This window comes from Sphingobium agri, from assembly GCF_023051225.1.
Lineage (GTDB): Bacteria > Pseudomonadota > Alphaproteobacteria > Sphingomonadales > Sphingomonadaceae > Sphingobium > Sphingobium agri.
This window is the reverse complement of the sequence record NZ_JALKHS010000006.1, coordinates 955428-1070770: the sequence shown is the minus strand read 5'-3', so window position 1 is coordinate 1070770 and position 115343 is coordinate 955428. Positions and strand designations below refer to the sequence as shown.

Sequence of the window (115343 nt, the reverse complement as noted above, 5' to 3'; positions counted from 1 at the left end):
CAACGCGATCACCAAGCAGGCGGTGACCGAAGCGATGGCGCAGCCGCGTGCTTTGGACGAGGATCTGATCGACGCCTATCGGGCGCGGCGGGCGCTGGATTATCTGGTGGGCTTTACCCTGTCGCCTGTGCTGTGGCGCAAGTTGCCGGGCGCGAAGTCGGCGGGGCGCGTTCAGTCCGTCGCCTTGCGCCTCGTTGTTGATCGCGAGCGCGAGATCGAAAGCTTCACGGCCCAGGAATATTGGTCAGTCGCGGCCGAGATGGAGCAGGGCGGGCAGGGCTTCACCGCCCGGCTGGTGCGCTGGAAGGGCGAGAAGATCGACCGGCTGACGATCGGCAAGGAAGGCGACGCCATGGCCGCAAAGGCGGATGTGGAGGCCGGGCGCTTTACCGTCGAAAAGGTTGAGACCAAGCCGGTTTCGCGCAACCCTCCGCCGCCGTTCACCACCTCGACGTTGCAGCAGGAGGCGGCGCGCAAGCTGGGCTTCTCCGCCAGCCATACGATGCGGGTCGCGCAGCAGCTCTATGAGGACGGCGCGATCACTTACATGCGTACCGATGGCGTGCAGATGGACGGCAGCGCCATTTCCGCCGCGAGGCGGGCGATCGCGGAGCGCTATGATGGCGGATATCTGCCGGAAAAGCCGCGCCAATATCAGACCAAGGCGAAGAATGCGCAGGAAGCGCATGAGGCCATTCGTCCGACCGAATTTTCGCGGGACAAGGTCGGTTCGGGCGATCATGCGCGGCTCTACGACCTGATCTTCAAGCGGGCGCTTGCGAGCCAGATGGCTTCGGCGCGGCTGGAGCGGACAGTGATCGATCTGGTCGATGGCACCGGGCAGCATGCGTTGCGGGCGACGGGTCAGGTAGTGATCTTTCCCGGTTTCCTGGCGCTGTATGAAGAAGGGCGCGATGACGCGGAGGATGACGACAGCAAGCTGCTGCCGCGTCTTGTCGCCGGTGATGCCCCTGCCAAAAGACAAGTGACGGCGGAGCAGCATTTCACCCAGCCGCCGCCGCGTTATTCGGAAGCATCGCTGGTCAAGAAGCTGGAGGAACTGGGCATTGGGCGCCCTTCCACCTATGCCTCGACGCTTCAGGTGCTGAAGGACCGCGACTATGTGCGGGTGGAGAAGAACCGCTTCTTCGCCGAGGAGAGCGGGCGTTTGGTGACGGCGTTCCTGGAGCGCTTCTTCGAACGCTATGTGAGCTATGACTTCACGGCGGGTCTGGAAGACGAGCTGGACGAGATTTCCGGCGGGCGTGCCCAATGGCAGGCGGTGCTGGAAGCCTTCTGGCGTGACTTCAAGCCCAAGACGGCGGAAGTCATGGAGCAGAAGCCGTCGGACATCACCGCCGAACTGGACAAATTCCTGGAGCCGATGCTGTTCCCGCCCAAGGCGGACGGCAGCAATCCGCGTGCCTGCCCGATGTGCGGTGACGGGCAACTGGCGCTGCGTGGTGGACGCTTCGGCGCGTTCATCGCCTGCTCCAACTATCCCGAGTGCAAATATACGCGCAAGTTCGGACAGCCGGGCGGCAGCGAGAATGGTGAGGACAAGGGGCCGGAGGTGCTGGGGCAGCACCCTGAGACCGGGCAGGACATCGTCCGGAAATCCGGGCGCTTTGGTCCCTATATCGAGATGGGCGAGGGCAAGGAGGCCAAGCGCGGGTCCATTCCCAAGGATCTTCCGGACGGCGAACTGACGCTCGACTGGGCGGTGAAGCTGCTGAGCCTGCCGCGCGAGGTTGGCCTGCATCCCGAAACGGGGAAGCCGATCGTGGCGAATATCGGGCGCTTTGGGCCTTATCTGCTGCATGACGGCAAATATGGACGCTTGTCCTCCACCGCCGAGATATTCGAGGTGGGGATGAACAGCGCAGTTGCGAAGCTCGCTGACGCGGCGAACAAGGGACCGCGCGGTGGAGCGTCTCGCGAGCCGCTCAAGCTGCTCGGCAAGCATCCGCGCACGGAGGCCGAGATCAAGCTGATGGCGGGGCGTTACGGGCCTTATGTCACCGATGGCACGACCAATGCGACTTTGCCCAAGACGATCGAGCAGGATGCATTGACGCTGCAAGAGGCGGCACAGTTGATCGACGCGCGGGCGGCTGCGGCTCCTGCGAAGAAGGGGAAGAAGAAGGCGGCGCCCAAGAAGGCAGCGGCAAAGAAGGATGGTGCGGCCAAGAAGCCAGCGGCCAAGAAAGCGCCTGCCAAGAAGAAGGCGGTAGCCTCGGAGTGAAGTCCGTTGCCGTTCGTCCTGAGCCCTTCGGCAGGCCAGGGCGAACGGAGGCGAGGACTAGGAAAGCATCAACCCGGCCGTCACCGCTGCTGCGGACATCAGGATCGCTGCCGCGAGCCACTTTGCGGCGGTGATCAGCGCTCCGTCCGTCAGTCCATTGGCGGCGGCGCCTTCCGCTTCCAGCTTCCGCGTCAGCGCGCGGAGCATGCGGGGGGCGTCGTCAGCGATCCGCGACAGTTCGAGCAGCAGCGGGACCAGCTTTTCGGGCGACTGGCTAGCTGTCAGGCGATGAGCAATAAGGCGGGCGCGGGAGCGTTGCAGCGCCTGCGACAAGTCGAAGCCCGGCTCAATCGTGCCCAGCACCCCATCCATGGTGATCAGCGCCTTGAAGATGAGCGCGAGGTCGGGTGGCAGGACCAGCCCTTCCTTGCGGATCAGTGGAAAGAAGTCGGCGACCATGCGGCCCAGCACCAGCGGGCCGGAGCCATGGCGGGCGATCAACTGCTCCGACGCCATGAGAACGCGCTCGCGTGAGGGTCGGTCGCCCTGATGCCAGCCGATGAGCGTGTCCGCCATCCTTTCCGCGTCGTTGGAACGCAGGGAAAGGATGAAGGCCAGAAATTCCTGCTGCCGCCGCGCGCTGACATGGCCGATAAGGCCAAGGTCCAGCAGGGCAAGGCGATCGCCCGGCAGGCAGAGAAGATTGCCGGGATGAGGGTCGCCGTGAAAGCGGCCATTCACCAGCACCATTTCAAGAACGAGGTCGGCGCCGAGATCGGCTATGGCGGCTGGATTGATCCCGGCGGCGCGAAGCGCCTCTGCATTGCGGGGCGCTATGCCTTCGACATAATCCATGACCAGCACAGTCTCGCTGCTGAGCGGCCAATGGATTTCGGGGATGACGACGCGCGGCTGCTCTGCAAGGTCTGCGCGCAGACGGTCGGCATTGCGGCCTTCGCTGGTGAAATCCAGTTCTTCCAAGACCGTGTCCAGCAATTGCTGGACCAGCGCGCGGGGTTGGAACCGGCGCGCTTCCCTGTTGCTCGCCTCAACGATCCCCGCGAGATGGGAGATGAGGCGGAGATCGGCTTCCATCGACTTGCGTATGCCCGGACGGCGGATTTTGACGACGACCTCGCGGCCATTGTGCAGGGCAGCGCGATGCACCTGCGCCATGGAGGCGGCGGCGAGGGGGGCCTCATCGAACCGGGCGAAGGCCGTCTCCACCGGCTCGCCCAATGCCTCTTCCAACAGGGGACGCAGCGTGGAGAAATCGAGGGTAGGCGCTGCGCTATGCAGCTTTTCAAATTCGGATATCCAATCCTCCGGCAGGAGGTCGGCGCGGGTGGCGAGAATCTGGCCGAGTTTCACATAGGTGGGACCAAGCGCTTCCAGCGCCTGCCGCGTGCGGCCGGGCAGGTCTGGCGGTGATGTGCCGTCCCTTTCCTTGGCAAGACCCATTCTGGCGAGGAGCAGGTCAAGGCCGAAACGGGTGGCTACGGCAGTGATTTCGGCCAGCCGCTCACGGTCGCGGGCGGCAACGACGATGGTCTTGAGCATGGCGCGTCAACGAAGCGCCACGCCGATTGTTTCGGGCGTGCACCTTTTCAGGGCGTGATCATTCGACCCAGTCGAGGCCGATGTCGCGATAGATGAAGCGGTCGTCTTCCCAATCTTCCTTCACCTTGACGTGGAGGTAGAGATGGACCTTGACTCCAAGCAGCTGTGCAAGTTCCGCGCGCGCCTTCGACCCGATTTCCTTCAGCCGCTGCCCTCCCTTGCCGAGCACGATGGCGCGTTGGGTGGGGCGGGCGACCAGGATTTGCTGATGGATTTCAACAGAGCCGTCCTCGCGCTCGCTATATTTCTCGGTATCGACGGCGGCGGCGTAGGGCAGTTCGGCATGGAGCTGGTGGTAGAGCTGCTCGCGTGTGATTTCAGCAGCCAGCATGCGGTCCGTCGCGTCGGAAACCTGGTCCTCCGGAAAGTGCCACGGGCCTTCGGGCATGGCATTGGCGAAGGCGGTCTTGAGTTCAGCGAGGCCATCGCCGGTCGCGGCGCTGATGAAGAATGTCTCTTCGAAGCCAATCCGCTCATAAAGCTTCTGGGTGTGTACCAGCAGCTTTTCCTTGATGGCGATATCGACCTTGTTGAGGATCAGCCATTTGCGTTCGGTCCGGTGGGTCAGCGCTTCGATGATCGGCTCCATCTTGGGGCCGAGACCCGCCTTGCCATCGACAATGAGCGCGATCAGGTCAGCGCCCTGCGCGCCGCCCCATGCGGCCTGAACCATGGCGCGATCGAGGCGGCGCTTGGGCGCGAAGATGCCTGGGGTGTCGACAAGGACGATCTGCGTATCACCTTCGATCGCGACGCCCATCACGCGGGTACGGGTGGTCTGCGCCTTTGGGCTGGTGATCGCGACCTTCTGGCCGACCAGCGCGTTGACCAGCGTGGATTTGCCGGCGTTGGGGGCGCCCACGATGGCGATGACGCCGCAGCGTTGATTTTCTACGTCGTGCAACATTTACTCCGTTCGCGCTGAGCCTGTCGAAGCGCCTTACTTCTCTTCTTTCGAGCGCGCTAAGGTGGAGATGAGGCTCCAGTCTTCACGAATTAGCGCTAGTTTCTTTGCCCGGCCCCAGCCTTTGATCTGACGCTCAGCTTCAAGCGCCTCCATACGGGTTCCGAACTCTTGCGACCAGACCAGTTTTATCGGGCGACGGCTTTTAGTGTAACCGGGAAAGGTGCCTGCCTCATGTTGGGCGATGCGCATTTAAAGATCATCGGTGTGGCCGATGTAAAAACTGCGGTCGGCGCAATGGAGCATGTAGGTGTAGAAAGCCATCTTCGCTCAGAAAGGTAATAAAGCGCTTCGACAAGCTCAGCGCGAACGGATGTTGAGGAACGCGGGAGAAACGGGGTTCAACTGCTCAGCTTGTCCAACAACGCCTTCGCTGCAGCCGTCTCGGCCTCCTGCTTGCTTCCTCCCGTTGCGCTTGCTTCTCCCGCGCCCTTGATGCTCACCGTTACCGTGAACTTCAACGCATGATGAGGCCCGGAGCGATCGGTCATTGCATATTCGGGCGGCTTGCGGCGGTTGGCGGCTGCCCATTCCTGAAGAGCGGACTTGGGATGCTTGGGTGCGCTTTCCTGCGTATCGACCCGGTTGGCCCAAAGGCGGCGGACCAGCGCGCGGGCGTCGTCCAGGCCCGCTTCAAGGTAGAGCGCGCCGATCAGCGCCTCCATGACGTCGCCCAGCACATTGTCGCTGTCGGCCGCGCCATCGTCGCGGGCCTGCTTGCCAAGGACGAGATGCGTCGGCACGCCAGCCGCGCGCGCAACGTCGGCGCAGGTCTCACCCGACACCAATGCGTTGAAGCGGCGTGAGAGCTTGCCTTCGGGTTCACTGGCGAACCGCTCATAGACCCATTCGCTGACGATCAGGCCCAGAACGCGATCGCCCAGAAACTCAAGCCGCTCATAATTGACGGCGTTGGCGCTGCCATGGGTGAGCGCCTGACGAAAGGGCGCTTCATCCTTAGGTGCTCGTCCGATCAGCCCGGCGAGCCAGCCAGACGTGTCGGCCTTTGTCAAAAGCCTTCCCCGATACGGTTCCAGCGTGCGGCGGTGAACCATGTCCAGGGGAGCAGCCAATTGGCGCTGCCGTCGGTCGAGAAGACGGAGATCATCGCCTTTCCAACGAGATTTTCCTCCGGCACCAGTCCGATGCCGCCGCCTTCGACCGCCGGGAAACGGCTGTCCGCGCTGCGATCGCGGTTGTCGCCCATCATGAAGAGATGGCCTTCGGGCACCAACACCGTGTCGCGATCGTCGGCTGCGCCATCGGGAACGAGGTCGAGGACGTTGTAGCTTTTGCCGCCCGGCAGTGTTTCGCGATATTGCGGATAGCGGCACTGACGGCCGCCGCTCGGCGCATCTTCCTCGAACTTCGGACGGTAGCAGGGGGAAGGGCTGCCCTCCTTCGCGGCGGCGTCCAGCATGTTGGGCGAGACGGGAATGACGAGGTCGGCGACCTTCTGCTTCCGAATGGCCTGACCGTTCAGATAGACCGTGCCGCCGCGCACCGAGATCATGTCGCCGGGCAAGCCGATGACCCGCTTGATATAATCATTCTTCTGGTTCGGCGGCGCCTTGAACACTACCACGTCCCCGCGCTTCGGCGTCGAGGCGAGAATGCGCCCCGGGATCAGCGGCAGGTTGAACGGCAACGAGTAGCGCGAATAGCCATAAGGCCATTTGGCGACGAGCAGATAGTCGCCGATCAGCAGTCGCGGCTGCATCGATTCAGACGGAATATTGAACGGAGAAACGATGAAGCTGCGCAGGACAAAGACGAACACCGCCAGCTTAGCGAGAAACCATAGGAAATCCCGCGTTTCGGATTTTGCGCTCATGCTATGTTGTCTAATCCTTCGATCCGCCTTGAAAACAGGCCGTTGCGGCTTTTGCTGCGTTGTAAACCCGCCGTCAAGCATAGCGGGCGGTGCATTGGCCGTTACGCTTGGGTAAGAAGGACGAGAATCGACAGGTGCAGTGTCGTCATCAGCAACGAATAAGAGGATTTACGCTTCCATGCCCAGCCCTGCACTGGAGGCCATTGCGGCACTCCCGCGGCCTGAACTGAAGACCGTTTTCGCTTCGGACCCTGACCGGTTGAGCAAGTTCACGCTTACGCAGGGGCCTTTGCGGTTCGATTGGTCGAAGACGCACCTGACCAGCGAATTGCTGGAAGGATTTCTGAAGCTGGCGGAGGAAAAGGACTTCGCCAAATGGCGCGACGCCCTTTTCGCGGGCGAGCCCATCAACAATAGTGAAGGCCGCGCGGCAGAGCATCCCGCAGAACGGGGCGAGGGCAATGCGGAAAGCGTTTCGCGCGCCAAGATGCTGCATGCCCGCATGCGCGCTCTGATCGATGCGATCGAAGGTGAGGCGCTGGGCCCCATACGTCATATACTGCACATCGGGATCGGCGGATCGGCGCTGGGGCCGAACCTGATCGTGGATGCGCTGGGTGGGGACGGCGCGCGTTACGACGTGGCGATCGTCTCCAATGTCGATGGCACGGCCCTGGAGCGGGCGATTGCGCGCTTCGATCCCGAAGCGACCCTGATCGCGGTCGCGTCAAAGACCTTCACCACCACCGAAACCATGCTGAACGCGGCGAGCGCGATCAATTGGCTGGTAGAGGCGGGCGTGGAGGACCCCTATGGCAAGGTGATCGCGTTGACCGCCAGTCCGGACAAGGCGATCGAGTGGGGCGTGGACGAAACGCGTATCCTGCCATTTTCCGAGACAGTGGGCGGGCGCTATTCGCTCTGGTCTTCGATCGGCTTTCCGGCCGCGCTGGCGCTTGGCTGGGATGCGTTCGAAAGCCTGTTGGAGGGCGCGGCGGCCATGGACCGGCATTTCCGGCTGTCCGATCCGGCGCAGAACGCTCCGCTGATCGCTGCTTTCGTGGACCAATATTATGGCCGCATCATGGGATGCCAGACACGCGCTTTGTTCGCCTATGACGAACGGTTGCGGTTGCTGCCTTCCTACCTCCAGCAACTGGAGATGGAGAGCAATGGCAAGAGCGTCACGCGCGATGGCAAGCCGGTCGATGGGCCGACTGCGCCGATCACATGGGGCGGCGTCGGCACGGATGCGCAACATGCGGTGTTCCAGCTGCTGCATCAGGGGACCATCGTGGCCCCGGTCGAATTTGTCGCTTCGATCGATCCCGGCCACGCTCTGGACCCGGCGCATCACCGCGCATTGCTGGTGAACTGCTTTGCCCAAGGGGCGGCGCTGATGCGGGGCAAGGAGAATGATGCCGATCCCGCGCGGGCTTATCCCGGCAACCGTCCGTCCACCACGATCCTGCTGGAAGATGTGACGCCGGACGCGCTTGGCGCATTGATCGCCTTTTATGAGCATCGGACCTTTGCCAATGCGGTGCTGATGGGGATCAATCCATTCGATCAGTTCGGCGTCGAATTGGGCAAGGAGATCGCCAAGTCCATCGAGGCGGAAGGGACGAAGGGCTTTGATCCATCGACCATGGCGCTGATCGATCTGGCGCTGGGCGGAGCCTGAAGCCATCAAAAGCCGTTTGTAACTCCGCTGGATAGCCGCCATATCCGGCCACGATCCAGCGGAGACCAGCATGAGCGACTATGATTTCGACCTTTTTGTCATCGGCGCGGGTTCCGGCGGTGTCCGGGCGTCGCGCGTGGCGGCTGCGCATGGAGCCAAGGTCGCGGTCGCAGAGGAATATCGGGTCGGCGGCACCTGCGTCATTCGCGGCTGTGTGCCCAAGAAGCTGCTGATCTATGGCGCGCATTTTGCCGAGGATTTGAAGGACGCGCGGCGCTTTGGCTGGAGCGTCCCGGATTGCGACTTCGAATGGAAAGTGCTGCGTGACAATGTGCTGGCCGATGTGAATCGGCTGGAGGGCCTCTATCGCAATACGCTCGACAGTCACAAGGTCGAGCTGATTTCCGAGCGGGCGACTATTACGGGGCCGCATTCGGTCAAGCTGGCAAGCGGCCGCGAAGTGACCGCGGAATATATATTGGTCGCGACAGGCGCCTGGCCTTCAGTGCCCGAACTGGAAGGCGCCGAACATGGCATCACGTCCAATGAAGCTTTCCACCTGGAGGATGCCCCCAAGCGGATGGTGATCGTTGGCGGGGGTTATATCGCCAATGAATTTGCGGGCATTTTCCATCAGCTTGGCAGCCATGTGACCATCGTCAACCGGTCCTCCACGCTGCTGCGGGGCTATGACGAGCAGATCCGCGACCGGCTACTCCAGATTTCCACGATGAAGGGCATCCAGTTCCGCTTCAATGCGGAAATGGAGCGGATCGAAAAGAATGACGACGGCACCCTGTGCATGCATTTCAGCAACGGCGATCCCATCCCCTGCGACACGGTGATGTTCGCCACGGGTCGCCAGCCGCATGTCGAGGGGCTGGGCCTCGAGAATGCGGGCGTCGAGTTGGACGACAAGGGCGCGATCAAGGTCGACGACTATAGCCGTACCAGTTGCGAGAGCATCTATGCCGTGGGCGACGTCACCAACCGCTTGCAGCTTACGCCGGTTGCCATTCGTGAGGGACATGCCTTTGCCGATACGGTGTTTGGCGATAATCCCCGGACCGTTGACTATAATTGTGTGCCCTCGGCGGTGTTCAGCCATCCGCCGCTGGCTGGCGTGGGCCTGACCGAAGCGCAGGCGAAGAACAAGCTGGGCACCGTCAAAGTCTATACGTCCGACTTCCGGCCGATGAAGAATGTGCTGGCGGGGCGGGACGAGCGGGCGCTTTACAAGATGGTGGTGGACGCGACGACGAACCGGGTTGTCGGTCTGCACATGATCGGCCCGGATGCGCCGGAGATTTTGCAGGCCGCGGCCGTTGCAGTGAAGGCTGGCCTTACCAAGGAACAGTTTGATGACACGGTGGCGCTGCATCCCAGCATGGCAGAGGAACTTGTTCTGCTGAAGTGATCGATAGATTGCGAATAAGCGCCGCGAGTCAGTCGTCTGCAAAAGTTACGACAAGCGCGTCGCGCCACGCGGGCGAGCTTGGTTCGACCGCGTGAATCTCTGTCACGCCATGCAGGATTCGGTGATCGTCGATCAGCACGCTGTCACCGGGTAAGGCCAGCGTGAACTCGCCAAGCGGCGTGCCATCAGGCGCACCTATCCGGGTGACGCCTTCGCTGACGTTGCGGCGCTCTATGAGCATGACGAATACCCAATCGACGCCGTCCCGATGCAGTCCTTCAGGCGTGGGCCTACCGACGTCATCTTCGCATGTCTCGATACGGAACTGGTGCATTTCCACATGCCAGCGATTTGAACCCGACTGATCGAAGGCCGCTGCGCAAAAGGCCAGGATGGCCTGCATGACCGGACTGTCGATCGTGTCCTGGTGAACCGGATCGAACCAGCGCTGCACGTCTCCGTTCAAGGGGTTGTAGTCGCGGCTTTGGAAATGCGGCTGGTGCGGCTTGCGCGTGAAATGGCCCTGCCTCGCTTCGAAGGCGGCGTGACGGCGGCGCCGATAGCGGCCGCCGTCCGCCATGTAGAGATCAGGGCCCAGATCGTCCCAGCTTCGCGCGAACGCGCTCCATGCCACATCCCCGACGTTCAGTCTTGCGAGCATCTCCGGCCCGGCCACACGCGCAAAGCCACAGCTGGTGAGCTCTTCCTGAAGATCGCGCGTGTCGGAGGTCAGTTGATGCATGTGTCGCCTCTTAGGCGGCCGGGAAAGGGATCGACAGAGCCAGTTCGCACAAGCTGGGATGAACCGCTGTCGCCTCAGCCAATCCAATAGGGAACGATCTGCCGATTGTCCGGATCGACGCGAATAGGCCTGTCAGCGGGCGGAAAGGCGCGCTGGTCGCAGCTTTGGCGCGGGCAGAGGCGGCAGGTGATGCCGATCGGCGTGGCGGCACCTTCCATTTCAAGCTGAAGGCCGTCTGCATAGACGAAATTGGCTGCATGCGCGACTTCGCACCCCAGCACGACGGCGAAGCGGCGGGGGGTGCGCGAATAGCTGCCGGACGGCTTCACCAATCCCTTCGCCATTGAGACATAGCGCACTCCGTCCGGTGTCTCGCCGAGCTGGACGTTGATGCGGTCCGGGATGGCGACGGCTTCATGCACGTTCCAGAGCGGGCAGGCCCCGCCGAAACGCGCGAACTGGAGACGGGTGGCGCTGTGCCGCTTCGTGATATTGCCCGCCATGTCGACCCGGCAGAAGAAGAAGGGAATGCCGCGAAGGCCGGGCCGTTGGAGGGTCGAGAGGCGATGGCACGCCTGTTCGAAGCTGACCCCGAAGCGCCGCGCAAGCCGGTCGATATCATGGCGCACTTCCCGCGCAGCCGCCCGGAACTGGGCATAAGGCATCAGCAGCGCGCCGGCCGCATAATTGCCAAGCCCTATGGCAAGCAGCCGGTCGGCGCCTTCCACGGGCAGGGCCGCGCGATTGACCACATCCGCAATCACCGTCTGACCCTCCAGCATCATCAGCTGATGCGACAGCATGAACTTTCGGCTTTCCACTGGCAGGGCGGCGTTTATGAACAGGCGGCGATCATTGGATGAATAGGCACGCAGCGCGGAATCCGGTGTGTCGGCAATCAGCGTCTCGATGCCATGCCGCCGGGCGAGCGCTTCGACCAGCATTCCTTCGTCAAGAACCTGCCCGGCGGTGACGCTGGAGGCCATGTCCTCCGCCAGGCAATCGAGGACGTGGACATAATTGCCAGCCTCATGGAACCAGTCGCGCGCGGCCTCCCAGGGTAGGCGGGCCTGCACCTCATGATCGTTGGCGATCGCCTCCTCGATCATGTTGATACGTTCATTCGCACGCATATGAGCGTTGTAGAGGTCGAGATAGCGGGCGGCGAATTCGGGAAATTGCAGGTGCAGCTTCTCGATCCGCTCCGGGTCCATCAGTGGGCCGGGCAGCTCCGGGTGGGCCAGCGCATAAGTGAAAGCGCCGAGTAGTTGTTCCTCTTCCCGGCTGTCGAAGCTCGCCCAATCGGTCGGAAAGGCGCTGGCCACGGCTGCCTTGACCTTGGCCGTCAGGGGGCGGTCGTCATTTTCCAATTGGCTGAGATAAGAGACCGAAATACCCAAGGCCAAGGCCATCGTCGCCTGGTCCATGCGATGGTCCAGCCGCAGCTGCCGCAGCCGCGGACCTGCGAAAATGCGATTGCCTCTTGCCATGCCGCGCTCATAATTTGCGAAATCGTGATTTGCAAATTGGCAAATTTGCATTTGCGAAAAGCGTGAAAGATGGGAAAGGGGCAGCTGTAGTCATCCGTGCCGTCACCGGAGAGATATTCTATATGTCGAAGCTCGCTATCATCGAACAGCTGGAAGCCAAGCGCGAGGCCGCGCGCCTGGGCGGTGGCCAGCGCCGGATCGACGCGCAGCATGCCAAGGGCAAGCTGACCGCGCGGGAGCGTCTGGAAGTGCTGCTCGACGAGGACAGCTTTGAAGAGCTGGACATGTATGTCGAACATAATTGCGTCGACTTCGGCATGAACGAGCAGCATATCCCGGGCGATGGCGTCGTTACGGGATCGGGTACGATCAACGGCCGTCTCGTGTTCGTCTTCAGCCAGGATTTCACCGTCTACGGCGGCGCGGTGTCTGAACGGCACGCGATGAAGATCTGCAAGATCATGGACATGGCGCTGAAGGTCGGCGCGCCCGTGATCGGCCTGAACGACTCCGGCGGCGCGCGTATTCAGGAAGGCGTGGCTTCGCTCGCCGGTTATGCCGAAATTTTCCAGCGCAACGTGCTTGCCTCGGGCGTTGTGCCGCAGATCAGCGTGATCATGGGTCCCTGTGCGGGCGGCGCGGTCTATTCGCCTGCCATGACCGACTTCATCTTCATGGTGAAGGATTCAAGCTTCATGTTCGTGACCGGCCCGGACGTGGTGAAGACCGTGACGAATGAGGTCGTGACCCAGGAGGAATTGGGCGGCGCGGTGACGCACACGACCAAGTCGGGCGTTGCGGATGTCGCGTTCGAAAATGACATCGAGGCGCTGCTCGCGGTGCGCGATTTCGTGGACTTCCTGCCTGCTTCGAACAAGGAGCCGGTGCCTGAGCGGCCGAGTGCCGATCCGTGGGATCGTATCGAGGAAAGCCTGGATACGCTGATCCCGGCGAACGCGAACCAGCCCTATGACATGCATGAACTGATCCGCAAGGTCGTAGATGAAGGCGACTTTTTTGAAGTGCAGCCCGCGCATGCAGGCAACATCCTGTGCGGTTTCGGCCGGATCGAGGGCAAGACGGTCGGCATCATCGCCAACCAGCCGATGGTATTGGCCGGGGTTCTGGACATCAACTCGTCCAAGAAGGCCGGTCGCTTCGTTCGTTTCTGCGACGCGTTTGAAATTCCGATCGTCACTTTCGTGGACGTGCCGGGCTTCCTTCCGGGCACGGCTCAGGAACATTCCGGCATCATCAAGCATGGCGCGAAGCTGCTGTTCGCCTATGCTGAAGCGACCGTGCCGAAGATCACCGTCATCACGCGCAAGGCCTATGGCGGTGCTTACGACGTGATGAGCTCAAAGCATCTGCGCGGCGATTTGAACTATGCCTGGCCGACCGCCGAAATCGCGGTCATGGGGGCGAAGGGCGCGGTGGAAATCATCTTCCGGGGCAAGACGCCCGAAGAGATCGCCGAGAAGACGAAGGAATATGAAGACCGCTTTGCCAATCCGTTCGTGGCGGCGGGCAAGGGCTTCATCGACGAGGTGATCCAGCCGCACTCGACCCGCAAGCGGATCGCGCTTGGCTTGCGCAAGCTGCGCAACAAGGCGCTGGAGAATCCCTGGAAGAAGCACGACAACATTCCGCTTTGATGCCCCAGCGGCCGTCATCCTAGCGAAAGCTGGGATCTCAGGCGGTTATGTGGAACGTAAAGGCACGAGACCCCAGCTTTCGCTGGGGTGACCAGACAGGTGAAGTGATATGAAGCTCGGCCGCTTGAACCATATCGGCGTTGCAACGCCTTCGCTCGAAGCGTCGCTTGCCTATTATCGCGACGTCATGGGCGCGACACTGGCGCATGAGCCCTTCGACCTACCGGCACAAGGCGTGAAGGTGTGCTTCGTGGATACGCCGGGCGAGAATGGCACTGAGGGCACCCAGATCGAACTGATCGAACCTTTGGGGGAGAACAGCCCGATCCATGGTTTCATCGCCAAGAACCCGGCGGGCGGCCAGCATCATATGTGCTATGAGGTGCCGGACATTCACGAAGCTAAGGCCTGGTTCGAAGGCCTGGGCAAGAAGGTGCTGGGCGAACCGCGCATCGGGGCGCATGGGACTTTGATCTTCTTCGTGCACCCCAAGGACATGAACGGGGTGCTGACCGAGATCATGGAGACGCCGAAAGAGGCGCACTGATATCTATCCTCTCCCGCGCGCGGGAGAGGATACGAAGCCTTGTCAGCTTGCTGGCTAGGCGAAGTTGGAGAGGGCTTAGGCCCTCACCGCTGCGACTAAGGTCTGCTACGCAGCCCCAAGTCTCGCTGCCTCTCCCGCCTGCGGGAGAGGATTTGGATGGGTAAGGACAGATGACCGACAAGCCGACGCTGGATCAGTGGGCCGCCGCCTCCGCCAAGGAGGTAAAGGGCAAGGACCTGAACTGGGAGACCCCGGAAGGGATCACCGTCAAGCCGCTCTATACGGCGGAGGACGTGACCGTCGATCCCGGCTTGCCGGGTTTTGCGCCGTTCACGCGCGGCGTGCGCGCTTCCATGTATGCGGGGCGCCCTTGGACCATCCGCCAATATGCGGGCTTTTCGACTGCCGAGGAGTCCAACGCCTTCTATCGCCGCAACCTGGCGGCGGGGCAGAAGGGGCTCAGCGTCGCCTTCGACCTTGCCACCCATCGCGGCTATGACAGCGATCATCCCCGCGTCGTCGGCGATGTCGGCAAGGCGGGCGTGGCGATCGACAGCGTCGAGGACATGAAGATCCTGTTCGATGGCATCCCGCTCGACCAGATGTCCGTGTCCATGACGATGAACGGCGCGGTGATCCCGATCCTGTCCTTCTTCATCGTTGCCGGCGAAGAGCAGGGCGTCGACCGCAAGCTGCTGGACGGAACCATTCAGAACGACATTCTGAAGGAGTTCATGGTCCGCAACACCTATATCTACCCGCCCGAACCGAGCATGCGGATCATCTCCGACATTTTCGGCTATACCAGCCGCGAGATGCCGAAGTTCAACAGCATCTCCATTTCCGGCTACCATATGCAGGAAGCTGGCGCGACGCAGGTGCAGGAACTGGCCTTCACCATCGCGGACGGTATCGAATATGTGAAATATGGCGTCGCGTCGGGGCTCGACATCGACAAGTTCGCGGGGCGTTTGAGCTTCTTCTTCGCGATCGGCATGAACTTCTTCATGGAAGTGGCGAAGCTGCGTGCCGCCCGCGTTCTGTGGCATCGCGCCATGACGAAGCTGGGCGCGCAGGACGAACGTAGCAAGATGCTGCGCACACACTGCCAGACTTCGGGCGTGTCGCTGACCGAGCAAGACCCCTATAACAACGTTATCCGCACCACCATCGAAGCGATGGCGGCGATGCTTGGCGGCACGCAGTCGCTGCACACCAACGCGCTGGATGAGGCGATTGCCCTCCCCACCGATTTTTCCGCACGTATCGCGCGCAACACGCAGATCGTGATCCAGGAAGAGACGGGGATGACGAAGGTCGTCGATCCTTTGGGCGGCAGCTATTATATCGAGGCGCTAACCCAGCAGCTGGTCAATGCCGCGCAGGAGATTATCGACCGCGTCGAGGGTGAGGGCGGTATGGCGAAGGCTGTGGCGGCAGGCTGGCCCAAGGCGATGATCGAGGAAGCGGCGGCTGCTCGCCAGGCGCGGGTCGATCGCGGTGAGGATGTCATCGTCGGCGTCAACAAATATCGCCTGGCGAACGAAGACCTGCTGGAAACGCTGGAGGTCGACAATAGCAAGGTGCGCGAGGCACAGATCGCCCGCATCAACAAGGTCAAGGCCGGGCGTGACGAGGCAAAGTGCCAGGCGGCGCTCCAGGCGCTGCGCGATGGTGCCGCGAAGCCGTCGAGCATCGATAACAACCTGCTCGCTCTGGCCGTGGAATGTGCCCGTGCGCGGGCCACGCTGGGGGAAATCTCCTCCGCGATGGAAGACAGCTTCGATCGCTATGGCACGGTCCCGACCCCGGTTAAGGGCGTCTATTCCAAACCTTATGCGCAGGACAGCCGCTGGAAACAGGTTCTTGACGGTGTGCAGGCCGTCGAGCGGCGCCTCGGCCGCAAGCCGAAACTACTCATCGCCAAGATGGGGCAGGACGGCCACGACCGGGGCGCCAACGTGATCGCGTCGGCTTTCGGGGACATGGGCTTTGACGTGGTATCGGGTCCGCTGTTCCAGACGCCTGAGGAGACCGTGGTGCTGGCGCTGGATAGCGGTGCCGATGTGGTCGGCGCCTCGTCGCTGGCCGCCGGGCACAAGACGCTCATCCCCGAGCTCATCAGGCAGCTTCGGGAAAAAGGCCGCAACGACATCAAGGTCATCGCGGGTGGCGTCATCCCGCCGCAGGACTATGACTATCTCCGTGACGCGGGCGTGCAGGGGATTTATGGACCCGGTTCCAATGTCGTGGAATGCGCCGCAGACGTGCTGCGCCTCCTCGGCCACAACATGCCCCCGGCGGGGCTGGAGGAAGCCGCTTGACCGAGATCACTCCTCGCACTGACTGGACTCGCGACGAAATCGGCGCGCTGTTCGACCTGCCCTTCAACGATTTGATGTTCGAGGCGCAGTCGATCCATCGCGCGAACTTTCCGCGCAATGAGGTCCAGCTATCGACCCTGCTGTCGATCAAGACCGGCGGTTGCCCGGAAGATTGCGGCTATTGCAGCCAGTCGACGGAAGCGGAAAGCGGCCTCAAAGCCACCAAGCTGATGGACGTCCAGGCTGTGCTGCAGGCGGCGGCGCAGGCCAAGGACCATGGTTCAGGCCGTTTCTGCATGGGCGCAGCGTGGCGCAATCCCAAGGAACGGGACATGCCCAAGCTCATCGAGATGGTGAAGGGCGTGCGCCAGATGGGCATGGAAACCTGCATGACGCTGGGCATGCTGTCATCCGATCAGGCAAAGCAACTCGCCGATGCGGGGCTCGATTATTATAATCACAACATCGATACCTCGCCGGAGAATTACGCGAACGTCATCACGACCCGGACATTCGAGGATCGCATCGAAACGCTGGAAAATGTGCGTTCGGCAGGGATCAATGTATGCTGCGGCGGAATCGTCGGCATGGGCGAGACGCGGAGTGACCGGATCGGTTTCCTTCACGCGCTGGCGACCATGCCGCATCCCGAAAGCGTGCCGATCAATGCGCTGGTGCCGGTGGCCGGAACCGTGCTGGGCGATATGCTGAAGGACACGCCGCTCGCGAAGATCGACGAGGTGGAGTTCGTGCGGACCGTCGCGGTGGCGCGGATCGTCATGCCGCAATCGATGGTGCGGCTTTCCGCCGGTCGCGAGAGCATGAGCGAGGCCTGTCAGGCGCTCTGCTTCATGGCGGGTGCGAACAGCATCTTTACCGGCGACAAACTGCTGACCGCGGCCAATGCCGGTGATGACAAGGATAGCGCGCTGCTTTCAAAGCTCGGGATGACGCCGATGATGGCGCAACCGCACGGGCATCTGGAGGCGGCGGAATAGTTTCCCCTCATACGTCATGCTGAACTTGTTTCAGCATCCATCGGGCCTCCGCAGTCTTCGGCGTGAGAGGCGAAATGGACCCTGAACCGTAGCTCGGCGTAAGCCAAACAAGTTCAGGGTGACGCCGAGGGACAGAGAAGGGTTAGCCCGAATGGGCAACACAATAGGACTGGGCAAGGACAGATAATGGCAATCACCAAGATCCTGATCGCGAACCGTGGCGAAATCGCGTGCCGCGTCATCCGCACCGCGCGGAAGATGGGCATCAAGACCGTTGCGGTCTATTCGGATGCGGACGCCCGTTCGCCCCACGTCCTGATGGCGGACGAGGCGGTTCACCTTGGCCCGCCGCCTGCCGCGCAGTCCTACCTGCTCGCGGACAAGATCATCGAAGCGTGCAAGCAGACCGGCGCTGACGCCGTGCACCCCGGCTACGGCTTTCTTTCGGAGCGCGAGAGCTTCCGCAAGGCGCTGGACGCCGAAGGCATCATCTTCGTTGGCCCACCCGCCAACGCGATTGCGGCCATGGGCGACAAGATCGAATCCAAGAAGCTGGCAAAGGAAGCAGGCGTCAACGTCGTTCCGGGCTATGTCGGCGTGATCGAAGACACTGAACATGCCGTCCGCATCTCCAACGAGATCGGCTATCCGGTGATGATGAAGGCGTCGGCTGGCGGTGGCGGCAAGGGCATGCGCCTTGCTTATTCGGAGCAGGACGTTCGCGAGGGCTTCGAAGCGACAAAGCGCGAAGGCCTGAACAGCTTTGGCGACGACCGCGTGTTTATCGAAAAGTTCATCGAAAGCCCGCGCCACATCGAAATCCAGATCCTGGGCGATCAGCACGGCAATATCCTTTATCTGAACGAACGCGAATGCTCGATCCAGCGCCGTCACCAGAAGGTGGTCGAAGAAGCGCCTTCGCCGTTCGTATCCCCTGAAATGCGCAAGAAGATGGGTGAGCAGTGCGTCGCTTTGGCCCGCGCGGTCGGCTATTTCAGCGCGGGTACGGTTGAACTGATCGTGTCGGGCGCGGACAAGACCGGCGACGGCTTCTACTTCCTGGAAATGAACACCCGCCTGCAGGTGGAGCATCCGGTAACGGAAGAAATCACCGGTCTCGACCTGGTCGAGCAGATGATCCGCGTCGCCAATGGCGAGGAACTGAGCTTCCGTCAGGAGGATGTGAAGATCAATGGCTGGGCGATCGAAAACCGCGTCTATGCAGAAGATCCCTATCGCGGCTTCCTGCCCTCCACTGGCCGCTTGATCCGCTACAATCCGCCGGAAGCCGTGGACGGCGTGCGCGTTGATGACGGCGTGGTCGAGGGCGGCGAAGTGTCGATGTTCTACGACCCGATGATCGCCAAGCTGATCACCTGGGCGCCGACCCGTCTGGAGGCGATCGACAAGCAAATCGCCGCGCTCGACCAGTTCGAGATCGAAGGGCCGGGCCACAATATCGATTTCGTGTCGGCGCTGATGCAGCATGAGCGTTTCCGTTCGGGCAACATCACCACCGGCTTCATCGCGGAGGAATATCCCGAAGGCTTCACTGGCGCTCCAGCTTCCGAAGCGCTCGTCAGGAAGCTGTCTGCGATCGGTGCGTTCGCTGCAATGGCACAGGCCGACCGCGCCCGTCGCATCGATGGCCAGCTTGGCAAGAAGCTGCGCGCTCCGACGGGCTGGCAGGTGAAGATCGGTGACGCGATCCATGATGTCGTGATCAGCGGCGACGATGTCACCGTCGATGGTGAAGCGATCGACATGGCACTGGAATATACGCCCGGTGATCGCCTGATCGAGGCCGAGTTTGGCGAGGAGTTGCTGGCGGTAAAGATCGCGCCGGTTCGCTCCGGCTTTGTCCTGACCGCTCATGGCGCCAGTCACAAACTGCGTATCCTGCCGGCCCATGCGGCGGTGCATGCCAAGCATATGATCGAAAAGATTCCGCCGGATCTGTCGCGCTTCCTGATCTGCCCGATGCCGGGCCTGCTCGTCTCCCTGAACGTCAAGGAAGGCGACAAGGTTGAGGCCGGTCAGCCCTTGGCCGTGATCGAAGCGATGAAGATGGAGAACATCTTGCGCGCGCAGAAAGCGGGTACGGTGAAGAGCGTGTCGGCGGCTCAGGGTGAGAGCCTGCCTGTGGACGCGATCATCCTGGAACTCGAATAGGGTTGGTGGTCATGGCGCGGCAGGGATGATTTCCTGTCGCGCCGTGTTGCCTTTTCCGCAAGCATTCAAAAGCCCGACAAAGCGGCGCGCGACATTATTGCGGATTAGGCGGTGAACGTCTGGCCGTCGACCGCCGAAGGCACGTCGGTCCGCTCGATGGCGGGTAGTTGAAACCTCGACGCTCGCAGATGATCCCGCTATCGCATCACCAATGACCACTTTTGCTGCTCCGCTTCGCCTCCGCCTCGACGGGGGTGCGCTCGTAAATAATTGGCGCTGGCTGCAACGGCGTAGCGGGACCGCAGCATGCGGGGCAGCGATCAAAGCGGATGGCTACGGTACAGGTGCTGTGCAGGTCATGCGCCGCCTCCTCGATGCGGGATGCCGCGACTTCTTCGTATCCAGTTGGACGGAAGCGGCTTCCCTTGAACATCTGTTGCAGGACGGGGTCAATCTGTCCGTCTTCCATGGCGTGCGTGTCGAGGACATGGGGAGGGCGCTTTCCTCAAAGGCCCGGCCGGTGCTCTGCACTGCGGATCAGATCGCGCGCTGGAAGTCCGCCAGCGGCGGCCTTTGTGATGTGATGGTCGATACGGGCATGAACCGGCTCGGGCTCGACCGGCGTAGCGATGTCGCTGCACAAATGAGCGGGCTGTCGGTCAGCACATTGCTCAGCCACTTGGCATCGGGCGACGAGGATACGGATCTTAGCACGCAGCAACTTGAGCGATTCAGCGACTTGCGCGCTCATGTTCCGGCGGGTCGCTATAGTCTCGCCAACAGCGCAGGCATTTGCCTGGGACAACCCTATGCATTTGATCTGACGCGTCCCGGGCTCGCGCTGTATGGCGGGATACCCCGGCCGGAGGCGTCAGAGGGAATCGCTCAAGTCGTCTTTCCGCAGGCGCAGGTGCTGCAACGGCGTTTCGTCCCTTCCGGAGACAGCATCGGCTATAACGCCACCCATCTTGCCAGGACGGACACGGAAATAGCCGTGCTGAACCTTGGCTATGCCGATGGTTATCTGCGCTGCTTCTCGGGACGTGGCGTGGTCAGCGCTGGAGAAACGCACTTGCCTGTCGTGGGCCGCGTGTCGATGGACCTGATCGCTGTGGACGTCTCCGCGATGCCGTCGGTCAAGGAGGGGGATTGGCTGGATATCGATTATGACTTGCCCGCCGCTTCCGCTCTATCGGGCCTGTCGCAATATGAGTTGCTGACGAGCCTTGGTCCCCGTTTCGATCGGGTCTGGTTCTAGGTGGCGACGCGCCGCCGGGGGTGAACCGGCGGCCTTATTTCAGTTCAACGTTCGATGCACATGGCGACGCCCATGCCGCCCCCGACGCACAGGGTTGCAAGTCCCTTCTTCGCATCGCGCTTCTGCATCTCATACAGCAGCGTGGTCAGCACCCGGGCGCCGGACGCACCCACCGGATGGCCGATGGCGATTGCGCCGCCATTCACATTGACCTTGCCGACGTCCCATCCCAGTTCCTGACCGACCGCCAGAGCCTGCGCAGCGAAGGCTTCATTGGCTTCGATCAGGTCGAGGTCGCCAAGTGACCAGCCCGCCTTGGCCAGAGCATAGCGGGTTGCCGGAGCGGGGCCGATGCCCATGATTGCGGGATCGACGCCGCAGGTCGCAAAGCTGGCGATGCGGCCCAGAATAGTGGCGCCGCGCTGAGCGGCATCGGCTGCGGTCATAAGGACCAGCGCGGCAGCACCGTCATTGATGCCACTGGCATTACCCGCAGTGACCGTGCCATCCTTCTTGAACGCGGGTCGCAAACTCTGCATCGCTTCGAGCGTCGCGCCAGCGCGGATATATTCGTCCGCATCGACGACAGTATCGCCCTTTCGTCCCTTCACAGTAACAGGAACGATTTCATCCTTGAACCGGCCGGACGCGCGCGCGGCTTCGGCCTTGTTCTGGCTGGCGACGGCAAACTCGTCCTGCGTCTCGCGGCTGATCTGATATTTCTCCGCCAGATTTTCCGCCGTGACGCCCATGTGATAATTGTTGAACGCGTCCGTCAGGCCATCATGCGTCATCGTGTCGATCAGCGAGATCGGGCCCATCTTCGCGCCAGCCCGCAGATATTGGGCGTGCGGGGCGAGCGACATGCTTTCCTGTCCGCCTGCCACCATGATCCGAGCGTCGCCCGCCTTGATCGCTTGTGCAGCCAGCGCCACGGCACGCAAACCCGATCCACACAGCTGGTTAAGGCCGATCGCCGTCCGCTCCACCGGAATGCCTGCGTTCACCGCAGCTTGACGCGCAGGGTTCTGACCCTGAGCGGCCGTCAGGATTTGGCCGAGGATCACCTCATCCACCTCTTCGGGCGCCACACCAGCCTGGCTCAGCGCCGCAACGATGGCGGTGCGTCCCAATTCATGTGCTGGCGTTGAGCCGAAGGCGCCCATGAAGCTGCCCACGGCAGTACGCTTGGCGGCGGTGATGACGATGTCTGACACAATCCTGATCCTTGATGAAAAGGGCGGTTCCGCGCCGCAATATCATCAACCCCCGTGCGTTGAAAGCCAAAGGGACAAGGGCTCCCAAAGCAGCTGGCGGGCGCTGCTGCCGACGATCATGCCGACATGGCCAAGTTGGAGGGTGAAGCCGTCCGCAAGGTCGGGTGCTGCGGTGGCGGGGACGATCCGGTCAGTGGCCGACCGGACGGAAAATGTGGGGCGTCCAAGGCGCGCCAGATCGATTTTCCTCCCATCGATCTGCCATTCGCCACGTCCTGTAACATTGCTTCCATAGAAGCTTTCGAACAATTCCTCTCCCGCCGCGAATGTCAGTGGCGGGCCGCCATTTGCCCAATCTTCGACCGCCAGAAATGCCCGCTCGGCCTCGGAGCCGGGCTCCATTCCAGCAAAAGCAGCATATTTGCGGATGGTGCGTGCTGGATCCATCGCCCAAAAACCCGATTGCAGAACCTCCATCGGCACATAGCCGAGACGCTCGCTTGTCGCCTTGGCGCCCCGCCAAAGCGACGCGATAAGGTCGCGATCGGCGTCGGGGAAGCCGTCGAACTGCCAAGGCGCAGCGATGGTGGCGACTGCTGCGACATCGGCCAGGGCCGCAGCGCCAAGCGCCAGGCTGCCGCCAAGGCAGTATCCTACCAAGATCGGCGGGCGGGGGAGTGACTTCAGCATCGGGATCAGGCGCTCGGTAACATGCTCTGCCAGGCCCAGCTTTGCATCCTCTGTGCCGGGACTGCCCCAATCGATGAGGTAAGCGTCGTGTCCTGCTGCAGCCATGTGGCGCAGCATGGATCGTCCCTTGGACAGGTCCAGCACCTGCGGAGGGTTGATAAGCGATGGTATGAAGATCACCGGCGCCTTGCCACTATCTGCGCCGTAACGCAGCAATCTGGCACTGCCTGCCGCAGCGAAGACCGACGGCGCGGGGGGCGACGGAGGCCTTTGGGCTTCCTGATATTTGCGCAACCCCTGAAAGGCCGCACGCCGCAAATCAGCATTGCCTTCCGTTTCACGCCATAAAATGTCGAGAAACAGTGGCAATGGTCGTGGGCCATGTTGCGGTGCGGCAACCCCTTGTGCTAATGCGGAAAGTGCAGGTGTGGGAGAGGAATCCATGGCCAAAACCAAGACCGCCAATGAATCAGAGCCGGTCATCATCAAGAAATATGCGAACAGGCGTCTCTATAACACGGAAACGTCGAGTTACATCACATTGGATTTGCTGTCGCAAATGACTCGTGAGGGGCGCGAGTTCGTGGTCGTGGACGCAAAAACGGGTGAGGACATCACGCATAATGTTCTGACGCAGATCATCATGGAGGAAGAGCAGCGGGGCAAGAACATGCTGCCGGTCAACTTCCTGCGGCAGCTGATCGCCATGTATGGCGATTCCATGCAGTCGATGGTCCCGCAATATCTGGAAGCGTCGATGGACGCGTTCCGGAAGAACCAGATGCAGTTCCAGGAAGCGATGAAGGGCGCCTTTGGCGGCGGTCCGCTCGCGGAGATCGCCAAGCGCAACATGCAGATGTTCGAAGCGGCCGCCAACGCATTCGGCAAGGTTCCCGGCATGCCCAACATGCCAGGTATGCCCGGTATGCCCGGTGCTGTCGCTCCCGCGCCAGCCGCTTCCGAAAGCAGCAAGGACGATGAGATCGCGGATCTGAAGGCGCAGCTCTCCGCGCTCAATGCGAAGATCGACAAGCTGGGCTGAGCAGCGCGTTCGGGGTCGACGGGACGGCGCGCTTGCCTTATGGCGCGCCATCCTTTCAAGTCGAAGAACAAGGCCTGACCCGTGAAGCACGCCCTTTCCGTTACCCGTGAACAGGATTTCGCCGCCTGGTATCAGGCCGTTATTTCCGAAGCCGACATGGCCGAGGAAAGCGGCGTGCGCGGCAGCATGGTCATACGGCCTTGGGGCTATGGCATCTGGGAACGCATCCAAAAGCTGCTCGACGAGCGGATCAAGGCGACCGGCCACGAAAACTGCTATTTCCCGCTCTTCATCCCGCTTTCCTATTTCGAAAAGGAAGCGGAGCATGTGGACGGCTTCGCCAAGGAAATGGCGGTCGTCACGCATCACCGCCTGATCCAGAAGGACGGCAAGCTGGTGCCCGATCCGGAGGCGAAGCTGGAGGAGCCGCTGGTGGTTCGTCCGACGTCCGAAACGGTGATCGGCGCCGCCTTCTCGCGCTGGGTGCAAAGCTGGCGCGACTTGCCGGTGCTGATCAACCAATGGGCTAATGTGGTCCGCTGGGAAATGCGCACCCGCATGTTCCTGCGCACCGCCGAGTTCCTCTGGCAGGAAGGGCATACGGCGCACGCCACCGTCGATGAGGCGATGGAAGAGACGATGAAGATGCTGGAGGTCTATCGCAGCTTCGCGGAGGAATGCGTCGCATTGCCCGTGGTCGCTGGCGAGAAGCCGGAGAATGAACGTTTCCCCGGCGCCGTTGCGACCTATTCGATCGAAGCGATGATGCAGGACGGCAAGGCGCTTCAGGCTGGCACGTCGCACTTCCTCGGAACGACTTTCTCTCAGGCGCAGAGCATCAAGTTCCAGAATGCGGAAGGGCAACAGGAACTGGCGCAGACGACCAGCTGGGGCATGTCGACCCGCATGATCGGCGGTCTCATCATGGTGCATGGCGACGATGACGGGTTGCGCGTGCCCCCGCGCCTCGCGCCTTATCAGGTGGTGGTGGTGCCAATGCTGCGCGACAATGACGAGGATGCTGCGATCCTCGATTATTGCGGCGATCTGGTCGCAGCGTTGAACAAGCAAGATGTATTCCGCGAGCCTGTCCGCGCGCTTCTGGACAAGCGGCCTGCCAAGGCAGCGAACAAGCGCTGGGGCTGGGTCAAGAAGGGCGCGCCGATCGTGATCGAAGTGGGCGGCCGTGATGTTGCGGGCGGCAATGTATCAGTGCTGCGCCGCGACCGGCTGTATCGTGAGGATGGCAAGCTCGATAGCCAGATCGTTGCGAAAGGCGACTTCCTGGGCGCAGCGACCGGAATGCTGGAGGATATTCAGCAGGCGCTGTTCGTGGATGCTCAGGCGCGGCTGCACGGGAACATCGATAAGTCGATCACATCCCTGGATGCGCTCAAAGCCTATTTTGCCGCGAGCAAGAAGCAGGGATGGGCGCTGGTGCAATGGGCCAAGCCCACGGGTCCGGCTCTCGACAAGGTGATCGAGTGGCTGAAGGGCGAGAAGCTTACGCTGCGCAACGTTCCGCTGGATGCGGAAGCGGCTGACGGGGCTTGCGTCTTCACCGGTGACAAGGCGGTGGAGCGAGTGCTCGTGGGGCGCAGCTACTAATCAATCGTCCCTCCCGTAGCCGGGAGGGATGACCGGCTGGGGCCTCTGAAGGAGGCTCGCTACGCTCGCGCCCACCCCCGGCCCCTACCGCTAGCGGGAGGGGAGCAGTTACAGCACATATTTGCTGAGGTCGGTGTTGCGCGCCACGTCGTTCAGCTGCTTCCCTACATAGGCCGCGTCGATCACCAGCGTCTCGCCCTGGCGGTCCTCGGCGTCGAAGCTCACATCTTCCAGCAGCTTTTCCATCACGGTCTGCAAACGGCGGGCACCGATATTTTCGACCTCGCTGTTCACTTCCGCAGCGATCTTCGCCACCGCACGGATGCCGTCGGCCGTAAGGTCGATCGTCACGCCCTCGGTCGCCAGCAGCGCGCGATATTGCGCAACAAGGCTGGCCTTGGTGTCCGACAGGATGGAAACGAAATCATCTTCCGTCAGCGCCTTCAATTCAACACGGATAGGCAGGCGGCCCTGAAGCTCCGGCAGCAGGTCACTGGGTTTCGCCACATGAAACGCGCCCGATGCAATGAACAGGATGTGGTCCGTCTTCAGCGGCCCATATTTGGTCGACACCGTGGTGCCCTCGATCAACGGCAAGAGGTCGCGCTGCACGCCCTCGCGGCTCACTGACCCGCCGCGCACGTCGCTAACGGCGATCTTGTCGATCTCATCCAGGAAGACGATCCCATTCTGCTCAGCACTGACAATCGCCACGCGGGCGACATCGTCCTGATCCAGCCGCTTGTCCTGTTCTTCCTCGACCAGCTTGTCCCATGCATCGGCGACGCGCAGCTTGCGGCGCTTCTTCTGGGTCTGACCGAATGCCTTGGACATCATGTCGCTTAGGTTGATCATGCCGACCTGGCCGCCCATGCCGGGTATTTCCATCGGCATGGAAGGGCTGTCGGCGACTTCCACCTCGACCTCGACATCGTTCATCTGGTCGTTCTCGATCCGCTGGCGGAAGGAGAGGCGGGTCGCTTCGCTCGCTTCCTTGCCGGTGAGGGCGTCGAGCAGGCGGTTCATCGCGGCCTCCGACGCAGCTTCCCGCACGGCTTCGCGGCGGCGATCCTTTTCCAGGCGCACCGCTTCCTCAACCAGATCGCGAACGATCTGCTCCACGTCGCGGCCGACATAGCCGACTTCGGTGAACTTCGTCGCTTCGACCTTCACAAACGGCGCGTCCGCCAGCTTGGCGAGGCGGCGGCTGATCTCGGTCTTGCCGCAGCCGGTGGGGCCGATCATGAGGATGTTCTTGGGCGTCACCTCGTCACGCAGGTCGGGCGACAGGCGCTGCCGGCGCCAGCGGTTGCGCAGGGCGACAGCGACGGCGCGCTTGGCGTCGGCCTGGCCGATGATGTGCGCATCGAGAGCGGAAACAATGGCCTTGGGTGTCAGATTGTCGTTCATCTTCTTCTCACTCCCCTCCCGTAAGCGGGAGGGGCCGGGGGTGGGCGATTGCGAAAGCAATCGGCTTCAACTTTTCGGGATAGGGGGAACGCCCACCCCAACCCCTCCCGCTTGCGGGAGGGGCTTCACATCATGTCACGCTCGCCAGTTCCTCGACCACCAGCTGGTCATTGGTATAGACGCAGATGTCAGCCGCCACGGCCATCGCCTTGCGTGCGAGGGTCTCTGCATCTTCCTCATATTCAACAAGAGCGCGGGCTGCTGCGAGCGCGAAATTGCCGCCTGACCCGATGGCCGCCACGCCGCCGATCGGTTCCAGTACGTCGCCATTGCCGGTCAGGATCAGCGTGACTTCCTTGTCCGCGACGATCATCATCGCTTCCAGATTGCGGAGATATTTATCGGTCCGCCAATCCTTTGCCAGCTCGACTGCCGCGCGCATGAGCTGCCCATTATGGCGCTCCAATTTCGCTTCAAGCCGCTCAAACAAGGTAAAGGCGTCAGCCGTCGCTCCCGCAAATCCGCCGATGACAGAACCGTCGTGCAAGCGGCGAACCTTGCGCGCGTTGGGCTTCATCACCGTTTGACCCATGGAAACCTGGCCGTCCCCAGCCACGATGACCTTTCCATTTTTTCGCACGGACATGATGGTGGTGCCATGCCAGACCGGCATGCTGCTTGAGCGTTGGTCGTTCATGGCGCGGCATATGGGATCGAATGGGCTACCGCGCAAGCATAGTAGCCGGAGGCGCTGGTCCGTGTCATTTTCTGGACGGATTTATGACAATCGGTTCAGGAACCAATCCCGTTCAATTGACTTTGTGCAGAGCCGCAAAGATCATGTCCGGACGGTGAATGGAAGGAAATTTCGCATGTCTCTAAAGGCCAGAGCGCGGGAGAAGGTCGAACGAGCGGGGATTTCCAACTATATGTTCGACCATGACATTCTGGTGATGTGCGGCGTGCGCTACACCATCGCAGCTTGCGATTGTGGCGAGCCGGATTGCGACGGCGTCAAGCTGGAAAGAAGCGCGGCCATGGTGGGCCGCGTCCTTCAATAATCTTCGGCAAGGGAAGGCCGCCTGGTCCTACATCGCCCTTTCACCGGCCCGGCCGACCGATTCAATGTCGCGGCCAACGCCCTTGACCGTGTTGCATGCCGCCAATGAGGTGAGAAGGAGCCCTGTGATCATGAGGGCAATGGTCTGACGCATCGATAGTCGCTCCCTTTATTGTTCCAGCTACTAAAATCTGATGCCGAAAAGGCAATATGCGCAATTTGCGCCTCTCTGCGATGGCTGTCTTGACAGGAGCGTTGGCCGATGCCAATGGCCGCATCCTCCTTATCAGGGGCGCGTAGCTCAGCGGTAGAGCACACCCTTCACACGGGTGGGGTCACAGGTTCAATCCCTGTCGCGCCCACCATGATCTACCTAGGTCATGGTGAGAAATATTATGTCCCTACATTGATCTTTTCGTCCGCTCCGCGTTAACTCGCGGCGGTATATTCGGCCGCCTTGGCCGAGGCGAAAGGATAAGGATGTCCTCTTTGTTGAAGGGCAGCGCAGCCGTTTTGGTATTGCTTGCAAGCGCTGCGGTTCCGGCGTCGGCAAAACGGCAACTGACGCTGGAGCGTGTCTTCGCAAATCCAGACCTTTCCGGCTCTCAGCCGCGAGCATTGAAGCTCTCCCCGGATGGCAAGCTTGTCACTCTACTCAAGCCTCGCACGGACGAGAAGGAACGGCTGGACCTCTGGGCCATTGACAGCGCGACCGGGGCGGAGCGCATGCTGGTGGATTCAAGGAAGACCGGCAGCGGCGCGGAGCTTTCCGAAGCGGAAAAGATGCAGCGCGAGCGGGACCGCTCCATCGCTGGCAGCACCGGGATCGCGAGCTATGACTGGGCTCCCGATGGCAAGAGCATCCTCGTCCCGGTTGATGGCGACCTTTACCTCGCGTCGCTCGATGGCCAGGTCACACGTCTCACCAACAGTCCGGCCAGTGAACTGAACGGCGTCGTCAGTCCCAAGGGGGGCTTCGTCTCCTTCGTGCGGGACGGCAACCTGTTCGTCCAGCCGATCGGCGGGCAGGAACGGCAGGTGACGCAGGGCGCCAGCGGAACGGTCAGCTGGGGTGTGGCCGAGTTCGTGGCACAGGAGGAAATGGATCGGAGGACCGGCTATTGGTGGTCGCCGGACGATCAGTTGATAGCGGTCGCGCGCGTGGATGAAGGCCCGGTCGGCATCGTCACCCGGACGGCGATCGGTGGCGAGGGCACGAAGGTCTATCAGCAACGCTATCCTGCGGCAGGCACGCCCAATGCGCTGGTCGATCTCTATGTCATGCGGCCGGATGGCCGTGGGCAAGTGAAGGTCGACCTGGGCGACGACAGCGACATCTATCTCGCACGGGTCGATTGGTCGAAAGACGGCCGGACACTCTATGTCCAGCGGCAGAGCCGTGACCAGAAGCGGCTCGATCTGCTGGCGGTCGATCCAGCGACGGGCAAATCGAGGATCGTCCTCACCGAACGCGCGAAAAGTTGGATCGACCTAAGCAACAATTTCAGGCCGCTGAGCGACGGTAGCGTCCTGTGGTGGTCGGAGAAAAGCGGGCATGGTCATCTCTATCATGTCCGCGGCGGTAAGTGGGCAGCCCTCACCAGCGGTGCCTGGGAAGTGCGAGACGTGGTCGCGGTGGATGAGCGGCAAGGCGCCGTCTATTTTACCGGTAATCGCGAAACGCCTTTGGAGCAGCAGCTTTACGCCGCTTCCCTGTCAGGCAAAGGCGCGTTGCGGCAGTTGACCGGCGATGGCTGGTGGAACGATGCGGTGATGGACGGCGGCGCGACGCATCTTGTCATCTCCCGCAGCAACACGGACCAGCCCAAACAGGTCTATCTTGCCGACAGCAATGGCAAGCAGATCCGCTGGCTGTCCGAGAATGTCCTGACAGGGGATCACCCCTACGCCCCTTACCTCGCCAGTCATGCGAAGACGCGTTTTGGCACGATCAAGGCGGCGGACGGGTCAACCCTCCACACCCGGATCATGACGCCACCGCTGGAGCCGGGCAAGCGATACCCTGTATTCATGCTTCACTATGGTGGACCGGGAGCGGGGCGGGTCGTCACCAATCAATGGGGATCGCCCATCTACCAATATCTGGTGGACCGTGGCTGGATCGTCTTCGCGATCGATAACCGAGGGACGCCGGAGCGCGGCAAGGCGTTCGAGGATCAGCTGTACCGCGCCATGGGGACGGTGGAGATCGACGACCAGCTGAAGGGCGTCGAATGGCTGAAAGCGCAGCCCTATGTCGATCCGAAGCGGATCGCTACCTATGGCTGGTCCTATGGCGGCTATTTGTCGGTCAAGCTTTTAGAAAAGGCGCCCGGGCTCTTCTCGGCTGCAATTGCGGGTGCACCTGTGACCCGCTGGGAGCTTTACGACACCCATTATACCGAGCGCTACCTGGGCAAGCCGCAGGACCGGCCAAGCGCCTATCCGGCATCAGGAGCGGTCGAGGATGCCATCAGGATCAAGGACCCGATGTTGCTGATCCATGGCATGTCGGACGACAATGTCGTGTTCGACAACGCCACCGCCTTGATGGCCCGGATGCAGAGCGCCGCTATCCCCTTCGAGATGATGGTCTATCCCGGCCAGACGCATCGCGTCGGTGGCCCCGGCATCAGCGTCCACCTGTGGCGCACGATCGAGGATTTCCTCCGCCGCAATGGAACCGCACCTGAAGAACCGCAGCCGGACAAATAAAGGCTATCGGCGCCCAAAGCTCCTTCATGCTGGACAATTGGCGGGACAACGCTATGGCGCGCCCTTGCGCAATTTTGCATGGAGCGGAGTCTTTAGTCATGGGTTACAAGGTCGTCGTCGTTGGTGCCACGGGCAATGTGGGCCGCGAAATGCTGACCATTCTCGCCGAGCGCGAGTTCCCGATTGACGAGATCGCGGCGGTCGCATCGTCTCGGTCGCAGGGCACCGAAATCGATTTCGGTGACACCGGCAAGACGCTCAAATGCCAGAATATCCAGCATTTCGATTTCACCGGCTGGGACATCGCCCTGTTCGCCGCGGGCTCTGGCCCGACGGCTGAATATGCGCCCAAGGCGGCAGCCGCTGGCTGCGTGGTGATCGACAATAGCTCGCTCTACCGCATGGACCCGGACGTGCCGTTGATCGTGCCCGAAGTGAACCCGGACGCCATCGACGGCTATACGAAGAAGAACATCATCGCGAACCCGAACTGCTCGACCGCGCAGATGGTCGTTGCGCTCAAGCCCCTGCACGACGCCGCGAAGATCAAGCGCGTGGTCGTCGCGACCTACCAGTCCGTATCAGGCGCGGGCAAGGAAGGCATGGACGAGCTGTTCGAACAGTCGCGCAACATCTTCGTCGGCGATCCGGCCGAGCCCAAGAAGTTCACCAAGCAGATCGCCTTCAACGTGATCCCGCACATCGACGTTTTCCTGGAGGATGGCTCCACCAAGGAAGAGTGGAAGATGGTCGCGGAAACCAAGAAGATCCTCGATCCCAAGGTGAAAGTCACGGCGACCTGCGTGCGCGTGCCCGTGTTCGTCGGCCATTCCGAAGCGCTGAACATCGAGTTCGAAAACGAGATTTCGGCCAAGGAAGCACAGGACATCCTGCGGGAAGCGCCTGGCGTGATGCTCGTCGACAAGCGGGAGGATGGCGGATACGTCACGCCGGTCGAGTGCGTGGGTGACTATGCGACCTTCGTCAGCCGCGTTCGCGAGGACTCGACCATCGACAATGGCCTCTCGCTCTGGTGCGTAAGCGACAATCTGCGCAAGGGTGCAGCGCTCAACGCCGTTCAGATCGCCGAACTACTGGGCCGCCGTCACCTGAAGAAGGGCTGAGGCCAACTGATGACGTCCGGCGCTGCCGCTATTTGGAAAAGCCTTCCGATAGCGCAGCGCCGGATGATCCTGCTGCTGGTCGGCGCCGTCGCCGCCGCCCAGATCAATCAGCCATTTCCCGAACTCGCACCATTACAGCATGGCCCGACCATGGCCCTTGCGCTCGCCGCGCCATGGCTCTTGCGTCGCTGGCCGATGACGAACGGGGCAGTCGCCTGCATTTTCCTGTTCCTGCTCCTGCACACATTGGGCGGGCGCTACATCTATTCCTATGTGCCTTATGACGATTGGGCGCTTGGCCTGACCGGCCATGATCTTTCGAGTACATTCGGGTGGCGGCGTAATGGCTATGACCGGCTTGTCCATTTCGCCTTCGGGCTGCTGCTCACCTATCCATTGGCACAGATTGCAAGGCGACAGGGCGGCATGGCTGTTGGCTGGAGCCTCGCTTTCAGTTTCGTCACCATCGGCTTCATCAGTGCGCTTTACGAAAGCTTCGAATGGCTGCTGACGCTGGTGGCCGAAGGAGAAACGGCTGACTGGTATAACGGCCAGCAAGGCGACGTCTGGGATCCGCAAAAGGATATGGCTGCCGCTCAGGCAGGAGCATTCATCGCGCTGATGATATTGAGCCTGCGCCGGCATCGACAAGGCGACGCCAAGTCCATATCGAGCATCGCCACACAGCAAGAGAATGATGATGACCGACCTTGAACTGAAGAAAGTGGAAGTCGAAGGGCTCGGCGGTCTTCCCATCGCCGTGCATATTGCCGGGGAGGGGCGCGATCTTGTCCTCATCCACGGCTATTTCTCCAACGCTTGGACCAACTGGGTGCGTTACGGCCATGCCGCGCGGCTTGTGGAGGCGGGTTTCCGATTGATCATGCCGGACCTGCGCGGGCATGGCGAAAGCGGCAAACCACATGATCCTGCCGCCTATCCGCCAGATGCCCTGACGGAGGACAATCTGGCTGTCATCGACCAGCTTGGCCTCACTGATTATGATCTAGGCGGCTATTCGCTCGGCGCGCGGACCACGGTGCGGATGCTGGCGCGAGGCGCGACCCCGCGCCGGGTGATCCTTGCCGGCATGGGCCTGCGTGGACTGGTCAACACGCTCGACAAGGGCGGCTATTATCGCAATGTTCTCACCAATCTCGGCACGTTCGAGCGCGGCACGTCCGAATGGATGACCGAAGCCTTCCTGAAGACGACGAAGGGCGATCCAGTCGCGTTGCTGCATATCCTGAACACCTTCGTGGACACGTCGGCCGAGACGATCGCGACCTTTACGCAGCCCACCGAAGTCATCTGCGGCGTCGATGATCAGGATAACGGCATTGCACAGGAACTCGTCGATACGCTTCCTAACGCTCGTTACGTCGAGATACCGGGCAATCACATGGCTGCGGTCACGAAGAAGGAACTGGGACAGGCAATGGAGGAGTTCCTGACCTCCTGACCGACCGCCAACCGATCACCGGAATGGCGGCTCGTTGAACGCCCGCAACTTGCGGCTGTGCAGTTTGGGCCCTTCCTGCCGCAGCAGTTCGCACGTCATCAGGCCGATCCTTAAATGCCCGGCGATCGCTTCCTCATAGAAGCGGTTCGCCTGGCCCGGCAACTTCAACTCGCCGTGGATCGGCTTGTCCGACACGCAGAGCAATGTTCCGTAAGGAACACGGAAGCGATAGCCCTGAGCCGCGATGGTCGCGGACTCCATGTCGATCCCCACTGCGCGCGACAGGCTGAAGCGCAGCGCCGAGCTGGAATAGCGCAGTTCCCAGTTTCGGTCGTCCGTAGTCACCACGGTTCCGGTCCGCAGCCTGCGCTTGAAATCCTCGCCGCCACTGCCGCCGAGCACGGCTTCTGCGGACCTGGCCAGGGCGACCTGAACCTCGGCGATCGCTGGCACCGGAATTTCCGGCGGCAGCATCTCGTCCAGCACCTTGTCGTCGCGCAGATAGGCATGGGCGAGGACATAGTCGCCGATCCGCTGGCTGGGGCGCAGTCCGCCGCAATGGCCGATCATCAACCAGGCTTCCGGCCGCAGCACTGCCAGATGGTCGCAGATCGTCTTCGCATTTGCCGGGCCGACGCCGATATTGACCAGCGTGATGCCGCTGCGATTGGGCGCGATCAGGTGATAGGCGGGCATCTGATGCTTGCGCCAGGCACTGTCCGCAATCATCCGCGCGGGATCGGCGGTCTCCCGCGTTACATAAACCCCGCCCGCGCCAGAGAGCGCAGTATAGGGCGTGCCGTCCCGCTGAAGCTCGGCGCAGGCCCATGCCACGAACTCATCGACATAGCGGTGATAATTGGTGAACAGAATGTAGCGTTGGATATGCTCCGGTGGCGTTCCGGTATAATGTTTGAGCCGCGCGAGCGAGAAATCGGTGCGCAGCCCATCGAACAGCGCTAGCGGCCTTTGCCCCATCGCGTCCGGGGTGAACAGGCCATCGGCAATCTCATCCCCGATCTCCGCCAGTTCAGTGGCGGGGAAGTGCCGCGCCAGTTCCGTCGGAGGCGTCCCGTCCAGGGCGCTGATGTCCAGCCCATCCAGCACATAGGGGAATGGGATCAGTTGATGGCTGAGAGCGGTCTCCACCTCGACCCCATAGTCGCGCACCAGCAGGTCGATCTGCTCGGCCAGATAATCGCCGAACATCTCCGGCCGGGTTACTGTCGTGACGTAGAGGCCGGGCTTGGACAGGCGGGCAAAGGACCGCCCGGGCGGCGGCGCATCGGTTTCGGCATGATGGGTGATGCGCAGTTCGGGATAGCAGAAACGCCGGTCGGTTTTTGCTTCGGGCGGAGGCACGCTGCCATCGCGGGCATAGGCCTGCATGGCGTCGCGCAGGTTGCCGATCGAGCTCTGATAGATTCGGTCGAGTTGCGCGACCGCTGCGCTGCCGATGCTTTTCGTCATCGAACCTTGCTACCGCACTAATGTGACGGTGGGAAGGCGGGCTGCCGCGCGACCAGATCATCGTCGCGCGGCAGCCAAGGTCAAAGCTGCTCCAGCAGATGATCGGCCGAGGAAAGCTTGAACTCGCCGGGCGCCTCGACATTCAGTTCCGTCACCACGCCATCCTTGACGATCATGGAAAAGCGTTGGCCCCGCGTACCCATGCCGAACTTGCTGCCGTCCATCGTCAGGCCCGCTGCCTTGACGAAGTCGCCATTGCCATCCGCCAGCATGGTCACCTTATCCTCGGCTCCTGCTGACTTGCCCCAAGCGCCCATGACGAACGCATCATTGACGGCGGTGCAGGCGATCTCGTCCACGCCCTTTTGCTTCAGCGCATCTGCCTTTTCCACAAAGCCGGGCAGATGCTTGGCCGAGCAGGTCGGCGTGAAGGCGCCCGGAACGGAGAAGAGTGCTACCGTCCGGCCTTTGAAAAATTCGTCGGAAGACACCTGCTCGGGCCCATTTTCCGTCATCTTGGCAAAGGTGGTGGCGGGGATGCGATCCCCTTTAGCGATGGTCATATCCTGTCTCCTGCCGTTGATGGAGCGGGAGGTCGGCGCTTGCAGGTCCTGTGTCAAGGCTCCCAACGTGCCGCATCGCCCCCGATGAGCGACAGCCTGCCATTGGAAAAGCTGGCGGGCAGCGTATATTCATCTCATGGATCAGCTTCGCTCCTATGCCGGCCAGTTCCTGCTCGCTCTGCCGGGTATGGAAGACATGCGCTTCGATCATTCGGTGATCGCCATTTGCGTCCATGATGAAAATGGCGCCCTAGGCATCGCGGTCGGCGATGAGATCGAGGGGGTGGGCCTGCATGAGCTTCTCGAAAGCTTCGACATCGACCCTGCCAATGTCCCCGACATGCCGGTGCTAAGAGGCGGGCCGGTCGAGCCGCGCCGTGGATTTGTTCTGCATTCCCTGGACTGGAAGGGGCATGACATGGTCGAGGTAGGTGCCGACTGGGGGCTCTCCGGATCGCTCGAGATATTGAAGGCGATCGCCGAAGGGACCGGTCCCAGCCGTTATATCGTCGCGCTTGGCTATGCGGGATGGGGCGCCGGGCAGCTGGACCAGGAAATGACCGGCGAAAGCTGGTTTCCGGCAACCTGCAGCGCGGACATATTGTTTGACGTTCCGGCTGAGAAGAAATGGGCGGCCGCCTATGCCGCAGCCGGAGTCGATGCGTCTCATCTGGTAAGCGGCGCTGGTTCGGCCTGAGCACGCCTAAAGATCCCAGGAATATTTTTCCGGTTCAGCTGCGAAACGATGGCGCGGAACGGGGCTTGTTTCTGCATCGAAACTGAACAGTTCCAGGTAAATTCCCGGTAACTGCCTTCATTTACAATGCGGCAAGCGCGCAGGCGCACCTTCATCCTCGGGAATTTGCTCGGGGGTTCAAGTCATGAAGAAGTTTGTCGCGGCAGTGATTGCCGCAGCGATGCCGCTCGCGCCCGCCAGCGCCGCGCCTTGCTGGAAGAAGGTTGCGGTAGAGGCGGCGCAGATCCGGGATTTCGAAATGATGCTGATGGTGTCGGCACTGCGTTGCCGCTCCACCGGCAGCAACTTCCTGGCTGACTATAATCGCTTCATCAGGGAAAAGCGTGACGCGCTGACGCAGGTCAATGATGAGCTTCGCGAACATTTCCGTTCCGTTGCTGGACCGATTGGCGCGCTTGGGGCCTACGACAATTATGTGACCAGTCTTGCCAATGTCTATGGCGCTGGAGCGGAAGGGCTCGCCTGTCGCGACCTTCAGTCGATCACCGATGCGGCCAATGCGCTCCCCGCCACTCGCGCGGCGCTGCTTGAGCTGTCGGATGCTGCCGGTACTACGCCGCATCTTTCGGGCGCGCGCTGCGATGTCGTCATGGCGATCGCCGGCCAGGAAGCGGAGCAATCCGCCGACGACTTCGAGACGAGGGTCGCGGTTGCCTCTCGCAGCGGCGAAGAGTGACATAAAGAAAACTTTATATTGAGTTGCCATCAGTGGCGGCGATTGGTAAAGCGCAGGCCATCGCCGCCGTCTCGTCATGCGAGCGGCTCCGGCACATTCTAAACCGATGGAGACACTCGTGGCCACAGCACCCGCCACCCAGGCGCAGGACTATGTGATCGCCGACATCAACCTTGCCGCGTTCGGCCGCAAGGAAATCGAGATCGCCGAAACCGAAATGCCCGGCCTCATGGCGCTGCGCGACGAGTTCGGCGCGGCCAAGCCGCTGAAGGGCGCGCGCATCACCGGGTCGCTGCACATGACGATCCAGACCGCCGTGCTAATCGAGACGCTGGCTGACCTCGGCGCCGAAATCCGCTGGGCCTCGTGCAACATCTTCTCGACGCAGGACCATGCCGCCGCCGCCATCGCCGCGCGCGGCATTCCCGTCTTCGCCGTGAAGGGCGAAACGCTTGAGGAATATTGGGACTATGTCATCCGCATCTTCGATTGGGGTGACACGACCTGCAACATGATCCTGGACGATGGCGGCGACGCCACCATGTTCGCCCTGTGGGGGGCGCGCGTTGAAGCTGGGGAAGAACTGTTCACGCCGGGCAACGAGGAAGAAGAAATCTTCGTCGCGACGCTGAAGCGCTTCCTGGCCGAACGTCCGGGCTACCTCACCAAGACCGTCGCCGCGATTAAGGGCGTGTCGGAAGAGACCACCACCGGGGTCCACCGCCTTTACGAGCTGGCCAAGAAGGGTAAGCTTCCCTTCCCGGCGATCAACGTCAACGACAGCGTCACCAAGTCGAAGTTCGACAATCTCTACGGCTGCAAGGAATCGCTGGTCGACGCCATCCGTCGCGCCACCGACGTCATGCTGGCAGGCAAGGTCGCCTGCGTCGCCGGCTTCGGTGACGTCGGCAAGGGATCGGCCGCGTCGCTCCGCAATGGTGGGGCTCGCGTGCTGGTGACCGAAATCGATCCGATCTGCGCGCTGCAGGCCGCGATGGAAGGCTATGAAGTGGTGACGATGGAAGAGGCCGCTCCGCGCGCCGACATCTTCGTGACCGCGACCGGCAACGAAGCCGTCATCACCGTCGATCACATGCGCGCGATGAAGAATATGGCGATCGTGTCCAACATCGGCCATTTCGACAGCGAGATCGAAATCGCTGGCCTCAGCAACATGAAGTGGACCGAGATCAAGCCGCAGGTCGATGAGGTCGAGTTCCCCGATGGCAAGAAGATTATCGTCCTTGCCAAGGGCCGCTTGGTGAACCTTGGCTGCGCAACGGGTCATCCCAGCTTCGTCATGTCCTCCTCCTTCACCAACCAGGTGCTGGCGCAGATCGAACTGTGGACCAAGTCGGACCAGTATAAGAATGAAGTCTATGTGCTGCCCAAGCATCTGGACGAGAAGGTCGCGGCTCTGCACCTGGAGAAGCTGGGCGTAAAGCTGTCCAAGCTGACGCCCAAGCAGGCGGCCTATATCGGCGTTACGCCGGAAGGCCCGTTCAAGCCGGATCACTACCGCTACTAAGAAATCGAAAAGGGGGAGGCGAAAGTCTCCCCCTTTTTTGAATATTTAGCACATCGTCATCCCAGCGGAAGCTGGGACCTAATGGAATGACGAGGGAATGGGCCGCTTGCAAGCAGCCGTGCATTTCTTCCAACTCCCTGCTTCACGCTGCCGTCCACTTGCGTTAATCCCCGGATAATCATGCAGAAGGGGCGCGGGTCGTGATGAGGGGTGAGCAGGCGCAATGACGTCATTGACCCCCTTTGCCGCGGTCATCTTGGGGATCGTTCTGGCCGTATGGTTGGCTGCCGCCGTCTGGGCCTTGTCGACCGGCCAGCGCATGCGGCGTGAAGGCACGCAGGTCCAGGGCAAATATGACCGCCTGTCCAGCTTGCTCGCCTCGGCTCCGGCCGCGCCGGTCATCATTCATGCCGATGGCCGGATAGAGGCCGCCGACCGGCTCGCCAAATGGCTCGGCAAGGATCGCGTTCCCGCCTTCGTATCCGAGTTGACTGCGCCCGATGGGGGTTTGGAGCCGGATGACGCATCGGCTCTCGCCCAGGAAATAGCGGCAGCGCAGCGGGCGGGGCGGAGCTTTTCCCTCGCGGTGCGGGGTGAGGGTTCATCCCGGCTCTTACTTGTTCGCGGGGCGCCTGCGGGCCCGGTGCTAGCCGAAAGCGGCGGCGTCGTGCTCTGGATATTCGACGCAACCGACAGCCAGTCGGAAATCCAGGCGCTGACGAGCAAGGTCGAACAGTTGCGCGACGCCCTGGAGGCGCTCGCCGGCTTGGTGGAGGCCGCGCCATTCCCGATGTGGCATCGCACGCCTGACATGCGCCTCAGCCTCGTCAACGCAGCCTATGTCCGCGCGGTGGACGGCCCGAGCGCCGCCGATGTCATCGCGCAAGGCACCGAACTGGTGGAAGCGATCGGCGGCCTCAGTCCCGAGGGGGCTGCGGAACAGGCACTCGCCGAAGATCGCACCGTCGAGCGCATGGTCCCTGCAACCATAGATGGCGAGCGCCGCACGATGCGGGTGGTCGACGTTCCGCTCGGCGACGCGGGTGTGGCCGGTTTTGCCATAGACCAGAACGAGCTTGAGCAAGCCCGCCTCGAACATCGCCGCCTTGAGGCGGCTCAGCGCGACCTGCTCGACCGCCTGTCCGCTGGCGTTGCGCGTTTCGGCCCGGATCGGACGCTGGGCTTCTGGAACCAGCCGTTCATGAGCCTATTCGGCCTTGATCAGGAACATCTGGCCGACCATCCGGTGTTCGAACGGGTGCTTGACCGCATGCGCGAGGCCCGCCGTCTGCCGGAGCATCGCGACTTTCCCGCCTGGCGCGCGGAACGGCGTGACTGGTTCCTCTCGCCCGATCCGCGCGAGGAAAATTGGCTGCTCGCCGATGGTACGCATTTGCGCGTTTATGCGCAACCATTGCCTGACGGCGGCTTGCTCCTGATCTTCGAGGATCGGACGGAGCAGGTGCAGCTCTCCAGCGCCCGCGACACGCTGCTCCGCGTCCGGACGGCGACCTTCGACAATCTCTTCGAATCCATCGGCGTTTTCTCTTCCGATGGCCGCTTGTCGCTTTGGAACAGCCGCTTCCGCTCGATCTGGGACATTTCCGAAGATCTGCTGGCGCAGCACCCGCGCATCGACGAGCTTCTCCGTGCCGTTCAATCCCGCCTCGCCAAGCCACAGCAGGCCAATCTCGTCCGTGAACTGGTCCGCGCGGCGACCGTGGAGCGCAAGCAGCGCGTCGGCCATGTCGGTTTCGCGGACGGCCGCATCTTCGAATTTGCCGCCATCCCGCTGCCGGACGGCAATGCGCTCTTCACGATGCTGGACGTCACCGATAGCCGCCGGGTCGAACAGGTGCTGCGTGACCGCAACGAAGCGCTTGAGCAGGCTGATCGGGTCAAGACGGCATTCGTCACCAATATGAGCTACGAATTGCGCACGCCGCTCACCACCATCGCGGGCTTCGCCGAGATGATGAGCGCGGGCTATGCCGGGGACATCAGCGATGCTGCCAAGGAGTATGTCGATGGCATCCTCCAGAGCACCAATCGCCTCGCCATGCTGATCGACAATGTGCTCGACCTGACGCAGGGGGAAGCCGGGACGCTGCCGATCGATCGCGCGCCTGTCGACCTCGCCGCCTTGGCAGAGGAAAGCGTCGCCCGCATCAAGGGCGAGGCAATCGCGAAGGGCATCGACCTTGCCGTCTCCCTGCATGAAACGCTGGGACAGGTGGAAGGCGATAGCCGCCGGATCGGCCAGGCGCTTGACCATTTGCTCGAAAACGCGGTTTGCTACAGCGGCCGGGGAGCCCGCGTCTTGCTGCACGGCGACGGGAGCCCCGCCTCAGCGCGGTTGGTGGTGTCCGACAATGGCCCCGGCATCAGCGCAAAACGCCGCGCCACGATCTTCGATGCGGCGGCTCGTGCTGAACAGGCGCGGAGCGGCGAAAAGGCCGGTATCGGCCTCCCGCTCGCCAAGCAACTGGCGGAAGCGCATGGCGGCAGCCTGGAACTGGTATCAGAGCCGGGACAGGGCACCATGGCGGTGATCGAGATCCCCCGTGGCTGACCATAGCCTTACCATGCCCGACGAAGCCGCGATGCTGGCTCTTGGCCGCAATCTGGCCGATGTCGCGCGCATCGGCGACGTCATTGCGCTGGAGGGCGGGCTCGGCGCGGGCAAGACGACGCTCGCGCGTGGCATATTGGAAGGGCTCGGTCTGGAAGGCGAGGCGCCAAGCCCCAGCTTCGCGATCGTCCAGCCCTATGACGTGCCGGAGGTGAAGCTGCCCGTCGCCCATGTCGATCTCTATCGCCTCGACGATGCCGAGGAAGCAGAGGAACTGGCGCTCGACGAATATCTGATGGACAGCCTGCTGATTGTCGAATGGCCTGACCGCCTGGGGCCGGATGCATGGCCGCATGCGCTGCGGCTCCACATCGACATCGAACCCGATGGCGCTCGGCGCTTGACAGTCCGCGTGCCGGACGCTTGGACAGAGCGATGGTCGCAGATATGATCCCGCCCGCTTCCGCTCCCGCCTTTCTCTCAGCTGCGGGGTGGGAACATGCCGCGATAGTCCCACTGGCGGGCGATGCATCCTTCCGTCGCTACTTCCGCGTGATTGACGGCGCGCGCCGGGCCGTGCTGATGGACGCGCCGCCGCCGCACGAAGACCCGCGCCCCTTTATCGCAATCGCCGAACATCTGGTGGGACAGGGCTTTGCAGCCCCCGCGATCCTCGCTCGCGACCTTGAGCAGGGTCTGGTCCTTATCGAGGATTTCGGTGATTTGCGGGTCAAGGAACATCTCGACGATGTCCCCGCGGACGAGCTTGGCGTGTATCGCAGGGCGGTCGAACTGCTGGCCGATCTTCATCGCACGCCCGCCGCCGACCTGCCCCCCTATGATCGCGCGGTCTATCAACGCGAAGCGGGGCTGCTTACCGAATGGTACTGCCCCGCGATCGGCCTTCCAGTCGATGCGGAGGCCTATGTCCGCGCCTGGGATGCCGTGTTGCCGATCGTTGAGCAATCGGCCAGCCCCGCCGTCACGGTGCTGCGCGATTACCATGCTGAAAATATCATGCTGATCGATCGCCCCGAAGTGCGCGGGCTTGGCCTGCTTGATTTTCAGGACGCGCTTGCAGGGCATCCTGCCTATGATCTCGTATCGCTGCTTCAGGACGCCCGGCGCGATGTGCCGCCGGAAGTAGAAGCAGCGATGATCGTCCATTACAAGTCGATCGCGAACCCTCCGGCCGACTTCGATGCTGCCTATGCGGTGTTGGGTGCGCAGCGGAATGCCAAGATCATCGGCATCTTCACGCGGCTTTGGAAGCGGGACGGAAAGCCACGCTACCTGTCCTTCCTGCCGCGCATGTGGGACCTTCTGGAACGCGATCTCGCGCATCCCGCGCTTGCGCCCGTTGCGCAATGGTTCGCCGGCAACATAGCAGCGGAAAAGCGGCACCTCGCGCTTCAGGATCAGGCGGCGGCATGATCGACACGGCAATGCTGATGGCGGCGGGGCTCGGCAAGCGGATGCGCCCGCTCACCGCCACCCGGCCAAAGCCCTTGGTGAAGGTCGCGGGCAAGCCGCTCATGGATCATGCACTGGATCGGCTGTCCGCTGGCGGCATCCGCAAGGTGGTGGTCAATGTCCATTACCTTGCCGACACGGTCGAGGCGCACCTGAACGCCCATTCGAACGGCATGAATGTGTTGATCTCCGATGAGCGGGCAAAGCTGCTGGAAACCGGCGGCGGGCTCATCCATGCGCGTTCTCTGCTCGGGGACGATCCTTTCTTCTGCGCGAACAGCGACAATCTCTGGATCGACGGGCCGCATGAAACACTGGGCATGATGCAGCGGATTTGGGACCCTGAGCGGATGGATGCCCTGCTGCTACTGGTGCCGCTCGCGCGCGCCCATTGCCATAGCGGACCGGGTGATTTCCACATGGACGCTTCGGGACGATTGAGCCGCCGCAAGACGAGCCATGTCGCGCCCTTCGTCTTCACCGGCGTTCAAATCCTTTCGCCCAGCCTGCTGGTCGATCCCCCGTCCGATGTGTTTTCCACCAATATCTTCTGGAATCGCGCCATAGAATCCGGGCGCCTGTACGGCGTTTCGCACCAGGGGCTCTGGTTCGACGTCGGCACCCCGCGCGCCATTCCTTTCGTGGAGTCGATGCTCGCCCATGGGTGATCCCACCCGGCCCGCACTGTTCAATATTCCCGCCCACCGCGCCTTTTCCGACGCTTTGGCAGCGGGCATCATCGCGCAGCATGGCGGCGATCCGATGGCACTGGCGCAGGGCATGATCCTGCTGCCTACCAATCGCGCCATCCGCGCCGTCAGCGACGCCTTCGTGCGCCGGTCAGGCGGCGGTCTGCTTCTCCCAAGATTGGTGGCGATCGGCGATCCCGATCTTGGCGAACAGGCGGGCGGCGCGCTCGATCCGCTGGCGGAGGGAGAGGCCATCCCCCCCGCCATCGCACCCATGCGACGCCAAATGATCCTGTCGCGCATGGTTCAACAGGCATCCGGCCAGCCGATGGACGCCGCGCAAGCGATAAAGCTCGGTCAGGCGCTCGGCACCGTTCTCGACCAGATGCAGGTGGAGCGGGTGCCGATCACGGCCTTGTCCGATCTGACGCTTTCGGACGAACTGTCTGGACATTGGCAAAGATCGCTGGATCTTTTCTCCATCCTCATTCGGCGCTGGCCCGACGAACTGGCGCGGCTTGGCCTCATTGACCTTGCCGACCGGCGCAACCGGTTGTTCGACCGCCTCGCAATGCGCTGGGCTCAGCAGCCTCCTTCCGGCTTCGTCATCGCCGCTGGCATAGCGACGACAGCGCCAGCGGTCGCAGGCTTGCTCCGGCGTATATCCGTCCTGCCGCGTGGCAGCGTCGTTTTTGCCGGTCTCGATCATGAAATGGATGAGGCGGCGTGGGAGGCGATCGGACCATTCGCCCCGGACTCCATCACTGGCCGAGCCCCGCCCGCCCATGAAACGCATCCCCAATATGCCTTGAAGCTGTTGCTCGACCGTATGAGCGCGACACGGGATGACGTCGCCTTGTGGCGCTGGGGCAGTGAACATGATGCGCGCGCCGTCCGCAGCCGCAACATTTCCAACGCCATGCTTCCCCCGCGTCTGACAAGCCGCTGGCGCGATCTTAAGACGGCCGACCGCTCGCTCGGCGGAGTGGAGGCGCTTGAGGTGGCGACACCGGGCGAAGAAGCGCAGGCCATCGCCATCGCCTTGCGCGAAGCCGTGGAAACGCCGGGGCGCACCGCGGCGCTTGTCACGCCTGACCGCCAGCTCGCCACCCGCGTATCGGCGCATCTTGCCCGCTGGGGCATCGCCGCCGACGATTCCGCTGGCCGTCCGCTGTCGCGCTTGCCGCCGGGCACCTTGCTCATCGCGCTGGCCCAGACGGTTGCGGAACGCTTCGCGCCCGTCGCGCTGCTTACGTTGCTCAAGCATCCGCTCGTCATGCGCGGGGAAAGGCGGCTTCACTGGCTGGAGGGTGTGCGCGGGCTCGATCTGCTCCTGCGCGGCCCCCGCCCGCCCGCAGGTCTTGGCGGCATCGACCTGCTCCTCACCGAGCGGGAAGGAGAGGACCGGCAGCGGACCTTGCGCGCCCAGACCCGCTCTTGGTGGGCCGAGGCGCGCGCGCTCCTCGAACCGCTTGAGCAAGGCTTCGCCTCTGCCCCAACCTTCGCAGCACAACTCGCCGTGCTTCGTGAGCAAGCCAGCCTGCTGACGGCTGACGCCATCTGGGCAGGGGTGCAAGGTCACGCCGCCGCCGACCTGTTTGCTGAAATGGAGCAGGCGGCGGGGGAGGGGCCACAACAGGCGGACATCCGTTCCCTGCCGGCGCTGCTCGACCATATGCTGGGCGGCGCATCCGTGCGTCCGGTTCAGGGCGGCCATCCACGCATCGCCATCCTCGGCCTGATTGAAGCGCAACTGGTGCAGGCCGACCTCATGATTCTGGGCGGACTTAACGAGGGCACCTGGCCCGGCCTGCCATCGCCCGATCCATGGCTCGCGCCCCGCATTCGCCGCGAGCTCGGTTTGCCGGGCCTTGAAACCCGCATCGGCCGTGCGGCGCACGATTTCGCCAGCGCATTGGGCGCGCCTCACGTCCTCATCACCCGCGCGCGCAGAGGTTCGGGCGGCCCTGCCATCGCCTCCCGCTTCTGGCTGCGTCTCAAGGCCATGGCCGGTCCACAATGGAAAAGCGCGGATCGCTACGGCGCGCTGGCGCAGGCTCTCGACCGGCCAGCGCGGCACGACCCCAGCCGCCGCCCGGCACCCGTTCCACCCGCATCCGTCCGACCCAAAATCATCCCCGTAACCGATGTCGACCGGCTGAAGGCCGACCCCTTCGCCTTCTACGCCAAGCGAATCCTGCGCCTCAACAGGCTGGACCCTGTCGATGCGGACGCCGGGCCCGCATGGCGCGGCACCGCTGTTCACGAAATCCTGCAACATTGGGCGGAAGCCGGACGGCGCGATCCGGCGGATCTTGAGGCACGTGCCCGCGCCATGTTCGACCGGCCGGACGTTCATCCGCTGCTCAAGGCGCTGTGGCAGCCAAGATTGATCGAAGCCGTCCGCTGGATCGCGGCGGAAGTCGCCGCCGACCAGGCAGCGGGCCGCACCATCCTGGCGGTCGAAACGGACGGCCGCGCGGACATTGCTGGCGTCACCCTGACCGGAAAGGCCGACCGCATCGATCGCATGCCGGACGGCACGCTGGCCATCGTCGACTACAAGACTGGCAAGCCGCCGAGCGCCAAGCAGGTGAAGGCCGGCTATTCGCTCCAGCTTGGCCTGCTCGGCCTCATCGCCGAAAAGGGGGGCTTTCCCGCGATCACGGAGACCGGCGCGGCCGGATGCTTTGAATATTGGTCGCTCGCCAAGAAGAATGATGCGTTCGGCTACCGGGAAAGTCCCGTTGATCCCATGGGCAAGCGGGACAAGATCGTGACCTCATCTTTCACCGCGCTCGTCCATGACTGGTTCGACAAGATAGCGGGCGATTATCTGACCGGCACAGCCCCGTTCGACGCCCAGATCAATCCCGAAGTGGCCAATTACGGCGATTATGACCAGCTGATGCGGCTGGAAGAATGGTATGGCCGCGACGATGGGTAGGAAGGCCTCCGCTCTCCAACCGCTCGCAGGCGCCCAGGCCCGCGCCGCGTCGCCGGACGCGCATGTCTGGCTTTCCGCGTCGGCAGGCACGGGCAAGACCCATGTCCTGACGGCTCGCGTGTTCCGCCTGTTGCTGCAAGGCGTCAGGCCAGAAAATATCCTTTGCCTCACCTTCACCAAAGCGGGCGCGGCGGAAATGGCCGACCGCATCCATGATCGCCTTGCCGCATGGGTCCAGATGGAAGAAGGCGAGCTGTTCGAGGATCTCGAAGCCCTGCATGAGGATAGCGGCCCGGAAGCACGCGACCGTGCCCGCCGCCTCTTCGCCGAAGTGCTGGAATCGACGGGCGGGGGCCTCCGCATCCAGACGATCCACGGATTCTGCCAGCAACTGCTGACCGCCTTTCCGCTCGAAGCCGATCTGCCCCCCGGCTTCCGCCCGCTCGATCAGCGGGAGCAGGCGGCGCTTGCCCGCCAGACGCTCGCAGACCTCGCGGTCCGCGCGCAGGACCAGGGCGATGACAGCCTCATGGAAGCACTTCAGGCCATCAGCCTGCGTCTCGGTGAAGGCGGCGCTGAACAGTTCCTGCTGCGCTGCGCCGCTCATCTTCCGGCGTTGGAGCGACTGCCTGAAGACATAACCGCGTGGCTCTACCGCGAACTCGATCTGCCCGAGGGTGACGTCATGGCGCACCTCGCCAGCCAGTGCGAAGATGCGCAGTTCGACATGCGAACCCTTGCCTGGATCGCGCAGGCCAACGCCGATTGGGGCACCGGCCGCGCCCTCGAACGCTGCGACCGCATAGCCCGTTGGCGGGCGATGACCGCGCTTGAGCGGGCCGAAGCGCTCGCCGACCTGCACGGATCATGGGCCAAGGCCGATGGCGACATCATCTCGGCCAAAGGCTGGGTCCCGCCGATCGATGGTTATGGCGAGGCAAGCGCCCGCCTCCATTCCCGCTGCGCCGAGCTTCTGAGCCTCAAGGCGCTCGCAGCCTATGCCGATCTGCTCGCCCAGGCCCTCCACGCAGGCCGAGCCTATGCCCGCGCCTATCATGAGGCCAAGCAGCTTGCCGGAGCCGTCGACTTCAACGACCTCATCGCCCGCACCGCCGACCTTCTGTCCCAGCCCGGCATAGCCGACTGGATCCGCTACAAGCTCGACCAGCGCATCGACCATATCATGGTGGATGAGGCGCAGGACACCAATGTCAGCCAGTGGCAGATCGTCGGCGCGCTTGCGGCCGAATTCTTCGCGGGTGAGGGCGCGAAGGGGGATCGTGTCCGTACGGTCTTCACCGTGGGCGATTTCAAGCAGGCGATCTTCGGCTTCCAGGGCACCAGCCCCCAGGCTTTCGCCGCCGCGCAGATCTCATTCCAACGCCACGCCGAAGATGCCGACCACATCTTCCACGACCTGTCGCTCGAACGCAGCTTCCGCTCGACACCCGCCGTCCTCGACGTGGTCGATCAGACGATCGCGACGCTCAGCGCCGAGCGGCTAGGCCTGCGGGCTGGCGCCGTCCAGCACATCAGCGCCAATCGCTTCCCCGGAGAAGTGCTGCTGTGGAAGCCCACCATCGCGGGCTTGTCCGACGATGCCGAAGGGGAGGAGGATTGGGCCGCAGATCAGGAACGGCAGCTCGCCCAGAATATCGCGCGGCAAATCCGTCAATGGATCGATGACGGCATGATGCTGGAAAGCCGTGGCCGTGCCGTCACTGCTGGTGACATCATGATCCTCGTGCGCCGCCGCAGCGAACTTGCCCGGCTGATCGTCGCGCGTCTCTACGAGGAAGGAGTGGCCGTCGCCGGGATCGACCGCCTTCGCCTCAACGCGCCGCTCGCCGTGCGCGACCTGCTTTCCGCACTGCGTTTCGCCGTCCAGCCGGAAGATGACCTCAATCTCGCCGCGCTGCTGGTGTCCCCGCTGATCGGCTGGTCGCAGGATGATCTCATGACCCGCGCCATGAACCGGCGCGTCGGCCTGTGGCAGCATCTTACCCGCACGCTGGACGATGAGTTGCTCGCCCCGCTGCGCGCCTTGCTGACCCGCGCGGACCTGACCACACCCTATCGCTATCTTGAGGCCATCCTGTCAGGACCGATGGAGGGACGCCGCCGCCTGATCGAAAGGCTCGGCATCGAAGCCGCCGATCCGATCGAGGAACTGCTCAACGCCGCGCTTACCTTCGAAGCGGACGACCATCCCTCCTTGCAGCGTTTCGTCGACTGGTTCGACCGTGGCGAGGTGGAGATCGTCCGTGACGCCGCCGCCCAAGGGGACTCGCTGCGCTTGCTGACGGTGCACGGGGCGAAGGGCTTGCAGGCGCCGGTCGTCATCCTTGCGGACGCTTGCCTTGATCCCGACGCGGGCGCGCGTGCCGACTCGCTGGAATGGAACGGCCTGCCCATCCTCGCTCCGCGCAAGTCCGAACGGCTAGGCCCCATTGGCCAGGTTCTGGAAGAAGCCAAAGCCGCAGAACGGGAAGAGCATTGGCGGCTGCTCTACGTCGCCCTGACCCGCGCCGAGGAACGGCTGGTGGTCACAGGTTCGCTCGGGCCGCGCGCGCGCGGGATGGCGCAGCCGGAAAGCTGGTTCACCGCCGTTGAGAACGCGCTGGCTGCTCTTGGCGCGGATTGGGAGGATGATCCGCTCTGGGGCGCCCGCCGGCGCTGGCAAGGGACCGAGGCGCTGCATCCCCGCGCGCCTGAGAAGACCACAGCCATCGAGAAGGTGGCCACCGCCGAGCCCGCATGGCTCCGCCAGCCTGCGCCTGAGGAAGCGCGGCCACCCCGCCCACTCGCGCCATCAGCGCCAGTGGAGGATGACGTGCCCTATCCCCCACCAACGCCCGCGATGAAGGCGGCAAGCGATCGCGGCCGCTGGCTTCACGCGCTGTTCGAGCGTCTGCCGGACGTCCCGCCCGGCGAGCGTCATGAGCGCGCCGACCGCTGGTTGGAGCAGCAGGGCGCAACCGACGCATCCTTGCGTCATGACGTCATCGCGCAGGCACTTCGCGTGATTGAGGATAGCAGTTTCGCTCCGCTTTTCGCACCCGGTGCCCTTGCCGAAGCGCCAGTCGCGGCGGTGGTGGGCGAGATGGTGATATCCGGCACCGTGGATCGGCTCTGTGTTGGCCCCGATCTGGTACAGGTGGTCGATTTCAAGACCGGTCGCATCGCGCCTTTGAACGTCGATGAAGTTCCCACTGCGCATGTCCGGCAAATGGCGGCCTATGCCGCCGCCCTGAAAGTGATCTTCCCCGGCCGCAGGATAGAAGCCGCACTGCTCTACAGCAGCGCCCCGCGCCTCATCACGCTTCCGCCCGAACTTCTGGCGGCGCACAAGCCGGGCTTTTCGCCCGCGCAGGAGAATTTGCCGCTCTCACCCGTTGAGACGGATGCGTCACCATCCTAGATATCCGCCAACTCAAGGAGATATATTTATGGCAACCAAGGCAGTCACCGACTCCAGCTTTCAGGCGGACGTGATCGACGCAGACAAGCCCGTGCTTGTTGATTTCTGGGCGGAATGGTGCGGCCCCTGCAAGATGATCGGCCCCGCCCTGGAAGAAATCTCCGAGGAACTGGCCGATCAGGTCACGATCGCAAAGGTCAACATCGACGAAAATCCGGACGCGCCCGGCAAATATGGCGTGCGCGGCATTCCGACGATGATCCTGTTCAAAAATGGCGAAGCAGCCGCCACCAAGGTCGGCGCGGCTCCCAAGAGCGCGCTCAAAGGCTGGATCGAAAGCGTCCTCTAAAGCAACTCAACTCCCTCTCCCCTTCAGGGGAGAGGGCCGGGGAGAGGGGAGAGCAACCTCTCCGCCACTACACGCTACCGAAACAAAACCCCCGCCGCCAAATCCCACAAACGCGGCGAAGAAGCCCCCAGCAACCCGCGCCGCATGTCGCCCACCATATAAGGCGACCCATCCAGCCGCTGGCAACAACCACCAGCCTCGTTCAGGAACAGCGTCCCGGCGGCATGGTCCCAGGGCAATGTTCGTGCAAAGACCGAAACGTCGTTCTGCCCCAGCACCAGCCGGGGATATTGCTCCGCCGCACAGCGGGGGATGTCCACGACCGCAAACTTCCCCTCCGCGCGCTTCTGAATATCCGCGCGTTCCTCGTCGGACATGAAATAGACCGCCAGCGCTGCGATCGGAAGCGGATCGCCGCTCTCCTTCGCTCGCACCTGCTCGCCATCGATATAGCTTCCAGCACCCAATGTCGCATGACATAGGCGGCCGGTCAGCGGGTCCAAAATCCAACCTGCCAAAGTCGTCCCTGCATCCGCCAGGGCGATCATGATGCCGAAGGGCGACCGTCCAGCGGCGAAATTGCCGGTCCCGTCGATCGGGTCGATGATCCAGTTGAGCCCGTCGCCCGCGCGCTCCAATATCGCCGGATCGGCAGCACAGGCCTCTTCGCCGATGATCGCCGCGTCGGGCAATATCCGGCTCAGCCCCTCGGCCAACCTGATCTCGCTTTCCTTGTCGGCGATGGTGACGAAGTCGTCCGCCGCCTTCTCGCTAATCTCCTCCGTGCGGAGGTTCTGATAGCGCGGCATGACAATGTCCCGCGCGACTTCACGCATCAGCGCGACGACATCGTCATGCAGTTCGATCGGCATCAGCTGCGATAATCCGCGTTGATCGAGATATATCCGTGCGTCAGGTCGCAGGTCCAGACCGTCGCTCGGCCCTCGCCCAGGCCAAGGTCCACGCCGATCTGGATATCCTGTCCTTTCAGATGCGCCGCAACCGGTGCTTCATCATATCCTTCCAGCGCAAGCCCGCCGGACGCCACCTGCGTCGCGCCGAACCGGATCGACAGCTTGTCGCGATCCGCTGGCTCGCCAGCCTTGCCGACCGCCATGACGATGCGGCCCCAATTGGCGTCCTCACCCGCGATCGCCGTCTTCACCAACGGCGAGTTGGCGATGGACATCGCGATCCGGTGCGCGCTCGCGTCGCTCTCCGCGCCTGCCACGCTGATCTCGATAAATTTCGACGCGCCCTCGCCATCGCGCACCACCAGATGCGCCAATTGCAGGCATAGGTCGCCAAGCGCCGCGTGAAACGCATCCGCTCCGGCATCATCCATCGATGTGAGCGGAGCATTGCCTGCCTGGCCCGAGGCGAAAGCCAGCACCGTGTCGCTGGTCGACGTGTCGCTGTCGACCGTGATGCAGGAAAAGGTCCGCCGGTTCGCCGCCGACAGCATCTGCTGCAACAGCTTCGGGTCGATCGCCGCATCCGTGAAGATATAGCCGAGCATCGTCGCCATATCGGGCGCTATCATACCCGATCCCTTGATGATCCCCACCAGCTCCACCCGCGTCCCGCCGATCATGGCGCTCGTCCGCGCGCCCTTGGCATAGGTGTCGGTCGTGCCGATGGTATTCGCCGCCTGTTCCCATCCGCAAGGTGCGGCGGCAAAGGCAGCGTCCAACCCAGCCTCGGCCTTGTCCACCGGCAGCGGCACGCCGATCACACCGGTGGAGGATATGAACACGTGTGAAGGCAGGCACCCCAGATGATTGGCCACCTTCGCCGCGATCGCTTCGACCGCCGCCCGTCCGCGATGTCCGGTAAAGGCATTGGCATTGCCCGCATTCACCACCAAAGCCCGCGCCGATCCGAGCGGAATGGCGTCACGGCACCACTCGACCTCGGGGGAGGGGCACTTGCTCTGCGTCGTCACGCCCGCAACCGCAGTGCCCTCGGCCAACTCGACATAGGTCAGGTCGCAGCGGTCCCAATTTTTGTACCGGGCCTTGGCCACGCGCGCGGTCACACCCGCGATCGCGGGAAGTTCGGGAAAGCTTGGCGGAGCGAGGGGGGAAGCCTGTGTCATGCGCGCGGCTTAGCGCATATCACCCGCCCGTCAATCGTTCCTCGACGAGATCTCCGTGACGCGCTCATCAATTGACTATCCCACGGCCAAACCCTAAATCGCCGCGCATATCCGTGTGCGTTGCCTTAACAGGGTGCGCGCTCCCCTTTTGTCAGGAACTTGCATGTTCGGCGCACTCGCCAAGTCCATCTTCGGATCGTCCAACGAACGTTACGTAAAGTCGCTGGGCAGGATCGTCGAACGCATCGCTTCTTTTGAACCTGCCATTTCGGCGATGAGCGATGAGGAACTGACTGCCCAGACCGCGCGCTTCCGTGAGCGGCTTGCGCAGGGTGAAACACTGGACGACCTGCTGCCCGAAGCCTTCGCCACCGTGCGCGAAGCGGCCAAGCGCACCCTTGGTCAGCGTCATTACGATGTGCAGATGGTCGGCGGCATCGTCCTCCATCGCGGCGAAATCGCCGAAATGCGTACCGGTGAGGGCAAGACGCTGGTCGCGACGCTTGCCACCTATCTCAACGCGCTGGAGGGGAAGGGCGTCCATGTCGTCACCGTGAACGACTATCTCGCCAGCCGCGACTGCGAGTGGATGGGCCAGGTCTACCGCTTCCTTGGCCTCACCACCGGCGTGATCGTGCCGAACCTCAGCGAGGATCAGAGGCGAGAGGCCTACAACGCCGACATCACCTACGCGACGAACAACGAACTCGGCTTCGACTATCTGCGCGACAATATGAAATATGACCGCGCGTCGATGGTGCAGCGGCCTTTCAACTTCGCCATCGTCGACGAAGTGGACTCGATCCTCATCGACGAAGCGCGCACGCCGTTGATCATCTCCGGTCCGACCGACGACAAGTCGGAGCTTTATGTCTCGGTCGACGCCATCGTGAAGCAACTCGATGATGCCGATTATGAAAAGGACGAGAAGCAGCGCTCCGTCACCCTGACCGAAGACGGGACGGAAAAGATCGAGCGGCTGCTGGAAGAGGCGGGCCTGCTCGAAGGCGCGAACCTCTACGATTTTGAGAACACCGCCGTCGTCCATCACGTCAATCAGGCATTGCGCGCGAACATGATGTTCCGCCGCGACATCGATTACATCGTGAAAGACGGCAAGGTCATCATCATCGACGAGTTCACTGGCCGCATGATGGACGGCCGTCGTTGGTCCGATGGCCTGCACCAGGCGGTGGAAGCGAAGGAAGGCGTCCAGATCGAGCCGGAAAACCAGACGCTGGCCTCCATCACCTTCCAGAATTATTTCCGCATGTACCCGAAGCTCGGCGGCATGACCGGAACGGCTGCTACCGAAGCGACCGAATTCTACGAAATCTACAAGATGAACGTCGTCACCATCCCGACCAACCGGCCGGTGCAGCGTGTCGATGAAGAAGACAGCTTCTACAAGAATCTGGAAGACAAGTTCCGCGGCATCGCCAAGACGATCAAGATCCATGCCGAAAAGGGCCAGCCGGTCCTCGTCGGCACCGTGTCGATCGAAAAATCGGAAATGCTGTCCGAATTCCTTAACCAGGAAGGGGTGAAGCACGCCGTCCTCAACGCCCGCTTCCATGAGAGCGAGGCCCATATCGTGGCGCAGGCGGGGCGAAAGGGCGCCGTCACCATCGCCACCAACATGGCTGGCCGCGGCACCGACATCAAATTGGGCGGCAACCTGGAATTTCGCGTCGAAGACGAACTGCGCGACATGCCCGAAGGCCCGGAACGCGATGCCGCGATCGCGCGGATCGACGCGGAGATCGAAGCCGAAAAGCAGGAAGTGCTCGCCGCCGGTGGCCTCTTCGTACTCGGCACCGAACGGCACGAAAGCCGCCGCATCGACAATCAGCTGCGTGGCCGCTCGGGGCGTCAGGGCGATCCCGGCCTGTCTCGCTTCTACCTCAGCCTTGACGATGACCTGATGCGCATCTTCGGCCCGGACACGATGTTCGCCAAGATGATCCGCTCGAACCTTGAGGACGGCGAAGCGCTGCCCCCGTCCAAATGGCTCAGCAAGGCGATCGAGACCGCGCAGAGGAAGGTCGAGGCGCGCAACTACGACATCCGCAAGCAGGTCGTCGAATATGACGACGTCATGAATGATCAGCGCAAGGTCATCTACGAACAGCGCAGCGACATCATGGACGCCGATACGGTGGACGATGTCGTCACCGACATGCGCCATGAAACCGTCAACGACCTTGTCGGTGCCTCCTGCCCGCCGGGCACTTATCCGGAACAGTGGGATATTGAGCGGCTGAAGCTTCGCACTGCCGAAATCCTCGGACTGGAGCCGGACTTCGATGCCTGGTTGACTGAGGACGCCGTCGATCCGGAAATGATCGAGGAGCGCCTCACAGCGCTCGCCGATGAAGCCGTGGCCGAAAAGGTCGCGAGCATCGATCCTGAAAACTGGCACATGATCGAAAAATCGATCCTGCTGCAAAGCTTGGACCATCATTGGAAGGAGCATCTGTCGACCCTGGATGCTCTCCGCCAGGTCGTTCACTTGCGCGCCTATGCGCAGAAGACGCCGATCAACGAATATAAGCAGGAAGCCTTCGCCCTGTTCGAACGCATGCTCGGGAACATCCGCGAGGATGTCACCGGCTCCATCGCGCGCGTTCAGTTCCGCATGGACGGCGGCGATATCGCACCCTTGCCCGATTTCGACCTGCCGGTTCTCCCGGACTTCATCACCACGCATATCGACCCCTTCTCAGGCGAAGATAATAGCGGGGACATCGACGCCGGGCAGCTTGGCGGCATCACCACGACGCTGCCGCGCCCGCCGGTCGGCAACGCGGCGCTGGGTGAGTTTGACAATCTGAACATCAGCCGCAATGCGCCATGCCCCTGCGGCTCGGGCCAGAAGTACAAGCACTGCCACGGCGCGCTCGCCTAAGTAATTGACCGTCCTGCCAGCGTACGCTGGCATCTCAGGCGGCCATGTGCAGTGCTGAGAGATCGCGCCTGCCCCTCATCGAACGATGAGGGAGCATGCAAATAGTTCGAAAAGACGCGGCTGTCAGTCCCGCCGCTCGCCCCCGCCATCACCATGCAGCTTGGCCCAAAGGTCCCCCGTCCCGGCCTCCTGCGCCTTCGTCACATATTGCGCAGCCACCAGCCAGCCTTTGATCGGCCGCAACGGCAGCACGGTCGTCAATATCAGCACCGGTATCCCGACCGCGATATGCACCCACAAGGGGGGGCGCGCCAGGATTTCCAGCATGACGATGAAGATCACGCCGGGGACGCAGGCGAACAACTGCACGAACACGGCAGGGCCGTCTGCCGGATCGGCAAAGGAATAATCCAGCCCGCACACTTCGCAATGATCGCGGATCGTCAGGAACCCGCGGAATATATGCCCTTCGCCACACTGCGGGCACCGGCCCAGCGCCCCCGTTTCGATCGGCGATCGCTTCGGCCAGTTATTCGATGGTTCAGCCATATTCTGTTTTCCCTTGCCCGATCTGGCCCTCGTTCGGCATCGTCCATGTGATGGCAGGGCTATGGAAATCAACTAGCCTTTTTGTCCCACCCATGGATTAAGCGGGTGGATAAGCAGGACGCCGCGTTGACGTTACGGCACGGCGGGCGAAGCGCCTTCCATGGATTGCGGCCGTCAACAATCTCTGTTACATGCGCGGCGATTTGGATGCCCGACAGCATACAAGTCGCGCCCCCGGCATTCCCTTGCCCGGGGGCGCTTTTATTTCTTCAATGATCGCTTCGTCTCTGCGCGCGACTTAATGCGCTGGCTTTTCCGCAGCCGGATCGCCAGGCATGTCGAAATTTTCCATGGCATCGTGCAGCACCTGATCGGGACAGGAAGCCGCGAGTGCTCTCACCTTGTACCGCAGCGCCAATTCCCGATGCGCCGCGATCTCTTCGGCCGGGGCGTGCCGGGCCAAGGCACTGTTTACCTTGTCCGCTTCTTCCCGCGCTCGCCGGAAAAGATAGGGTGCATCCGTTTGCCCAGACATCGCAACCTCCAGATCGTGAAGAGGCATGATAGCATGCCAGTTCACGATACTCTCTAACGCGGGTTAAGGCGAGGCGTAGCTGCGATCATCTGCGAACCGCAAGCGTCAGATTTGCTGGGTAGACTCCGCTTCAACATCATATACGACCGACCATATGCTGCGAGAGATAAGGCAAAATGTCTAAAATCTATATTACGGGAGCCTCTTGCTCTGGTGTGACCACATTGGGAAGTAATGTAGCGCGGCGATTAGATCTTTTGCACCTTGACGTAGATGACTTCTATTGGGAGCCGACAAATCCTCCGTTTACAACGAAGCGCGAGCCGGAGGAGCGAGTCAGACTCATTTTGGAGGCGCTTGGCGACGACGATTGGATTCTCACCGGTTCTTTTGATGGCTGGGGAGACGCACTGATCCGTGATGTTAATTTAATTGTCTTTGTCGTAACGCCGACGGCCATTCGGATGCAGCGTCTTTCATCACGCGAGGAGGCGCGTTTTGGAGATCGAGTGCTCGCGGGCGGAGATATGCACAAATCTCATACTGCTTTTCGTAAGTGGGCTGAGCAATACGACGATGCAAATTTTCCCGGACGAAACCGCGCTCGACATGAGGCTTGGCTCCTGGACCAAAGCGCTCCAGTGCTGCGGCTCGATGGGACGCTCAGTCCCGAAATACTCACAGCTAAGGTTATTGAGGCTGTCGCACTAAAGCCGCAGCGTTAGCCACAAAGCGATCTGGCGGAAGGGGTGACTGCCGGGAATCGAACTAGCCGCGTCTAACAGTGTCTAATGATGGCACGGTTTTCCGATGATCTGATGAGAACACTTGTCGAACATCGTCTAATAGTGTCTAAGGTCGGCAATGATGCTTTTCGCGACGTTCCCGAACACATCGCCCAGGTTCTCGCTGTTCATGATCGCCTCGACCAAACCATCATTGAACATCTGGAGGCCATCGACGGCAACGCTCTGTATCTGCTCATTGATGTTGGCGCCTACCTTGGTGATCTCGTCACGATATGCCTCAAGAGGTGATTTGCGATCTCTCTCCTCCTGTCGGCGCTCCAAGAAGTTGTCGATCTGGCTGCGGATCTCAGACCCATCCATTTCACCAGGCCGTATCCCGACAGCAAGGAAGCCGGCTTCGCTGTCCCTAGCGACTTGCTCCGCTAGCGCGCGCGCCTGATCCTGCGCTGCCTTCAGCTTGTAGGAAAGCGCATCGATGTGGGTGAGGGTGAGGAAATCGATGAACGAGAACCCGTAGACTACAATCCTGGTCTGCCCCTTTATGCAGTGGATCAGTCAAAAGGCCCGCTTAATGGTGACCTGGTGGAGCGCCATGCGGCGCTGAGCGAGCAGCTGGCGGACCTTCGGCGCAGCGGGTGTTATGATCTGGCGCGGCAAACGAAGAAGAGTCTTGAGCGGCTTGAAGCAGCTACTCCCGGTCTTATTGCACAGAGGATGGCCGCGAATGGCTGAGCCCCGTCTCCTGATCGGCGTCAGCGCCACCGCTATGCATAGCGGCATCACCGAAACCCTTGCCCAGCAACTCATCAGTCAGCGCGCCTTGCCGGTCTGGCATAGTCGCGGGCGACCCATGACCACTGCGTCCGCGCTGGAGGAATGGGGGCGGCTCAGGCGGACCGGCAAATTCTGACAACCATTGCCATCATGGCAATACCTTCGCCCCGGGTCCCTAAATTCGGGGCGTTTTTCATGCTCAAAAGCAGCCAAAGTTACAGGCGCTTAATGAGTGGGGAAACTGGAGGGGACGCCATATCTGGCAACAGAGAACCCCAGTAAAATCAATCCTTTAGCAGCCATATTGGCGGAAGGGGTGGGATTCGAACCCACGGATGCTTGCGCATCGGCGGTTTTCAAGACCGCTGCAATCGACCACTCTGCCACCCTTCCGTTCCGGGCATTCCGATGCCTGCTTTGCGTCGCGCGGCCGTCCATGCCTGGAACCCGCTTCCTAGCGAAGCTTTGCGCCATGCCAAGCGTAAAATGACCAAATCCGCTTTCAGTGCGTTGTTGTCACGATCGCAGCGACAAGGGGGATTTCGCCTTCCGCCCTCGCTGTGCCACAAAGGGATGAGGGAGATTCTCTAATGCGTTCAACCATTCACTCGCTTCTGCTGCGTCTTGCCGTGGTCACGGCGGGCAGTCTGATGGCGGGTCCTGGTATGACGCAGGACATGGCTCAGGACGCGGGCTTTCGCAGCTATCTCGAAACGCTGCGGCCAAAGGCGCGCGCCATGGGCATCCGCTCTTCGACGCTGGATTCCGTGTTTCCGTCGCTCACCCCCAATCCGCGCGTTATTCAACTGGACCAGAACCAGCCGGGGGGCGGGGCCTATTCGCCCATTCCCAATTTCGAACCCTACAGGCGCCAGCATGTGGACGCCGCGCGGATCAGCCGTGGCCGTACGGCCTATCAGGTGAACCGCGCCCGCCTTGCCCGGATCGAAGCGGAAACAGGTGTGCCTGAGGAAATCATGGTGGCCATCTATGGGCATGAAACCAACTATGGCTCCTATACGGGTGACTTCGACCTGATCCGCTCACTCGCGACCTTGTCCTATGAAGGACGCCGCCGCAGCCTGTTCGAACCGGAGTTGCTGGCGACGCTCAAGATGCTCGACAATGGCGTGCCGCGCAGCCGCCTGGTCGGCAGCTGGGCAGGGGCGACGGGTTATCCGCAATTCCTGCCCAGCGTCTATCTGCGCCTGGGCAAGGATGGCGACGACGATGGCCGTGTCGACATCTGGAACAGCGAAGCGGACGCGCTCGCTTCGATCGCCAACTATTTCGTGAATGCCGGTTGGCGGCGCGGGCAGCCATGGGGCGTTGCCGTGTCCGTACCCGCGAATTTCAACCGCGCCAGCGTTACGGCCCGGCTGTCCCCGGCCCGCTGCCCCCGCGTGTTCAACCGCCACAGCCGTTGGCTCAGCATGGCCGAATGGCGCAGCCGGGGCATCGTTCCAACAGGCAGCAGCCGGCTTGCCGACACGACGTTAGCCACGCTGCTGGAGCCCGATGGCCCCGGCAAGACTGCCTATCTGCTGACGAGCAATTACCGCGCCATCCTCGATTATAATTGCTCCAACTTCTACGCGCTCTCGGTCGGGCTACTCGCCGACGCAGTCAGGCAATAGGGCCGCGTTCAAAGGCCGCTCCTCTTCACACCTCTTGAGAATGTATCCGTCATGGCTAATGACAGGAGGCGGGGCATTCTCATCACCCGAATCCATCAGTGCGAAGGCAGTCCTCATGAACAAGTCACTTGCCGCCATCCTCTTCGTCGGATTGCTGGCCCAGCCTCTCACGGCTGCGGCGCCTCCTTATACCAGCGAGGCGCCTATTGCTTATATGAAGGACCTGTCGTCGGGCGCCGTGCTGTATGACAAGGGCGGCGAGACACGCATTCCGCCCGCCTCCATGGCGAAAATGATGACGGCGCACGTCGCCTTCCGCCTGATCCAGAAAGGCGACCTGAAGCTCGACACGAAATTCACCGTTCGCCCCGAAACCTGGAAACAGTGGCATGGCCCGGCTGCCGGTTCGACCATGTTCCTGTCGGCGGGCGAACAGGTGTCGGTGGAAAATCTGCTGCACGGCATCGTCACCCTTTCGGGCAATGACGCTTGCGTCGTGCTAGCGGAAGGGATCGCCGGGACAGAGCAGGCCTTCGTCGCGCTGATGAACGACGAAGCCAAGCGCCTCGGGCTCAAGAACAGCCATTTCGGCACCAGCAACGGCTGGCCCGACGAAGGCGTCACCTATGTAACGGCAGAAGACCTGGCTCTCCTCGCCGAAGCGACGATCGAGGAGACGCCGGACCTTTACAAACGCTTCTATGCGACGCGCTCCTTCACCTGGGGCAAGACGATGGGCGGTTCCGACATCGCACAGTCGAACCGCAACCCGATCCTGGGGAAGATCGCCGGTGCCGACGGCCTCAAGACCGGCCATACGCAGGAAGCGGGCTATGGCTTTACCGGTTCGGCCGAACAGGACGGCCGCCGCCTCGTCATGGTGGTTGCCGGGCTGACGAGCTTCAACGGTCGTGTCGCTGAATCCGTCCGCTTCATGGATTGGGGCTTCAAGGCATGGAAGGCGCAGCCGCTCTTCAAGAAGGGCCAGACTGTCGAAACCGCCGAGGTCCAGCTTGGCAGCGCCACCAGCGTGCCGCTCGTCGCGCCTCGGGATATGGCGGTGACGCTGCCCCGCACCGCGTCCGGCAACATTTCGGTCAAGGTCGCCTATACCGGTCCGATCAAGGCGCCGATCGCCAAGGGGCAGAAGGTAGCCGAGCTGATCGTCTCCACCCCCGATACCCCGCCCCAGGTCCTGCCGCTGGTCGCTGGAGAGGAAGTGTCCGAAGCAGGCGTGTTCGGCCGCCTTTGGAACGGCCTGAAGTCCTTCTTCGGGTGACACGCGGCCGCTTCATTACTTTGGAGGGCGGGGAGGGCGCCGGTAAATCGACGCAACTCCGCGCTCTTGCCGCAGCCTTGCGCGCCCAGGGAGTGGAGGTCGTCGAAACTCGCGAACCCGGTGGCAGCGAGGGCGCGGAGGCCATCCGCGCCCTGCTGCTCACCGGCGCCGCCGATCGCTGGAGCCCGCGCGCCGAAGCGCTCCTCTTCGCCGCAGCGCGCGCCGACCATATCGAAAAGACGATCCACCCCGCGCTCCACCGGGGCGCATGGGTACTGTCCGACCGCTTCCTCGACAGCAGTCGCGCCTATCAGGGCATGGGCGAGCTTACCGACGCCGACATATTGACCCTGCACCGCATCGGCAGCGCCGATTTCCTTCCCGACCGCACCTTCTTCCTCACGCTTCCCGAAGGCGAGGCGCAGCAACGCGCGTGGGTTCGCGACGGTGATGCTGCGGACCGCATAGGCGGCCGCGACGCCGCCTTCCACGCCGATGTCGCAGCCGCCTTCGCCCGCTTCGCCGATCAGGAGCCCGCCCGCATCCGCGCCATCGACGCGTCAGGAAAGCCCGAAGCCGTCACCGCGCGCCTCGTCGCGGCGCTGCAGGATCTGCTGCCATGACCACCATCCTTGGCCATGACAGCCAAGCCGGCATGCTGATCGCCGCCGCGCGCAGCGGCCGGATGCATCATGGCTGGATCTTCGCCGGTCCGCGCGGCATCGGCAAGGCAAGCTTCGCCCGCGCACTGGCTCTTCGCCTCCTCGCAGAAGCCGCCGGTCCCGCCCCCGATGGCGAGGGGCTCACCGTCGCCGCCGAACACCCGATCCGCAAGCTGGTCGAGGCGGACGCCCATCCCGATTATGCCGAACTCTACTGCCTGGAGAAAGAAACCGGCACCGCTCGCAACATCTCGGTCGATCAGGTGCGCGGGCTCCAGCGCCTCGTCCAGTCCGCGCCTTCGCTCTCCCCCCGCCGCATCGTCGTGATCGACAGCGCCGACGATCTGGAGCGTGGCGCCGCTAACGCCTTGCTCAAGACGCTGGAGGAACCGCCCGCGGACATGCTCTTCTTCCTTGTCAGCCACGCGCCCGGTCGCCTGCTGCCTACCATCCGCTCGCGCTGCCGCACACTGCGCCTCGACCCGCTGAACGACGAAGCCATGCGCACCATCCTGCGCCGCGAACAACCCGATCTCGCATCCGCAGAGATTGAGGCGCTCGCCACCTTGGGGGACGGCGCGCCCGGCCGAGCCCTGCGCTATGCAGGCCTCGACATGACCGACCTGGACCGCTTGCTCCACGCGATCGCAGCGGATGGCGACCCCGGCAACCGGAATCGCCTCCTCCTCGCGAAGCTGCTCTCCGGCAAGGCGTCGCGCGCCCGCTATGAAGCCTTTCTGGAGCGCGTCCCCGCCTTCATCGCCGACGCCGCCCGCCAGCGCAGCGGCCCCGCGCTCGGAACGGCGCTCGACCGGTGGGAAGCCGCTCGCCAACTCGCCAGCGGCGCAATCATCCTCTCCCTCGATCCCGCATCCGTCGCTTTCGAACTCGCCGGCCATGTCGCCGCCCTCGCGCCGGGTCAGCGCTGAAAAGCGGGCTTTGCGCGCGCCTTAACACCCGCTAGGGAAGGCGCATGTCGCAGCCTTACACGATCACCACCGCCATCAGCTATCCCAACGGCCGCCCGCACATCGGCCACGCCTATGAGGTGATCGCGACCGACGCGATCACTCGTTTCCAGCGGATGATGGGCCGCGATGTCTTCTTTCAGACCGGCACGGACGAACATGGCCTGAAGATGGATCAGGCTGCCCGCGCGCGCGGCATCGAACCCCGCGCGCTGGCCGATGAAATGTCAGGCTATTTCAAGGATATGAACGACAGTCTGAACATCAGCTATGATCGTTTCATCCGCACCAGCGAACCCGATCACCACCGCGCATCGCAAGCGATCTGGCAAGCGATGGAAGCCAATGGCGACCTTTACCTTGGCCGCTATGAAGGATGGTATTCCGTCCGGGACGAAGCCTTTTACGACGAAAAGGAACTGATCGAAGGGGAAGGGGGCGAAAAGCTCTCTCCACAAGGCACGCCGGTCCAATGGACGGTCGAAGAAAGCTGGTTCTTCCGCCTCTCCGCCTATCAGCAAAGGCTGCTCGACCTCTACAACAGTCAGCCCGGCTTCATTCAGCCGGAGAGCCGCCGCAATGAAATCATGCGCTTCGTGGAAGGCGGCCTCTCCGACCTCAGCGTCTCGCGCACCAGCTTCGACTGGGGCGTCAAGGTGCCGGGCAGCGCCGAAGCTGGTACGCCTCATGTCATGTATGTCTGGGTAGACGCGCTCACCAATTATCTCACCGGCTGCGGCTATCCGGACGATGCCGAACGCATGGCGCGCTACTGGTCGGAAGGCGGGGACATTACGCACATCATCGGCAAGGATATCGTGCGTTTTCACGCTGTTTACTGGCCAGCTTTCCTGATGAGTGCGAAGCTTCCCCTGCCCAAGCAGATCTTCGGCCACGGCTTCCTCCTCAACCGAGGCGAAAAAATGTCGAAGTCGGTCGGCAACGTCGCCGACCCCATGGAATTGGCCGAGCGCTTCGGCGTGGATCAGCTCCGCTATTTCCTGCTGTCCGAAGTCACCTTTGGCAATGACGGCAGCTACAGCGCGGAGGCCATTGTCGCCCGCTCTAACAGTGACCTTGCCAACAGTTTCGGCAATCTCGCGCAACGCACCTTGAGCTTCATCGCCAAGAACCTGGAAGGCCGCTTGCCAGAGCCTGCGCCCCAGGATGTGGACAGCGACCTGCTGAAAACGATCAGCGACGCCGCCCGGACCTTCCAGACTGCCATGGCGGATCTCGCGCCCTCGACAGCGATCGAAGCCTGGATGCGCGCCGTTTTCGCCTGCAACGCCTATATCGACGCCCAGGCGCCATGGGCCTTGCGCAAGACCGATCCCGCCCGGATGGAAGCGGTGTTGGCCACGCTCTACGAAGCCATCACCAACCTCGCCATCATCATCCAGCCGGTGATCCCCGCCAGCGCCACGGCGCTGCTCGACCAGATGGGCGTGCCGCAAGCGAACCGGACCTATGGCGCGATCGGCAGCAGCGCCTACGCCGATCTGCGCGCCAGCGGCTTCACTCTCGGCGCGCCCAAGCCGCTCTTCCCGCGGCTTGAACTTACCGAAGCGGACTCCTGATCCGATGCTGATCGATAGCCATTGCCATTTGAATTACAAAGGCTTGATCGAAGATCAGCAGAATGTGCTCGAACGCGCGCGCGCCGCTGGCATCGACCTCATGCTCAACATCGCGACGCGCGAAAGCGAATGGGACGCGGTACTCGCCACGGCCGAACAACAGCCTGACGTCTATGCGACGGTCGGCATCCATCCGCATGAGGCCGACGAGCATCCCCATATCGACACGGCCAAACTCGTCGAACGCGCCGCCCATCCCCGGGTGGTGGGCATTGGGGAGACTGGCCTCGACTATTATTATGATCATAGCGACCGCGCTCGGCAGCAAGGCAGCTTTCGCGCCCATATCGCCGCGTCCCGCGCTACCGGCCTGCCGCTGATCGTCCACACCCGCGATGCGGAGGAAGATACACTCGCGATTCTGCGCGAAGAAATGGGGCAGGGGGCCTATCCCGGCGTCATCCATTGCTTCACGGCCAGCGGAGCCTTCGCCGATGCGGCATTGGACCTAGGCTTCTACATCAGCATATCCGGCATCGTGACGTTCAAGAGCGCCAAGGATCTTCAGAAAACCGCTGCGCGGCTGCCGCTCGACCGGCTGCTCGTCGAAACAGACTCTCCGTTTCTCGCGCCGGTGCCGCATCGAGGCAAGCCCTGCGAACCGGCATTCGTGGCCGACACCGCCCGCTTCCTGGCCAATCTGCGCGGCCAAAGCGTGGAGGAACTCGCCTCAGCGACCTCGGCAAACTTCCGCACCTTGTTCCGCAAGACCGGGTTCAGCAAATCCGGAGCAGCGCCAAGCGCATGAGCCTCAAGCTCACCATCCTGGGCTGTGGCACCTCATCGGGCGTTCCCCGGATCGGCAATGACTGGGGAAACTGCGATCCTGCCGAGCCGAAGAATCGCCGGACCCGCGCATCGATCCTGGTGGAAAGCGCCACCACGCGTATTCTTGTCGACACCTCGCCTGACATGCGTGCCCAACTGCTGGCCGCCGATGTCGTCCACATCGACGCCATTCTCTGGACCCACGACCATGCCGATCACTGCCATGGCATCGATGACGTACGCCAGCTTTATCACCACAGGCGGACAGCGGTGCCCGGCTATGCGCGGCGACAGACGCTCAAGCTGCTCAACGAGCGGTTCGCCTATGCCTTCGAAGGGCGGCAGGGCTATCAGCCTACCATAGAGCCACATGTGCTGCCCAATGGGCTGCGCATAGGTGACATCGATATCGCCTGTACCGACCAGCCCCATGGCGAAATTTTCTCCACCGGTTTCCGGTTCACATCTGGCGGAAGATCAATCGGCTATTCGACTGATTTTCATGCATTAACTGCTGACATGATCAGCCTATTTGATGATCTGGACATATGGGTGGTCGACGCCCTGCGCGAACAACCGCACCCAACGCATCCGCATCTTGCCTTGACGCTCGACGGCATTTCCGCCGTTCGCCCGCGCCATGCTATCCTGACGCATATGGACCAGAGCATGGACTATGCGAGCCTTCGCGGCAGCCTGCCCGATGGCGTGGAACCGGGCTATGACGGCATGAGCGTCGAGCTACATGGGGAAGGGGACTGACCGGCATGACGGGGGATCAGGCAGCATCCAGCATCTGGTATGTGCTTGCGCTCGTCTTGGTTGGCTCCGCCCTGTTGGCGCGCCGCATGCCGATGGGTGGAATGCTGCGCCTGGCACTCATCTGGGTCGCAATCTTCGCGGCTTTGCTCGGTTTGTTCAAACTCGGCGAAAAGGTCGGCCTCTTCTCCGCAAGGATGAATGGGGAGGGGCCAGCTTTGTCCTCGCAAGACGCGCCGCCCATCCCGCCGCCCGCCACAGCCGAAGGTCAGGCCTTGCGAATTCCGATCGCGCCTGATGGCCATTTCTGGGTTGAGGGCACCGTCAACGGCACCCCGACGCGCTTTCTCATAGATAGCGGGGCCAGCATCACCGCACTCTCCGTATCGTCCGCGCGTGCGGCAGGCCTCAATTTCGATCTCAACGCGCCCGGTGTCTCGATGATGACCGCCAATGGGAAGATCGATGCGAAACGCTCGTCCGTGTCCACACTGGCCATCGGCCCGATCCGGTCGAGCGATCTGCCGATCGTCATCTCACCCGCCTTTGGCGAAGTGAACGTGATCGGCATGAACATGCTGTCGCGCCTCAAAAGCTGGGGCGTCGAAAATGGTGAGATGGTGTTGAAGCCATGACGTCAACACTCGCGCTGCGTGCGCCTACCCAACGCGAAAGGTTGAAGGCGATCGTCGGCGGCTCCACCGGAAACCTGGTGGAATGGTATGACTGGTACGCCTACGCCGCCTTCACGCTCTATTTCGCGCCGCATTTCTTCCCGAGCGAAGACCGCACTGCCCAGTTGTTGAGTGCTGCCGGCATCTTCGCTGTCGGCTTTGTCATGCGTCCGGTCGGCGCATGGCTGATGGGGGTGTATGCCGACCGGCACGGGCGCAAGAGCGGCCTCACCCTTTCCGTCGCGCTCATGTGCGCAGGCTCGCTGCTCATCGCGGTAACGCCCGGCTATGAAGTGATCGGGGTAGGGGCGCCGCTCTTGCTTGTCCTTGCGCGCTTGATGCAGGGCCTGTCTGTCGGCGGTGAATATGGCGCCAGCGCGACCTATTTGTCGGAAATGGCTGGGCGGGACAGGCGTGGCTTTTTCTCAAGCTTCCAATATGTTACGCTCATTGCCGGACAGTTGACGGCAATATGCGTCCTGCTCATCCTGCAAGCCGTGCTGAGCCCGGAGCAGCTTGACGCCTGGGGATGGCGAATACCCTTTCTTCTCGGCGGCGCGCTGGCGGTGATCGTCTTCTGGCTACGCAGAGGTCTGAGCGAAACGCAAAGCTTCCACGCCGCCAAGGCGGAAGGCGCACCGCGGTCGGGCTTTGTCGAGCTTTTCACGAAGCATCCGCGCGAAACATTGACCGTCATGTTGCTCACGGCGGGCGGTACGATCGCCTTCTATGCCTATTCGATCTACATGCAGAAATTCCTGGTGAACACGTCCGGTCTCAGCCGTGAAACAGCGTCCCAGATCAATGGGATAACGCTGTTCTTTTTCATGTTGCTGCAACCCGCCGCAGGGACGCTCTCGGACCACATCGGGCGCAAACCGCTGATGATTGGCTTCGGCGTTCTCGGGCTGATCTTCACCTATCCGATATTCGCCACGCTCGCCGTGACGCGTGATCCGCTTGTCGCTGGCTTGCTGGTCATGGCGGGTCTGATCATCGTCACGGGCTATACGTCGATCAACGCAGTCGTGAAGGCAGAGCTTTTCCCCGCGCATATCCGCGCGCTCGGCGTGGCTTTGCCATATGCCTTGGCGAACACCTTGTTCGGCGGCACGGCCGAATTCGTCGCGCTCTATTTCAAGCAGATCGGCATCGAACAGGCATTCTACATTTATGTCAGCGTGATGATCGCCATATCCCTCATCATCTACATCAGAATGCCCGACACCAAGCGAAACAGCCGCATCCTGGAAGACTGATCGATGCGGATAGGCCGCTGGCATGCCGCAGGGAAAACACTAGAAATGAGAGCCGCAAACATTTCAAACCGCGCCGATGATCCACATGCGATCATCCGTTGCTCTCCATGACTATCCCTGATCGCGATGTTCAAGGGTTCAGCAGGCAATGAAGCAAACAGTGTGGCGAAACACCGAAAACCAAACAGCATGAGAACCAAACAGCGCAACAAACAGACTGGCCTCCTTGATCGTATTTAACATAATATATATTATCATACAATCGGAGCGGGATAGCCACGTCCCCCTCAAATCTCTATCTTCTCACTATTTCCTTCTCGAATTCAGGACAATCATGTCATCCAACAGCAAAGCGAGCCCCGCCGACATCACGCCGCTCGCGGCCATAATGGCGAAACTCCGCGACCCCGAAACGGGCTGCCCCTGGGATATCCAGCAAGATTTCGCCAGCATCGCTCCCTACACTATCGAGGAAGCCTATGAGGTCGCGGATGCAATCGAACGCAACGACATGCCCGCGCTTTGCGATGAACTCGGCGACCTTCTGCTACAAGTGGTCTTCCACAGCCGAATGGCCGAACAAGCGGGCCATTTCGCGCTTCAGGATGTCATCGACGGCGTCACCGAGAAGATGATCCGCCGCCATCCGCACATTTTCGACGAAGGCTCCGATCGCCAGCACGGCCATGCTCAATGGGAAGCGATCAAGGCTGCAGAACGCGCTGCCAAGGAACCGGACGGCAGCGCTCTGGCTGGCGTCGCAAAAGCGCTTCCTGCACTTCTCCGCGCTGAAAAGCTGCAAAAGCGTGCCGCCCGCACCGGTTTCGATTGGCCTGACACACAAGGCGTCATAGCGAAGATCGAAGAAGAATTGCAGGAAATCCATGACGCCCGATCTTCGCAGGAGCATCACGAGGAAGTCGGCGACCTGCTGTTCGCTGTCGTCAACCTCGCACGGCATCTGAAGGTCGATGCCGAAGCGGCCCTGCGAGACGCCAATGCGAAGTTCGAAACCCGGTTCCGCAGCATGGAAAACGCGGCGGGTGACCGCTTCCAGACCCTCAAGCTGGAAGAGAAGGAAGCCCTGTGGCAGCAAGCCAAGCAGGAATTGGCCAGCCAATAGGCTGTGGCATCAAGCAGTTGAGCGTTTCATGAAGCGGGCCAAGGCGGACTCGGACAATCGCACTGTCACGACGACATCGCTATCGGCTGTCTCGCTTCCGATCACCTCACCATGCTCATGCAGCCAGGCGATAGCAGCGCCATCGGCCACAGGCACTCGAAGTTGATGGATCTCCGCTCCGGCAGTCATCTGGCCACTGATGCGCCGCTGCAGATCATCCACCCCTACCCCTGTCAGCGCGGACAGGATCACGACATCATTGCGCCTGCCTGCGATCTCCCGCAGTTGAGCGGCTGAGTCGCCATCCAATAAATCAAGCTTGTTCCAGGCTTCGATGATCGGCGGGGCGTCCTCCCCTCCTTCGCCTTCAACCGCGCCCTCGCCCGCCACCCCAAGCTCGCTCAGCACATCCAGAACATCGTCGCGCTGCGCCTCGCTGTCAGGATGCGCAATGTCGCGAACATGTATGATCAAGTCAGCGGACAGGACTTCTTCCAGCGTCGCGCGGAATGCCGCGATCAGCTGCGTCGGAAGGTCCGAAACAAAGCCCACGGTGTCCGACAGGATTGCTTTGTCCAGGCCCGGCAAGGCGATCTGGCGCATCGTGGGGTCCAGCGTTGCGAACAGCAGGTCCTCCGCCATGACATCTGCGCCAGTCATGCGGTTGAACAGCGTGGACTTGCCTGCATTGGTGTAGCCGACAAGCGCAATGACCGGCCAAGGCGCGCGTTGACGACGAGCCCGGTGAAGGCTGCGCGTCCGCGTCACTTGGTCGAGTTCCCGCCGGATCTTTGTCATCCGATCGCGGATCATCCGCCGGTCGGCTTCGATCTGCGTTTCACCCGGACCGCCAAGGAAGCCGAAACCACCCCGCTGGCGTTCTAGGTGAGTCCAGCTTCGCACCAGCCGCCCCGCCTGGTAGTCGAGGTGCGCCAGTTCGACTTGCAGCCGCCCCTCGTTCGTGGCCGCGCGCTCACCGAAGATTTCGAGGATCAGGCCGGTACGATCAATCACCTTGGCTTCTGTCGCCTTCTCCAGATTGCTCTGCTGCACCGGGCTCAATGCATTATCCACGATGACCAGCTCGGCCTCTTCTGCCCGCGCCAAGGTCGCGATCTGATCAACTTGCCCACTGCCGAATAGCGTGGCGGGCTTTCGATCGCGAACACGAAATGTCTGGGCCGCGCGCACGTCGATACCGATTGCTAGGGCAAGCCCTCTCGCTTCCTCAAGCCGTGCGTCGCTGTCGCGCCGCTCCATCCCATGCGTTTCGGCACGCACGACGACGGCCCGCGCACCGCGCGACACCTCATCAGCCGTATCTCGGTTGAAGACCGCCATGAGCGCTTAACGCATCAAGCGTCGGCCCGCTTCATGCGAAGCTGGGCCGTACGAACATAGATTGATCAATCGTCGCTCTCGCCTTCGCCGCTCAGGTCGAGGGCGTGGAGGGGCTGAACGGTGGAAATGGCGTGCTTGTAGACCAGCTGAACCATGCCGTCGCGTTCCAGCAGCATGCAGAACAGGTCGAACGCGGCGATCTCACCCTGAAGCATCACGCCGTTTACCAGGAACATCGTGACCGGGCTGCCAGACTTGCGCACGGCGCTCAGGAAAATTTCCTGAAGCAGCTTCGGCTTGGAGTTACCGTCGCTCGCCTTGCGAAGGTCGGTGAGGTCCATAGACTGTGCGGGCATGACCGTCGAGATGGCATGCTTGTAGACAAGCTGGGACTGCCCATCGCGGCGCAACAGCACCGAGAAGTTATCGAACCAGGTGATGATCCCTTGCAGCTTCACGCCCTTGACCAGGAACATGGTCACGGGGGTTTTGCTCTTGCGCAGGTTGTTCAGGAAGATATCCTGAAGATTATTGAGTTTTTCTGCCATGGTCTTCGCCTTATTGGCGGGACGTTACCCGCTCGTGCACCCCTGGGCAGGGTGTCTTGCCCGCCCCCGCGCATCGGGAGCAACCCGGACGCTACCGCAATTGCGAAGGGCCGTCCATGCCCCAGATGAGCCAGCACTCATCCTCTTGCTTCAATTGTCTTTTCCGTCGGTAATGCCGAGCAGCTTCAACTTGCGGTGCAATGCCGACCGCTCCATGCCGATGAACGTCGCGGTGCGTGATATGTTGCCTGAAAAGCGCCGAATCTGGATGCGCAAATACTCACGTTCGAAACTTTCCCGTGCTTCCCGCAGCGGAGCGCCCATGATGGCGGATTGCCCCATGCCCTCGCTCGCGCCATTGCTTGTCAGTTCGCTCGGCAACATGTCCAGCTCGATGCGGCCGATCCGCTCGCCCGGCGCGAGGATGATCGTACGTTCGATGACGTTGCGCAGCTGGCGGACATTGCCGGGCCATTCATTTGCCTGAAGGGCGGCCATGGCGTCACTGGCGATCTCGGGCGAAGGGACACGCCTCTCGGCCGCAAAGCGCGCGAGATAATGGTCCACTAGCGGCGGGATATCATCCCGGCGCTCGGATAGAGGCGGTATGACGAGCGGCACAACGTTAAGGCGATAGAACAGGTCTTCCCGGAACCGCCGCTCCTCGATCTCCGCTGCCAGATCGCGCGCAGTCGACGAAATCACGCGAACATCGACCTTCACCTGACGCTGCCCGCCAACGCGCGTGAAGCTCTGGTCCGTCAGCACCCGCAATATCTTGCCCTGCGTCGTGAGCGGCATGTCGGCGATCTCGTCGAGGTAGAGCGTACCGCCATGCGCCTGCTCAAGATAACCGGGGCGCACAAGCCCGCTCGGGTCTTCGACGCCGAACAGCTCTTCTTCGACCCTGTCCGGGTCCATCCGCGCCGCCGCGACGATGATGAAGGGCGCATCCGCCCTGCCGCTCCAGCTGTGAAGCATCCGCGCCGCGACTTCCTTGCCCACGCCCGCGGGCCCGGAAATCAGCACCCGGCTGCCCGTTCCGGCGACCCTCTTGATCGTCGCCCGCACGGCGTTGATTGCGGCCGATGTCCCGGTCAGTTCATCATCTTGTCCGAAACGCGCACGCAGGACCTGATTTTCCCGGCGCAACCGTTCAGTTTCCGTCGCTCGCGATACTAGGTGGAGCAGCCGATCGGCTTCGAACGGCTTTTCGATAAAGTCCGCCGCGCCCTTCCGGATCGCCGCAACGGCAGTATCGATATTTCCATGGCCGGAAATCATGAGCACCGGGATGGTGGCGTCGCGCCGCTTGATCTCGTCCAGCAGTTCGAGACCGTCGAGCGCTGACCCCTGAAGCCACACGTCCAGCAGCACAAGCGAAGGCCGCCGGGCGTCCAGCGCTTCTATCGCGCTGTCGCTGTTGGCTGCCGTGCGAGTGGTGAAGCCTTCGTCCTCAAGCACACCCGCAACCAGGTCGCGGATGTCCTCTTCATCATCGACCACCAGAATATCAAGCGCCATTGGCTGTCACTTTTCCCTTGGGCATGGCAACGACTTGCCCTTCTTCCAATTTCTCAAGAGCGGCGATGGGGAAGCGCAGGGTCACGTTCGTGCCTCCCCCTTCCGCATCGTCCAGGCGGATTTCGCCCATATGTTCTTCGACAATCTTCTTGACGATCGCGAGCCCCAGGCCGGTCCCCTTTGTCCGGGTGGTCATGTAAGGCTCAAGCACCCTCTCCCGCTCCGGCGGAAGCCCGATCCCGTCATCCCTCACTTCGATCAGCAAATTGCCCTCGTCCTGCCTCACCGTCATGCGCACATGGCCACGCACGTCGCCGCCGGTCGGTTCAGGCTTTGGCTCGATCGCCTCAACGGCATTCTTGACGATGTTGGTCAGCGCCTGCCCCAGCTGCCGCCGGTCGCAGACAAGGTCCATATCGTGCGGCTCGCCATGAAATTCAAATTTAATGTCGGGATGCGCCACTTCGTGCAGAAACAGCGCATGACGGGCGATATCCGCCACAGCCTCCCGGCGGAACACCGGCTTCGGCATACGCGCGAAGGACGAAAATTCATCGACGATGCGCCGCAAGTCGCCCACTTGCCTGACGATCGTGCCCGTGAGCCGCGTAAAGGTCGCCTTATCGCTCGTCACTTCTTCGGCATAGCGCCGCTGCAGCCGCTCGGCGGCCAACTGAATGGGCGTGAGCGGGTTCTTGATCTCATGAGCGATCCGCCTCGCCACGTCCGACCAAGCGGCGCGCCGTTGATCAGATAGCTGCTGCGTAATGTCGTCAAAGGTCAGGATATGGCGCGAGGCGTCTTGCGAGACCTTGACCGCCAAAGTCCGCACCTCGCCATGCGCGCGCGTCTGTACGATGCCCGCCCCCTCTTCCGAAGCGATGAGCGCGGCTAGCTCCGGCGAAACAGCATTTAATGGCTGCCCGACAGGATCATCACCCTCCTTGACGAGGATGGCAGCAGCAGAGCTGTTGAGAAGCAGGATGATGCCCTGATGATCGACGGAAAGCACACCAGCGGATACGCCGGACAGGATAGCCTCGATAAATGCGCGGCGCTCATCCAATTGGCTGTTGGCGGCGACAAGCGCGCCGGTTTGCGCTTCGAGACGCTGCGTCATCCGGTTGAAGGCAGATGCCAGGGTCCCGATTTCATCGCGGGATTGCGGGCTGGTCACGCGAGCCGACAGGTCGCCCGCCGTTACCCGGCGTGCCGCAGTCACCAGTTCGTTCACCGGCCGGACCATCCAGTCCGCAACCGCAAGGGCGATATAGACCGCAATCCCGACCAGCAGCAGCGAACCGACGAACAGCGCCACGTTGAAACGCAATTGGAGAGCGCGCGATTGGGCCGCGAAAATGTCATAGTCGGACAACACCTTTTGCGCGCGTTCGACATTGCTGAACGCCGTCGAACCGGAATCGCGCGTCGCATAAAGATAGATTTTCGCTCCCGGATACAGCAGCGTAACCGCCTCGATCTGATTGGGCTTGGCGGCGACAACCACATTCTCTCCTGCTTCCAATCGCTTGACAGCATCGGATGAGAGCATTTCTGAAGCAGGTCGGCTATCTGGATCGACTGTAGCGGCAGTCCGCGCAACGCCATCCTTGCCAACCTCGATGATTGCCGATCTGTTGAGCTTCCGGGTCACGACCTGATAGATGTAACCTTCGGCAAATCTGGGGCTCGATACCTTCGATTGGGCCAGGTAGTCGCGCAGGTCGCTGGCCATAGTTACGGTTTCGTCCCCGACCTCACGAAGATTCTGCTCATAATAGCCACGCGCCAAGTCGCTCGCATTTTGCAGCATCCCGCGCGCGCTGTCGGAAAACCAGAACTGCACACCATATTGGAAAAGCAGCGATGCGAAAATCACCACCAGCAGCATGGGAACGCTGGCGACGATGGAGAAGATGGCCACCAGCCTGACGTGCAGCTGTCCGTCGCTGCCTATGGCCGATTGAGCCGCGCGGCGCTTCGCCACCCGGCGTCCCAGCAGCACGAGCAGCGCAATGGCCGGGACCAGATTTCCGACGAGCAGCAATGCGACGATCGGCGGGGTAAGCAAGGTGTAGGACTGCCCCTGCCCCGACAGCAGGATGTACGTCAGGCTGGCGGTGCCGAGGAAGAGCAGCAGCGTGATAGCCTCGACCAACGGAGCAAGATGACGCCGAAGGAAGGGTGGAAAATATCTCTTCCATGCCCGGCCCCGCGTGGAGAGAGTCACTGCACCTTCCATAGTTGCTTTCTTACAACAATGCCGTGCCGGTTCAAACACAGTAATTCGGCGCGCATGTCCCTTGGCCGAACACTTCTGTCGCTTTGTCTCGCCTTAATCCGAGACGCGGAGTTGAAGGGGGTCAAGGCCATAGTCCGTCAATTTCTTCCGGAGCGTGTTACGATTGATCCCCAGCAGCCCGGCCGCCCGGATCTGATTGCCGTCCACGCTTGCCAATGTTTCCTGCAGCAGGATCGGTTCGACCACCGCCAGCATGTCGTCATGCAGGTTGCGGTTGGGCTGGCCGATCCCGATGCCCAATTGCCGTTTCGCCCATTCGCGCACCGCCAGCCCCAACTGATCGGCAGGTGCAGTATAGTCTGAAGGCACAAGGTCGAGCGGCAGGCTGTTTCGCAGCACCTCCGCCGCGATCACATTCTCGCGGCTCAATACCGCCAGCCTCTGCATCAGATTCTGCAGTTCGCGCACATTGCCTGGCCAGTGATATGCCATCAACAATTGCGCCGCATCGTCCGCCAGAGTCTTGCGCGGCAGCCCTTCCTGCGCGGCCCTTTCCAGGAAATGCTTCGCGAGCAGGATCACGTCCTCCCGCCTTTCCCGCAGAGCTGGGAGGGATATCGGGACTACGTTCAACCGATAATAGAGGTCCTGCCGGAAGCGGTTTTCATCGATCAGCTTGGGCAGGTCCTTGTTAGTGGCCGCGATGATGCGGACATTCACGCGTACAGGCTTGGAGCCGCCGACCGTCGTCACTTCGCCCGACTGCAATACCCGCAGCAGGCGAGTCTGGGCCTCCATCGGCATGTCACCGATCTCATCGAGGAAGAGCGTGCCCCCTTGCGCCTGCTCGAACTTCCCCGCAGTCCGGACATTTGCGCCCGTGAACGCTCCCTTTTCATAGCCGAACAACTCGGCCTCGATCAGCTCACGTGGAATGGCGGCCATGTTGATCGCGACGAACGGTTTCGTGCGGCGCTGGCCCAGGCCATGGATCGCTTCGGCCACAAGTTCCTTGCCTGTCCCGGATTCCCCCAGCACCAGGATGCTAAGGTCGTTGGACAATACGCGCGCGATCGTCCGGTAAACCTCCTGCATGGCGGGAGACCGGCCGACGAGCGGCAAACCGTCATGCGGCAGGCCCGCATCCTCTTGCTTGCCTTCCTCGGCCTTGTTCATGCCAAGCGCATCACCAACCGCGCGCGACAGTTCGTTGAGGTCGAACGGCTTGGGAAGATATTCGAAGGCGCCCTTCTCCGTCGCCCTGATCGCGGTGTTCAACGTGTTCTGCGCCGACAATATGATGACGCTCAGGCCCGGCTTGCGGTCCAATATATCCGCAACGCCCTCCAATCCGTCGCCATCCGGCAGCATGACGTCAGTGATGAGCACATCGGGCGCGAAACTGTCGATCAAGGCGCTCCGCTCCCGGATGGAAGACGCCGTCTTCACCTTATGCCCCTGCCGTCGCAACGCTTCTCCCACCACCACGCAGATGGCCGGATCATCATCGACGACCAGGATGGACCCGGTGCTCGTCACGCGGCCATCCCCATCGGAAGAAGGATGCGGAAGGTCGACTCGCCTGCTTCCGGATCGCGTGAATATTGGACGAAGCCGTTCATGTCCCGGACCAGCTTGTCCACAAGTGCGAGGCCGAGGCCCTGCCCGTCCCGCTTCCCCGTTATGAAGGGGTTGAAGAGGTGATCCAAAATATGCTCCGGCACGCCCGGCCCGTTATCAATGACCAATATCTCTATGGGCAGAACCGCGCTCCCCTTCCCGTCGCCGAGAACGACGGAGACTCCGTGACGGAATGCGGTTTCAACGCGGATGCTGGGCTCCTCGACATTCTCCAGCGCTTCTGCCGCATTTTTGAGGAGGTTGATCATGACCTGCACAAGCGCATCGTCATTGATCACTGCAAATGGCAGAGACGGATCGTAACGTTTTATAATCCTGATATTTCTTGCAAAGCCGGCCACTGCAATGTTGGCCGCTTGGTCGATCATCGGGTAGATGTTGCCGGGGCGGCATTCCAGCCTGCGATCGGTCGTGAAATCCTGCATCCGGTCGATCAAGGCAGCTATCCGGTCCACCTCATTGCAGATCAACTGCGTCAACACGGTATCACGCCCGCCGTTGCCGGACTCCAGCAGCTGCGCCGCGCCCCGTATGCCGGAGAGCGGGTTCTTGATCTCGTGGGCCAGGATCGCCGCTGCGCCCATGGCTGATCGAGCGCCGCCCGCAGTGCCGCGATGACCGATCTTGCGCGCGTGACTTTGGGCGTGAATGGAAACCACCCGCCACCCTTCATGGTCGATCACGGGGGCGATCATCAGATCGACCTCCATCTCGGCCGTCCGTCCCGCGTGAACCTTGACGTCATAGGCGGCGATTGGCTTGTTGCTATGCCAGATGTCGAAACGCCCGCCCATCTCCGCCATGCGGATCGTGCGCGTGACGTCGCTGCCCACGATCGCCGATCGCGCCATGTTGAGCAATGTTTCCGCCCGCACGTTGGCGTCCGAGATGCTGTTGTCCGGAGCAATGACCAGCGTAGCGACCGGCAGCGCCGTCATCAGTTCCGGAAGCGATGGCCCGTCCTGCTGCATTCTAGGCGGCGGGACGGTCGTCAACGGCATCGTCATGCAGCCTTGCGCGTCTCGACCGCCTCATCCTGTGCAATCAGCGGCTCGTAGAAGCGCGCGAGCATATCCAGAACGACGTCGCCGTCGGGCTCCTGATTGACGGCGTTGCGAAACTCCGCCGATCCGGTGAGGCCTTTGGTGTACCAACCGATGTGCTTGCGGGCCATGTTGACGCCGGTCAAGCCATCATAATGATCCAGCATCGCCCGATAATGTTCTGTAATCAGGCGATATTGCTCTTCCAGGGACGGATCGGCAAGCCGCGTCCCCGTCCGGAACCAATGCATCACCTGCCCAATAAGCCAAGGCCTGCCATAAGCACCCCGGCCGATCATGACGCCATCCGCCCCACTTTGCTCCAGCGCAGTCTCCGCGTCCTCGATCGAGCAAATGTCGCCATTCACGATCACTGGAAGCGACACGGCTTCCTTCACGCTGCGCACGAATGCCCAATCGGCACTACCCTTGTACATCTGACAGCGAGTGCGCCCATGGACCGTGATCAGTTTCGCGCCGAGATCCTCGGCAATCCTCGCAAGTTCCGGCGCGTTCAGGCTGGAATGGTCCCATCCCATGCGCATCTTTACGGTCACGGGCACATCGACCGCCTTCACCGTCGCTTCGATAAGCGCGGCGGCCAAGGGAAGATCACGCATGAGCGCGCTGCCCGCGTCGCCATTGACCACTTTCTTGACCGGGCAGCCCATATTGATGTCGATGATGGCCGCACCACGATCGGCGTTCAGCTTCGCCGCTTCAGCCATCTCCTGCGGCGAACAGCCCGCAAGCTGCATCGAAACCGGCTCTTCCACCGGGTGCCATGCCGCTTTCTGCAACGACTGCCGCGTCTCGCGGATCATCGCTGCGGTCGCGATCATCTCCGTCACGTTCAATCCTGACCCATAGCGGCGGACCAGAGTACGGAACGGCATGTCCGTGACGCCAGTCATCGGCGCCAGGATCACCGGCATGTCGATCGTCACCGGACCAACGGAAATGGGGGATAAAGTGCGCATCACCAGCTTTGCCTAAAAAACAGGCAGCCCTTAGCTGAAAAGCAATCGCGCGGCAAGCAAGTGGTCTGGCGGAGCGATCCGCCGTTCGCTACACGCGCTGCGATGACAGGGCATAATCACAAGGTCGCAGCACTGGTCCTCGCCGCAGGCCAGGGAAGCCGCGCGGGCGGCGATACGCCCAAGCAGTTCCGCCAAGTCGGCGGCAAGGCAGTCATCGCACATGCCATCGACGCTTTTACAGCACATCCGGCCGTTGACTCGGTGTACCTCGTCATAGGCGCTGGGCAGGAAGACACTGTGCGAGCATTGATCGGCGGCGGCCAGGTTACCTCGATCATCGAAGGCGCGGATAGCAGGCGAGGCTCCGTTCGCGCGGGATTGGAAGCCATCGCCGCAGGCGGTGGCGCCGACCGGGTGCTCATCCATGATGCCGCACGGCCCTTTCTCTCGTCCGCCATGATCGAACAGTTGCTGGGCGCTCTCGATCGAGCGCCCGGAGCCTTTCCCGCTCTCCCGGTCGCGGACACGTTGGTAAGGTCGGCGGATGATTCCGCTGGCGATACCGTCGACCGATCCGGGCTCTACCGGGTGCAAACACCGCAAGCCTTTCACTTCGATGCTATCCTCAGCGCACATCGCAACTGGGACAGCAGCCGTGAAGCTACGGACGACGCACAGATGCTGCGCCTTGCGGGCCATGACGTCATATTGGTGCCCGGAGATGAGAGGTTGGAGAAGTTGACCTATCCGCAGGATTTCGCTCGGGCTGAAGCCCTGCTGGCGTCGCGACGCACGACTCGGGTAGGCATGGGATATGACGTCCACCGCCTTGCTGCTGACGAGGAGCTTTGGCTTTGCGGCGTGCAGGTGCCTCATGACAGGGGGCTTGCGGGCCACAGCGATGCGGACGTGGCGATTCACGCCCTTGTCGACGCCTTGCTCGGCGCTCTTTCCGAAGGCGACATCGGCAGCCACTTCCCTCCGTCCGATCCGCAATGGCGCGGCGCTGCGTCCTCGCGCTTTCTGGAATATGCCGGGGCGCGCGTCATCGCCCGCGGTGGGCGCATCGACCATGTTGACGTCACGATTATCTGCGAAGCGCCGAAAATCGGACCGCATAGGGACGCCATGCGACAGCGGATCAGTGAAATACTCGCCATCCCGCTCGACAGCGTGAGTATCAAAGCGACGACGACGGAAAAACTGGGCTTCGCCGGACGCCGCGAAGGCATCGCTGCGCAAGCCGTTGCAACCATCTCCCTCCCCGCGCTATTCTAAGCCATGCCTGATCGCATTCTCCCCGCGCCGCTGGTAGACCTTGCCGAACGCGTCATCATCGCCAATCGCCGCGCTGGCCGCACTATCGCCGTTGCGGAAAGCTGCACGGGCGGCCTCGTCTCTGCAGCGCTAACCGAGATCGCCGGATCCTCCGAGGTCTTCGAAGCTGGATTTATCACTTATTCCAACGACATGAAGAATGAGTTGCTGAAGGTATCGCAAGACGTGCTGGAAACCTTCGGCGCCGTCTCCATTGCGACCGCATGGGCGATGGCCCAAGGGGCCCTGATAAAAAGCCACGCCAATGTCGCGGTAGCGATTACCGGGATCGCCGGCCCCGGCGGCGGGTCCGAGCAAAAGCCGGTCGGCACCGTCGTTTTCGCGCGCGCCGAACGTGGCGGCAATCCGGACAAGGTCGTCGCGGACATGCGTTATTTCGAGGATAGTGGCCGGGGCGGCGTCCGCCTTCAGGCGGCGCTCTGCGCACTCGAACTGTTGCTGCCCGAATCACCATAGAGTTCCGCCGCGCGCGTTTCGAACGCACCGATCATCTTGCGCAGCGCCTTGTCGAACATCTGGCCAGCCAGCATCTCGAAAAGCCGGTTCTTGAACTCGAACTCGACTTCAAAATCGACCAGCACCCCGCCCTTGCCGTCATCGCGGAAGCGCCATTCATTGTGGAGATGCTTCAGCGGTCCTTCCAGATAATCGACCCGTACATAATCCGGCCGATGCTTGTGAACGCGCGAGGTGAAGCTTTCCTTGATCCCTTTGAAGCCGACGATCATGTCAGCCACCATCTCTGAATCGCTGTCCTGGCGCACGCGAATGGCGCTTACCCAAGGCAGGAATTCAGGATAGGCAGCGACGTTGGAAACCAGATTGAACATCTGGTCCGGCGTATAGGGAAGCGGCCTTGTTTCATGATGCTTGGGCATGTGTTCAGCGTGCCGCTCGTGCCAATTGAGCTTCACGCGCGGCCCGCATTTCAGCGAAATCTTTCCCCGCATGATAGCTGGAACGTGTCAGCGGGCTTGATGCCACCTGCAAAAAGCCCTTGGCCCGTGCGATCGCCGCATAAGCGTTGAAGGCGGCAGGCGTGACAAACTCCATCACCCTGGCATGCTTCGGCGTGGGCTGCAGATATTGCCCCATCGTCAGGAAGTCGATGTCGGCCGAACGCATGTCGTCCATCACCTGGTGCACCTCCAGGCGCTCTTCACCCAGGCCAAGCATGATCCCGGACTTCGTAAAGATTGACGGGTCTAGCTTCTTCACCGATTCCAGCAGTCGCAACGATGCATAGTAGCGCGCGCCGGGCCGGATAGTCGGGTACAGGCGGGGCACTGTCTCCAGGTTATGATTATAGACGTCCGGCCGCGCGGCCACGATCATCTGCACGGCGCGTTCATGCTTGTTCCGGAAATCCGGCGTCAATATCTCGATCGTCGTATCGGGCGTCGTGCGGCGCAGCGCTTCAATCACCTTCACGAATTGCGAAGCACCGCCGTCCGGCAAGTCGTCACGATCCACCGATGTGATGACAATATGCTCCAGCCCCATCTCGGCACAGGCATCGGCCAAATTCTGCGGTTCATTGGTATCGACCTTGCGCGGCATGCCGGTCTTGACGTTGCAGAAGGCACAGGCCCGGGTGCACACGTCGCCCAGGATCATCACCGTCGCATGCTTCTTCGTCCAGCATTCGCCGATGTTGGGACAAGCCGCTTCTTCGCAAACGGTGGCCAGTCCCTTTTCGCGCATCAGCTTTCGGGTTTCATGATAGCCGGGGCTCGTCGGCGCCTTCACCCTGATCCAGTCGGGCTTGCGTGTGCGCGGGGGCGTGGCCTGCACAGGTAGCGGAGCGGTATCTGTCATGCGCCCTCAAATAGCGATGCATGCCCGCTCTTGCCAGCCCCCAGATTGTTGGGCAGAGACATGGCCATGACCGACTTTTCCGACATGCTCGAAGGCTATCGCCGCTTCCGCAACACTGGCTGGACGCAGCAGCGTGAACGATGGGATGAACTGAGTGAAGGGCAAAGCCCGCGCGTCATGGTCATCGCCTGCTCCGACAGCCGGGTCGATCCTGCCCAGATATTCGACACCAGCCCGGGCGAGATCTTCGTGGTCCGTAACGTGGCGGCACTGGTGCCTCCCTTCGAAACCAATCCCGGTCACCACGGTGTTTCAGCAGCGCTCGAGTTCGCCGTTCAGGTACTCAAGGTGGGGGAGATCGTCGTCATGGGTCATGGCAAGTGCGGCGGCTGCAAGGCGGCGCTGAGCCAGGAACTGAAAGACGCCCCTCCCGGCGAAGGTGGCTTCATTCATAACTGGATCGACATGCTTGATGACGCCCGCGACAAGGTCGTTGCACGCTTTGGCGATGATCGCGGCCGTGACGCGCACCGCGCGATGGAGCAGGAGGGCGTCAAGGTCAGCCTCGCCAATTTACGGACCTTCCCCTGCGTCCGCACAAAGGAAAGGGATGGCGAGTTGAAACTGGTGGGGGCCTTCTTCGCGATTGCCGATGGCCAGCTTCATCTGCTTGACGAAGCGAGTGGCGAATTCCATCCTGCGTCGCTGGAAACGGCCTGATGGCGTCGGCGATCCCCAGCGGCAATGTCGCCCTGCTGATCGACGCTGATAACGCCTCCGCCGACCATTTTGACCCCGTATTGACCGTTCTGGCCGAGCTTGGAACGGTCAACATCCGCCGCGCCTATGGCAATTGGAGCAAGCCTTCGCTCAAGGGCTGGGCGCGGCAGGCCGTGACGCAAGCCATCGAAACGCAGCAGCAATTCGACCTCACCAAGGGGAAGAATGCGACCGACATGAAGATGACGATCGACGCCATGGACCTGATGGCTGGCGGCCGCGTCACCGGTTTTGGGCTCATGTCCAGCGATAGCGACTTCACGCCCCTGGTAACCCGCCTCCGCCAGGAAGGCATAGACGTTTATGGATTTGGCTCCGACAAGACGCCGGAGGGATTTCGCCGCGCATGCACGCGCTTCATCGACGTGGCGGCGCTGGCGGCATCGCTTGCACCAGCAAGCCCCGAGCCTGGTGTCGCTGTCGCAGCGCCGGACGAAGCCGCCGCAAAGTCTGCGGACCCAACCAAAGCCGATATAAACAAAGTCGATGATGAGGTCGTCCGCCTGCTCATAGAAGCCTATGATGCGGCAAAGCGCGATCAGAATGGTTTCGCTGCCTTAGGCCCGGTCGGTCAGCGCGTCGCAAACCGTTCGAGCTTCGACGTCCGCAACTATGGCTTTAAACGCCTCTCGGATCTGGTGCAGGCGATCCCCAACTTCATCACGGAAACGCGTGAAAACGGGCAGACCTGGATCAAGCGGGTGCGTTGATGCCTGTTGTCGCCCGCCGCCTCATGATCTTTGGCCGGGTACAGGGCGTCTTCTATCGTAATTGGACAATGCAAACGGCGCGTAATCTAGGATTGGCGGGATGGGTTCGCAATCGGCTCGACGGCAGTGTTGAGGCGCTGATCGAGGGGTCCGAAGACGCGGTGAAACGCTTCATAGCCTTGGCTCATGAGGGACCACCAGCAGCGCAGGTCGCGCGCATTGAAGTGACGGAGCAGGCCGTGCAAGACCTGACTTCTTTCGAGAAACGATCGACCGGCTAGAGCAAACTATGCCCAGCTCGAACGTTCAGGCCGTGGCTGAGCTTGTCAAAGCTTCTTGTTCGTAAAATATTGTCCTTCAACGGGCGGAGCGCAAACAGCATTAGCAGCCGACCTAGCCTCGCAGCCCGACCCGGATCGTACCAGCCTACTTAGAGCTTCACCTGCATCAGTCCAGCCACCAATCGCCAGCCCAAAAAAATGGCCGACCCAAATGGGCCGGCCTGAAAGTTTTAGGAGAGGATGCCTGAAAGGCCCCTCCGATATGTGATCAAGCGACCTATTGTGCAAGTGCGAAGGGCGCCGTGCTGGTTGCGCTGATTGCAACCACTTGCTCATCCTGCCCCTCAACACCTCATCAGCGCGTCAGCTTCTTGTAAGCCAGGCTGGTTGGCCGGTCGGCGGCATCACCCAGACGGCGGCGCTTATCCTCTTCATACATTTCGAAGTTGCCCTCGAACCATTCGACATGGCTGTTGCCTTCGAAGGCGAGGATGTGCGTGGCAAGGCGATCGAGGAAGAAGCGATCGTGGCTGATAACCACCGCGCAACCGGCGAAGTTCTCGATCGCCTCTTCCAGCGCGGCCAGCGTCTCGACGTCAAGATCGTTGGTCGGTTCGTCGAGCAGCAGGACGTTGCCGCCCTTCTTCAGCATCTTGGCCATGTGGACGCGATTGCGTTCGCCGCCGGACAGCTTGCCGACATTCTTCTGCTGGTCCTGCCCCTTGAAGTTGAAGGCGCCGACATAGGCCCGCGTGGACATGTCATGGCCGTTGACCTTCACATAATCGAGGCCATCCGACACCTCTTCCCAGACATTCTTTGACGGATCGAGATGGTCGCGGCTCTGGTCGACATAGCCGAGGCGTACGGTGGAGCCGAAATCCACTTCGCCGGAGTCAGGTGTCTCCTGGCCAGTGATGATGCGGAACAGCGTCGACTTGCCCGCGCCGTTCGGCCCGATCACGCCAACGATGCCGCCTGGCGGCAGCGTGAAGGACAGATTCTCGAACAGCAGCTTGTCGCCATAGGCCTTCGAAATATTCTTCGCTTCGATGACCTTGCCGCCCAGCCGTTCCGGCACCTGGATAACGATCTGCGCCTTGCCGGGCGTACGGTTTTCCTGGCTGGCGACCAGCTGCTCGAACTTGGCAATACGCGCCTTCGATTTGGTCTGGCGTCCCTTCGGCCCCTGCCGGATCCACTCCAACTCGTCCTTGATCGCCTTTTGGCGACCCGATTCTTCGCGCGACTCCTGCTCCAGGCGCTTCGACTTCTTCTCGAGATAGGTCGAATAATTGCCTTCGTAAGGGAAATATTTACCGCGATCGAGCTCCAGGATCCAACCCACCACATTGTCGAGGAAGTAGCGATCGTGGGTGATCATCAGCACCGCGCCCGCATATTCCTTCAGGTGGTTTTCCAGCCACTCCACGCTTTCCGCGTCCAGATGGTTGGTTGGTTCGTCGAGCAGCAGGATGTCCGGCTTTTGGATCAGCAGGCGGGTCAGCGCGATACGGCGCTTCTCACCACCCGACAGGCTTTCAACCGACCAGTCCGACGGCGGGCAGCGCAGAGCCTCCATCGCGATCTCAAGCTGATTGTCGAGCGTCCAGCCATCGACAGCGTCGATCTGCTCCTGCAACTCGCCCATCTCGGTCATCAGGGCGTCGAAATCGGCATCTTCCGGCGGATCGGCCATGATCATGCTGATCTCGTTGAACCGGTCCAGCTTGTCCGCGATTTCCCGTGCGCCGTCCTTGACGTTTTCCAGGACATTCTTGGCCGGGTCGAGCTGCGGCTCCTGCGCCAGATAGCCGACGCTGACATTCTCGCCGGGCCAGGCTTCACCGCTATAATCAGTATCGATGCCCGCCATGATCTTGATCAGCGTCGATTTACCGACCCCATTCGGGCCGACGATGCCGATCTTGGCACCGCGATAAAATTGCAGGTTGATACCATTGAGCACCGGCTTTGGGGCGCCGGGGAAGCTCTTGGTCATGTTCTTCATGACGAAGGCATATTGCGATGACGCGGACATGGCTTGAAACAGCTCCGAAAGACGAATGACTAAATTTGGGCCGGAGTTAGCGAAGCCCGGCGCCATTGGCAAATGCCGGATCACTGGCTAAGCCTTCATTCATGCAGAAAATCCGATCGGGCACCATCGCCGCGCTCCTTCTCGGCAGCATCGCCTCTCCGCTCCGCGTCGCAGCTGCTCCTCCAGTCGCCGCCGCGATTCGAGAAGCGGCCTTGCAGGACAGCATAGCCTGGGATTTCACCGAAGGCCTCACGACGGAGGTCGGCCCTCGCCCTGCTGGCACGCCTCAGGAGGCGCGGGCGCGCGATTGGGCGGTTGCGAAGCTCAAGTCACTCGGCTTTTCCAATGTCCACGCGGATCCATATAGCATGCCGGTCTGGGTACGCGGCCATGACGAAGCACGGATCGTATCGCCCTTCCCTCAGCACCTGGCATTGGCCGCGCTCGGCAACAGCGCATCGACGCCCGCAAAGGGGATCGAGGGCGAAGTCGTCTATTTCCCTACACTGGCTGATCTTCAGGCGGCGCCCGACGGCAGCTTGAAGGGCAAGATCGCCTTCGTCAGTCATGCCATGACAGCGACTCAAGATGGCAGCTCCTACAGCCATTTCGGCGCGACCCGCCGACAGGGGCCAAGTGTCGCATCACGCAAAGGCGCAGCGGCGATCCTGATACGGTCGATCGGCACCGATCAGCACCGTCTGCCGCATAGCGGTGTTCAGATGTGGGCCGATGGCGTGAAGCCGATCCCGGCCGCCGCACTCAGTACCGTGGATGCCGACCAGCTGACCCGCATAGTGTCACGGGGCCAGCCTGTCCGCATTCACCTGATCCTTACGTCCAGGATGCTCAAGGATCAGCCTTCGGGCAACGTCATCGCTGAATTGCCCGGCGCTGATCCGGCCGCGGGCATCGTCCTTGCCGCCTGCCACCTCGATAGTTGGGACCAGGGCACCGGTGCCATAGACGATGCCTCAGGGTGCGGGATCATCACGGCTGCTGCGCTCCACGCTGCCAAGGCAGGCTCCCTCCGCCGCACCATCCGCATCCTCATGGCGGGGGCGGAAGAGGTCGGCGGCGATGGAGGGCGCGCCTACTTCGCCACGCATGGCAGCGAACGTCATGTCGTTGCCATGGAATCGGACTTCGGCGCAGACCGCGTCTGGCGCGTCGACTTCAAGCTGCCCGCAAGCTACGCAGCGGTATCCAACCGAATTTCGAACGCCCTCGCTCCACTTGGGATCGCGCCCAGCCGCACCGCTGCCGGAGGCGGATCGGATATCGAGCCCTTGGTGAAGGCAGGGGTGCCGGTACTCGATCTGCAGCAGGACGGCACCCGCTATTTCGACATCCACCACACTGCGGACGACACCCTGGACAAGGTGGATCGCGCGCAACTGCAACAGAATGTGGCAGCCTGGGCCGTCACCCTGCATGAATTCGCCACCACCACAGAATCGCTGGCGAATAAGTGAACTTTTGTAGTAGACAACATTCCGTCGCGTGATTCCGTCGCTTCACCGACGCAGAAAAGCATTGATTTGTGCAGCGCACACGTTAATGCGGGTCGCTCGCGTCGGGCGTGTTAACAATATGCCGACGCGGCAATATGCTATGGGAGCCGTACACAATGAAGAAGATCGCTGTTGTTTTCGCTTCGGCCGGCCTGATGGCCCTCGCCGCTTGCGGTGAGAAGCCGGCCAACGAGACCGCGAACGCTTCGAACGCTGTTGTCGAAAACGTTGTCGAAAACGCTGCTAACGCTGCCGACAACGCTGCGAATGCTGCTAACGCCGCCGACAACGCTGCGAACGCTGCTTCGAACGCTGCGAACGCCGAATAATCTTCGCGTCAGCAAGATTTTTAAGAGGGCGGGCCGTGTCACGGTCCGCCCTTTTTCTACATGCGCGAGATACGCGCCGCAGCCGTGCAAGAAGCTGTCGCAGGAACAGCGCCGATCATCGATGTTTGAAGGTGGTCGGGGAGACAGGATTCGAACCTGCGACCCTCTGCTCCCAAAGCAGATGCGCTACCAGGCTGCGCTACTCCCCGACGTAGGCGCCTTAGCGGCGAAGAATGCGTCCCGTCAATGAGCCATCGCGGAACAGTGGCATTCTATTCCCTTCAGATTGGCCGATGCAGGAAATGGTGGGCCCGGCAGGACTCGAACCCGCAACCTAGCCGTTATGAGCGGCCAGCTCTAACCATTGAGCTACAGGCCCCACCTGATCGACCGGATAGGAGGCATCAGGCCGCTTGGCAAGCCTGTCTCCGCACCGGCACTGCTTCCAGAAACTGATCCAGCGAAGCCGCTTTGACATCCCGCCTGGCGAGGTGGTCGAAAATCTTGTCCCACCACATGAAAAAGGCAGCCTGGTCCTTCGCGCTGCGTACATAGGGCGTATGCCCCGGCTCCAGCGTCGGCGAGTGGAAGCTGAAGTTCAGGACTGCGGCGCCTTCTTCGATCAAAGCATCGATCGCGCTTATGGCATCACGGACCGGCACGCCCTCTGGCGTCAATGGCACCCGGCTGAACAAACCGGTCCGCGCCAAGCCCCCCGCAATCCTGCCGACCGACTGCGCCTTTTGATAAAGCCGCTCGCCCCCGCTTCGCAACATCCCCACAAAGGCTGTCGAAAGCGGCAGTTCGACCAGAGCACGCTCCGGCCCCGCCCAATAGGGATTGAGTGGCAAGCCCCGGAAGTCCGGTCCATGCTGTGCGCTATAATCGAACCTGCTGCGTACCGAGCTGTCGAGCCGAAACCCTGCCTTCTCCAGCAAGCGCGCGCTATTATGCCCAACGCCATAGCGCCCAGCGCGATAGGCGGCCGGGCGTCGGCCGAACCGCTCCGTGATCCGGTGACATAATGCTTCCAGCTTCGCGCGCTCAACCGCCTCGGGAAGAAACCCTGCATAGCTGTTCGCCTCAGTCACCTCTTCAACGTGCGGAGGATTGACCCAGGGGTGAAGGTGCGCGCCGACATCCGCCATGCCGTCAGCCACCCACTGCGCCATCATCCCGGCAGCGGCGTCATTGTCTACCACTGGATAATCAGCAACATAAATGGGCTTCACGCCCGCTGACGTGAAATAGGCCTGACCGAGCGCCATGCCATCCAGTGCCGTCACGCCATGGCCATGGCGGCTGAATGGAGCGCTCCAGTCGAACTCTTCCTCGGTATCGACGAACAGCATGAACCGCGTCCCGAAATCGGGAGCAAGCGTGACCATGTCCTGCGCCAAGGGCCTGCGCAGCAGACTGCCGTCATGATCGGATGAATTCATGGCTCCGCTCTACCGCCGCAAAGGTTGCGATAGCGTTTCCCTCAAAGCGTCAGAAGCTGCCTGCAGCATCCTCAGCCAAGGTGATCGCGGGCATCGACAGCAGGAACCGGTCCGGCTCGATCTGCAAGGCGCCGCCGCAACCCGCCGCAAGGCTCCGTATCAGGCGCAGCGAAAAGCCGAGGCCCAGCAACGGGCCATCCGCCCAATCGCCATCGGCTGTATAGCCAGGGTCGAGAAGCCGCTCCTCGTCCATCCCCTCCAGGCTTGCAGGCCTGTCGACCGCCAGCATCACCGATCCATGTCCGCCATCCGGCTGATACCAGCAAGCGCCGCTCAGCGCCTCGCCCGGCGTCGCGATTGAAACGACCGTGCGGATCAGATGCTGTACCATGCGTTCGCCCTGAACCGGATCGATCCGCACCATCGGCAGCGATCGCGCCAGATTGATGTCGATCTGAGCGCCATTTCCCTCACCCTGCTCCCGGAACCGAGCGGACACTTGCGCGATCAGCAACGCCGGGTCGATCGCAACCGGAGCCTCTGCCCCTTCTCCGCGCGACACGCGGGCCGCAAGGTCAAGGTCATCGAAAGCAGCCAGCAGATGCCGGGCGTCCAAAGCAATCTTTCCCGCCATCTCCCGATATTCGGGGCCGCTGGGACCGAACAGCTCCTGTTCGATGATATCGGCGAACCCCAAAATAGCGTTCAGCGGCGTGCGCAGCTCATGCACCAGTTGCCGCAGCGAGTCGGCGGAAAGTCCGGCGACTGACACAGGTTCAGCCTGCGGCGGAGCCGCGACCTCATGCAGATAGGGGCGGCGGGCTTGGCCGCGATATCCCTGAAATCTGCCCGATCGCGGATCGAAGAAGGGCGTTGCCGATAGCCGCCATTCGCCCGCCATCGCTCCGCCGACGATGGTGTAGCGTCCATTCTGGAATCCGCTGCGCCGCATGAAAGCGCCCGCAACGCTGCCGTCGGGGCCGCTTGCGCCGACAACAGCCACCTCACCAAGCGAAAGTCCGATCAGCGCCGCGCGCGGGCCCTGATCGACCCAGATCATCATGCCCGTGGCATCCGTTTCGAATGCGAAGGAACCGACGGCGCCGGACTGCCCAACGTCGGCACGGGGCGTGACCACATCGGGTATCCGCCGCCCGCTCGTAAAGCGTTCGATCCTGTCGACAAGGTTCCGGATCTGGTCGTCGCCTGCCGGAACGTCATCCGTCGGCTCGGCCGAAGCGTCTTCGACCAGTGCTTCCTGCACATCCGCAGATGGCTCCGCGCTGTCATCTGGCGCCATCATGGCGGGCGTCAGCAGCATGTCGCTCATATCGTCGACAGGCTCCGCCGCACGGTCGCTTGTCAGGACGAGGTCGGCCGCGCCGAACGCCTCCAGCGCCTGCTGTGTCGCGGCGCCCAGATCTCGCCGTCCCCGCAGAACGCCACGCGCTGTTGGCGTGAGGCTAGGTAGCAGGGCAATCCACGCGTCATCAGGCAGGCGCGCGCGCGACATGGCGGCGGCTACAATCGCGGGCCTGTCATTGGCAAAAAACTCGACGAGCGCGGGCGACCGCAAGCGTCCGCCGAGCTCGACCACCGACGCGATCCGCTGGGTTTCCGACAATTGAGGTTGCAGTCCCGCGAGCCGGTCCAGCAACACGGCGCGTTCTTCATCCGGCAAGGTGCGCCGGTCGGCACGATCATTCTGCGCCAGCAGATCGACGCACTGACGCCACAGCGTCACCGCGCCCAGGCCGCTCCTGTTTTCTGCGGCGAGAACCGTCTGCATCAAATCGTTGAAGCGCACCTTATTCCCCTTGAGGACTTCCGCCGACGTGCAGAACTTCGCCGCGAAAGGAAATCATGACGAACGAATAGGCCTTCCCGTGCCTGAGGAAAAGGGCCAGCGGATGGCAATTCGGGGAGCGTCGCATAGTGGGACAATTGCATTGCCCTGAAATATTATTATGATACGGCGTAAGGATTAGAAAGGAAATAAGCAGAAGAATGGCTGGGCCCGCTATTGATGACATCGATCTCCACATCCTGGGCGAGTTGCAGCAGGATGGCCGGATGACCAATGTGGAGCTCGCCCGAAAGGTCGGCTTGACCGCTCCTCCTTGCCTGCGCCGCGTGCGCGCCCTGGAAGAAAGCGGCGCGATCACTTCCTATCATGCTGTCGTCAACCCGGCCATGCTGGGCTACACCATCACCGTGTTCGCGATGGTCAGCCTGAAGAGCCAGGCGGAATCTGACCTCAAGGCTTTCGAGGATCATGTCGCGACCCTGCCGGAGGTTCGCGAATGCTATATGCTGAATGGAGAGATTGATTTCATCCTGAAGGTCGTGGCCAAGGATCTTCAGAGCTTCCAGCAGTTCCTCACGTCGAAGCTGACGCCTGCCCCCAATGTGGTGAGCGTGAAGACGTCCTTGACGATCCGCATGTCGAAAAATCTGCCGGGCGTGCCCCTGCCACTCTGATCTAAACCCAGCGGGGCGCGGTTTTTGCCAAAGGGCCAGCGCACAACGAACCTGCGCGCTGGCCCTTCGCTATCACTTAGCTCGCAGGCGGCACTGCTACCGGCTGGAACGCCGTCTTGCGGCTCTGCTGGTCAACCCACACGCTCCAGAAACCGGCGACACTCGCCCAATTGCCCGTAACCTGTGCAAGCGCCGTCTTCGCCGACGCCAGATCGCCTGACCGCGCCAGCGCTATGCCAAGTCGCGCATTAGCCTTCCCCTGGTCAACGCCGCCCTTCGACAAGGCGAGCCGGTACATCTCGACCGCCTGCGGGAACTGGCTGAGCGAGAAATAGCTGTCTGCCACGGACATCGCCGCCGACCCGTCCTTCGCGGCCGCTGCCTTCTTCGCGGCCGCTGGCAAGGCGGCGATTTCCTTCGCCGCCTTGGGCGTCACGCTCTTCATCAGGCTTGCCGTAACCGCCTGCGTCGGCGTCAGCTTGCCCGCCGAGCGGCCAGCCTCGATGATGGCCTTGGCCTCCGCATAATTGCCCGCCTTTTCAGCGAGCTGCGCATAGGCCTGATAGTCACGCTCGCTCGCCATCGCTCCATTGGCCGCCTGCAAGCGGTAAAGGTCAAGCTGCGGCTGCGCGTCGGTCCCCGGCGCCGTCATGTAATTGGAAAGCGCGGACCGCCATTCCCCGGCCGATCCATAACGGGCCAGGCGCTCGCGATAGAGCGCTCCCACCTCGGCCCAGTCACCCGCTGCATAAGCGAGCGAAATGGCGCGGTCATACCAGGCAGCCGGGATAGCCTGCCCGGACGCCCGCTGTCGCGCCAGCGCTTCCTGTACGAAGGGCCGCGCGTTCTTTACCTTGTTCTTGCGCAGGTAGATGTCGGCACGCAGCATCGTCGCGTCGATGCCGTCATACCCCAGCGTCTTGGCATAATCGAGCTGCGCCAGCGCATCGTCGTAATTGCCCACCACATAGGACAGGTAGCCGGCGGTGTAGCGCAGGCGTGGCGCATCCTTCTTGGGCACGGAATTCGTCTTGAACATGTCAGTCAGTGCCACGCGCTGGCCCTGGAAATTGCGCTTGAGCACCGCCAGTTCGAACCGCAAGGCGGCAGCCACATAGGCTTCATAGTCGCTGACCGGCATCAACCCGCTGATCTGCGCCTGGGCGGTGTTCGTGTCTCCTGCCTTGATCGCGCTGTCCGCTGCCTGTGCAGCTGCCCGGAACCCTTCGGACATGGTGATAACCGGCCCGCTGGTTGACGCCTTTTTCGCCGCCGCTGGCACCGCTACGACCGTAAGAGCCGTGATCGCAAGAAGCCCAGATTTCAGCATGGATTGTCGCAGCCCGATCATGTCGGCCGTCCCCTTTTATGTCAGGCGCCCGTTTCAGGCGCCGGTCCCTGTTCATGTCGATATGAAGAAGGTGCGCCACCCGGATGAGCAGCGCACCTTTTTGAGCTTAGGCCTTGGTCGCGAGATAGCTCAGCCAGAGGTCGGCGATCTTCTTGCGCGTGCCGGCCTGCACCGACTGCAACGCCGCCTTCGCCGATGCCACATCGCCGCCCAGGGCCTTGGCGATGCCAAGACGCGTATTCACCTCGTCCGCATCGACGCCGCCCTTCTGCTTGGCGAGTTCGAACATGGCCGCCGCCTTGGCATAGTCGCCATAGCCGAGATAAGCGTCAGCGGTCGCCGCTGCGATCTTGCCATTGGCCGCCTTGCGCGCATCCGCCTCCGCCGAAGCAAGCGAGGCCTTGTCACCGGCGATCTTCGGTGCTGCCGTCTGATAGAGATCGGCGCCCGACGTGCCCTTCAGCACACCCTTGGCCCGGCCTTGGTCGATCGCTGATTTCACCTCGCCATAGATGCCGGTCTTGGATGCCATTTCCCCATATTCAAGGAAGTCGCCAGCAACCACCAGGCCGCCCGAGGCCGCCATCAGACGCAGAACGTCCAGATTTTCCCGGTTGGTGATATTCGGGTTCGCCTGCTGGAAGAGGCGGACGAGGGTGCGGAGGTTTTCCCCATTCGGAGCCGCCTGGTACGCCAATGTCGCCCATTCGGTCACTTCGGGCAGGCGCGATGCGGCGGCCCGGCTCACACCGATCTGATACCACTGCGCGGGCACTTGGCCGCCAGCAGCCTTCGTCGCGTCAGCAGCAGCTTTCAGCGCGGCAAGGCCCTTCTGGTTGAGGCCGCGCGCGGGTTCAGCTCCGGCATTGGCCGTTCCCGCCTTGCCGAAATAGGCCTGCGCCAGCGTCGCATTGATGGACTCGGGCTTGTAGTTTGCCTGAATCGCCGCCTGCGCCCGCTGGATCGCCAGATCGTAATTCTTTGCCTGAAGCGCCTGATCGGCGGCAACCGCGTTGAACTGGCCGACCTGTTCTGCTGGGGTAAGGCCGCTGTCGAGCATCTGCGCCAGCGCCTCGCCCTGCATCGCGCTGTCCTTGGCGGCGATGGAGGTGTTCAGCTTGATGGCGCCGATCTGATATTTGTCATCGTTCGACTTGGCCTTGCTATCCGCATCCGCCAACGCCGCCTTTGCTCCTGCAAAGTCGTTCTTCTGCGCTGCGGCCTGCGCCGTCTGCAGAGCCTTGATGACGTCGGGAGAAACATTCAGCTTGGGCGCGCCGCCCTTCTTGTCTTCCTTCTTCGCGGCCATCGCGGGCGCGGAAATGGCGCCTCCGGTCACCGCAAGGGCCAGCGCGAGTGCCACGGGGGATACAAAACGCATGATCATCTTCTCCTCTGTGCGCCTGGGGAAAGGCGCCCCTTGATTGAGCGCCGTTTAGGGGACGGCGCGTGAATGACGTTTGAACATCGTATATGCAGCAGTTTTCCGCCTGTCAGCCCTTTCTTGCAGCTTGATCTGACGCGAGCGCGCGTGCGCGCGAGGGGTGACAGATTTGTTTCGCTCCGCTAGTGCATGAGCAACGAAACAGTTCCATCCAAAAAGAGAATCGCATTGACCGACGAGACTGCCCTCGCCGACCCTTCGGACATCAGCCCCATCTCCATCGTGGAGGAGATGAAGGCAAGCTATCTCGACTATGCCATGTCGGTCATCGTCGCCCGTGCCCTGCCGGACGTGCGCGACGGGTTGAAGCCGGTGCACCGCCGTATCCTCTTTTCGGCCCATGAATCGGGCTTCACCTACAACAAGCCCTATCGCAAGTCGGCGCGCATCGTCGGTGACGTGATCGGTAAATATCACCCCCATGGCGACAGCCCGATTTACGACGCCTTGGCGCGCATGACCCAGGATTGGGCGATGCGGGTCCCTTTGATCGATGGTCAGGGGAACTTCGGTTCAATGGATCCCGATCCGCCGGCGGCGATGCGCTACACCGAAGCGCGCCTGGCCAAGGTCACTAATGCCCTGCTGGAGGATCTCGACAAGGACACCGTCGATTTCCAGCCCAACTATGACGCATCGGAAAGCGAGCCGCAGGTTCTGCCCGCACGCTTTCCCAACCTGCTGGTCAACGGCTCGGGCGGCATCGCGGTTGGCATGGCGACCAATATCCCACCGCACAATCTGGGCGAAGTGGTCCGCGCCTGCCTTGCCTATATCGACAACCCCGCGATCACCATCGACGAACTGATCCAGATCGTCCCCGGCCCCGACTTCCCGACCGCGCCGCTGATCCTCGGCCAGTCGGGTGCCCGCAGCGCCTATCACACCGGGCGCGGATCCATCATGATGCGCTCGCGCCACGTGATCGAGGAAGGACGCGGCGACCGGCGCTCCATCGTCCTCACCGCCATCCCTTACCAGGTCGGCAAAAACGGCCTGGTCGAAAAGATCGCCGAAGCCGCCAAGGACAAGCGGATCGAGGGCATCAGCGACATTCGCGATGAATCCAATCGCGAAGGCGTCCGCATCGTCATGGACCTGAAGCGGGATGCGACGCCAGAGGTCGTACTCAACCAGCTGTGGCGCAACACTCCCGCGCAGTCGAGCTTCCCGGCCAACATGCTCGCCATTCGCGGCGGCCGCCCCGAACTGCTCAACATCCGCGATATCATCGAAGCCTTCGTCAAATTTCGCGAAGAGGTCATCACCCGCCGTACGAAGTATGAACTCAACAAGGCCCGCGACCGCGCGCATATCTTGTTGGGCCTCGTCATCGCGGTCACCAATCTCGATGAAGTCGTTCGCACTATCCGCGGCTCGGCCAGTCCGGCCGAGGCGCGCGAAACGCTGCTGGCCCGCGAATGGCCGGTCGCTGAAATCGCGCCCTATCTGCGCCTCGTCGAAGCGATCGAGACAGAGGCGACCGGCGACACCTACCGTCTGTCCGACGTTCAGGTTCGCGCCATCCTGGACCTGCGCCTCCACCGCCTGACCGCGCTTGGCCGCGACGAGATCGGCAACGAACTGGCCGAACTGGCCGCCGCCATCGCCGAATATCTCGAAATCCTGGGCAACCGGCAGAAACTCTACGCCGTGATGCGCGAGGAGTTCGAGGCGATCGAGCGCGACTTTGCCACGCCCCGCATCTCGGAAATCACCGCCGCCGCCGACGGCATCGAGGATGAAGACCTGATCGAGCGCGAGGAGATGGTCGTCACCGTCACCGTGCAGGGCTATATCAAGCGCACCCCGCTCGAAAGCTTCCGCGCCCAGGCGCGCGGCGGCAAGGGCCGGTCCGGCATGGCGACCAAGGATGAGGATGCGATCACCGAACTGTTCGTGACCTCAACGCACACGCCGGTCCTCTTCTTCTCCACCGCAGGCAAGGTCTATCGCCTCAAGGTCTGGCGCCTTCCAGAAGGTGGCCCCGCGACGCGGGGCCGGCCGATGGTGAACCTCCTGCCGCTCGGTCCGGGCGAAACGATCCAGACCGTGCTGCCGCTGCCCGAGGATGAGGATAGCTGGAAGGACCTGCACGTCATGTTCGCAACCGCGAACGGCACGGTCCGCCGCAACAGCATGGACGCCTTCGCCAACGTGCCGAGCAACGGCAAGATCGCGATGCGCTTCGATGAGGGCAGCGACGATTGCCTGATCGGCGTCGCCCTGCTGAGCGAAGAGGATGACGTCTTGCTCGCCACCCGCCAGGGCAAGGCGATCCGCTTCAAGGCGACCGACGTGCGCGAGTTCCAGAGCCGTACGTCCACCGGCGTACGCGGCATGACGCTGAAGGGCGATGATGAAGTCATCTCGCTCTCCATCCTCCACCGCGCCGGGACGACGCAGGAGGAGCGCGAAGACTATCTGCGTTTTGCCCCGTGGAAGCCGGAGAAGGAAGGCTCCCCCCAGATGAGCGAGGAGCGCTTTGCCGAGCTACAGGGCAAGGAGCAGTTCATCCTCACCGTCTGCTCCAACGGCTACGGCAAGCTGTCGTCGGCCTATGACTATCGTCGCACCGGACGTGGCGGCCAGGGCATCACAAACATCGACAATATCGGCCGCAACGGCCCGGTGGTGGCGAGCTTCCCCGCGCGTCATGGCGATCATCTGATGCTGGTTACCGACCAGGCCAAGCTGATTCGCATGGGCCTCGACACCCTGCGCGTCATCGGCCGCAATTCGGCAGGCGTGCGCCTCTTCAACGTCTCGGACGACGAACATGTCGTCAGCGCCGCGAAGATCGAGGAAAGCGACGAGGAAACGGAAATCAGCACCCCGGCTGGCATGGAAGTCTCACCCGAAGTCAGCCCCGAAGCCGACCCGGACCTCACCGAAGAGTGACGGAGCTCTTCGCCTATAAAATCCTGACCAAGGATCAGTATGACCAGCTAAAGACCGACGGCGTGTTCAAGGGCGCGCCCGTCGATCTCGCTGATGGCTACATCCACCTGTCCACCCGCGAACAGGCGTCTGAAACCGCCGCCAAGCATTTCGCGGGCCAGGACCATCTGGTGATGCTGATGATTGACCTCGCCCCCTTCGGCGATGCGCTTAAATGGGAAGAATCGCGCGGCGGCGCGCTCTTCCCCCACCTCTACGCCGACCTGCCCGTCAGCGCGGTCGCGGGAAAGGTCGTCCTGCGCCTGGATGAACAGGGCAAGCATCTCTTTCCTGCAGGGTTCTAACGTGCCACAATGTGGTCGTTTGATCGCGATAGATCATCCGGCTCTATGAGCCACGTTCCACAAGCCGCTCGTCTGCTGGTATATTTCACTCTCCTAAATCACGACGAGCGAGAGATCAAAAATCAACTCAAGTCCTAGGCCGTTTGCTATACGGATAACTCCGTCGCTCTTTTCAAGCGCATCACCTTCCCGCCGCTCACCCAATAATCAAATCCGCCCCACCTGATCCGCCGTGATCCAGCCGCCGCGAGTTGCATCCCCCAATGCGCCCAGCACACGGCAAAAGGCGCCAGCACATCCCACCAGAGCGAACGCCGCGCCGCCCGCGCCTGGTCCGGCTCCAATACTCCCGCGATGATCCGCCGCCGCCCCAGCGCGCGACCAAAAGCCGCCGCATAGCCAATGGCCAGAGCGCCCCAACCACCCCAGCACATCGCCCAAACCCAGCCCAAAGCTTGCGCGCCAACCACCAGAGCAGCGATGCCCCACATCCCCACGCTGTTCGTCACGATATGCCGGTACTGCCGCACGCCGAACGCAATCGCCCCGCTTCCCTCCAGCGGCGATGCCACCAGCAAATCCCGCACCGGCCGCAACCGCAGCTTCGCGCGCCATCCCGCAAGGCCGATCGCCATATCATCCGACAACCGCCCCGCCAGCGCCGCGTCTAGGTCGAGCCGCTCCGCCACCTCACGCGTCAACGCCATCGCTCCGCCCCAGGGCATGGTCGCACTCGCAGCCCGTGGCAATGTCGCCAACTGCATCTCCACAGCCCCAACCAGCGCCGCCGTGGGCCGCGCCTCAGGCAACAGCAGCCGATAGCCGGTCACGATGTCCGCCTTCCCCCGCACCAAGGGAAAAAGCAGCCGCCCCACCAACCGGGCAGGCGGCTCGATATCCGCATCCACGAACACCAAATAGCGGTAATCCGGCCGCAAAGCCCGCAAAGCCGCCCGCAATTTATGAACCTTCTGCCCCTCATCGATTGCCATGCCCGCGCGGACAAGCTGCACCCAATCCCCCTCCCGCGCTGCCAAAGCTTCCGCCGCTGGGCACCCTCCGCTTGAGGCAATCACCAGCCGGAACCGCGCCGTCTGCGCCTTCAACCGGGCGATCAGTTCCGCCCCGCCATCCCAATCATCCCGCACCGACAGCAGGACGACCACGCCCTCAGGCGCTTCCTCCTTCCGGTCCACTGGAAGATGCCGCCAATAGTTCAGCACGCCCAGCAGCGTCAGCCCCTGCAGCACCGCCCATGCCCAAAAGGCCCAACCCATCGTAAATCCAAGCCCTTTACCGCCCCGACCGCTGCTGTATGACGCTTGGCAAGATGCTCTCCAACCCTTTTCTCTTCACCCTCCTGCGCATTCTCCCGGCGTCGGTCGCCTCATGGCTCGGCGGCTGGCTGTCCGCGAACATAGCCCGCAGGAACATGAAGCTGCGCGATCAGCGCGCCCGCGCCAACCTCGCCATCCTGCGCCCCGATATGGATGAAGCCACGCGTGAGGAAATGCTCACCCGCCGCTGGATCAATCTCGGCCGCACCATGGCCGAACTCACCAACATCGACCGGCTGATCGAAAACGACCATATCACGGTCGAAGACGCCAAAGGTTATGACGAGGTTCTCGCCGGTCCCGGCCCCATGATCGCGCTTGCCGTGCATTTCGGCAATTGGGACCTGCTCGCCGCCCATATCAAGGCGTCGACTGACCGCCCCGGTCTCGGCGTCTATGACCCGCCGCAAGATCCGGGGCAGGCCGCCATGCTGAAGCGCGCCCGCAGCTCCTATATGGGGGAGGCGATCACCGGCGACGGCGCGGCTCGCGGCATCCTGAAGCATTTGACGACCAAGGACCGCGCCACCCTCTACATCCTGCTGGACGAGCGCCGCGATCGTCAGGTCTGGTTCCCCCGCTTCGGCCGCGACTTGCCGCCATCGGGCAATCTTTCCGTCGCGCTGCGCCTCGGCCGCAAAGTCGGCGCGAAGTTCCTCCCCTTCTACCTGATCCGAACCACCGGGCCCAATTTCCGCGTCCACTGGCACCCGCCGCTCGACCCCGCGCAACTCACCGACGACCAGATCATGGATCAGGTCGACGCCTTCCTCGGCAAAGCCTGTATCGACCATGCCGACCAATGGCTGGCGCTCCACGATATGGATTTGACGGTCTGATCCTCCCGTTCGGGCTGATCGCATGAGGATCAAACCGGTTCTCTCCCAACCCAACAGCCGCTAAAGCCCCAAAATGCCCCGACTCGCCATCAAGATTTGCGGCCTTTCCACGCTCGACGCGATCGGCGCAGCCGTTCGGGCAGGCGCGACCCATCTAGGCTTCGTCCATTTCGCCGAGAGCCCCCGCCATGTCGAGGCCGACCAGTTGCGCGCTCTGGCCTCAACCGTCCCCACCCATGTCGAGCGCGTAGCCGTCCTGGTCGATCCTACAGACGAAACGCTTGCTGAACTCGCCGCAACCAAAACTCTCACCGCCCTGCAACTCCACGGCAAGGAAAGCCCCGAACGCGCCGCCGCCATCGCCAAGCGCTTCGAACTCCCCGTCTGGAAAGCCATTTCCGTCAAGACCCGCGCGGACATCGACGCAGCGAAGGCCTATGCCGGTGCGGCCGACTTCCTCCTGTTCGACGCGAAAACGCCCGACGGCGCGGCGCTCCCAGGTGGAATGGGGCTGCGCTTCGACTGGACCCTGCTGCGCGGCGTCCCCATATCCATGCCCTGGGGCCTTTCAGGAGGTCTCGGCATCGACAATGTCGCCGAAGCGATCCGCATCACCGGCGCACCGATGATCGACGTTTCTTCGGGCGTGGAAAGCGCGCCAGGCATCAAGAGTGTGGACAAGATCATGGCCTTCTGCAAAGCGGCACAGCAATCATGACCATCAGCAACTCCCTCCGCTCGCAACCGGACGCATCCGGTCATTTCGGGTCTTTCGGCGGCCGCTATGTCGCCGAAACGCTGATGCCGCTCATTCTGGAGCTGGAAAAGGTCTACAAGGAAGCAAAGCAGGACCCGACTTTCGAAGCCGAGTTCGAAGAGTTGCTGCGAAGCTATGTCGGCCGGCCCAACCCGCTTTACTATGCAGGCCGCCTGACCGAAGCGCTACGCGCCGATGCCCCAGATGGTAAGGGCGCAAAAATCTATCTGAAGCGCGAGGAATTGAACCACACCGGCGCGCACAAGATCAACAATTGCATCGGCCAGGCCCTGCTTGCCCGCCGCATGGGCAAGAAGAAGGTCATCGCCGAAACGGGCGCGGGCCAGCATGGCGTCGCTACCGCCACCGTCGCCGCCCTGTTCGGCATGGAATGCAAGATCTTCATGGGCGCGAAGGATGTCGAGCGGCAAAAGCCCAACGTCTTCCGCATGAAGCTGCTGGGCGCGGAAGTCATTCCCGTCGTGTCAGGCTCGCAAACGCTGAAAGACGCGATGAACGACGCCTTGCGTCATTGGGTTTCAAACGTCCACGACACCTTCTACATCATCGGCACTGCTGCCGGGCCGCACCCCTATCCGGAACTGGTCCGCGACTTTCAGTCGGTGATCGGCAAGGAAGCGCGCCAGCAGATCGTCGAAATCGAAGGCCGCCTGCCTGACCTGCTGATCGCCCCGGTCGGCGGCGGCTCCAACGCCATTGGTCTTTTCCACCCCTTCCTTGACGATGTGGACGTCAAGATGATCGGCGTGGAAGCAGCGGGCGAGGGCCTCACCGGCAAGCATGCTGCCTCGCTTGCGGGCGGCGCGTCCGGCATCCTCCACGGCAACCGGACCTATCTGCTTCAGGACGAAGACGGCCAGATCACCGAAGCGCACAGCATTTCGGCGGGACTCGACTATCCCGGCATCGGCCCTGAACATAGCTGGCTGCATGAGATCGGCCGCGTTCAATATATGCCGATCACCGATGACGAAGCGCTCGCCAGTTTCCAGAAGCTTGCGGCTCTCGAAGGCATCATCCCGGCGCTGGAATCCGCCCACGCCATCGCCAGCGCGGAAAAGGTTGCCCCCACGATGGACGCGGACCAGATCATCGTCGTCAATCTCTCTGGACGGGGCGACAAGGACATCTTCACCGTCGCCGACGCGCTGGGAGTGGAGATGTGATGCCCTTCCGCGCACTCCGTGCTCCTGCGAAGGCAGGAGCCCAGTCCCGCCGTCCGATCTGGATTCCTGCCTGCGCAGGAACACGCCCGCGCAGGGATTACTGATGACTGACCGCCTCGCCACCCGCTTCGCCGCCTGCAAGGAAGCAGGGCGCGCCGCCCTCGTCACCTTCGTGACCGCGGGCGACCCGACCGTTACCGCCACTCCGGCGATCCTCGACGCCCTTGTCGCTGGCGGCGCCGACATCATCGAACTCGGCATGCCCTTCACCGATCCGATGGCGGACGGCCCCGCGATCGAATTGGCAAATCTGCGCAGCCTTGGCTCGGGTACGAAGACCAAGGACATCTTCCATCTCGCCACCACCTTCCGCGCGCGGCACCCCCATACGCCGCTGGTGCTGATGGGTTACGCCAATCCGATGCTGATCCGTGGCTCCGAATGGTTTGCGAACCAGTGCCGTGAAGCAGGCGTCGATGGCGTCATCTGTGTCGATACGCCCCCCGAAGAGGACGCCGAAATCGGTCCGGCCCTGCGCGCGGCAGGCGTTCACCTCATACGCCTCGCGACACCCACCACCGACGCCGCTCGCCTTCCCGCCGTGCTCGATGGCGCCAGCGGCTTCCTCTACCATGTCGCCGTTGCAGGCGTGACCGGTAAGCAGCAGGCAGCCCAAGCCGCCGTCGAACAGGCCGTGGAAAAGCTGAAGGCCGCGACGGACCTTCCCATCGCCGTCGGCTTCGGCGTCCGCTCCGCTGAACAGGCCGCCGCGATCGGCCGTGTCGCTGACGGCGTGGTCGTCGGATCGGCCATTGTCGATATCATCGGCTCGCATGGCGACGCCGCCGCCCCCTTCGTTCAGGAGTTCGTCGCCACCTTGAGCGGCGCTCTCAAAGCCAACAGCCCCCATTTTCGGGAGACCGCCGCATGAGTTGGATCAACCGCGTCCGCAACGCCGTCCCCTTCCTTGCCAAAAAGGAAAGCACGGCCGAGACGCTGTGGCACAAATGCCCGTCCTGCACGGAAATGATCTTTATCAAGGAGTGGGAAGACAATCTGTCCGTCTGCCCGCGCTGTGACCATCATGGCCGCATCGGCCCGTCCGAGCGGTTCGAGCAGATCCTCGACGCAGGCTTCATCCTGCTGCCCACCCCGCCGGTTCAGGAAGACCCGCTCAAGTTCCGCGATTCCAAGCGCTATCCGGACCGCATGAAGGCCGCCCGTGCCCAGACCGGGGATCAGGACGCCCTCATCAACGCGCGCGGCGCGATCGACGACGTTCCCTTGGTCATGGGCGTGCAGAATTTCGCCTTCATGGGCGGCTCCATGGGCATGGGCGTGGGCGCGGCATTCATCCAGGGCGTGAACGAAGCCATCGGCCATAAATGCCCTTATGTCATCTTCACCGCAGCAGGCGGCGCGCGCATGCAGGAAGGGATATTGTCCCTTATGCAGATGCCGCGGTCGACCGTCGCGATCCAGAAACTGCACGCGGCGGGCCTCCCCTATATCGTCGTCCTCACTGATCCGACGACGGGCGGCGTCACCGCCAGCTACGCGATGCTGGGCGATGTCCAGATCGCCGAGCCTAACGCCCTTATCGGCTTCGCGGGCCAGCGCGTCATCGAAAGCACGATCCGCGAAAAGCTGCCCGATGGCTTCCAGCGCGCTGAATATCTTCTGGAACATGGCATGCTCGACATGGTTGTTCACCGTAGCGAATTGCGCGACACGCTCGCACGGGTGATCGGCTACCTCGCTCCCCGCGCAGCTGCCTGACGCCACCGCGCGAGGGATTTAGGGCCATGCCCGACCACGCCATTTCCGATGATCCGGGCGTTCAGGCTCAACTGGACCGGCTCGCCACGCTCTCGCCCGGCGCCGACACGCTTGGCCTCGACCGCATCACTCGCTTGCTCGACCGGCTGCGCGATCCGCATCGGGCGCTGCCGCCGGTGTTCCATGTCGCGGGAACCAACGGCAAAGGCTCGACCTGTGCTTTTCTGCGCGCGGCTCTGGAAGCGGACGGCAGGAGCGTTCACGTCTTCACCTCGCCCCATCTCGTCCGCTTCAACGAACGCATCCGGCTCAATGGCCAGCTGATCAGCGACGAAGCGCTCGCCCACTATCTTTCTCGCGTGCTGGACGTTGCGGAGGGTATCAACGCGAGCTTCTTCGAAGTCACGACCGCCGCCGCCTTCCTCGCCTTCGCCGAACATCCCGCCGACGCCTGCATCATCGAAGTGGGGCTCGGCGGACGGCTCGACGCCACCAACATCATCGAGAATCCCGCCGTCTGCGGCATCGCCCAGCTCGGCCTCGATCATCAGGCCTTCCTCGGCGACAATCTTCGCGCGATCGCCACGGAAAAGGCAGGCATCGCCAAGCCCCGCGCGCCCCTAGTCACGCAGCGCTACCCCGGATCGCTCGCTTCCGTGATGCGCGAAGCCGCCAACCGCGCGCGCACCGTCTGGCTCCCCATGGGCCAAAGCTGGGACGCCGCAAGCTATCGCGACCGCCTGCATTACCGCGACGAGCAGGGCCGGCTAGACACCCCACTCCCCCGCCTCCCCGGCGCGCATCAGGTACAGAACGCCGCGCTCGCCTTCGCCATGCTCCGCCATCAAAGCGCCCTGCCCGTCAGCGAGGCTGCCCTGAAGGCCGCGCCCCTCTGGGCGCATTGGCCCGCCCGCCTTCAGCGTCTGGACCACGGCCCCCTGCTCGCCCCCCTCCCGCCTGGCAGCGAAGCCTGGCTCGACGGCGGCCATAACGCCGGAGCAGGCGAAGCAATCAGCGCCTTCTTCACCGCCGACCGGCTTGGCGGCCGCCAACTGCATCTCGTCATCGGGATGCTCGCCAACAAAGATGTGGACGCCTTCCTCGCTCCCTTCGCCGGGCGCATCGCGCACATCCACGCGCTCCCCGTGCCGGGCCATGATCATCACCCCCCAAGCCGCTTCGCCGCCATCGCGGAGCAATGGGGCATAGGCTGCACTGCCCATGCAAGCCCCGCCGAAGCGATCCAGGCCGTCGCCACCACCAGCGGAGATCAAGCCCCGCTCCTCCTCATCGCCGGGTCGCTTTACCTTGCGGGCGAAATTTTGCGCCTGAACGAGCAGTTTCCTGACTGAATAGACTTGCGATTGACTCGCAATAGCGTAACCTGCGGTCCGTCACACAACGGATAAAGGTGCTCGCACATGGCCCATGGAGAGATCAGCCCTCTAGACCTGCCCCGCTCGATGCCGCACGGCTACGGCAACCGCCTCTTCCTTTACACGATGCGCCGCATGGCCAGCGCCGGGGTCAACGACGCGCATGCCGCGAACGCCATGCTCGGCGCTTTCGGGCGCAGCTATCGCCGTCCGCTCGTCCTGATGCGCGCCATGATGCTGGAGGTCGCCCGCTGCGCCACCCGCCGGATATTGGTCGCGCCCTGCTGCTGCGCCCGGATGACCGCCGACGAAGCGACTCTCATGCACGCGATCAGCACGGCGCTGCAGGACCCGCCTTCATCCTACGACCAGCTCGCCACGCTGCTCGGAACCGACGATGTGCTGGGCGCGCTCACCTGCCTGCAAGCCGTAGCCCAGGCGCACGGCGATCTTGGCCGCCCGCTGGACCTCTACGCAGGCGCCTGAGCCCCCTCATCCGTCGCCGCGCTGCCGACGCTCGCATCCACCAACCCGCTGCGCATCATCAACCAGAAAAGGATGATGCCCGGCAGCGCCAACACGGTCGTCAACAGATAGAAGTCCACATAGCCAAACCGCTCGATCAGCGCCCCCGCCGTCGTCCCGGTCAGGAAGCGCCCAACGATGCTCGCCGCTGCCGAAATCATCGCATATTGGGCAGCGGTAAAGCGCAGGTCGCACAGCGCTGAGAAGTACGCGACCACCGCCACGCCGCCGATCCCGCTCGCGAAATTCTCGAAGCCGATCGCGCCCGCCATGCCCAGATTGCTCTTGCCGGTCCCCGCCAGCAGCGCAAAGCTGAAGTTCGACACCGCCATCAGCACCAGGCTGATCAGCACCGACCGTTTCAACCCCAGCCGCGCATACAACACGCCGCCCACGAAAATCCCCGCCAGCAACGCCCAGAAGCCCACGCCCACATCGTAGATCGCGATCTCCTCATTGCTGTAGCCCAGATCGTTGAACAGCAGCCGGAACGTCAGGTTCGCCAGCGTGTCCCCGATCTTGTGCACGATGATGAAGAGCAGGACGAGCAGCGCGCCCTTTCGCTTGAAGAAGTCGACGAAGGGCCCGACGATCGCCTGCACCAGCTCCCCGCCCGTTTTGCGCGAAGCAATCTCCCGATGCCGCTCGGGCTCGCCGACGACCAACGCCGCCAGCATCGCGGGCAGCGCGAACATGGAACAGACCAGATAAGCCAGCGTCCAGTCCCAATATTGCGCCACCACCAGCGCCAGCGCACCCGCCGCTGCCGCGCCGATCCGCCAGCCATATTGCGACATCCCCGCACCGATGCCCAATTGCTCGGGCCGCAGTATCTCGATCCGATAGCCATCGATGATGATGTCGAACGTCGCCCCCGCAATCCCCAGCAGGATCGCCGCCCGCACCGTGCCCATCAGGTCGTTCGCCGGATCGACAAAGGCGAGATTGACCACCGCTGCCATCACCAGCAGACCGGCCACCAGCATCCAGGACACGCGCTGCCCCAGCCGATGCAGCAGCGGCAGCTTCACCCCTTCGATCACCCATGCCCACAGCCATTTGAGGTTATAGGCGAGCAGCACCAGGCTGAACGCCGTGACGCTTTTCTTATCGATCCCGTCCTGCGCCAGTCGTGACGCCAGGTTCGCGCCGATCATCGCAAAAGGAAAGCCCGAGGAAATCCCCAGGAAAAGCGCGGCGAGCGGCGCCTTCTCCACATAGGGTTTCACAGCATCCAGCCAACTTCTGGTGCCAACGGCAATGTCATTCATGAAAAGCTGCGCCCCCGAAGATGCTTATCCCGCCACCATATGGCCAATCATCGAAGAAACAAGCACAACGGCCCCTCCCTATCTCCCCTCCCGCAGGCGGGAGGGCTGGGGGTGGGCCAGCGCAACGTAGATCGAGTGCAAAAGGTTGGCGCTTCGACGCCATCAACCCACCAACATCCACCCCACAAACCCGACCGCCACAATCCACACGATCACAACGAAGATCAAACCTGCCACAGACACAGGCTTGCGCCGCTCCACGGCCTTCATCCGAAGCTCAGCCATCACATGCTGAGGAACGAGCCTGACCGCAGCCATGATGCCCAACGGCACGATCACCAGATCATCAAGATAGCCAAGGACAGGAATGAAATCCGGAATGAGGTCGACCGGCGACAGGGCGTAAGCCGCGACAGCAGCCGCCAAAGCCTTCGCATACCAGGCAACCCGAGGATCGCGCGCAGCGAACCAGAGGGCGATGACATCGCGCTTGATGTTCCTCGCCCACTCGTTGAGCCTTTTCATCGCCGTCCGGTTCATCAGCCCTGAATGGAACGGCGCGACGCTGCCTGCAACTGATCGAGCAACAATGTCCTTTCTTGTAATCGGACGATGACGCGCGATATAGAGGGCTCATATGAGCACAGGTCGCAAGGGCATGGATCGCAGGAGTGTGATCGCTGGCGTCACAACAACCGGTATCGCATCCTTGGCGGAAAGGTCCGCGCATGGCGCTTCCGAAACCTCATTGCCCGGTTCCACCGCCGTGCCCCGCAATTTTCCACCGCCCTCAACCATCAGCAAGGCCGCGCAGGATTATTTGCGCAAAGGCGCGATGCAGCCCCCTCCAGCTCCTGTGCCCGCGCCGGAGGACGTAGCGGGTTGGCACGCCTATGTTGCAGCGGGCAACGCCCCCCTGCCGGTTGAAATGATCCTGAAAATTCCCGGCGTTGACGTGGAGACGCGGCAGATGGGTGGAGCAACAGTCTATTTGGCTACCCCCAAGGGCCTGAGTGAAGCTGACCGTCGGAAGGCGCATCTCAGCATTCACGGTGGGGGCTGGGTGCTGTTCGGTGGTCGGCATGCCATGGCCTTGGCCAAGATCACGGCGATGCAATATGGCTGCGTCACCTATGCCGTGGATTACAGGATGCCGCCGGAACATCCGTTTCCAGCGGGTTTGAACGACTGTTTCGCGGTGTACCGCGCATTGCTGAAGGACTTTGGCGCAAGGAACATGTTGGTCTCGGGCGGATCGGCAGGCGGCAATCTGGCGGCTGCATTGATGCTCAAGATACGCGATGCGGGCTTGGAAAAGCCGAGTGCGCTGATTCTCCAAACGCCGGTGACCGACCTTACCAATGCTGGCGACAGCTGGCAGGTGCTCTACGGTCTCGACCCAGTGCTGCGCGACCCCGATGGCGTTGGATCGACCGAACTCTACCTCAATGGCAATGATCCGCGTCAGCCTTATCTTTCGCCGCTTTTCGGCGATCTCGCGACCGCCTTTCCGCCGACACATCTGATCACGGGAACCCGCGACCGGCTGCTGTCCGATACAGTCAGGATGCATGCGGCGCTAAGAGCCGCGAATGTCGAGGCGGATCTCTACGTCAGCGAAGCCATGCCGCATGCCGGTTTCGGCCAGCAGACGCCCGAAGATCAGGCAATATTGAGCGATACGCGCAAGTGGTTGAACGGGCGCTGGCCTCGGGCCTGATCGGCACTACGCCTGCCTGTGGATTGGACGGGAAAGCAGCGACCCACCCAGCCTCACCCCACATCATCAAACAAATGCAACCCCCGAGGCACCCGGGGACGATCGGCCCCAACCATCAAAGCCTCGATCACGCCGATCGAAGCCAGCAGTTCGCGCGGCAAATAGGGCTTGGCCAAGCATCCGACCGCCATCTCATGCGCGTCCACCGGGCAACTTCCACTGACGAACAGTACCGCCAAACCCTTGGCATAGGCATGCCGAGCGACGTCGATGCCGGTCTTGTCCCCGTGCAGGGTGATGTCGGCGATGACCAGATCGACCTCATCCTGCTCGATCACGCGGATGGCATGATCATAATCATCGACGGTCGCTGCAACGCGATATCCCGCTTGCTCCAGCACATGCTCATTGTCGAACGCGACCAGCGGCTCGTCTTCAACGACCAGCACGCTGCGGATCGCCTGTCCCTGCTGCCGTGGCTTTGAGTCCCCTTTGACTAGCCCGAAAAACATTTGCCGATCCGCCCCATATGCGCCATGCAACCGATCAAACGCGCAGCATCCCAAGGGAGTTGCGGCCGTTCCTCCGCATTGGGCGATGGCACGGCACCTTTCGTCATTTTCCGGTGCTTTCCATATGGGAAGTGCCGCCGCTTCGTTAAAGGAACCGAGCGTGGAGCCGCCGAAAAAATCAGGACCGCCGCGCAGGGCAGGACCGGGCGGACCCCGGCGCCCTTCGCAGGACAAGCCAGCTGGTACGCGTCCGGCTCGCCCCCCTTTCCGCAAGGCAAAGGCCGCTCCGGCCAAGCCTGCCAATCCTCATCCGGCTCGCACGGCTGCGGCCGCCAGCGGCAAGAATGAACCGCAACGCATCGCCAAGCTGCTTGCCCGCGCCGGCATAGCCTCGCGCCGCGAAGTCGAACGGATGATCGAGGAAGGCCGCGTCACCTTGGACGGCGAAGCGGTATCTACGCCTGCGACCTTGCTGACCTCGCTCAACGGAGTCGCGGTGGACGGAACGCCAGTCGCTCAGCCTGCTCCGGCACGTCTCTTCCTCTTTCACAAACCTTCAGGCTATCTGACCACGGAACGTGATCCCCGCGGCCGCCCGACCATTTACGACCGCTTGCCCGCCGATCTGCCGCGCGTGATGCCGATCGGCCGCCTCGACATGACGACCGAAGGGCTGCTGCTCCTCACCACCGATGGCGAATTCAAGCGGCAGATGGAATTGCCCGCAACGGGCGTTCCCCGCACCTACCGCGCCCGCGCCTTCGGCGACATCAGCCAGGCCCAGCTTGAAGATCTGTTCGAAGGCATAGAAATTGACGGCATCCGCTACGGACAGATCGAGGCCAATCTGGAACGCCGCACCGGGCGCAACCAGTGGATTGAAATGACGCTGACGGAGGGCAAGAACCGCGAAGTCCGCCGCGTTCTGGAACATCTCGGGCTTCAGGTAAGCCGCCTCATCCGCACCAGCTATGGCCCCTTCCACCTAGGCGAACTGGCTTCCGGCGCGGTAGAGGAGGTACGGCAGCATGACCTCATCGTCTTCCGCAAAAGCCTGAAGACGCCCAAATCCTGATTTTCATCCCTTCGGGCTGAATTTGCCGAAGCCCGCCCTTCTTCTGGAACGCCACCCATGAGAATCATCGCAGGCCAATGGAGAGGCCGCCCCCTCACCGCTCCCAAGGGCGACGCCACCCGCCCCACTGCCGATCGCACCCGCGAAACGCTCTTCTCCATGCTGCTGAGCCGGATCGGCTCCTTCGAAGGCTTGAATGTCGGTGATTTCTTCGCAGGCTCGGGAGCCTTGGGCTTTGAAGCCATGTCGCGGGGCGCAGCCACCTGTCTCTTCGTCGAACAGGATCGTGCAGCCTTGGACGCGATCCGCGCCAATGGCGAACGGCTCGGCGTCCGCCCGGATATCCGTCAGAGCAGCGTCCTGTCCCTCGGCCCAGCCCCCAAGCCGCTCGACCTCATCTTCATGGACCCGCCCTACAATAGCGGCGCGGGCGCGGTAGCGCTCGACAAGCTCAGCCGCCTGGGATGGACCGGCCCGGCTACCTGGGTCAGCATCGAAACCGACAGGCGTGAGGATGTGGAAGTGAAGGGCTTCGTCGCGGACGCAATACGGGACGTAGGGAAGGCGCGCCTGACCCTGTTAAGAGCAGCCTAAACTCCCTCTCCCCTTCAGGGGTCGATGAGAGGCAGGTGACTCTCATCGAGGTTAGGGAGAGGGGAACGCCCCAAGCGCCCCCTGCTCCTCTCAATCAAGCAGCCTCAGCATCCTCATAAGCCTGCGCTTCCTTCCCAATCAGAATATCCGCCAGGAACCAGTAAGCCTTACCCCAAGCTTCCAGGACCGCGTCGGTGGCTACCTCAGCCCCCAGCACATCACGGATCGCGGGCAGCAGCGCCTCGGCGACCTTCGGATAATGCTCGGCCTTCACGCCGGTTTCGACATGCCGCTGCACCATGCGCTCCACCGCGCCGGTCAGTGCCTGCAACTTGTCGATATTTTCCGCATATCCCAGGATAGCGGCTGCCAAACGCTTCGGCTGCTCGCCACTTTCCTGCGCCGCCTGGTCGAACATGTCCTTGATCGACGCATCCTGAAACAGCCGCGCATACATGGCTGTGGTGATCTCCACGCCATGGCTCCGAAGCGCGGGAGCGGTTGCCTTGACGATCGCGATGGTTTCAGCGCTGAGCTGGTTCATGATGCACCCCTTTTGCGAGACTCGATAAAGGTGCATTTACGTGACATGTTTAAACATGTAAACCAGCTACATGTTTTATCCTCAAATCTCTTTCAATTAACGCATTCCCTCATGCAATTGACTCGCCACACCGACTACGCCCTGCGCGTCCTCATCCATCTGGCAGTCACGCCCACCGGCCGCGCGACAATCCCAGAAGTGGCCGACGCCTACGCGTTGTCACGCAATCATTTGATGAAAGTCGTCCATCATCTCGGCCTCGGCGGCTTCATCACCACCCAGAGAGGAAGAGGCGGCGGCTTCACGCTCGCCCGCCCTCCCGAATTGATCAGTTTAGGCGAAGTCATCCGCCATACCGAAACCGACATGAATCTAGCGGACTGTGCCGGTTGCGGGCTGCGCTCCGCCTGCGGCCTCTCCGGCATATTAAAGGCCGCGACAGCCGCCTTCCTCGCCGTGCTCGATCAGCACAGCTTGGCCGACGCCGCTAAAGACAAGGCCGGGCTGGCGGCGCTCATCGCTGCCCTGCCCGCGCCCCTGTCCCAAGTCAGCGATTCCTGCGCGCCTTCTTAGAACGCGGCGCTTCACCTGGATTGATGCAGCTATCCTGTACGGTTCGGCTGCACAGCGGATAGTCCTTTCCGCCAGCAGGCGGCGGCGTCATGTTCCCGCCCACCGTCACGGGATTTGCTGAGCTTCCTACAGGAGCCGCGGGATCTCTAGGCACTGCGGGCGAAGCTGGCGCCATGCCTGTAGCAGGCGGAACCTCTCCGGTGGGCTGACCCGCGTTCGGATCGGCAGCCGTTGCGGGTGTCGCTGAATCCGCCGGCATTGTGTCAGTTGCTGGAGGCTGAGCCGCATTGTCCGGCGCACCCTGGGCGATCGCAATGCCAGTAGCGCCGGTTGAAAAAGCCAGCAATGCCGCACCTGCAAGCATGATCGATTTCATCGGGTCGTCCTTTCCTGTTCTTCACCCCATTCTGCCTCTTGGCTGGTGAAGAACCAGATCGGTGACGCCAGCGTTCCATATCCGCGACGAACTGTTGTCCTGCTGCCACCAAATGAATGTAATCAATCCTCCGGGTAGCGCTCAACATGGGGAAGTTCATGTGCAGCGCCCATCCACGGCAATGCCTCTGCCCATTGCACGTGGATGACGGGAGGGAACAGAGAGGGGGCATCCAAAGTCGAAGTCTGGATATCAACCATCCCGGGAAAACTTTTCGAATTCCGGTAGAAAAGGCCGGTGCCGCAACTGGCGCAGAAGTGCCGTGTCGCGTCTTCAGAAGATCGGTACAGTCTCGGCTCACCCACAACCTTCAGATTTGCTTCTGCAAAGAGCGCCCAACCAACCATGGGCGCTCCGGCACTGCGGCGGCAGTCGCTGCAATGGCAAATAGCGCTGTAGATTGGTTCCCCCTCTACCTCGTAATGGATCGATCCACACTGGCATCGTCCCTTGGCCATGGCATTTCCCCTTGCATGATTCGCCTTTTGTTCTCATAGATCGATGGCCGCTGCAAGGGGCTGCCCTTGCTCACCCTTCCCATGCTCCCTAGTTGTTGAACATGACCGTCCCCGCTCCCTCGCCCGATGATCCACCTTATCTTCAGGGCCTCAATGAACCTCAGCGGGAGGCTGTGCTTACGACCGAAGGGCCGGTCCTCGTGCTGGCAGGTGCAGGAACGGGCAAGACCGCCGCACTGACCGCGCGGCTTGCTCATCTTGTCGCTACGCGTCGTGCTTACCCGTCCGAAATTCTGGCGGTGACGTTCACCAACAAGGCCGCGAGAGAAATGCGGGAGCGCGTCGGACGCATGATAGGTCCTGCGGTCGAAGGGATGCCGTGGCTTGGGACCTTCCACGCGATTGCGGCGAAGATGCTGCGCCGGCATGCGGAATTGGTGGGGCTTCAGTCCAATTTCACCATCCTTGATACCGACGATCAACTCCGCCTGATGAAGCAATTGATCCAAGCAGAAGGCATCGATGAAAAGCGATGGCCCGCGCGGCAGTTGGGCGGCCTGATCGACCAATGGAAGAATAAGGGACTAACGCCGGAAGAAATTGGCGCTAGCGATAGCGAAGCTTATGCGAATGGACGTGGCCAGAAGCTTTACGCAGCTTACCAGGCCCGGCTTCGTGACGTGAACGCCTGCGATTTTGGCGACCTGCTGCTCCACGTGCTGACGATCCTGAAGCGCCATCGTGATGTGCTGGAAAGCTATCAGCAACGGTTCCGCTACATCATGGTCGATGAATATCAGGACACTAACAGCAGCCAATATCTGTGGCTCCGCCTGCTCGCTCAACAGCGCAAGAATATTTGCTGCGTGGGCGACGACGACCAGTCCATCTATTCGTGGCGAGGTGCCGAAGTCGCCAACATCCTGCGGTTCGAGAAAGATTTTCCCGGCGCCAAGATCGTTCGCCTGGAGCAGAATTACCGATCGACGCCTCATATTCTTGGCGCCGCTTCCGGAGTGATTGCCGAAAATGGCAACCGGTTGGGGAAGACGCTTTGGACCGATATCGACGTCGGAGAAAAGGTTCGTGTCATCGGGGTCTGGGACGGTCCAGAGGAAGCTCGCCGCGTAGGCGACGAGATCGAATCGCTGGAGCGTTCCGGGCAGTCGCTCGATGATGTGGCTATCCTGGTTCGCGCACAGCATCAGACTCGCGAGTTTGAAGACCGCTTCATCCAGATCGGCCTCGCCTATCGTATTGTGGGCGGATTCCGTTTCTACGAGCGTGCCGAAATTCGTGATGCGCTTGCCTATCTGCGTCTTGTTAATCAACCGGCTGACGATTTGGCATTCGAGCGGATCGTCAACGTTCCCAAAAGAGGCCTTGGCGACAAGGCGGTGGAGAAGCTCCACCGACTGGCAAGGGCGGAAGGCATTCCTTTGGCGCTGGCGGCTGCGCGCATCCTGGACACTGATGAATTGACGCCTCAGGCGCGCCGGAGCCTGGGATCGTTCATAGGAGACCTTGCACGTTGGCGTGACAGGGCGGCTCAGTTGCCTCATGCCGAACTGGCGCGCCAGATACTTGACGAAAGCGGCTATACGGCGATGCTTCAAGCGGAGCGTACAGCCGAAAGTGCGGGCCGCCTTGAAAACCTGAACGAGCTTACCCGCGCGATGGAGGAGTATGAAACGCTTGGCGCGTTTCTAGAGCACGTATCACTGGTCATGGACAATGATGCGCAAGCCGAAGAACGCAAGGTCACGATCATGACCATACACGCGGCAAAGGGGCTCGAGTTCGACACTGTATTCCTGGCAGGCTGGGAAGAAGGAATTTTCCCGTCCCAGCGCGCGCTCGACGAAGGCGGGCTCAACAGCCTCGAAGAGGAACGCCGGCTCGCTTATGTCGCGATCACGCGCGCTCGAAAGATGTGCATCATTCTGCATGCTGCCAACCGGCGTATATATGGCCAGTGGACCAGTTCTATCCCGTCCCGCTTCGTCGGCGAACTGCCGCCTGAGCATGTCGAGGAAGAAAGCAGCATGACTGGCGGAGCGTCATTATGGCGCGCTAACTGGTCTGAGCGTGCCGACCCCTTCTCCAATGTCCAACGTGGCAACGGCCGCGGCCCGGGTTGGCAACGTGCGCAACAAGGCGGTCAATTCAATCGCGAACCTGTTCGGATCGTGGAAGCCCGAGCATCTGCCATCTCACTCGGCAACAAGGGTCGGGATGACATGCAGTTGGGTTTACGCGTTTTTCATCAGAAATTCGGTTACGGAACCGTTGCCGAAATCGAGGGCAATAAGCTGGAAATCGACTTTGAGACAGCGGGCCGCAAGCGCGTCATGGACAGCTTTGTACAGCCCGCCTGACGTTGAGGGTTAGAGGTCCGGCACAGCAAATGCGGCCGCACGCACAGTCAATCGCCTGATCCCTGCCATCGGCTTACGAAATAGATGGGGATTTGGTGGAGCCTAGCGGGATCGAACCGCTGACCTCCTGCATGCCATGCAGGCGCTCTCCCAGCTGAGCTAAGGCCCCATCTCAATGCAGAATAGGCTGCATCCGTGAAAAAGGCTATGCCGGCTTTCCGGACAGCCATCATTCTTCGACCCCAAACCCAAGCTTCAGCATATCAAACTAGGCCGATAAACGCCGCTGCTCGGAAATTGGTGGAGCCTAGCGGGATCGAACCGCTGACCTCCTGCATGCCATGCAGGCGCTCTCCCAGCTGAGCTAAGGCCCCTTTCCAATGTCGGCGCTGTTTGGGTCCAGCGCCTCGGAGGTCGCTGCCATTAGGAGGCAGCAACTTCCTTGGCAAGCAGAAAATTACTTAATTGTCGTCGTCGCCGTCGTCACCCGCGGCATCGACGCCGAGGTCGTCGTCACCGCCGAGATCAACGTCATTATCCGGTGAGTCGCCGTCATCATCGACGTCCAGATCCAGATCCAGATCGTCATCCGCCGACTCCAGTTCGCCATCGGCAGTCTCGATGACCTTCTTGGGTGCTTCCTCGTAAGGCAGCGGCTGCTTCGACTTAAGAACGGGCTCGGGTTCCCAGGCAGTGTTACAGTTGATGCAGATGACCGGGTCGTCCTTGCCCAGGTCATAGAAGCGCGTGGCGCATTTCGGGCAGGTACGCTTCGTGCCCCATTCAGCCTTGACCATGTCCGGCCTTGTCCTTCTTACGAGTGCTTCAACGAATATCACGCGGCACGACCATGTCGCCCGCGAAGCGACGGGCGCCTTGCCATAGCAGAACCGCGCTGTCAAAAGCCGGGCGCGATTTTTCAGTTCCCTGCCAAACGGATTGACCCTTGACCTCTTCTTCCGATCATCCGCTCCCGATGACCTTCAATGGCGCGCCGCCCCTCTCCGGAAGCGTGACTGTACCGGGTGACAAGAGCATCTCGCATCGCTCGCTCATGCTTTCCGCCTTGTCGGTTGGAGAAAGCCGGGTCGAGGGACTGTTGGAGGGTGAAGATGTACTGGCCACGGCTGCCGCAATGCGTGCCATGGGTGCGCAGATCAACCGGGATAGCGATGGCATCTGGCACATCAAGGGCGTAGGGGTCGGCGGGTTGCTGCAACCCCAGACAGCCCTGGACATGGGCAACAGCGGCACATCGACCCGGCTGCTGATGGGCTTGATAGCAAGTCATGCCATCACCGCGACCTTCACAGGTGATGCATCGCTCAGCAAGCGTCCGATGGGGCGTGTAACTGAACCTCTGTCCCGCATGGGTGCCAGCTTCACGTCAAGCCCCGGAGACCGGCTGCCTCTGACGATGCGCGGCGCCTGCCCGGCCGTCCCGCTGGACTATCGCCTTCCGGTCGCATCCGCGCAGGTCAAGTCTGCCATCCTGCTCGCGGGCTTGAACACCCCCGGCGTGACGCGCGTGATCGAGCCGATCCCGACTCGGGATCACAGCGAACGCATGCTTAGAGGCTTTGGCGCGGAGCTGGAGGTCGAGGTCGAAGCCGATGGCACGCGTATCATCACCTTGAGGGGCGAAGCTGAACTGCGCCCGCAGACGATCGCCGTGCCGGGCGACCCCTCTTCTGCAGCCTTCCCGATCGTTGCCGCCTTACTCGTCCCCGGCTCAAAGGTCACGGTCGGCAATGTGGGCCTCAATGCCACACGGGCAGGATTGA

At 62.1% G+C, this 115343-nt stretch carries 101 protein-coding genes, 6 tRNA genes and 2 pseudogenes (2 of these 109 cut by a window edge); 64 read left to right on the top strand and 45 right to left on the bottom strand.

What is annotated here, in order from left to right; all coding sequences use genetic code 11:
• Positions 1-2245: the 3' portion of a type I DNA topoisomerase gene (gene topA / locus MU848_RS08585; protein ID WP_247231192.1), read on the top strand. The gene continues 332 nt to the left of window position 1, outside the view; only the last 2245 of its 2577 coding nucleotides appear in the window; its start codon lies beyond the left edge, outside the window; its stop codon occupies positions 2243-2245.
• 57 nt (positions 2246-2302) lie between these two features.
• Here the strand turns inward: topA and MU848_RS08580 are convergent, their stop codons facing one another.
• From MU848_RS08580 to lepB, 5 genes are all read right to left on the bottom strand, one after another.
• On the bottom strand, positions 2303-3805 hold the full coding sequence (locus tag MU848_RS08580; RefSeq protein ID WP_247231191.1) for an ABC1 kinase family protein: 1503 nt from the start codon (positions 3803-3805) through the stop codon (positions 2303-2305).
• Between the two features lie 58 nt (positions 3806-3863).
• The gene (gene era, locus MU848_RS08575) at positions 3864-4772 is read right to left on the bottom strand and encodes a GTPase Era (RefSeq protein WP_247231190.1); all 909 of its coding nucleotides are present in this window, start codon (positions 4770-4772) and stop codon (positions 3864-3866) included.
• 33 nt (positions 4773-4805) lie between these two features.
• Positions 4806-5021, bottom strand: a complete 216-nt coding sequence (locus tag MU848_RS08570; protein WP_236574941.1) for a GIY-YIG nuclease family protein — start codon at positions 5019-5021, stop codon at positions 4806-4808.
• Between the two features lie 149 nt (positions 5022-5170).
• Positions 5171-5884 carry a ribonuclease III gene (gene rnc / locus MU848_RS08565; protein WP_247231189.1) on the bottom strand — a complete coding sequence of 238 codons (714 nt, stop codon included), beginning with the start codon at positions 5882-5884 and terminating at the stop codon, positions 5171-5173.
• Positions 5839-6663: a signal peptidase I gene (gene lepB, locus MU848_RS08560; RefSeq protein ID WP_097091514.1), complete on the bottom strand. Its 825-nt coding sequence runs from the start codon at positions 6661-6663 to the stop codon at positions 5839-5841. The genes rnc and lepB overlap by 46 nt, the downstream gene beginning before the upstream one ends.
• Positions 6664-6841: 178 nt before the next feature.
• Between lepB and pgi the strand changes: the two genes are divergently transcribed.
• Positions 6842-8347, top strand: a complete 1506-nt coding sequence (gene pgi, locus MU848_RS08555) for a glucose-6-phosphate isomerase (protein ID WP_247231188.1) — start codon at positions 6842-6844, stop codon at positions 8345-8347.
• 70 nt (positions 8348-8417) lie between these two features.
• Positions 8418-9764, top strand: a complete 1347-nt coding sequence (gene gor, locus MU848_RS08550; RefSeq protein WP_247231187.1) for a glutathione-disulfide reductase — start codon at positions 8418-8420, stop codon at positions 9762-9764.
• Positions 9765-9792: 28 nt separating this feature from the next.
• Here gor and MU848_RS08545 read toward each other — a convergent pair whose 3' ends face one another.
• Complete coding sequence (locus tag MU848_RS08545; protein ID WP_247231186.1) at positions 9793-10506, bottom strand: 2OG-Fe dioxygenase family protein; 714 nt, start codon at positions 10504-10506, stop codon at positions 9793-9795.
• 74 nt (positions 10507-10580) lie between these two features.
• Positions 10581-11996, bottom strand: coding sequence for a helix-turn-helix domain-containing protein (locus tag MU848_RS08540; protein ID WP_097092769.1), 1416 nt, complete (start codon positions 11994-11996; stop codon positions 10581-10583).
• Positions 11997-12118: 122 nt separating this feature from the next.
• Here MU848_RS08540 and MU848_RS08535 point away from each other — a divergent pair, with 122 nt between their 5' ends.
• The 6 genes from MU848_RS08535 (at position 12119) to alr (ending at position 20950) form a co-directional block, all read left to right on the top strand.
• Positions 12119-13651 (top strand): acyl-CoA carboxylase subunit beta, encoded by a 1533-nt coding sequence (locus MU848_RS08535; protein WP_097091518.1) that lies wholly within the window; start codon positions 12119-12121, stop codon positions 13649-13651.
• A gap of 109 nt (positions 13652-13760) precedes the next feature.
• The gene (gene mce, locus MU848_RS08530) at positions 13761-14198 is read left to right on the top strand and encodes a methylmalonyl-CoA epimerase (protein WP_247231185.1); all 438 of its coding nucleotides are present in this window, start codon (positions 13761-13763) and stop codon (positions 14196-14198) included.
• A gap of 170 nt (positions 14199-14368) precedes the next feature.
• Positions 14369-16522, top strand: a complete 2154-nt coding sequence (scpA, locus tag MU848_RS08525; protein ID WP_247231184.1) for a methylmalonyl-CoA mutase — start codon at positions 14369-14371, stop codon at positions 16520-16522.
• Positions 16519-17520 (top strand): biotin synthase BioB, encoded by a 1002-nt coding sequence (gene bioB, locus MU848_RS08520; protein WP_201513889.1) that lies wholly within the window; start codon positions 16519-16521, stop codon positions 17518-17520. The genes scpA and bioB overlap by 4 nt, the downstream gene beginning before the upstream one ends.
• Positions 17521-17706: 186 nt before the next feature.
• Complete coding sequence (locus tag MU848_RS08515; RefSeq protein ID WP_201513891.1) at positions 17707-19692, top strand: acetyl-CoA carboxylase biotin carboxylase subunit; 1986 nt, start codon at positions 17707-17709, stop codon at positions 19690-19692.
• Positions 19693-19903: 211 nt separating this feature from the next.
• A complete protein-coding gene (alr, locus tag MU848_RS08510; protein WP_247231183.1) occupies positions 19904-20950 on the top strand; it encodes an alanine racemase in 1047 nt (348 codons plus the stop codon).
• 44 nt (positions 20951-20994) lie between these two features.
• On the opposite strand, the gene MU848_RS08505 is transcribed toward alr, so the two are convergent.
• Positions 20995-22167, bottom strand: coding sequence for an acetyl-CoA C-acetyltransferase (locus MU848_RS08505; RefSeq protein ID WP_247231182.1), 1173 nt, complete (start codon positions 22165-22167; stop codon positions 20995-20997).
• 45 nt (positions 22168-22212) lie between these two features.
• Positions 22213-23301, bottom strand: coding sequence for an alpha/beta fold hydrolase (locus MU848_RS08500; RefSeq protein WP_247231181.1), 1089 nt, complete (start codon positions 23299-23301; stop codon positions 22213-22215).
• On the opposite strand from MU848_RS08500, the gene phaR reads away from it, so the two are divergent.
• Entirely contained in the window at positions 23300-23899 is a 600-nt protein-coding gene (gene phaR / locus MU848_RS08495) for a polyhydroxyalkanoate synthesis repressor PhaR (RefSeq protein WP_097091526.1), read from the top strand. The genes MU848_RS08500 and phaR overlap by 2 nt on opposite strands.
• Before the next feature lie 81 nt (positions 23900-23980).
• Complete coding sequence (proS, locus tag MU848_RS08490) at positions 23981-25507, top strand: proline--tRNA ligase (protein ID WP_247231180.1); 1527 nt, start codon at positions 23981-23983, stop codon at positions 25505-25507.
• 108 nt (positions 25508-25615) lie between these two features.
• Here the strand turns inward: proS and hslU are convergent, their stop codons facing one another.
• Together hslU and hslV are read right to left on the bottom strand one after the other, a co-directional pair.
• Positions 25616-26917, bottom strand: a complete 1302-nt coding sequence (gene hslU, locus MU848_RS08485; protein ID WP_201513896.1) for an ATP-dependent protease ATPase subunit HslU — start codon at positions 26915-26917, stop codon at positions 25616-25618.
• 130 nt (positions 26918-27047) lie between these two features.
• Positions 27048-27614 carry an ATP-dependent protease subunit HslV gene (gene hslV, locus MU848_RS08480; protein WP_097091529.1) on the bottom strand — a complete coding sequence of 189 codons (567 nt, stop codon included), beginning with the start codon at positions 27612-27614 and terminating at the stop codon, positions 27048-27050.
• 175 nt (positions 27615-27789) lie between these two features.
• Between hslV and MU848_RS08475 the strand changes: the two genes are divergently transcribed.
• Complete coding sequence (locus tag MU848_RS08475) at positions 27790-27978, top strand: hypothetical protein (RefSeq protein ID WP_097091530.1); 189 nt, start codon at positions 27790-27792, stop codon at positions 27976-27978.
• 27 nt (positions 27979-28005) lie between these two features.
• Here the strand turns inward: MU848_RS08475 and MU848_RS08470 are convergent, their stop codons facing one another.
• Positions 28006-28131, bottom strand: a complete 126-nt coding sequence (locus tag MU848_RS08470; protein ID WP_097091531.1) for an entericidin A/B family lipoprotein — start codon at positions 28129-28131, stop codon at positions 28006-28008.
• Between the two features lie 136 nt (positions 28132-28267).
• Here MU848_RS08470 and MU848_RS08465 point away from each other — a divergent pair.
• From MU848_RS08465 to MU848_RS08445, 5 genes are all read left to right on the top strand, one after another.
• A tRNA-Val gene (locus tag MU848_RS08465) sits at positions 28268-28342 on the top strand.
• Positions 28343-28457: 115 nt separating this feature from the next.
• The gene (locus MU848_RS08460) at positions 28458-30692 is read left to right on the top strand and encodes a S9 family peptidase (protein WP_247231179.1); all 2235 of its coding nucleotides are present in this window, start codon (positions 28458-28460) and stop codon (positions 30690-30692) included.
• Positions 30693-30790: 98 nt separating this feature from the next.
• A complete protein-coding gene (locus MU848_RS08455; protein WP_247231178.1) occupies positions 30791-31816 on the top strand; it encodes an aspartate-semialdehyde dehydrogenase in 1026 nt (341 codons plus the stop codon).
• A 9-nt stretch (positions 31817-31825) separates the two neighbouring features.
• A complete protein-coding gene (locus MU848_RS08450; RefSeq protein ID WP_247231177.1) occupies positions 31826-32530 on the top strand; it encodes a DUF2238 domain-containing protein in 705 nt (234 codons plus the stop codon).
• Positions 32517-33278: an alpha/beta fold hydrolase gene (locus MU848_RS08445; protein ID WP_247231176.1), complete on the top strand. Its 762-nt coding sequence runs from the start codon at positions 32517-32519 to the stop codon at positions 33276-33278. The genes MU848_RS08450 and MU848_RS08445 overlap by 14 nt, the downstream gene beginning before the upstream one ends.
• 15 nt (positions 33279-33293) lie before the next feature.
• Here MU848_RS08445 and MU848_RS08440 read toward each other — a convergent pair whose 3' ends face one another.
• Positions 33294-34748: an AMP nucleosidase gene (locus MU848_RS08440; RefSeq protein WP_247231175.1), complete on the bottom strand. Its 1455-nt coding sequence runs from the start codon at positions 34746-34748 to the stop codon at positions 33294-33296.
• An 80-nt stretch (positions 34749-34828) separates the two neighbouring features.
• Positions 34829-35311 carry a peroxiredoxin gene (locus tag MU848_RS08435; RefSeq protein ID WP_247231174.1) on the bottom strand — a complete coding sequence of 161 codons (483 nt, stop codon included), beginning with the start codon at positions 35309-35311 and terminating at the stop codon, positions 34829-34831.
• Positions 35312-35447: 136 nt separating this feature from the next.
• Here MU848_RS08435 and MU848_RS08430 point away from each other — a divergent pair, with 136 nt between their 5' ends.
• The 10 genes from MU848_RS08430 (at position 35448) to trxA (ending at position 49723) form a co-directional block, all read left to right on the top strand.
• Positions 35448-36008 (top strand): YqgE/AlgH family protein, encoded by a 561-nt coding sequence (locus MU848_RS08430; protein WP_097091537.1) that lies wholly within the window; start codon positions 35448-35450, stop codon positions 36006-36008.
• 184 nt (positions 36009-36192) lie between these two features.
• Entirely contained in the window at positions 36193-36744 is a 552-nt protein-coding gene (locus tag MU848_RS08425; RefSeq protein WP_247231173.1) for a hypothetical protein, read from the top strand.
• Between the two features lie 118 nt (positions 36745-36862).
• Positions 36863-38272 carry an adenosylhomocysteinase gene (gene ahcY, locus MU848_RS08420; RefSeq protein ID WP_247231172.1) on the top strand — a complete coding sequence of 470 codons (1410 nt, stop codon included), beginning with the start codon at positions 36863-36865 and terminating at the stop codon, positions 38270-38272.
• Positions 38273-38495: 223 nt separating this feature from the next.
• Positions 38496-40844, top strand: a complete 2349-nt coding sequence (locus MU848_RS08415) for a PAS domain-containing sensor histidine kinase (RefSeq protein WP_247231171.1) — start codon at positions 38496-38498, stop codon at positions 40842-40844.
• Between the two features lie 13 nt (positions 40845-40857).
• The gene (gene tsaE, locus MU848_RS08410) at positions 40858-41295 is read left to right on the top strand and encodes a tRNA (adenosine(37)-N6)-threonylcarbamoyltransferase complex ATPase subunit type 1 TsaE (RefSeq protein ID WP_247231729.1); all 438 of its coding nucleotides are present in this window, start codon (positions 40858-40860) and stop codon (positions 41293-41295) included.
• On the top strand, positions 41292-42278 hold the full coding sequence (locus tag MU848_RS08405; protein WP_247231728.1) for an aminoglycoside phosphotransferase family protein: 987 nt from the start codon (positions 41292-41294) through the stop codon (positions 42276-42278). The genes tsaE and MU848_RS08405 overlap by 4 nt, the downstream gene beginning before the upstream one ends.
• Positions 42275-42985, top strand: a complete 711-nt coding sequence (locus tag MU848_RS08400; protein ID WP_247231170.1) for a nucleotidyltransferase family protein — start codon at positions 42275-42277, stop codon at positions 42983-42985. The genes MU848_RS08405 and MU848_RS08400 overlap by 4 nt, the downstream gene beginning before the upstream one ends.
• Positions 42978-45953, top strand: coding sequence for a double-strand break repair protein AddB (gene addB, locus MU848_RS08395; protein WP_247231169.1), 2976 nt, complete (start codon positions 42978-42980; stop codon positions 45951-45953). The genes MU848_RS08400 and addB overlap by 8 nt, the downstream gene beginning before the upstream one ends.
• Positions 45934-49374 (top strand): double-strand break repair helicase AddA, encoded by a 3441-nt coding sequence (addA, locus tag MU848_RS08390; RefSeq protein ID WP_247231168.1) that lies wholly within the window; start codon positions 45934-45936, stop codon positions 49372-49374. The genes addB and addA overlap by 20 nt, the downstream gene beginning before the upstream one ends.
• Positions 49375-49402: 28 nt before the next feature.
• On the top strand, positions 49403-49723 hold the full coding sequence (gene trxA / locus MU848_RS08385; RefSeq protein WP_097091545.1) for a thioredoxin TrxA: 321 nt from the start codon (positions 49403-49405) through the stop codon (positions 49721-49723).
• A 74-nt stretch (positions 49724-49797) separates the two neighbouring features.
• On the opposite strand, the gene MU848_RS08380 is transcribed toward trxA, so the two are convergent.
• Positions 49798-50595 (bottom strand): inositol monophosphatase family protein, encoded by a 798-nt coding sequence (locus MU848_RS08380; protein WP_247231167.1) that lies wholly within the window; start codon positions 50593-50595, stop codon positions 49798-49800.
• Complete coding sequence (argJ, locus tag MU848_RS08375; RefSeq protein WP_247231166.1) at positions 50595-51821, bottom strand: bifunctional glutamate N-acetyltransferase/amino-acid acetyltransferase ArgJ; 1227 nt, start codon at positions 51819-51821, stop codon at positions 50595-50597. Before argJ ends, MU848_RS08380 begins: the two co-directional genes overlap by 1 nt.
• 163 nt (positions 51822-51984) lie before the next feature.
• Here argJ and secA point away from each other — a divergent pair, with 163 nt between their 5' ends.
• Entirely contained in the window at positions 51985-54729 is a 2745-nt protein-coding gene (gene secA, locus MU848_RS08370) for a preprotein translocase subunit SecA (protein WP_247231165.1), read from the top strand.
• Positions 54730-54852: 123 nt separating this feature from the next.
• Here the strand turns inward: secA and MU848_RS08365 are convergent, their stop codons facing one another.
• Positions 54853-55278: a DUF983 domain-containing protein gene (locus MU848_RS08365; protein WP_247231164.1), complete on the bottom strand. Its 426-nt coding sequence runs from the start codon at positions 55276-55278 to the stop codon at positions 54853-54855.
• Positions 55279-55576: 298 nt separating this feature from the next.
• Positions 55577-55813 carry a hypothetical protein gene (locus MU848_RS08360; RefSeq protein ID WP_097092773.1) on the bottom strand — a complete coding sequence of 79 codons (237 nt, stop codon included), beginning with the start codon at positions 55811-55813 and terminating at the stop codon, positions 55577-55579.
• A 176-nt stretch (positions 55814-55989) separates the two neighbouring features.
• Here MU848_RS08360 and MU848_RS08355 point away from each other — a divergent pair, with 176 nt between their 5' ends.
• The gene (locus MU848_RS08355) at positions 55990-56538 is read left to right on the top strand and encodes a hypothetical protein (RefSeq protein ID WP_247231163.1); all 549 of its coding nucleotides are present in this window, start codon (positions 55990-55992) and stop codon (positions 56536-56538) included.
• A 117-nt stretch (positions 56539-56655) separates the two neighbouring features.
• Here the strand turns inward: MU848_RS08355 and MU848_RS08350 are convergent, their stop codons facing one another.
• The gene (locus tag MU848_RS08350; protein WP_247231162.1) at positions 56656-56922 is read right to left on the bottom strand and encodes a hypothetical protein; all 267 of its coding nucleotides are present in this window, start codon (positions 56920-56922) and stop codon (positions 56656-56658) included.
• A gap of 117 nt (positions 56923-57039) precedes the next feature.
• Here MU848_RS08350 and MU848_RS08345 point away from each other — a divergent pair, with 117 nt between their 5' ends.
• Positions 57040-57294 (top strand): hypothetical protein, encoded by a 255-nt coding sequence (locus MU848_RS08345; protein WP_247231161.1) that lies wholly within the window; start codon positions 57040-57042, stop codon positions 57292-57294.
• On the top strand, positions 57287-57472 hold the full coding sequence (locus MU848_RS08340) for a hypothetical protein (protein ID WP_247231160.1): 186 nt from the start codon (positions 57287-57289) through the stop codon (positions 57470-57472). Before MU848_RS08345 ends, MU848_RS08340 begins: the two co-directional genes overlap by 8 nt.
• Positions 57473-57641: 169 nt before the next feature.
• Here MU848_RS08340 and MU848_RS08335 read toward each other — a convergent pair.
• Positions 57642-57729, bottom strand: a tRNA-Ser gene (locus MU848_RS08335).
• A 197-nt stretch (positions 57730-57926) separates the two neighbouring features.
• Between MU848_RS08335 and MU848_RS08330 the strand changes: the two genes are divergently transcribed.
• The 10 genes from MU848_RS08330 (at position 57927) to mazG (ending at position 68105) form a co-directional block, all read left to right on the top strand.
• A complete protein-coding gene (locus tag MU848_RS08330; RefSeq protein WP_247231159.1) occupies positions 57927-58973 on the top strand; it encodes a lytic murein transglycosylase in 1047 nt (348 codons plus the stop codon).
• Positions 58974-59088: 115 nt separating this feature from the next.
• Positions 59089-60252: a D-alanyl-D-alanine carboxypeptidase family protein gene (locus tag MU848_RS08325; protein ID WP_097091550.1), complete on the top strand. Its 1164-nt coding sequence runs from the start codon at positions 59089-59091 to the stop codon at positions 60250-60252.
• Positions 60249-60875, top strand: a complete 627-nt coding sequence (tmk, locus tag MU848_RS08320; protein ID WP_247231158.1) for a dTMP kinase — start codon at positions 60249-60251, stop codon at positions 60873-60875. The genes MU848_RS08325 and tmk overlap by 4 nt, the downstream gene beginning before the upstream one ends.
• Positions 60872-61843, top strand: coding sequence for an AAA family ATPase (locus tag MU848_RS08315; protein ID WP_247231157.1), 972 nt, complete (start codon positions 60872-60874; stop codon positions 61841-61843). The genes tmk and MU848_RS08315 overlap by 4 nt, the downstream gene beginning before the upstream one ends.
• A 44-nt stretch (positions 61844-61887) precedes the next feature.
• A complete protein-coding gene (gene metG, locus MU848_RS08310; RefSeq protein ID WP_247231156.1) occupies positions 61888-63462 on the top strand; it encodes a methionine--tRNA ligase in 1575 nt (524 codons plus the stop codon).
• A gap of 4 nt (positions 63463-63466) precedes the next feature.
• On the top strand, positions 63467-64270 hold the full coding sequence (locus tag MU848_RS08305; RefSeq protein ID WP_247231155.1) for a TatD family hydrolase: 804 nt from the start codon (positions 63467-63469) through the stop codon (positions 64268-64270).
• Positions 64267-65052, top strand: coding sequence for an MBL fold metallo-hydrolase (locus MU848_RS08300; RefSeq protein WP_247231154.1), 786 nt, complete (start codon positions 64267-64269; stop codon positions 65050-65052). The genes MU848_RS08305 and MU848_RS08300 overlap by 4 nt, the downstream gene beginning before the upstream one ends.
• A gap of 5 nt (positions 65053-65057) precedes the next feature.
• Positions 65058-65684, top strand: a complete 627-nt coding sequence (locus MU848_RS08295) for a retropepsin-like aspartic protease family protein (RefSeq protein ID WP_247231153.1) — start codon at positions 65058-65060, stop codon at positions 65682-65684.
• The gene (locus MU848_RS08290) at positions 65681-66982 is read left to right on the top strand and encodes an MFS transporter (protein ID WP_247231152.1); all 1302 of its coding nucleotides are present in this window, start codon (positions 65681-65683) and stop codon (positions 66980-66982) included. Before MU848_RS08295 ends, MU848_RS08290 begins: the two co-directional genes overlap by 4 nt.
• 334 nt (positions 66983-67316) lie before the next feature.
• On the top strand, positions 67317-68105 hold the full coding sequence (gene mazG, locus MU848_RS08285; protein WP_247231151.1) for a nucleoside triphosphate pyrophosphohydrolase: 789 nt from the start codon (positions 67317-67319) through the stop codon (positions 68103-68105).
• 9 nt (positions 68106-68114) lie between these two features.
• Here the strand turns inward: mazG and hflX are convergent, their stop codons facing one another.
• The 7 genes and pseudogenes from hflX to dusB form a co-directional block, all read right to left on the bottom strand.
• The gene (gene hflX, locus MU848_RS08280) at positions 68115-69446 is read right to left on the bottom strand and encodes a GTPase HflX (protein WP_247231150.1); all 1332 of its coding nucleotides are present in this window, start codon (positions 69444-69446) and stop codon (positions 68115-68117) included.
• Between the two features lie 65 nt (positions 69447-69511).
• Positions 69512-70000, bottom strand: a pseudogene (gene hfq / locus MU848_RS08275) (RNA chaperone Hfq); the annotation flags it as partial.
• A 144-nt stretch (positions 70001-70144) separates the two neighbouring features.
• Positions 70145-71518 (bottom strand): nitrogen assimilation response regulator NtrX, encoded by a 1374-nt coding sequence (ntrX, locus tag MU848_RS08270; protein WP_247231149.1) that lies wholly within the window; start codon positions 71516-71518, stop codon positions 70145-70147.
• The gene (locus tag MU848_RS08265) at positions 71508-73760 is read right to left on the bottom strand and encodes a sensor histidine kinase (RefSeq protein WP_247231148.1); all 2253 of its coding nucleotides are present in this window, start codon (positions 73758-73760) and stop codon (positions 71508-71510) included. Before MU848_RS08265 ends, ntrX begins: the two co-directional genes overlap by 11 nt.
• Positions 73761-73853: 93 nt before the next feature.
• Positions 73854-75299: a nitrogen regulation protein NR(I) gene (ntrC, locus tag MU848_RS08260; protein WP_247231147.1), complete on the bottom strand. Its 1446-nt coding sequence runs from the start codon at positions 75297-75299 to the stop codon at positions 73854-73856.
• Positions 75296-76408, bottom strand: a complete 1113-nt coding sequence (locus MU848_RS08255) for a two-component system sensor histidine kinase NtrB (RefSeq protein WP_247231146.1) — start codon at positions 76406-76408, stop codon at positions 75296-75298. The genes ntrC and MU848_RS08255 overlap by 4 nt, the downstream gene beginning before the upstream one ends.
• Positions 76405-77424 (bottom strand): tRNA dihydrouridine synthase DusB, encoded by a 1020-nt coding sequence (dusB, locus tag MU848_RS08250; protein ID WP_247231145.1) that lies wholly within the window; start codon positions 77422-77424, stop codon positions 76405-76407. The genes MU848_RS08255 and dusB overlap by 4 nt, the downstream gene beginning before the upstream one ends.
• A 102-nt stretch (positions 77425-77526) precedes the next feature.
• Here dusB and MU848_RS08245 point away from each other — a divergent pair, with 102 nt between their 5' ends.
• Positions 77527-78702, top strand: coding sequence for a bifunctional 2-C-methyl-D-erythritol 4-phosphate cytidylyltransferase/2-C-methyl-D-erythritol 2,4-cyclodiphosphate synthase (locus MU848_RS08245; RefSeq protein WP_247231144.1), 1176 nt, complete (start codon positions 77527-77529; stop codon positions 78700-78702).
• 3 nt (positions 78703-78705) lie between these two features.
• The gene (locus MU848_RS08240) at positions 78706-79218 is read left to right on the top strand and encodes a CinA family protein (protein ID WP_097091567.1); all 513 of its coding nucleotides are present in this window, start codon (positions 78706-78708) and stop codon (positions 79216-79218) included.
• Here MU848_RS08240 and MU848_RS08235 read toward each other — a convergent pair.
• Positions 79170-79640 carry a type II toxin-antitoxin system RatA family toxin gene (locus MU848_RS08235; RefSeq protein ID WP_097091568.1) on the bottom strand — a complete coding sequence of 157 codons (471 nt, stop codon included), beginning with the start codon at positions 79638-79640 and terminating at the stop codon, positions 79170-79172. The two genes, MU848_RS08240 and MU848_RS08235, sit on opposite strands and share 49 nt — an antisense overlap.
• A 4-nt stretch (positions 79641-79644) precedes the next feature.
• Positions 79645-80602, bottom strand: a pseudogene (gene lipA, locus MU848_RS08230) (lipoyl synthase).
• A 44-nt stretch (positions 80603-80646) separates the two neighbouring features.
• On the opposite strand from lipA, the gene MU848_RS08225 reads away from it, so the two are divergent.
• From MU848_RS08225 to MU848_RS08215, 3 genes are read left to right on the top strand one after another with little or no spacing between them, the layout of a single operon-like run.
• On the top strand, positions 80647-81300 hold the full coding sequence (locus MU848_RS08225) for a carbonic anhydrase (RefSeq protein WP_097092774.1): 654 nt from the start codon (positions 80647-80649) through the stop codon (positions 81298-81300).
• On the top strand, positions 81300-82070 hold the full coding sequence (locus tag MU848_RS08220; RefSeq protein ID WP_201513996.1) for an NYN domain-containing protein: 771 nt from the start codon (positions 81300-81302) through the stop codon (positions 82068-82070). Before MU848_RS08225 ends, MU848_RS08220 begins: the two co-directional genes overlap by 1 nt.
• Positions 82070-82351 carry an acylphosphatase gene (locus MU848_RS08215; RefSeq protein ID WP_201513998.1) on the top strand — a complete coding sequence of 94 codons (282 nt, stop codon included), beginning with the start codon at positions 82070-82072 and terminating at the stop codon, positions 82349-82351. Before MU848_RS08220 ends, MU848_RS08215 begins: the two co-directional genes overlap by 1 nt.
• A 355-nt stretch (positions 82352-82706) precedes the next feature.
• Here MU848_RS08215 and ettA read toward each other — a convergent pair whose 3' ends face one another.
• A complete protein-coding gene (gene ettA / locus MU848_RS08210) occupies positions 82707-84392 on the bottom strand; it encodes an energy-dependent translational throttle protein EttA (RefSeq protein ID WP_097091572.1) in 1686 nt (561 codons plus the stop codon).
• 101 nt (positions 84393-84493) lie between these two features.
• On the opposite strand from ettA, the gene MU848_RS08205 reads away from it, so the two are divergent.
• Complete coding sequence (locus MU848_RS08205; RefSeq protein ID WP_247231143.1) at positions 84494-85867, top strand: M28 family peptidase; 1374 nt, start codon at positions 84494-84496, stop codon at positions 85865-85867.
• Positions 85868-86022: 155 nt separating this feature from the next.
• The gene (locus MU848_RS08200) at positions 86023-86235 is read left to right on the top strand and encodes a hypothetical protein (protein ID WP_066523849.1); all 213 of its coding nucleotides are present in this window, start codon (positions 86023-86025) and stop codon (positions 86233-86235) included.
• Between the two features lie 132 nt (positions 86236-86367).
• On the opposite strand, the gene MU848_RS08195 is transcribed toward MU848_RS08200, so the two are convergent.
• The 4 genes from MU848_RS08195 to MU848_RS08180 all read right to left on the bottom strand — a co-directional run bounded on the left by MU848_RS08195 (position 86368) and on the right by MU848_RS08180 (position 89484).
• Positions 86368-86444 (bottom strand) — tRNA-Pro (locus MU848_RS08195).
• Between the two features lie 94 nt (positions 86445-86538).
• Positions 86539-86614: transfer RNA gene (locus tag MU848_RS08190), tRNA-Ile, on the bottom strand.
• Positions 86615-86639: 25 nt separating this feature from the next.
• Positions 86640-87677 (bottom strand): polysaccharide deacetylase family protein, encoded by a 1038-nt coding sequence (locus MU848_RS08185; RefSeq protein WP_247231142.1) that lies wholly within the window; start codon positions 87675-87677, stop codon positions 86640-86642.
• Between the two features lie 49 nt (positions 87678-87726).
• Positions 87727-89484, bottom strand: coding sequence for a sensor histidine kinase (locus MU848_RS08180; RefSeq protein WP_247231141.1), 1758 nt, complete (start codon positions 89482-89484; stop codon positions 87727-87729).
• Between the two features lie 200 nt (positions 89485-89684).
• Between MU848_RS08180 and MU848_RS08175 the strand changes: the two genes are divergently transcribed.
• A complete protein-coding gene (locus MU848_RS08175; RefSeq protein ID WP_097091581.1) occupies positions 89685-90158 on the top strand; it encodes an Lrp/AsnC family transcriptional regulator in 474 nt (157 codons plus the stop codon).
• 76 nt (positions 90159-90234) lie between these two features.
• Here MU848_RS08175 and MU848_RS08170 read toward each other — a convergent pair whose 3' ends face one another.
• Together MU848_RS08170 and MU848_RS08165 are read right to left on the bottom strand one after the other, a co-directional pair.
• Positions 90235-91509, bottom strand: coding sequence for a tetratricopeptide repeat protein (locus MU848_RS08170; protein ID WP_247231140.1), 1275 nt, complete (start codon positions 91507-91509; stop codon positions 90235-90237).
• A 106-nt stretch (positions 91510-91615) separates the two neighbouring features.
• A complete protein-coding gene (locus tag MU848_RS08165; protein ID WP_097091582.1) occupies positions 91616-92896 on the bottom strand; it encodes a hypothetical protein in 1281 nt (426 codons plus the stop codon).
• A 225-nt stretch (positions 92897-93121) separates the two neighbouring features.
• On the opposite strand from MU848_RS08165, the gene gyrA reads away from it, so the two are divergent.
• A complete protein-coding gene (gene gyrA / locus MU848_RS08160) occupies positions 93122-95854 on the top strand; it encodes a DNA gyrase subunit A (protein WP_201514010.1) in 2733 nt (910 codons plus the stop codon).
• Positions 95851-96198: a DUF952 domain-containing protein gene (locus tag MU848_RS08155; RefSeq protein ID WP_247231139.1), complete on the top strand. Its 348-nt coding sequence runs from the start codon at positions 95851-95853 to the stop codon at positions 96196-96198. The genes gyrA and MU848_RS08155 overlap by 4 nt, the downstream gene beginning before the upstream one ends.
• Positions 96199-96344: 146 nt before the next feature.
• On the opposite strand, the gene MU848_RS08150 is transcribed toward MU848_RS08155, so the two are convergent.
• Positions 96345-97475, bottom strand: a complete 1131-nt coding sequence (locus tag MU848_RS08150; RefSeq protein WP_247231138.1) for a glycosyltransferase — start codon at positions 97473-97475, stop codon at positions 96345-96347.
• Positions 97476-97528: 53 nt separating this feature from the next.
• Between MU848_RS08150 and MU848_RS08145 the strand changes: the two genes are divergently transcribed.
• From MU848_RS08145 to MU848_RS08115, 7 genes are all read left to right on the top strand, one after another.
• Entirely contained in the window at positions 97529-98374 is an 846-nt protein-coding gene (locus tag MU848_RS08145) for a lysophospholipid acyltransferase family protein (RefSeq protein WP_247231726.1), read from the top strand.
• A gap of 73 nt (positions 98375-98447) precedes the next feature.
• Entirely contained in the window at positions 98448-99092 is a 645-nt protein-coding gene (locus MU848_RS08140) for a phosphoribosylanthranilate isomerase (protein WP_247231137.1), read from the top strand.
• Positions 99089-100318 carry a tryptophan synthase subunit beta gene (gene trpB / locus MU848_RS08135; protein WP_201514030.1) on the top strand — a complete coding sequence of 410 codons (1230 nt, stop codon included), beginning with the start codon at positions 99089-99091 and terminating at the stop codon, positions 100316-100318. Before MU848_RS08140 ends, trpB begins: the two co-directional genes overlap by 4 nt.
• Positions 100319-100421: 103 nt before the next feature.
• Entirely contained in the window at positions 100422-101249 is an 828-nt protein-coding gene (gene trpA / locus MU848_RS08130) for a tryptophan synthase subunit alpha (protein WP_247231136.1), read from the top strand.
• Entirely contained in the window at positions 101246-102097 is an 852-nt protein-coding gene (gene accD, locus MU848_RS08125; protein WP_097091588.1) for an acetyl-CoA carboxylase, carboxyltransferase subunit beta, read from the top strand. Before trpA ends, accD begins: the two co-directional genes overlap by 4 nt.
• Positions 102098-102123: 26 nt before the next feature.
• Entirely contained in the window at positions 102124-103449 is a 1326-nt protein-coding gene (locus tag MU848_RS08120) for a bifunctional folylpolyglutamate synthase/dihydrofolate synthase (protein ID WP_247231135.1), read from the top strand.
• Positions 103450-103518: 69 nt separating this feature from the next.
• Positions 103519-103959, top strand: coding sequence for a DUF6628 family protein (locus MU848_RS08115; protein WP_201514036.1), 441 nt, complete (start codon positions 103519-103521; stop codon positions 103957-103959).
• On the opposite strand, the gene MU848_RS08110 is transcribed toward MU848_RS08115, so the two are convergent.
• Together MU848_RS08110 and MU848_RS19125 are read right to left on the bottom strand one after the other, a co-directional pair.
• Positions 103944-105269 carry an AmpG family muropeptide MFS transporter gene (locus MU848_RS08110; protein WP_097091591.1) on the bottom strand — a complete coding sequence of 442 codons (1326 nt, stop codon included), beginning with the start codon at positions 105267-105269 and terminating at the stop codon, positions 103944-103946. The genes MU848_RS08115 and MU848_RS08110 overlap by 16 nt on opposite strands.
• Before the next feature lie 162 nt (positions 105270-105431).
• Positions 105432-105809: a YkvA family protein gene (locus tag MU848_RS19125; protein ID WP_247231134.1), complete on the bottom strand. Its 378-nt coding sequence runs from the start codon at positions 105807-105809 to the stop codon at positions 105432-105434.
• A gap of 97 nt (positions 105810-105906) precedes the next feature.
• Here MU848_RS19125 and MU848_RS08100 point away from each other — a divergent pair, with 97 nt between their 5' ends.
• Positions 105907-106989, top strand: coding sequence for an alpha/beta hydrolase (locus MU848_RS08100; protein WP_247231133.1), 1083 nt, complete (start codon positions 105907-105909; stop codon positions 106987-106989).
• 53 nt (positions 106990-107042) lie between these two features.
• On the opposite strand, the gene MU848_RS08095 is transcribed toward MU848_RS08100, so the two are convergent.
• Positions 107043-107501, bottom strand: a complete 459-nt coding sequence (locus MU848_RS08095; protein WP_097091595.1) for a response regulator — start codon at positions 107499-107501, stop codon at positions 107043-107045.
• Between the two features lie 160 nt (positions 107502-107661).
• Between MU848_RS08095 and MU848_RS08090 the strand changes: the two genes are divergently transcribed.
• Both MU848_RS08090 and rsmD read left to right on the top strand, forming a co-directional pair.
• Positions 107662-108576 carry a pseudouridine synthase gene (locus MU848_RS08090; RefSeq protein WP_201514044.1) on the top strand — a complete coding sequence of 305 codons (915 nt, stop codon included), beginning with the start codon at positions 107662-107664 and terminating at the stop codon, positions 108574-108576.
• A gap of 57 nt (positions 108577-108633) precedes the next feature.
• Positions 108634-109170, top strand: a complete 537-nt coding sequence (gene rsmD / locus MU848_RS08085) for a 16S rRNA (guanine(966)-N(2))-methyltransferase RsmD (protein WP_247231132.1) — start codon at positions 108634-108636, stop codon at positions 109168-109170.
• A 94-nt stretch (positions 109171-109264) separates the two neighbouring features.
• On the opposite strand, the gene MU848_RS08080 is transcribed toward rsmD, so the two are convergent.
• Positions 109265-109714, bottom strand: a complete 450-nt coding sequence (locus MU848_RS08080) for a globin domain-containing protein (RefSeq protein ID WP_281494319.1) — start codon at positions 109712-109714, stop codon at positions 109265-109267.
• Positions 109715-109825: 111 nt separating this feature from the next.
• On the opposite strand from MU848_RS08080, the gene MU848_RS08075 reads away from it, so the two are divergent.
• Positions 109826-110287 (top strand): RrF2 family transcriptional regulator, encoded by a 462-nt coding sequence (locus tag MU848_RS08075; RefSeq protein WP_247231723.1) that lies wholly within the window; start codon positions 109826-109828, stop codon positions 110285-110287.
• A gap of 498 nt (positions 110288-110785) precedes the next feature.
• Here MU848_RS08075 and MU848_RS08070 read toward each other — a convergent pair whose 3' ends face one another.
• Positions 110786-111181: a GFA family protein gene (locus MU848_RS08070; protein ID WP_247231131.1), complete on the bottom strand. Its 396-nt coding sequence runs from the start codon at positions 111179-111181 to the stop codon at positions 110786-110788.
• 101 nt (positions 111182-111282) lie between these two features.
• Between MU848_RS08070 and MU848_RS08065 the strand changes: the two genes are divergently transcribed.
• On the top strand, positions 111283-113559 hold the full coding sequence (locus tag MU848_RS08065) for an ATP-dependent helicase (RefSeq protein WP_247231130.1): 2277 nt from the start codon (positions 111283-111285) through the stop codon (positions 113557-113559).
• A gap of 93 nt (positions 113560-113652) precedes the next feature.
• Here MU848_RS08065 and MU848_RS08060 read toward each other — a convergent pair.
• The 3 genes from MU848_RS08060 to MU848_RS08050 all read right to left on the bottom strand — a co-directional run bounded on the left by MU848_RS08060 (position 113653) and on the right by MU848_RS08050 (position 114356).
• Positions 113653-113728 (bottom strand) — tRNA-Ala (locus tag MU848_RS08060).
• 129 nt (positions 113729-113857) lie between these two features.
• Positions 113858-113933: transfer RNA gene (locus tag MU848_RS08055), tRNA-Ala, on the bottom strand.
• Between the two features lie 87 nt (positions 113934-114020).
• Entirely contained in the window at positions 114021-114356 is a 336-nt protein-coding gene (locus MU848_RS08050; protein ID WP_097091601.1) for a TIGR02300 family protein, read from the bottom strand.
• Positions 114357-114535: 179 nt separating this feature from the next.
• Here MU848_RS08050 and aroA point away from each other — a divergent pair, with 179 nt between their 5' ends.
• Positions 114536-115343: the 5' portion of a 3-phosphoshikimate 1-carboxyvinyltransferase gene (gene aroA / locus MU848_RS08045; RefSeq protein ID WP_247231129.1), read on the top strand. 503 nt of this gene lie beyond the right edge of the window; only the first 808 of its 1311 coding nucleotides appear in the window; its start codon is at positions 114536-114538; the stop codon falls past the right edge of the window.

Coding starts and splice junctions, on each gene's coding strand:
- MU848_RS08350 (WP_247231162.1), bottom strand. CDS start 56,922: ATGGATGGGTCTGAGATCCGCAGCCAGATCGACAACTTCTTGGAGCGC.
- MU848_RS08450 (WP_247231177.1), top strand. CDS start 31,826: ATGACGTCCGGCGCTGCCGCTATTTGGAAAAGCCTTCCGATAGCGCAG.
- MU848_RS08475 (WP_097091530.1), top strand. CDS start 27,790: ATGTCTCTAAAGGCCAGAGCGCGGGAGAAGGTCGAACGAGCGGGGATT.
- MU848_RS08325 (WP_097091550.1), top strand. CDS start 59,089: ATGAACAAGTCACTTGCCGCCATCCTCTTCGTCGGATTGCTGGCCCAG.
- rnc (WP_247231189.1), bottom strand. CDS start 5,884: ATGGTTCACCGCCGCACGCTGGAACCGTATCGGGGAAGGCTTTTGACA.
- secA (WP_247231165.1), top strand. CDS start 51,985: ATGTTCGGCGCACTCGCCAAGTCCATCTTCGGATCGTCCAACGAACGT.
- MU848_RS08165 (WP_097091582.1), bottom strand. CDS start 92,896: ATGATCATGCGTTTTGTATCCCCCGTGGCACTCGCGCTGGCCCTTGCG.
- rsmD (WP_247231132.1), top strand. CDS start 108,634: ATGAGAATCATCGCAGGCCAATGGAGAGGCCGCCCCCTCACCGCTCCC.
- lepB (WP_097091514.1), bottom strand. CDS start 6,663: ATGAGCGCAAAATCCGAAACGCGGGATTTCCTATGGTTTCTCGCTAAG.
- MU848_RS08240 (WP_097091567.1), top strand. CDS start 78,706: ATGCCTGATCGCATTCTCCCCGCGCCGCTGGTAGACCTTGCCGAACGC.
- MU848_RS08120 (WP_247231135.1), top strand. CDS start 102,124: ATGCCCGACCACGCCATTTCCGATGATCCGGGCGTTCAGGCTCAACTG.
- MU848_RS08460 (WP_247231179.1), top strand. CDS start 28,458: ATGTCCTCTTTGTTGAAGGGCAGCGCAGCCGTTTTGGTATTGCTTGCA.
- trpA (WP_247231136.1), top strand. CDS start 100,422: ATGACTGACCGCCTCGCCACCCGCTTCGCCGCCTGCAAGGAAGCAGGG.
- dusB (WP_247231145.1), bottom strand. CDS start 77,424: ATGCGCACTTTATCCCCCATTTCCGTTGGTCCGGTGACGATCGACATG.
- MU848_RS08175 (WP_097091581.1), top strand. CDS start 89,685: ATGGCTGGGCCCGCTATTGATGACATCGATCTCCACATCCTGGGCGAG.
- MU848_RS08455 (WP_247231178.1), top strand. CDS start 30,791: ATGGGTTACAAGGTCGTCGTCGTTGGTGCCACGGGCAATGTGGGCCGC.
- MU848_RS08580 (WP_247231191.1), bottom strand. CDS start 3,805: ATGCTCAAGACCATCGTCGTTGCCGCCCGCGACCGTGAGCGGCTGGCC.
- MU848_RS08430 (WP_097091537.1), top strand. CDS start 35,448: ATGGATCAGCTTCGCTCCTATGCCGGCCAGTTCCTGCTCGCTCTGCCG.
- MU848_RS08140 (WP_247231137.1), top strand. CDS start 98,448: ATGCCCCGACTCGCCATCAAGATTTGCGGCCTTTCCACGCTCGACGCG.
- MU848_RS08065 (WP_247231130.1), top strand. CDS start 111,283: ATGACCGTCCCCGCTCCCTCGCCCGATGATCCACCTTATCTTCAGGGC.
- MU848_RS08400 (WP_247231170.1), top strand. CDS start 42,275: ATGATCGACACGGCAATGCTGATGGCGGCGGGGCTCGGCAAGCGGATG.
- MU848_RS08500 (WP_247231181.1), bottom strand. CDS start 23,301: ATGGATTCCTCTCCCACACCTGCACTTTCCGCATTAGCACAAGGGGTT.
- MU848_RS08535 (WP_097091518.1), top strand. CDS start 12,119: ATGTCGAAGCTCGCTATCATCGAACAGCTGGAAGCCAAGCGCGAGGCC.
- hflX (WP_247231150.1), bottom strand. CDS start 69,446: ATGGCGGTCTTCAACCGAGATACGGCTGATGAGGTGTCGCGCGGTGCG.
- MU848_RS08070 (WP_247231131.1), bottom strand. CDS start 111,181: ATGGCCAAGGGACGATGCCAGTGTGGATCGATCCATTACGAGGTAGAG.
- MU848_RS08185 (WP_247231142.1), bottom strand. CDS start 87,677: ATGAATTCATCCGATCATGACGGCAGTCTGCTGCGCAGGCCCTTGGCG.
- MU848_RS08110 (WP_097091591.1), bottom strand. CDS start 105,269: ATGAATGACATTGCCGTTGGCACCAGAAGTTGGCTGGATGCTGTGAAA.
- MU848_RS08540 (WP_097092769.1), bottom strand. CDS start 11,996: ATGGCAAGAGGCAATCGCATTTTCGCAGGTCCGCGGCTGCGGCAGCTG.
- MU848_RS08205 (WP_247231143.1), top strand. CDS start 84,494: ATGCAGAAAATCCGATCGGGCACCATCGCCGCGCTCCTTCTCGGCAGC.
- MU848_RS08425 (WP_247231173.1), top strand. CDS start 36,193: ATGAAGAAGTTTGTCGCGGCAGTGATTGCCGCAGCGATGCCGCTCGCG.
- MU848_RS08290 (WP_247231152.1), top strand. CDS start 65,681: ATGACGTCAACACTCGCGCTGCGTGCGCCTACCCAACGCGAAAGGTTG.
- trpB (WP_201514030.1), top strand. CDS start 99,089: ATGACCATCAGCAACTCCCTCCGCTCGCAACCGGACGCATCCGGTCAT.
- MU848_RS08435 (WP_247231174.1), bottom strand. CDS start 35,311: ATGACCATCGCTAAAGGGGATCGCATCCCCGCCACCACCTTTGCCAAG.
- MU848_RS08245 (WP_247231144.1), top strand. CDS start 77,527: ATGACAGGGCATAATCACAAGGTCGCAGCACTGGTCCTCGCCGCAGGC.
- addB (WP_247231169.1), top strand. CDS start 42,978: ATGGGTGATCCCACCCGGCCCGCACTGTTCAATATTCCCGCCCACCGC.
- era (WP_247231190.1), bottom strand. CDS start 4,772: ATGTTGCACGACGTAGAAAATCAACGCTGCGGCGTCATCGCCATCGTG.
- MU848_RS08050 (WP_097091601.1), bottom strand. CDS start 114,356: ATGGTCAAGGCTGAATGGGGCACGAAGCGTACCTGCCCGAAATGCGCC.
- MU848_RS08100 (WP_247231133.1), top strand. CDS start 105,907: ATGAGCACAGGTCGCAAGGGCATGGATCGCAGGAGTGTGATCGCTGGC.
- MU848_RS08445 (WP_247231176.1), top strand. CDS start 32,517: ATGACCGACCTTGAACTGAAGAAAGTGGAAGTCGAAGGGCTCGGCGGT.
- mazG (WP_247231151.1), top strand. CDS start 67,317: ATGTCATCCAACAGCAAAGCGAGCCCCGCCGACATCACGCCGCTCGCG.
- metG (WP_247231156.1), top strand. CDS start 61,888: ATGTCGCAGCCTTACACGATCACCACCGCCATCAGCTATCCCAACGGC.
- MU848_RS08415 (WP_247231171.1), top strand. CDS start 38,496: ATGACGTCATTGACCCCCTTTGCCGCGGTCATCTTGGGGATCGTTCTG.
- MU848_RS08305 (WP_247231155.1), top strand. CDS start 63,467: ATGCTGATCGATAGCCATTGCCATTTGAATTACAAAGGCTTGATCGAA.
- hslV (WP_097091529.1), bottom strand. CDS start 27,614: ATGAACGACCAACGCTCAAGCAGCATGCCGGTCTGGCATGGCACCACC.
- MU848_RS08115 (WP_201514036.1), top strand. CDS start 103,519: ATGGCCCATGGAGAGATCAGCCCTCTAGACCTGCCCCGCTCGATGCCG.
- MU848_RS08570 (WP_236574941.1), bottom strand. CDS start 5,021: ATGCGCATCGCCCAACATGAGGCAGGCACCTTTCCCGGTTACACTAAA.
- MU848_RS08150 (WP_247231138.1), bottom strand. CDS start 97,475: ATGGGTTGGGCCTTTTGGGCATGGGCGGTGCTGCAGGGGCTGACGCTG.
- MU848_RS08220 (WP_201513996.1), top strand. CDS start 81,300: ATGGCGTCGGCGATCCCCAGCGGCAATGTCGCCCTGCTGATCGACGCT.
- gor (WP_247231187.1), top strand. CDS start 8,418: ATGAGCGACTATGATTTCGACCTTTTTGTCATCGGCGCGGGTTCCGGC.
- MU848_RS08545 (WP_247231186.1), bottom strand. CDS start 10,506: ATGCATCAACTGACCTCCGACACGCGCGATCTTCAGGAAGAGCTCACC.
- MU848_RS08470 (WP_097091531.1), bottom strand. CDS start 28,131: ATGCGTCAGACCATTGCCCTCATGATCACAGGGCTCCTTCTCACCTCA.
- ettA (WP_097091572.1), bottom strand. CDS start 84,392: ATGTCCGCGTCATCGCAATATGCCTTCGTCATGAAGAACATGACCAAG.
- scpA (WP_247231184.1), top strand. CDS start 14,369: ATGACCGACAAGCCGACGCTGGATCAGTGGGCCGCCGCCTCCGCCAAG.
- phaR (WP_097091526.1), top strand. CDS start 23,300: ATGGCCAAAACCAAGACCGCCAATGAATCAGAGCCGGTCATCATCAAG.
- mce (WP_247231185.1), top strand. CDS start 13,761: ATGAAGCTCGGCCGCTTGAACCATATCGGCGTTGCAACGCCTTCGCTC.
- MU848_RS08380 (WP_247231167.1), bottom strand. CDS start 50,595: ATGCCGATCGAACTGCATGACGATGTCGTCGCGCTGATGCGTGAAGTC.
- trxA (WP_097091545.1), top strand. CDS start 49,403: ATGGCAACCAAGGCAGTCACCGACTCCAGCTTTCAGGCGGACGTGATC.
- ntrX (WP_247231149.1), bottom strand. CDS start 71,518: ATGGCGCTTGATATTCTGGTGGTCGATGATGAAGAGGACATCCGCGAC.
- hslU (WP_201513896.1), bottom strand. CDS start 26,917: ATGAACGACAATCTGACACCCAAGGCCATTGTTTCCGCTCTCGATGCG.
- MU848_RS08365 (WP_247231164.1), bottom strand. CDS start 55,278: ATGGCTGAACCATCGAATAACTGGCCGAAGCGATCGCCGATCGAAACG.
- MU848_RS08255 (WP_247231146.1), bottom strand. CDS start 76,408: ATGACGATGCCGTTGACGACCGTCCCGCCGCCTAGAATGCAGCAGGAC.
- MU848_RS08225 (WP_097092774.1), top strand. CDS start 80,647: ATGACCGACTTTTCCGACATGCTCGAAGGCTATCGCCGCTTCCGCAAC.
- MU848_RS08235 (WP_097091568.1), bottom strand. CDS start 79,640: ATGCCCAAGCATCATGAAACAAGGCCGCTTCCCTATACGCCGGACCAG.
- MU848_RS08075 (WP_247231723.1), top strand. CDS start 109,826: ATGCAATTGACTCGCCACACCGACTACGCCCTGCGCGTCCTCATCCAT.
- pgi (WP_247231188.1), top strand. CDS start 6,842: ATGCCCAGCCCTGCACTGGAGGCCATTGCGGCACTCCCGCGGCCTGAA.
- MU848_RS19125 (WP_247231134.1), bottom strand. CDS start 105,809: ATGAACCGGACGGCGATGAAAAGGCTCAACGAGTGGGCGAGGAACATC.
- MU848_RS08330 (WP_247231159.1), top strand. CDS start 57,927: ATGCGTTCAACCATTCACTCGCTTCTGCTGCGTCTTGCCGTGGTCACG.
- MU848_RS08340 (WP_247231160.1), top strand. CDS start 57,287: ATGGCTGAGCCCCGTCTCCTGATCGGCGTCAGCGCCACCGCTATGCAT.
- MU848_RS08295 (WP_247231153.1), top strand. CDS start 65,058: ATGACGGGGGATCAGGCAGCATCCAGCATCTGGTATGTGCTTGCGCTC.
- MU848_RS08080 (WP_281494319.1), bottom strand. CDS start 109,714: ATGAACCAGCTCAGCGCTGAAACCATCGCGATCGTCAAGGCAACCGCT.
- MU848_RS08300 (WP_247231154.1), top strand. CDS start 64,267: ATGAGCCTCAAGCTCACCATCCTGGGCTGTGGCACCTCATCGGGCGTT.
- MU848_RS08360 (WP_097092773.1), bottom strand. CDS start 55,813: ATGTCTGGGCAAACGGATGCACCCTATCTTTTCCGGCGAGCGCGGGAA.
- MU848_RS08355 (WP_247231163.1), top strand. CDS start 55,990: ATGTCTAAAATCTATATTACGGGAGCCTCTTGCTCTGGTGTGACCACA.
- MU848_RS08170 (WP_247231140.1), bottom strand. CDS start 91,509: ATGATCGGGCTGCGACAATCCATGCTGAAATCTGGGCTTCTTGCGATC.
- addA (WP_247231168.1), top strand. CDS start 45,934: ATGGCCGCGACGATGGGTAGGAAGGCCTCCGCTCTCCAACCGCTCGCA.
- alr (WP_247231183.1), top strand. CDS start 19,904: ATGACCACTTTTGCTGCTCCGCTTCGCCTCCGCCTCGACGGGGGTGCG.
- MU848_RS08215 (WP_201513998.1), top strand. CDS start 82,070: ATGCCTGTTGTCGCCCGCCGCCTCATGATCTTTGGCCGGGTACAGGGC.
- MU848_RS08405 (WP_247231728.1), top strand. CDS start 41,292: ATGATCCCGCCCGCTTCCGCTCCCGCCTTTCTCTCAGCTGCGGGGTGG.
- MU848_RS08200 (WP_066523849.1), top strand. CDS start 86,023: ATGAAGAAGATCGCTGTTGTTTTCGCTTCGGCCGGCCTGATGGCCCTC.
- MU848_RS08440 (WP_247231175.1), bottom strand. CDS start 34,748: ATGACGAAAAGCATCGGCAGCGCAGCGGTCGCGCAACTCGACCGAATC.
- argJ (WP_247231166.1), bottom strand. CDS start 51,821: ATGACACAGGCTTCCCCCCTCGCTCCGCCAAGCTTTCCCGAACTTCCC.
- MU848_RS08315 (WP_247231157.1), top strand. CDS start 60,872: ATGACCACCATCCTTGGCCATGACAGCCAAGCCGGCATGCTGATCGCC.
- MU848_RS08145 (WP_247231726.1), top strand. CDS start 97,529: ATGCTCTCCAACCCTTTTCTCTTCACCCTCCTGCGCATTCTCCCGGCG.
- tsaE (WP_247231729.1), top strand. CDS start 40,858: ATGCCCGACGAAGCCGCGATGCTGGCTCTTGGCCGCAATCTGGCCGAT.
- MU848_RS08095 (WP_097091595.1), bottom strand. CDS start 107,501: ATGTTTTTCGGGCTAGTCAAAGGGGACTCAAAGCCACGGCAGCAGGGA.
- accD (WP_097091588.1), top strand. CDS start 101,246: ATGAGTTGGATCAACCGCGTCCGCAACGCCGTCCCCTTCCTTGCCAAA.
- MU848_RS08265 (WP_247231148.1), bottom strand. CDS start 73,760: ATGGAAGGTGCAGTGACTCTCTCCACGCGGGGCCGGGCATGGAAGAGA.
- MU848_RS08515 (WP_201513891.1), top strand. CDS start 17,707: ATGGCAATCACCAAGATCCTGATCGCGAACCGTGGCGAAATCGCGTGC.